Genomic DNA, 94,827 nt, shown 5'->3' with positions numbered 1-94,827 from the left:
ATGCCGCCCCGCACAGGGGTAACGCCTGCGCCGCGAGGCGCTATCGCGGAGGCCAGCGCAAAGGGCAAACACACACCGGCAACACCTGCGCCGCGAAGGCGCTATCGCGGAGGCCAGCGCAAAGGGCAAACACACACCGGCAACGCCTGCGCCGCGAGGCGCTATCGCGGATGCCAGCGCAGAGGGCAAGCACACACCGTCACCGGCTGCGCCGCGAAGGCGTTATCGCGAAGGCGCCATCACGGATGCCAGCGCAAAGGGCAAAAACACACCGGCAACGCCCGCGCGGCGAAAGCGCCATCACGCGGCATGCGACTGTAACCGCGCAGTGCGCGCAACGGGAAATCTCACGGTAAAAGCACTCCCGCGCCCTTCTTCGCTCTTCACATCGAGCTGCGCATCGTGCCGCTGCAGCACATGCTTGACGATGGCAAGGCCGAGCCCCGTGCCGCCCGTGTCACGCGAACGGCTGCGATCGACGCGATAAAACCGCTCGGTCAAACGCGGAATGTCGGCAGCAGGAATGCCGAGGCCGCTATCGACGACGGCGAACGTCGCCTGCCCGTTCTGCGCACTCCAGCTCACGTTGATCGTGCCGCCATCCGGCGTGTAACGAATCGCGTTCGTGACGAGGTTGCCGAACGCGCTCAGAATCTCCGCTTCCACGCCCGTCACGGTGAGTTCCTCGTCGGCATCGAACGAAACGCGATGGCGACCGCCCGACAGGCTCTGCGCGTCGTCCTGCACATGCCGCAGCACCGCGCGCATGTCGACCATCTGGTTGCTGGGCGGCTTGTTGTCGCCTTCGAGCGTGGCGAGCACCAGCAGGTCGCTGACGATATGCTGCATCCGCTGCGCCTGCTGCATCATCAGATCGAGATAACGCACGCGCTCGCTTTCGTCGAGCGGCAACTCGCGCATCGTCTCGAGAAAGCCCGACAGCACGGTGAGCGGCGTCTTCAGCTCATGCGACACATTGGCGACGAAGTCACGCCGCATCGCGTCCGTGCGCTCGAGCTCGGTGATGTCCTGCGACAGCACCAGCTTGCGGTTCTCGCCGTACGGAAACACCTGCACGGACAGCACGTTTTGCCGCTTGTCGCCCATCCCCCGCATAATCAGCATCTCTTCGTAATGATGCGAGTTCAGGTAGCGGACGAAATCGGGATGACGCACGAGATGCGTGATGTGCTGGCGCAGATCGCGTTTTGCGTCGAGGCCGAAATGCTCTTCGGAAATCGCGTTGCACCATTCGATCTGATCGTGGTCGTCGAGCATCGCGACGCCGTTCGGCGATGCCTGGATCGCCTGAATGAAGCGCGAGTGCTGCTGCTCGACCTGACGTACCTGAGCATGCCAACGCTTCGCGAGCTTGTGCAGCCGATAGTAGATCTCGCCCCAGATGCCCGGCGCGCTCGGCACTTCGCCGTACACGGGCGCGTCGAGCAAACGCCACAACTGCTGCTTGTGGAACGTGCTGAAAATGCCTTGCGCGAGCAGCGCGAGCACAGCGAGCGTCAACGCAGCCTTCGTGCTGACGAAGACGCCGACCGCCACGCAGAGAACAGCGAGGAGCACGAGCGATACCAGGGAGCGCGCCCAGATGATGTTCATGTGTTCCTGCGACGTTAGAACAAACGTAAAGACTTCAGAGACAACAAAGCGCGCTGCGTTGAGGTGCCGCAGCGCGCTTCGTGCTTTCGATCAGTGTACCTTATGCGCTTTTGGCCAGACGATATCCGCTGCCACGCACCGTTTCGATCATGGCATCGCAGCCCGCCGGCTTCAGAGCCGCGCGCAGACGCTTGATGTGCACATCGACCGTGCGCTCTTCGACGAACACGTGATCGCCCCACACCTGATCGAGCAATTGCGTGCGGCTGTGCACGCGTTCCGGGTGCGTCATGAAGAAGTGCAGCAAACGGAACTCCGTCGGACCGAGATCGAGCTTGATCTCGCTGCCTTCCGTATGCGCGGCGACACGGTGCGTCGCCGGATCGAGCTTCAGTCCGTTGATCGCGACCACGTCTTCCGTCAGCTGCGGCGCGCGGCGGCGCAGCACCGCCTTGATGCGCGCCATCAGTTCCTTCGGCGAAAACGGTTTGGTCACGTAGTCATCGGCGCCGATCTCGAGGCCGAGCACCTTGTCCTGCTCGTCGCCGCGTGCGGTCAGCATGATGATGGGAATGTGCTTCGTGCGCTCGTTGTTGCGCAGATCGCGCGCGAACGCGATGCCCGATTTGCCCGGCAGCATCCAGTCGAGCAGCACGAGATCGGGAAGCACATCGCTGATCAGGTTCTGCGCCTGTTCGGCGTTGTACGCACGAATCGGACAATGGCCCGCGTGTTGCAGATTGACCGAGATCAGCTCGGCAATCGCGGGTTCATCTTCGATAACGAGAATACTGCTGGGCATCTGCGCCTCTTGATAAACGGAATGCAGTGGAGAAGTTTGGCGTGAGCGTCGGACGGAATCAGCTGAGTGCTTCGCGTTCGAGCGCGTCGCGGCCCATGTGGCGCACGTCCGTACCCTTCACCACATAGATGATGAACTCGGCGATGTTCTTCGCGTGATCGCCGATCCGCTCGATCGCCTTCGCGATGAACAGGAAGTCCAGTCCGACGGAAATCAGACGCGGATCTTCCGTCATGTACGAGATCAGCTTGCGCACGAACGCGCGGAATTCTTCGTCGATCGCCTTGTCGTCGCGGACGATCTGCGCGGCGGCCACGGTGTCGAGTCGCGCGAACGCATCGAGCGCGCGGCGCAGAATACTCACGGCCATATCGCCCGACAGCTTGATTTCCGCGATGTTGATCGTGCGCGACGCGCTATCTTCCGACAGACGCTTGGTGCGCTTCGCGATCTTCTCGGCTTCGTCGCCGGCGCGTTCGAGGTTCGTGATGGTCTTCGAGATCGCCATCACGAGACGCAGGTCGCGCGCCGTCGGCTGACGCCGCGCGATGATGTTGCTGCACTCTTCGTCGATCTCGACTTCCATCTGGTTCAGACGGTCTTCAGCGGCGATCACCTGATCGGCGATGCCGATATCGAATTCGTTCAGCGCGTTCATTGCGGCGACGATCTGCGCCTCGACGAGGCCGCCCATTTCGAGCACCTTCGAGGACACCAGATTGAGGTCGGCATCGAACTGGCTGGACAGATGTTTATCAGACATGTCGTACTCCGTAAGGTCGTGCGTTCGCTCAGCGCTTAGCCGAAGCGGCCCGTGATGTAGTCTTCCGTTTCCTTGCGGACCGGCTTGATAAAGATCTTTTCGGTATCGCCGAATTCGATCAGCTCGCCCAGATACATATATGCAGTGTAGTCCGAACAACGCGCCGCCTGCTGCATGTTGTGCGTGACGATCACCACCGTATAGTCGCTCTTCAGCTCGGCGATCAGCTCTTCGATACGGCCCGTCGAAATCGGGTCCAGCGCCGAGCACGGCTCATCGAGCAGCAGCACTTCAGGACGGATCGCGATGCCGCGCGCAATGCACAGACGCTGCTGCTGGCCGCCCGACAGGCCGTAGCCGCTCTGGCCGAGCTTGTCCTTCACTTCGTTCCACAGCGCCGCTTTCGTGAGCGCCCACTCGACGCGATCGTCCATCTCCGAGCGCGACAGCGTTTCGAACATCTTCACGCCGAATGCGATGTTGTCGTAGATCGACATCGGGAACGGCGTCGGCTTCTGGAACACCATGCCGATCCGCGCGCGCAGCAGCGAAATATCGCGCTTGGTGGTCAGCAGGTTCTCGCCGTCCATCAGGATTTCGCCCTCGGCGCGCTGCTCCGGATAGAGCGCGTACATCTTGTTGAACGTGCGCAGCAGCGTGGACTTTCCGCAGCCCGACGGGCCGATGAACGCCGTCACCTTGCCTTCGGGAATCTGCAGGTTGATGTTCTTCAGCGCGTGATACTTGTTGTAGAAGAAGTTCAGGTTCTTGACTTCGATCTTCGGCTGCGACGCCGCAGCCGGGCGACCGTTCTGGGCCGGATCGAAACCGGCGGGAGCCGCCGGGCGTTCGACGGGATTCAGGTGAGTTTCTGCCATGTTCATCGGATCGCTCCGCCCTTACTTTTTCGAAAAGATCGTACGCGCAAGGATATTGAGTCCCAGCACTCCGAGCGTGATCAGGAATACGCCAGCCCACGCGAGCGACTGCCACTGCGCGAACGGACTCATCGCGAACTTGAAGATCGTGACCGGCAGGTTCGCAACCGGCTGATTCATGTCCAGCGTGAAGAATTGATTCGACAGCGCCGTGAACAGCAGCGGCGCCGTTTCGCCGGCGATACGCGCGATAGCGAGCAGCACGCCCGTCACGATGCCCGCGACCGACGCCTTCAGCGTGATCGACAGCACCATCTTCCACTTCGGCGTACCGAGCGCGAACGCCGCTTCGCGCAGCGCGTTCGGCACGAGCTTCAGCATGTTCTCCGTCGTGCGGATCACGATGGGGATTTGCAGCAGCGCGAGCGAGATCACGCCCGCCCAGCCGCTGAAGTGACCCATCTTCGCGACGACGAGGGCATACACGAACAGACCGACGACGATCGAAGGCGCCGACAGCAGAATGTCGTTGATGAAGCGCGTGACGCTCGCGAGCCACCCCTTTTGGCCGTACTCGGCGAGATACACGCCCGCCATGATGCCGATCGGCGTGCCGACGAACGTGGCCAGCACGACCAGCATCAGGCTGCCGACGATCGCGTTCGCCAGACCGCCGCCATCCGTGTTCGGCGGCGGCGTCGACTGCGTGAAGAGCTCCACCGAAAGCCCGCCGATACCGAGGCGCAGCGTCGTGTACAGAATCCATACCAGCCAGAGGATGCCGAACGCCATCGCGGCGAGCGACAGCGTCAGCGCGATCGCGTTGGTGACCTTGCGGCGCCTTTGCAGCTTGTTGCGCATCACTTCGAGGGCGGCGCCGTCCCGGCTGCCCGGCATGTTCAACGAAGGCTGGCTCATTTGGCGCCCTCCCCTTTCTCAAGGCGAAGCAGCATGATTTTCGAAATCGCCAGCACGATGAAGGTAATCACAAACAGGATCAGGCCGAGTTCCATCAGTGCGGCCGTATGCAGGCCGGGCGCGGCTTCCGCGAATTCGTTCGCGAGCGCCGACGTAATGCTGTTGCCCGGCGAGAACAGCGACACGTTGTCCAGCAAATTCGTATTGCCGATCACGAACGTGACGGCCATCGTTTCGCCGAGCGCGCGGCCGAGGCCGAGCATCACGCCGCCGATCACACCCGTCTTCGTGAACGGAAGCACGATCTTCCACATCACTTCCCACGTCGTGCAGCCGATGCCATACGCCGATTCTTTCAGCAGCACGGGCGTGACTTCGAACACGTCGCGCATCACCGAGGCGATGTACGGAATGATCATGATCGCGAGAATGACGCCCGCGCACAGAATACCGATACCGATGGGCGGGCCCTTGAACAGCGCGCCGATGATGGGCATGCCCGACAGCAGCACGCCGAGCGGCTTTTCGAAGTACTGCGCGAAGATCGGCGCGAACACGAGCAGGCCCCACATGCCGTACACGATCGACGGGATCGCGGCGAGCAGCTCGATTGCGATGCCGAGAGGCCGGCGCAGCCAGGCCGGCGAGAGTTCAGTCAGGAACAGCGCGATGCCGAAGCTCACGGGCACCGCGATGATAAGCGCAATGATCGACGTCGCAATCGTGCCGTAGATGGGCACCAGCGCGCCGAACTGCTCGGACGGCGGGTCCCAGTCGGCCGTCCAGAGGAAAGCGAGACCGAATTTCTGGATCGTCGGCATCGACGCGACGATCAGCGACACGATAATGCCGCCGAGCAGCAGTAACGTGACGATCGCGGAAATCCGGGCGATACCGCCAAACATGATGTCGCCCGCGCGGCTGGGCGCTTTCTGCGTCGTGCTACCGGGCGGAGTCGACCGGGCCGCGCCAGAAGTGAGAGGTAGGTCGGACATGGGAGCTGATAAACCTGTTTCCGGTTGCCGCATGGCGTATGCCAGACGGCCAGTACTACGGCCGCCGGGCCTCATCGAAGCCGGGCGGCCGGCCGCGCGCATGAACCACCTCTCATGCGCGCGGTAGGTGCTGCAGTGGCTGCCAGTCGAAGATTACTCCGCGAGCGGCTTGCCCGATGCGTCCTTGACCTTAGCCTTCCATTGCGTCTTGATTTGCGACACGACCGATTCCGGCAGCGTGATGTAGTCGAGATCGTTCGCAGCCTGGCCGCCGTTCTTGAATGCCCAGTCGAAGAACTTCAGCGTTTCAGCGCCTTGCGGCCCCTTTTCCTGCGTCGTGTGCAGCAGCACGAACGTCGCGCCGACGATCGGCCATGCGTTCTTGCCCGGTTCGTTCGTCAGGATCTGGTAGAACGACTTCGACCAGTCAGCGCCTGCTGCCGCTGCCTTGAACGTTTCCGTCTTCGGCTCGACCACCGTGCCCGACGAGTTCTTCATGTCGACGAACGTCATGTGGTTTTGCTTCGCATACGCCCATTCGACGTAGCCGATCGCGCCCGGCAGACGCTGCACGAATGCCGCGACGCCGTCGTTGCCCTTGCCGCCTGTGCCCGTCGGCCAGTTGACCGTCGAGCCTTCGCCGACCTTCGACTTCCACTCGGGGCTGACCTTCGACAGGTAGTTCGTCCAGATGAACGACGTGCCCGAGCCGTCCGCGCGGCGGACCACGGCGATGTCCGTATCCGGCAGCTTGACCTTCGGATTCAGCGCGGCGATTTCCGGATCATTCCACTTCTTGACCTTGCCGAGGTAGATGTCGCCGAGCACTTCGCCCGATAACGTGATTTCGCCAGCCTTCACGCCCGGCACGTTGATGACGGGCACCACGCCGCCAACCACCGTCGGGAACTGGAACAAGCCGTCCTTCGCCAGATCCTCGTCCTTCAGCGGAGCGTCCGAGCCCGCGAAGTCGACCGTCTTCGCGACGATCTGCTTGACGCCGCCCGACGAACCGATGCCCTGATAGTTAACCTTGCCGCCACCCGTCTTCTGGTACGCGTCCGCCCACTTCGTGTAGATCGGTGCTGCAAAGGTGCTGCCCGCGCCAGTGATATCGGCGGCTTGCGCTGCGATCGCGAAGAGAGCGCCAGCCATGCCAGCGAACGCGGTTTGCATCAGTTTCATGTTTTCTCCGTTGTTGAGCGTGTGAGACGACAACGCGAAGAATAGTGGCCCTCTGTGACAGTCATGTGACTGTCCATGACTTTCGCGTGACATTCGTATTACGCCGTGAAAGGCGCGATGTCAGGGTTTCTACTGCTGCAACGGATAAGCATGAAACCGGCGCCTGCGCCCCTTAATTGGACGCGTGCCAGTGTGGCGCGCCTCTCGCGACCTCCTTCGTGAAGCGTCCGGCCAACGGACGAAAAAAGGGCGGCATCATGCCGCCCTACGTGTCATGCAGTTACGGTGGGAAATCAGGCCGTAGCGCGCTTCACGACGTCGGCGATCGTTTCGGCGTGATGCACGGCGTCTTTTTCATGCGCCGCCTCGACCATCACCCGCAGCACTGGCTCCGTACCGGACGCGCGAATCAGCACGCGGCCGCTGCCGTCGAGCGCGCCTTCGGCGGTGCTGATAGCGCGACGGATGGCGTCGCTGCCCTTCCAGTCGGCGCCCGGCTGCATGCGCACGTTGATCAGTTTCTGCGGGAACAGCGTGACGCCCTCGAGAAGTTGCTCGAGCGACCGGCCGCTGCGCTGCATCGCTGCCAGCACGAGCAGTGCGGAGACAATGCCGTCGCCCGTCGAATGCCGGTCCAACGAGAGGATGTGGCCCGACCCTTCCGCGCCGAGTTCCCATCCGTGCTCGCGCAGCTGTTCGAGCACGTAGCGGTCGCCGACGGCCGCGCGCACGAACCGCACGCCCGCCTTCTTCAGCGCGACTTCGACGGCCATGTTGGTCATCAGCGTGCCGACTGCTCCTTCGACCTTGCCCTGCGTCGCGATACGGTCTTGCACCAGCACGTACAGCAGCTCGTCGCCGTTGTACAGCCGGCCGTTCGCGTCGACCACCTGCAGGCGATCCGCGTCGCCGTCGAGCGCAATGCCGAGGTCGGCCTTGTTGGCGCGCACGGCGCGCATCAGCGCGTCCGGCGCCGTCGCGCCGACGCCGTCGTTGATGTTGAAGCCGTTCGGCGCCACACCGATCGTAATGACGTCCGCGCCGAGCTCGTGAAAGACGTGCGGCGCGACGTCGTACGCGGCGCCGTGCGCGCAATCGACCACCAGCTTCATGCCGCGCAGATCGTACGCCTGCGGGAACGTGCTCTTGCAGAACTCGATGTAGCGGCCAGCCGCATCGTCCAGCCGCCGCGCCTTGCCGAGCCGCTCGGACGGCGCGCATTCGAGCGGCTTGTCCAGTTGATCCTCGATCTGCGACTCGACTTCGTCGGGCAGCTTGTTGCCGTCGGCGGAGAAGAACTTGATGCCGTTGTCGTAGTACGGGTTATGCGAAGCGCTGATCACGACGCCCGCCGCGAGACGCAACGCGCGCGTCAGGTACGCGACGCCGGGCGTCGGCATCGGTCCCGCCAGCATCACATCGACGCCCGCCGCCGAGAAACCCGACTCCAGCGCTGCTTCGAGCATGTAGCCCGACACGCGGGTGTCCTTGCCGATCAGCACCGTGGGCCGCGAGCCCGTCCTCGCCCACGTGTCCGCGCCGGCGAGCACCTTGCCGGCCGCGTAGCCAAGCCGCAAAACGAAGTCCGGCGTGATCGGCGCGTCACCGACCTTGCCGCGAATCCCATCCGTTCCAAAATATCGACGAGCCATTTTTATCTTCCTCCCAACTTGGAGATCAGGTGCGCCGCGCCGCATCGCGCGTCGCCGCCCAAACTTTCAGTGCATCCACCGTCTGCGCCACATCGTGCACGCGGATGATCGCCGCGCCGCGTTCGGCAGCGCATACCGCCGCCGCGACACTCGCCGCCACCCGTTCCGGCGCAGGCCGGTTCACGACGGCGCCCAGCATCGACTTGCGCGACATCCCGGCCAGAATAGGCAACGCCGCGCCAACAACGGGCGCAGTCTGAGGCAAGTGCGCAAGCAGCGCGTAATTATGCTCGACCGTCTTGCCAAATCCGAATCCCGGATCAACGCTGATGCGATTTTTTGCAACACCCGCATGCATCATCGCGTTGACACGTTGCTCCAGGAAGGCACGCACGTCGCTGACGACGTCTTGATACACAGGCTCGCCCACCTGCATCGTCTGCGGCTCCCCGAGCATATGCATGACGCATAGGCCGCATTGACTGTCTCGCACGGCGTCGATGGCGCCGGGCATCCGGAATCCCCAAATATCATTGACCAGATCGGCGCCCGCCGCCAGCGCGTTGCGCATAACGTCCGGTTTATAGGTATCGACGGAAAGCGGAATATTCGCCTTGCCGAGTTCCTCAATAAGCGGAATCACCCGGTCCAGTTCCTCGGCGAGCGGCACGGGCGGCGCGCCCGGACGAGTCGATTCACCGCCGATATCGATCATGTCGGCGCCCTCCTGCAGCATGCGCTCCGCCTGACGCAGCGCTTCGCCGCGCAGCACGTAGCTGCCGCCGTCGGAAAACGAATCGGGCGTGACGTTCAGGATGCCCATTACGAGCGGGCGTTCGAACGTCAGCGTGAAGCGGCCGCACTGCATCGGTTCGGGAATCGGATAAAGCGAGAAATCAGCGTTTGACACGAGAAAAGACGTACGACGAAGGCGAAGAGTTAGGAGATTCCGCGATCAAATCTGCATCGCGATGCAGCAAGCATTAGAAATGAAAACGGGCCGGTGTGCATCCACACCGGCCCGTAAAACACCTTTAACTGATTATCAGGTAGCGGGCGCCGTCGCGCTGCCCGGCTTGACTTCCGTGCCCGGACTGCTGCCACCCGACGCATCGCCAGGCGACGGCGTGCTCTTCGGCGAGCGCGGCGGACGGCCTGCCATGATGTCGTTGATCTGATCGGCGTCGATCGTTTCCCACTCCATCAGCGCAGCCGTCATGGCCTCGACCTTGTCGCGGTTTTCGTCCAGCAGACGCTTGGCGAGGCTGTACTGCTCGTCGAGCACGCGGCGGATTTCGGCGTCGACCTTCTGCTGCGTCGCTTCCGAAATCGTACGCGTGAAGCCGCGACCGAACGGCGACTGGTCGTTCTCGTCGTCCACGTACACCATCGGTCCAAGCGCGTCGGTCATGCCGAAGCGGGCGACCATAGCGCGGGCCGTCGACGTTGCCTTGTTGAAGTCGTCCGATGCACCCGTGCTGATCAGGTTCAGGAACAGTTCTTCGGCAACACGGCCACCGAACAGAATCGCGAGGCGATCGAGCAGGTAGTCTTTCGAGTACGTTTCGTTGTCGTGCTCCGGCAGCTGCCACGTCACGCCCAGCGCGCGGCCGCGCGGGATGATCGTGACCTTGTGCACCGGGTCGGCCTTCGGCAACAGCTTCGCGATGACCGCATGACCCGACTCGTGGTAAGCCGTTGCGCGCTTCGCGTCTTCGCGAATCACGGCCGACTTGCGCTCCGGACCCATGAAAATCTTGTCCTTCGCGTCCTCGAAATCCTGCATCTCGACGATGCGCTTGCCGCGACGGGCAGCGAACAGCGCTGCTTCGTTCACGAGGTTCGCGAGATCCGCGCCGGAGAAGCCCGGCGTGCCGCGTGCGATCACGGCTGCATCGACGTCGTTCGCGATCGGCACCTTGCGCAGGTGCACCTTCATGATGTGCTCACGGCCGCGGATATCCGGCAGACCGACGTACACCTGACGGTCGAAACGGCCCGGACGCAGCAGTGCCTTGTCCAGCACGTCCGAACGGTTGGTTGCGGCGATCACGATCACGCCCGAGTTCGCCTCGAAGCCGTCCATTTCGACGAGCATCTGGTTCAACGTCTGCTCGCGCTCGTCGTTACCGCCGCCCATGCCGGCGCCGCGATGACGACCGACCGCGTCGATTTCGTCGATGAACACGATGCAGGGCGCATGCTTCTTCGCCTGTTCGAACATGTCGCGCACGCGAGCCGCGCCCACGCCGACGAACATTTCGACGAAGTCCGAACCCGAGATGCTGAAGAACGGCACCTTCGCTTCGCCAGCGATGGCACGCGCGAGCAGCGTCTTACCAGTTCCCGGCGGCCCGACCAGCAGCACGCCGCGCGGAATCCGGCCGCCCAGCTTCTGGAACTTTTGCGGATCACGCAGGAAGTCGACCAATTCGGAGACTTCTTCCTTCGCCTCGTCGCAGCCAGCGACATCTGAGAAGTTGATCGCGTTGTTGTTCTCGTCGATCAGACGCGCACGGGACTTACCGAACGAAAAGGCGCCGCCCTTCCCGCCTCCCTGCATCTGTCTCATCATGTAGAACCAGAAACCGATGATGAGGATCGTTGGCCCAAGGTAGTACAACGCGGACACCAGCGCGTTCGGCTCGTCGTCGGCCTTCCCGCTGACCTGCACGCCGTATTTCATCAGGTCGCCGACCATCCAGATGTCGCCCGGCGACACGATCTGATATTTCTGACCGTCGGCCGGCGTCACCGTGAGGTTGCGCCCCTGAACGATCACGCTCTTGACCTTGCCGCTTTTCGCGTCGTCCATGAACTGCGAATAGGAAACGCCTTCCTGGACCCGGGGCTTGTCGAACTGCTTGAACACCGTAAACAGCACCAGTGCGATGACCAGCCACACTGCTGCTTTCGAAAACATGTTGTTGTTCAAAGCACCACTCCTTCACTCATAGACAAGCGCCTACATTTGCCTTGCGGCACCACTCAGGCATTCTAATCCAGTCCGCAGACCCCTGCCATAAGCATTCGCTACCGCATAAATAGCGTGCCGCGCAACCTCAGCGCTCTTATTTTCCAGCGTACCGGAAATGCGCGCATACATATCACTGCACCCTGTTCTAGCGGGGCCGCTTCAGATTTCTGCCCAAAATGAACGTCTCGGACGACTTGTCCCGGGACGCCTTCGGCTTGCGAGCGGCCACCGTCTTAAACTGGTGTTTGAACTTTTCGACAATCTGGCTGTATCCACTGCCGTGAAAACATTTGACTAAAAGGGCACCATCGGGTTTCAGGTGGTTCTGAGCAAATTCCAGCGCGAGATCGCACACATGCTCGATTCGCGCGGCGTCTGCCACGGCCACTCCCGACAGGTTGGGCGCCATATCGGAAATTACAAGATCGACGTCGCGTTCTCCGACCACTTCTTCCAGTTGCTCGAGCACGCTGTCCTCGCGGAAGTCGCCCTGGATGAAGTGAACGTCCGCGATCGGCTCCATCGGCAGCAGATCGAGCGCGATGATCGTGCCGTCGATGCCGCCCTCGCGCTGCGCGTCGCGGTGCTTGCCCTGCGCGAGCTTGTTGCGCACATACTGGCTCCAGCTACCGGGCGCCGCGCCCAGATCGACGATGATCTGACCGGGCCGTATCAGTTTGTCCTGCTCGTCGATTTCCTTCAGTTTGTAGGCCGCGCGGGCGCGATAACCCTCCCGCTGCGCCATTTTCACGTACGGATCGTTGATGTGGTCGTGCAGCCACGACGTATTGAACTTGTTTTTTGCCATTAAACGTTGAACTCTTGCTACGTAATGCCGCGCTTTTAGCGGATAATACGCGTTTAATTCGCGCGGCTGCAGCCATAGGCCGTGTTCCGCGCGCGTGGTACTGCTTGCAGTTCGCGCTGGCGCCGCGTGTAACGCGCCCGCGCCGTATTCTTCGCGGCTCTCTACGCAGCTTTCTAACTTCTCGCGCGCCGTCTGCTGATTGGCCGGATCGATCGATCCCGGCTGGTGGGCGCCGCCATTTTAGTCGAGTCTTCCACTTCTCATGCCAGCCCTCAAAGTTACCTCCGAACAACGCGCCGATTTGCGCTCCCAGGCTCACGCGCTCAAGCCGGTCGTGATCGTCGGCGCCGAAGGGCTGACCGACGCCGTGCTGGCCGAGATCAAGGTCCATCTGAAAGCACACCAGCTGATCAAGATCCGCGTGTTCGGCGACGAGCGCGAAGAGCGTATCGCCATTTACGACGAAATCTGCGACCGGCTGGGTGCCGCGCCGATCCAGCACATCGGCAAGCTGCTCGTCATCTGGAAGCCGGAAAAGGCTGCCGCCGAACGCGCGCCCGCCGCGAAGACGAAGCGCGGCGCACTGCCGAGCGCCCGCGAAGTGGCCGGGGAAGAAACGTCGAGCAAAGGCCGCGCGCCCCGCGTCGTCAAGGTCGTCAAGGCAACCGACAACCCGATGCGCCGCCCGAAGCCGCAAAAGGTGCTGGTGCGCGGCAACGAGCGCGTCACGGCGGGCGGCAACATCAAGAGAGCGAAAAAACGCCAGACCAGCGCAAAGCGCATGCATCAGACGAAGTAACCCGTCAGCGTGAGCGCTGCGCGTAAAACCGCGCGGCAGTCCGATGCAACAATTGGATCGCGCGGGTCAGACTGCCGTCTGCGATCAGGATGCAGCAAGTAGCCGCGAGCTTCCTGAAACTGGGCTGTCGGCGGCGATGTCCGCATGCGGCGACCGGCCGCGGCAGCGCCCGCACGGCGCGCAAGTTAGCCCGCCGTCCGGCCCGCCACATTGCGCGCGCCCTGCTCCGTGCCGGCATTCGTTCCCGCCGGCAGCTTCCACGCAAGCACGATCCCGAGCAGGCTTTCGATCAGATAAAACACGCTCGATACGCCGTGCAACATGCCGAACCGGCTTGCATAAGCTGAATGGCCGACATCCGTACCGGCCTCTTGCGCGGCAATGCGCATTGCATTCATGAAAGGCTGCAGCGCGAAATAGCCGACCAGCACGCACACCAGCATGCCGGCGACCAGCCAGCGCAGCCGCCGATAGGCGTCGCCGCCGCGCCTGACCAGCACGTTACACAGCGCGAGCAGCAATACGCCGCACACCGCGCCGATCACCCCTTCGATGCGAAACAACTGCGCCGCGACGGTGCCCGCCGTCATCCGGTCAAGCGACGTGAACAGCACGGGCGCGACGGCGTAGCCGATGGTCAGCAGACTGCCGACCCACACGACCGTCAGCAGGCGGAACAGACGATGCGGCATCGAAGACACGGCAGCCGTCTCAGATGTAACGGACGCCGATGATTTCGTACTCGCGCACGCCGCCGGGCGCCTGCACCGATGCGACATCGCCCTCGGACTTGCCAATCAACGCGCGCGCGATCGGCGAGCTGACGGAGATGAGGCCGTGCTCGAGGTCGGCTTCGTCGTCGCCGACGATTTGATAGGTAACCGAATCACCCGAATCGAGGTCTTCGAGGTCGACCGTCGCTGCGAACACCACGCGGCCGTCCGCGTCGAGCGCGGAGGGATCGATGACCTGCGCGGCCGCCAGCTTCGACTCGATTTCGGCGATCCGGCCTTCGATAAACCCTTGCTTTTCTTTTGCCGCGTCGTACTCGGCGTTTTCCGACAGATCGCCCTGGGCACGCGCTTCCGCGATCGAATTGATGACGGCCGGACGTTCAACCGATTTCAGGCGCTGCAATTCGTCGCGCAACTGATCTGCGCCCCGCTTCGTCAATGGAATAGTGCTCATAAACAACTCTTTGGCAAATAACAGCCACAAAAAAAAATCACCGCGGTTAAGTGCATCCCTTACCGGCGCCTGAGCGTGGCGTAACGCCCGATCCGACACCTTAGGGACGCCGCTTAACCGCGGCACTTACGTCTTGGACAGAAATCTGAAGCCTTAGTTTAGGCGAGCATGGAGTCCTTGTAAATCATAGACTTCCAGATCCTTCAGATAACGCAGCCCCTCGACGGCGGCACGCGCGCCCGACATCGTCGTGTAGTACGTGACCTTTTGCGCCTGCGCGCTCATGCGAATCGACCGCGAATCGGCGATCGCGCCCGCGTTTCGTCGACCGTCGTGAAGACGAGCGCGATTTCGCCGTTCTTGATCATGTCGACGATGTGCGGACGGCCGTCCTTCACCTTGTTGACGACGCGCACGGGCACGCCCGCCGCCTCGATCGCCGCCGCCGTGCCCTTCGTCGCGACGAGCGGATAGCCCAACTCATGCAGCATACGCGCGACTTCGACGGCCTTCGGCTTGTCGGCGTCCATCACGGTCAGCAGCACCGTGCCCGATTCCGGCAGACGCGAACCCGCCGCGAGCTGCGACTTGAAGAGCGCTTCGCCGAATGTGCGGCCGACGCCCATCACTTCGCCCGTCGAACGCATTTCCGGTCCGAGCACCGGGTCGACGGTCGGGAACTTGACGAACGGGAATACGGCTTCCTTCACGCTGAAGTACGGCGGGATCACTTCCTTCGTCACGCCTTGCTGCGCGAGCTTCTGGCCGACCATCGCGCGCGCCGCGATCTTCGCGAGCGGCAGGCTGGTCGCCTTCGACACGTACGGCACCGTGCGCGATGCCCGCGGATTCACTTCGAGCACGTAGATGATGTCCTGCTTCGAGCCGTCGTTCTGCGGCACCTGCTGGATCGCGAACTGCACGTTCATCAGGCCGACCACGTTCAACGCCTTCGCCATCGCGCCAGTCTGGCGCTTCAGTTCGGCGACGGTTTCCGCCGACAGCGAGTACGGCGGCAGCGAGCACGCCGAATCGCCCGAGTGCACGCCCGCCTGTTCGATGTGCTCCATCACGCCGCCGATGAACACCGTGTCGCCGTCCGAGATGCAGTCCACGTCACATTCGATCGCGTCGTTCAGGAAGCGGTCGAGCAGCACGGGCGAATCGTTCGACACCTTCACGGCCTCGCGCATATAGCGTTCCAGGTCGCGCGGCTCGTGGACGATTTCCATCGCGCGGCCGCCCAGCACGTACGACGGACGCACGACGAGCGGATAGCCGATTTCGTCGGCGAGCTTGAGCGCTTCGTCTTCCGCGCGCGCGGTGCGATTGGGCGGCTGGCGCAGGTTCAGGTCCTGCAGCAGCTTCTGGAAACGCTCGCGGTCTTCCGCGGCGTCGATCATGTCCGGCGACGTGCCGACGATGGGCACGCCGTTCGCCTCGAGGTCGAGCGCGAGCTTCAGCGGCGTCTGACCGCCGTACTGCACGATCACGCCGAGCGGCTTTTCCTTGTCGACGATTTCGAGCACGTCTTCGAGCGTCAGCGGTTCGAAGTACAGACGGTCGGACGTGTCGTAGTCGGTCGAAACGGTCTCAGGGTTGCAGTTGACCATGATCGTTTCGTAGCCGTCTTCGCGCATCGCGAGCGCGGCGTGCACGCAGCAGTAGTCGAACTCGATGCCCTGGCCGATCCGGTTCGGACCGCCGCCCAGCACCATGATCTTCTTGTTGTCGGTCGGATTCGCTTCGCACTCTTCTTCGTACGTCGAGTACATGTAGGCCGTCTTCGTCGCGAATTCGGCCGCGCACGTGTCGACGCGCTTGTACACCGGGCGCACGTTCAATTCGATACGGCGCTTGCGCACGTGCGGACCCGTCACGCCGAGCAGCTTGCCCAGACGCCGGTCCGAGAAGCCGCTCTGCTTCAGATACTTCAGTTCTTCCTTTGTCAGGCTCGCGAGCGTGCGGCCTTCGAGCGCCTTTTCCTTGCGCACGATCTCTTCGATCTGCGCGAGGAACCACGGGTCGATGGCCGTTTCTTCAAAGATTTCCTGCTGCGTGAGACCCAGACGGAACGCGTCGCCGACGTACCAGATACGGTCCGGACCGGCTTCGCCGATTTCGCGGATCACTTCGTCGCGGCTCGTGGTCTTTTCATCCAGACCGTCTACGCCGACTTCCAGACCGCGAAGCGCCTTCTGGAACGATTCCTGGAACGTGCGGCCGATCGCCATCACCTCGCCGACCGACTTCATCTGCGTCGTCAGGCGCGGATCGGCTTCGCGGAATTTTTCGAACGCGAAACGGGGAATCTTCGTGACGACGTAATCGATGGTCGGTTCGAACGAGGCCGGCGTCTGGCCGCCCGTGATTTCGTTCTTCAGTTCGTCGAGCGTGTAGCCGACGGCGAGCTTGGCCGCGACCTTCGCGATCGGGAAACCCGTCGCCTTCGACGCCAGTGCCGACGAGCGCGACACGCGCGGGTTCATTTCGATCACGATCATCCGGCCGTCCTTCGGATTGATCGAGAACTGCACGTTCGAGCCGCCCGTATCGACGCCGATCTCACGCAGCACCGCGAGCGAAGCGTTACGCAGAATTTGATATTCCTTGTCGGTGAGCGTCTGCGCGGGCGCGACGGTGATCGAATCGCCCGTGTGGATGCCCATCGGGTCGAGGTTTTCGATCGAGCAGACGATGATGCAGTTGTCCTTTTTATCGCGGACCACTTCCATCTCGTACTCTTTCCAGCCGAGCAGCGATTCTTCGATCAGCAGTTCGCGCGTCGGCGACAGGTCGAGGCCGCGCTTGCAGATCTCTTCGAACTCTTCGCGGTTGTACGCGATGCCGCCGCCCGAGCCGCCGAGCGTGAACGACGGACGGATCACGATCGGGTAGCCGCTGCCGCCCGTGAACGCGGCGATTTCGGCGTGCACCGCCATCGCCTCTTCCATCGAATGCGCGATGCCCGACTTCGCCGAGCCGAGGCCGATCTTCGTCATCGCGTCCTTGAACTTCTGACGGTCTTCGGCCTTGTCGATGGCTTCCGGCGATGCGCCGATCAGCTCGACGTTGTACTTCTCCAGCACGCCGTGGTGATGCAGGTCGAGCGCGCAGTTCAGCGCCGTCTGGCCGCCCATCGTCGGCAGGATCGCGTCCGGGCGCTCCTTCGCGATGATGCGCTCGACCACTTCCCACGTGATCGGCTCGATGTAGGTGACGTCGGCCGTGTTCGGGTCGGTCATGATCGTCGCCGGATTGCTGTTGACGAGAATGACCTTGTAGCCTTCCTCACGCAGCGCCTTGCAGGCCTGCGCGCCCGAATAATCGAACTCGCACGCCTGGCCGATGATGATCGGACCCGCGCCGATGATGAGGATGCTTTTGATGTCTGTCCGCTTGGGCATAACGCTCTCGCTAATATATTCCTGAGTTCTTACCGTTGGCGCGCTGGCGGTGTGCCGTTCGGTTTGGCCCGGTGGACCTTGGCGAACGGCGTCGCGAGGCGCGCCTTTTTCCGTCGCTGCTGTTACGAGCGCCTGCTTATGCCGCTGCCGACTTCTTGCCTTTGGCTTCGTCCATCAACGCCGTGAAGCGATCGAACAGATAGGCGATGTCGTGCGGGCCGGGCGATGCTTCCGGGTGGCCCTGGAAGCAGAACGCCGGCTTGTCGGTCAGCGCGAAGCCTTGCAGCGTGCCGTCGAACAGCGACACGTGCGTCACCTTCGCGTTGGCGGGCAGCGTTTCGGCGTCGACTGCGAAGCCGTGGTTCTGCGACGTGATCACGACGCGGCCGTCGTCGAGATCCTTGACGGGGTGATTCGCGCCGTGGTGGCCCGTCTTCATCTTCATCGTCTTCGCGCCGACAGCCAGGCCCATGATCTGATGACCCAGGCAGATGCCGAACGTCGGAATGCCGCGCTCGATGAATTCACGCGTGGCCGCGATTGCGTAATCGCACGGCTCCGGGTCGCCGGGGCCGTTCGACAGGAAGATGCCGTCCGGATTGAGCGCGAGGGCATCGCCGGCCGTCGCCTGCGCGGGCAGCACCGTGACCTGGCAGCCGCGTTCGGCCAGCATGCGCAGGATGTTGTACTTCACGCCGAAATCGAACGCGACGACGCGATAGCGCGGCGCATTCTGCATGCCGTAGCCGGTGCCCAGACGCCATTCCGTCTGCTTCCATTCGTACGGCTTTTGCGTCGACACGACCTTCGCGAGGTCCATTCCGGCGAGACCCGGGAATGAGCGCGCAAGCTCGATGGCCTTCGCCTCGTCATCCGAACCCGCGAGAATCGCACCGTTCTGCGCACCCTTGTCGCGCAGAACGCGCGTGAGCTTGCGCGTGTCGATGCCCGCAATCGCGACGACGCCTTCCGCCTTCAGGTAATCGGGAAGCGTGCGCTCCATGCGGAAGTTCGACGCGAGAACGGGCAGATCACGGATGATCAGACCGGCGGCATGGACTTTCGTGGCTTCGACGTCTTCGGCATTCACACCGACATTGCCGATGTGCGGATACGTCAGCGTGACGATCTGGCGCGCGTAGCTGGGGTCGGTCAGGATTTCCTGATAGCCGGTGATGGCCGTATTGAAGACGACTTCACCGATCGTATGACCGGGCGCACCGATCGAGTAACCACGAAAGACCGTGCCGTCGGCGAGCGCGAGCAGAGCGGGAGAAAATGACGGCAACACGGGAGACTCCTTGGGGGAGCACCCTGTTGCCGACCTGTCTATCCGACCGTGCGGGCCGCGGCGAGGCGCATCGGACGATGCGCGCGCAGGCTCGCTCGTGTCGCTGTTCGCTCGGAGTCGCATCGGGCGCCGCAGAGCTGGCAGTCAGCCCATCGTGCAGGCGGACTGGCGGGTTGCGGGCCGCTGGCGACGGTAGCCGGCGCATTCACTCACGGAAAACGACGGAAACTACAACGAAACGCGGCGGATGAACGGTGTGGGAGAGGTAGGCGCTAGGGTGCGGGTTGATAAGCTCAAACCTTGAAATTATAGCCTGAAATGGCCCTTCTCTCCAAATCCGAGATGGTCAGGACACGGACGAACGCGGCCGGATCGGCCGCGCGAGCGCGCCGGACGTACGCGACACGCCGGCTTCGCGGCTTCTTCGCCGATTATCAGGATAGGTCCGCCGCGTTACGGCTGATGCTCGGCATGAACGCGTGGCGCGTTTTTCGTCAGCACGCGGCTCGGCAGCACGTACCAGACGCCGCTCGCCAGCTGCAGCGCGACGAGAATGCCCCACGTGGTCAAATGTGCCGCCCGCGGATAGTGGCCGTCGACGGGCGTCCAGCGCGAAAGCACCGCGCCCACGCCGATCTGGAACCCGAAGATCAGCAGAAAAATGATCAGCGTCAGCGTCGTGTTGGCGCGACCGATCAGATGCGGCGGAAAGTGCCGCGCAAGCACGGCGTAGCTCAGAATGCCGACGCCGCCGAAAACTCCATACGCCGCCCACAGCAGTCCGGCGGGCAACGGCGCGCGCAGCATGATCAGCAGTTGCGTCACGACGAACAGCGCCATTCCGACGCCGCAAAACGCATACAGCGACAACCCGCGCCGCTCCATGCTGCGCGCCGCCGCGCCGAAGCCGACGCAGCCGACCATCATCGCAAAGCCGAGCACCGAGACGAACGCGGCCGCCTGCTGCGGCTGGAAGCCCGACACGTCGCGCAGCCACGCGCCGACCCACAGCGACTGCATCGCGTAGAAGACGCCCTGCGTGACGACCGAGAAGGAGGCAATCTTCCAGAACGCGGCGCTGCGCAGGATATGCCACGTGCCCTTGAACTGGCTGACGAGGCTCGCCTGGCGATGCACTTCTTTCTTTTCGGGCGCGAACAGCCACAGCAGTGCCGCGACGATGATCGTCAGGACGACCAGCGCAAAACAGACGGCGCGCCAGCTCGCGAACGTCAGCACCCAGGTTAGCGGCGAACCGACCACGACGCCGCCCAAGCCGCCGACGGCCATCACGAATCCGTTGACGAGCGGCAGGCGGGCCGGCGGATAATGCTGCGCGAGCGCCTTGAACGCGCCGCCGAGACACACGGAGACGCCCACGCCGATCAGCAGCCGCCCCGCCATCATCATGCCGATACCGTGCGCCGCGCCGAACGCGCCGATGCCAGCCGCCGCGAACAGCAGCATGCCCGCCGTGACGCGGCGCGCGCCGAAGTGGTCGAGCAGCACGCCGGCAGGCAACTGGGCGCCCGCGAAGCCCAGAAAATACAGACTCGTCAGCAGACCGAGATCGGCGGCCGACAGGCCGAGTTCACGCGTGATCAGCGGCGCAAAGCCCAGATTCACCCCGCGAAACACGTACGAGACGAAGTAACCGGCAGAGAAAAGCAGAAAGACACGGAGCGGCGTCGAGAACATGAGGCGTCGGCATGATGACCCGGCGGGCCTGAGGCTGAACGATAACGGAATGACGTCCATCCTGGTGCAAGACCGCGCGCCGGGTGCGGGAAACGTCGGTGAAAACAAAAACGCCGTCACCTCGGGTGACGGCGTTCAGGGAAACGAGGAAAGATCGGAGCGCACTTCATGCGCCGCCCCCCCCCCCCGCAACGCATGTTCGGTCATCCTCGACACGGCCGCTGTTGTCTACTTGCCCTTCTTCGCGTTGGCCGAGACTTTTTGGTGACTGCCAGACTCAGCCTTCGACGCCTTGCCGGCCGGTTCCGTCGAAACCTTCGTCATCTTGCCTTTGGCGGGGGACGGCTTGGCGGCCTTGCCAACCGGTTCCGACACCTTGACCACGCCAGTGTGGCCGCGGCCTCGTTTCTTATCATAGTGCGATTCGGGGCGTGTATCGGCGACCTGGGCGCTCGCCTTTTCGACACCACCGCCGACGGGCACCGTCGCCAGCTTCTGCGGGCCCGGCTCGCTCGGCATCGCCTTGCCGACAGGCACGTGCAGCACGACGACCTGGCCCGGCATCACGAGATCGCGCTTCGTGCGGTTCCATGCTTTCAACTGACCGATCGACACATCGTAGCGGTCCGCGATCATTGCCATCGACTGCTTGCGGCGTACGCGGATCAGCATCTTGCGCGTGTCGGGCACGTCCGGCTCCATTGCGAGCACGGCGCTTTCGGCGACGTCGGCGCTGATGTCTTCGTCGTCATCGTCGGCGCGCGGCACGACGATCGTCGAGCCCGGTTTGAGCCGCATGCCCGCCGGAATCTTGTTGACGGCCATCAGCGTGTCGGGATCGACGCCGATCTTCTCGGCAATCGCCGCCGGGCGCGAACGCTCCGTCACCGTATAGGTCGTCCACGACGACAGCGAGCCCGTGTACGACTTCAGGTTGCGCTCGAACGCGCTGGCGTTGTCGAACGGCAAGAGAATTTGCGGCTGCGTCGCGCCGAGAATGACCGGCTTCTTGAACGAAGGATTGAGCGAGCGGAACTCGTCAGGCGTCATGTTCGCGAGCTTGGCCGCTGTGTCGACGTCGATATCGTGCGACGTCGTCACCGTCACGAAGTACGGGTGGTTCGGAATGGACGGCAGCGTGAGCCCGAACACCTGCGGGTTCATCACGATGTTCTTGACGGCCTGCAGCTTGGGCACGTAATTGCGCGTTTCCATCGGCATGCGCAGGCTTTGGTAGTCGGTCGGAAGACCCGCCGCCTCGTTGCGCGCGATCGCGCGCTGCACATTGCCCTCGCCCCAGTTGTATGCGGCGAGCGCCAGATACCAGTCGCCGAACATATCGTGCAGACGCGACAGGTAGTCGAGCGCGGCGCTGGTGGACGCAAGCACGTCGCGGCGCTCGTCCTGCCACATGTTCTGCTTGAGGTTGTACGTGCGGCCCGTGCCCGGCACGAACTGCCACATGCCCGCCGCTTTCGCAACGGACAACGCCTGCGGGTTGTACGCGGACTCGATGAACGGCAGCAGCGCCAGTTCGGTCGGCATGTGACGCGCTTCGAGTTCTTCGACGATGTGATACAGGTACTTCTGCGACCGCTCGGTCATGCGCTGAACGTAATCCGGACGCTGCGCATACCAGTTCGCCTGCATGTCGACGAGGTCGCTCTGCAGGTCGGGCATCTGGAAACCCCGGCGAATACGGCCCCATAGATCACTGTCCGCGGTCGTCAACTGGTCCACGGAACCCTGGTCTACGTTGATCGTTTCTTTGGCGGTGGCTGTCTTGCGGAGGGCGTCGGCTACGGCTTGCTGGCTAGCAGGATTGGAAGCGTTGGAAAGGCTGTTCGTTGTTGGCCCTTGGCTCGCGCAAGCGGCGAGCGTCAGGACCAGCAACGCGCTAAAGATGAATCTCATGAACGTCTCGGCTTCCAAAGGGGCTGGAATTTGCAGCCGATAGTACGAAAGTGTGCCCTTTCCGTCAATCAGAATAATGTGAAAAACGTAGCCAAATCTTGGGCTTGGCGTTTTTTCCTATGAATCGGATGAGCATGCCCCCATGCGCTGCCCGGTTAGCGGAACCTGTTCTTCCACTCACGCATCAATGTGAACGCGGCCAGGCGGTCGGGCACCGATTCATGCAGATGCTCAGCGAGCGTCGCCTGAACGGCGGGCTCGCCGGCCCGCAGGAAGGGGTTGACGGCGCGCTCGTGTGCAATCGTTGTCGGCAGTGTGGGGGCGTGGCGTGCGCGCAAATCCGCCGCCTGATCGCGCCATGCCTGCAGCTTTGCGTTGTCCGGCTCGCAGGCGAGCGCGAAACGGATGTTCGACAGCGTGTATTCGTGCGCGCAGTGCACTTCCGTCTCGCCGGGCAACGCGGCGAGCGCGTCGAGCGACTTCAGCATCTGCGCGGGCGTCCCTTCGAAGAGCCGGCCGCAGCCGCAGGCGAACAGCGTGTCGCCGCAAAAGACGTGCGGGGTACCGCGCAGATCGGCGGCCTGGAAATAGGCAATGTGGCCGCTGGTATGGCCAGGCACGTCGAGAATCGTGAAGTCGAGCGCGGGCGCCGCAAGGTGCACTTCGTCGCCCTGTTTCAGGCGGTTCGTGACCCAGGGAATTGCTTCGCCGGCGGGCCCGTACACGGGCACAACCTGGCCAGCCAGCAGATCGGCCACTCCGCCGACATGGTCGGCGTGATGGTGGGTGAGTAAAATAGCGCTCAGCCGCCATCCCCGTTTTGCCAGATAGGCCTTCACCGGGGCGGCGTCGCCGGGATCGACGACGACGGCATGATGGCCGTCCGACACGACCCAGATGTAATTGTCATCAAACGCCGGAACGGGAACGTACTCGAGCGAATTCATAGGCGACGCATTCTCAACATGTCTGACCGATCGATTATAGACTGGCCTGCCTGGACCACCTCCCCGCCCGGACGTTACGTGCTGGCGTGGGAGCAGGCGCAGCTCGACCGCGTCGTGTCCGACGTCTTCGGCTATCACGCGCTGCAGCTCGGACTGCCGCAACTCGACGCGCTGCGCGAGAACCGCATGCCGTGCCGCGGCCTCGTGCTCGACGCGGAAAGCGGGGCAAGCGCACCGTACACGTTCCCGCGCGGCGTCGCGGGCGGTTTGCCCGAACTGCACACGCCGCACGGCCGTAGCGCCGTCTGGTGCGACCTGCTCGACCTGCCGTTCGAGGCACAAAGCGTCGATCTGATCGTGATGCCGCACACGCTGGAGTTCACGCGTGATCCGCATCGGCTGCTGCGCGAAGCGGAGCGCGTGCTGATGCCGGAGGGCCAGCTGATCATCCTCGGTTTCAATTCGCTGTCGCTGTGGGGTGCGCGCCAGTCGGTCGGCAAGGTGACGGGGCGTCCGTTCGTGCCCGCCGCGCACGACCTGATCGCGTTCACCCGGTTAAAGGATTGGATCAAGCTGCTCGGCTTCGACCTTGATCGCGGGCGCTTCGGCTGCTATCGTCCGCCCCTCGTCGGCGAAAAATGGCTGTCGCGCTATCAGTTCATGGAAGCCGCCGGCGACCGCTGGTGGCCCATTTTCGGCGCCGTCTACATGGTCACGGCGATCAAGCGCGTGCGCGGCATGCGCCTTGTCGGTCCGCTGAAAGTCAAGAAGCCCGTGCTGGCCGCCGGCCTCGCGCCCGCCGCCACGCCCAACACCCGCAACAAGACAAAATGAGTTCAGATCAGGTCGAAATCTTCACCGACGGCGCCTGCAAGGGCAATCCCGGTCCCGGCGGCTGGGGCGCGCTGCTGCGCTTCGGCGCGCAGGAAAAAGAACTGTTCGGCGGCGAAGCGAACACGACGAACAACCGAATGGAGCTGATGGCCGTGATCGCCGCGCTCGAGGCGTTGAAGCGCCCCGTCAAGGCGATCGTGCACACGGATTCGCAATACGTGCAAAAAGGCATCAGCGAATGGATTCACGGCTGGAAGAAAAAAGGCTGGGTGACGGCGGCAAAGGCGCCCGTGAAAAACGCGGACCTGTGGAAGCGGCTCGATGCCCTCACGCAGCAGCATGAGCTCGAGTGGCGCTGGGTCAAGGGCCACGCGGGCCACCCGGAGAACGAACGCGCCGACGCGCTCGCCAATCGCGGCGTCGCATCGCTCGCCGAACTCTGACGGCACGGCCAACTTTTTTTTCCCGCATCAATCTCCACGCATCAACACAGGCAGGCAACATCGACATGCGTCAAATCATCCTCGATACGGAAACGACGGGACTGAATGCGAAAAGCGGCGACCGCATTATCGAAATTGGCTGCGTCGAGCTGGTGAACCGCCGGCTGACGGGCAACAACCTGCACTTCTACGTGAACCCGGAGCGCGATAGCGACCCCGGCGCGCTGGCCGTCCACGGCCTGACGACGGAATTCCTCAGCGACAAACCGAAATTCGCGGAGATCGCGGACGCGCTGCGTGATTTCGTCAAGGGCGCGGAAATCATCATTCACAACGCGCCGTTCGACATCGGCTTTCTCGACGCCGAGTTCGCGCTGCTGGGCTTGCCGCCGTTCAGCGACCATTGCGGCGAAGTGATCGATACGCTGGTGCGCGCCAAGACGATGTTCCCCGGCAAGCGCAATTCGCTCGACGCGCTGTGCGACCGCTTCGGCATCAGCAACGCGCACCGCACACTGCACGGCGCGCTGCTCGACTCGGAGTTGCTTGCCGAGGTGTACCTCGCCATGACACGCGGCCAGGAAAGCCTCGTGATCGATATGATCGGCGAAACAGCGGCAGGCGAAGCGGGCGGTGCGAAGCGCGTGAAGCTCGACACGCTCGAGCTCGTCGTACTCGCGGCGAGCGTCGACGAACTCGCGGAACACGAAGCGCTGCTCGACGGCATCGACAAATCGCTGAAGGCAACCAGCGTGTGGCGCACGCAACCGGCAGGGGAAGATGCGTCGGCAACCGTCGATGCGCAAATTGCTTAAAAAGTGCTTGTCGAAGTCTGAGAGACCTGACATAATTCGAATCTCTTCGGGTGGTTAGCTCAGCGGTAGAGCACTGCCTTCACACGGCAGGGGTCACTGGTTCGATCCCAGTACTACCCACCAGTTACGAAGACAAGAAGGCTCGAACGGCAACGTTCGGGCCTTCTTCTTTTCTGCTCCGCATCTCCACTTTTCCCGTTTCTTATTCCGCTTCTTATTCGTTCTCTCCGACCTTTGCGCTTGCGTCCATAGCCAGCGCACAACCCGGCGTACTAACAGGCGTGCGCTAAAATAGCGGCGCTTCTCAACCGGCCAAACGCGTTCGGCACCATCCAGCCGGACGTCCGGCCCTCGCGTGCGAAGCCTCTGACCGTCATCACCCTTCACGCTGCCGATGCCCCTATACGACTCGCTTCGTCTTGCCGTCCTGATTCCCTGCTACAACGAGGCCGCGACGGTCCGCTCCGTCGTGCGCGATTTTCGCGCCGCGCTGCCGGGCGCCGACATCTACGTGTTCGACAACAACTCGACGGACAACACCAGTGACATCGCCCGCGCGGCAGGCGCCGCCGTGCGCCAGGTCGCGTATCAGGGCAAGGGCAACGTGATCCGCCGCATGTTCGCGGATATCGATGCGGACGTGTACGTGCTCGTCGACGGCGACGACACCTACGACGCCTCGACCGCGCCGCAGATGATCGAGCGGCTCGTGGCTGAGGCACTCGACATGATCGTCGCCACCCGTCATACGGACGAGCAGGAGGCCTATCGTCTCGGGCATCGCTTCGGCAACGTGATGCTCACGCGCTTCGTCGCGTCGATCTTCGGCCGCACGTTCACCGACATGCTCTCGGGCTATCGCGTGTTTTCGCGGCGCTACGTGAAGTCGTTTCCCGCGCATTCGAAGGGCTTCGAGACCGAGACGGAGCTGACCGTCCATGCACTCGAACTGCGCATGCCCGTCGCCGAGATCGCCACCCGCTATAAATCGCGGCCCGAAGGCTCCGTCAGCAAACTCAACACCTATCGCGACGGGTTTCGCATTCTCGGCATGATCGTGAAGCTGTTCCGCGCCGAGCGTCCCCTCGCCTTCTTCTCGATCGGCACGGCGATCTGCGCGCTCGCGTCGATCGCGCTCGCCGTGCCGCTGTTCGAAACCTACGTCGAAACGGGCCTCGTGCCGCGCTTTCCCACGGCCGTGCTATGCGCCGCGCTGATGATCTTCGCGGCGCTGTTCCTTGTCTGCGGCGTGATCCTCGATACCGTCACGCATGGCCGCGCAGAGGTGAAGCGCCTCGCCTATCTCGCGATCCCCGCGCCGGGCCTCAGACACCAGTCCGCGAGCGCTGCGGCGAAGGCCGTCGAATGAAGCGCGAATTGCTGCGCTTCGCGATTGCCGGCGTGGTCGGCCTCATCGTCGATGCAGGCGTGCTGTACGGGATGCTCGCGCTCGGCGCCGGTTATTTCGCGGGCCGCGCCGTGTCGTTCGTGGCCGCCGTCTGGTCGACGTGGCAGATCAATCGCCGCTTCACGTTCGTTCAACGCAGCGACAAATCGGCATGGGTCGAATGGTGGCATTACCTGTTCGCGATGCTCGGCGGCGGCGCCGTCAATTACGCCGCCTATAGCGCCGCCGTCCTGCTGCTGCCGAAAAGCGCGCTGCTGCCGCTCATTGCCGTCGCGATCGGCTCGCTCGCGGGCATGACGGTCAACTTCGTCAGCGCGAAGCTCTGGGTCTTCAAGGCCCGCTCATAACCGCCCGCCCATGAAAACGAATCTTCCGGCGAACGCCGCATCGAGCGCGGGACGCGGACGTTTTGCCCAGCTGTGCTCGCGTCGCGCGCTGACGGCCGCATGCGTGATCGTGCCGCTGCTGTTCGGTCTGTACTCGCTGCTGCTGGGCGCGGACGCGAACTGGGATCTCTACAACTATCACCTGTACAACCCGTTCGCGTGGCTGCATGGCAAGCTCGCGACAGATCTCGCGCCGGCGGGCATGCAGTCGTATTTCAATCCGCTGCTCGACACCGCGCTGTATCTGTTGAATACGCATCTGCCGTCGCGCGTGGTCGGCTTTCTGCTGGGCGTGCTGCACGGCGCGACGTTCGTGCTGATCGTGCAATCGCGCGCCAGGTATGGCCTTCCAGCTCCGCCGACGAGCGCTACCGCCTGCCCATCCTGATCGCCGCGGCCGGCTGCCTGACGGCCAACTTCCTGTCGGGGCTCGGCAACTCGATGGGCGACGACACGACGACGCTCTCGTGCTTGGCGGTCTGCTCGTCGCGCTGTCGAACTGGCGCCGCCTCGGCACAGGCGCAGCGGGGGCATTCGGCGCGGTGGCGAGCGGCCTGCTCGTCGGTTGCGCCGCGGGTCTCAAGCTGACCAATGCCGTGTATGCCGTGGCGCTGTGTTTGAGCCTGCTGAGCTATCCGGGCTCGCTGGCGGCGCGCGTGCGCATCGCGTTCGTGTTCGGCATCGGCGTGCTGCTCGGGATGGCGGCAACGACGGGTTACTGGATGCTGCATCTGTGGCAGTTGTACGGCAATCCGCTGTATCCGCAGTTCGGCAAGTTCTTCCCGAATCCGCTGACGGCGGCGGCCGCGCAAGGCGACGCGCGCTGGCTGCCGCGCAACCTCGCCGAGACGCTCTTGTGGCCCTTCATCATTGCGGCGGACTCGAAGCGCGTGGGCGAAACGCCGATCCGTCAGGTGATCTGGCCGATTCTCTATCTCGTGTTCGTGTGGTGGGCGTTTGCTCGCGCGATGCAACGGTTCACGGGACGGCCGCGCGCCGCGCTGGAGTCGAAGCAGCGGCTCGTCGTGCTGTTCGTGGCGCTCGGTTTCGTCGTGTGGATGAAGCTCTTCAGCATCTACCGCTACATCGTGCCGATCGAGGTGCTCGCGCCGATGGTGCTCGTGCTGCTGCTGGACCGTCTGCTGCCTGGACATCTCGCGCGGCGCGCGGCGGCATGGCTGCTGATCGCGGCGACGGCTGTCGTCGTCGCGGGCGGCGCGCGCACCTGGGGTCACGAAGGCTGGGCCGATCCCCTCTATCACACGCAGCTTCCGCCGCTGCCGCAGCCCGAGCGTACGACGGTCGTGATCAGAAGCACGACGACAGGCTGGGCCTGGCTCGCAACCCGATTCCCCGACACGGTCGCGTTCGCGCAGATCGACAGCAGCTTCCCCGCGACGGACGCGTTCCGCGCGCGCATCGTCGCGCTCGCCCGCGAACGCGGCGGGCCGACTTTTGCGTTGATCGACGGCGCGCACAACTGGCGCGAGGACAACGTCAACAGCGTCAACGACGCCGTCGCTGCGCTCGGTCTCACGCATTCGGCTCGCGGCTGCGCAACGCTGCGCCGCGCAGTGTCGGCGCTGCATCTGCATGCGGCCGTCGAGGCGCCGCGCGACGCGTCGGAGCAGTGCCGCCTGGGCCTGCGCGCCGACGACCGCTTCGACATCGCCGCGCGCAACCGGCAACTTTCAGCCGACGCGGCAGCCGCCTTCGAGCGCGCCGGCTTCAGTTTCGACGCGGCTTCCTGCGCACCTTACGAAGCCGGGATCGGCAAGGGCGTGCTCGCGTGGCAGTGGTGCCGCATCAGTCCGCGCTGACCGGATGCATCGGCTGTCGCGGTGCCGGCATTTCCTGCCGCAGCCCGCCAACGCGCGACGATCAACTCACGACGAACCTGCGCCGATTCCCCGCGCCATCCCCGAAGCGGCGAACACCATCAGGATGAGCAGAATGGATTGCCAGTGACCCGTGCGCGCGAACCTGCCCGCGCGGGAGACATCGGGCGTCTCGCCTTTCCTGACAGCGACGCGCCAGCGGATCAGCGTCATCATCGGCGCGGCTTCGAGTAGGAGGATCAGCACGAGCGCCGCCATCTTCAGATGGAAAAGCGGTTCGTGCAAATAGTAGTCGGCGCCCTTCTCGAAGCCGCCGAACACGCGCATCATACCCGTAACGATCAGGATAACGGCCGTGATGCCCCACGCATTGTCCGCGACGAAGACGCGCGGCAGATCGGCCGCATTCGTCAGGCGCCGCAGCGCCCGCGTGCGTCCGATGATCGCGGCGAGTGCGAAGCCATATCCCAGCAGATGAACGGCGGCAAGCAACCAGCGGATCAGCATGGAACCTCCATGAACGATGCAAAGCGGTTGATGCAGCCGACAGACACGTGCGGGCACCACGCGCCCGCGGGCGGTCAGGTCTGACGCAGGTTGGCGTCGAGCGCCCGGGCTGCGACGCGATCGCCTTCCGTCGAAAGCGGCGCACGAAACACGGTCTGCCGGTTGTGACCGGCGGCAGCGGGCGAATCCCATGTCAGCTCGATGACAGGCCTGCGCAGCAAGCCGCCGACGCCCGCGCGCTCGAGCGTCGCGTGTCCGTTCGCCCCATGCGGGATTTGTGGCACGGTCGCGGGCTGCGCACCCGACAGATCGATTGCGTCGGCGGCGCGGGCCATCCGCGCAGCGCCCCGCGCGCCATCGGGCCAACGCAACGACAGTTCGCGCGCGTCGTACTGGCCAAGCTTGCGGCTCTCGGCCCACACGATGGCCGTGCGCGTGACGGCATCGATCGAGATCGCGTACCGCCCGATCGCGAAGCGCCGCGCCGCGATATTGGTACGCCACAGCGCGCGCGGACGGCAGATCCACACGACGGCGGCATAGAGCGTCGGCGCGGCGATCAGCCAGCCGTTGGTGGCGGCGACGGTGTTGAACGCGCGCCGCCAGCCGGCTGCCAGAACGAATGCACCCACCGACCAGACCGCGAACAGCAAGCCAAGAAAAGCAAACAGCCGCAACGCCTGGCGCAGCCATTGGGGCAGTGGATGAAACGGCCGCTCGGCACGCGCCTTCGCGCCCGGCAGAAAGATCAGCAGAAACAGGAACACGAGATTGATACAGGCCCAAGGCGATGACGCCATCGCCTGCAACGCCGTCAGCGGCTCCATGTCGCCTATCGAGAACAGCCAGCGCGCCAGGATCACGAGACCGATGGCGCGCAACGCGAACATCGTGCCGGCGCCGGGCGCCGCGCTCGCACGCGTCTGTTTCGTTCTCGCCAAAGCACTCTCCTCATGTCCACGGGCCGCGCCGGATTTGCGGCACGGCCATTATAGGGATATTACGGATTCGTCTCACGGTTGCCGGTGCCGCATCGCGCACTTTGATGCCCATTCGCTGCCTCGCGCGCATTCGCGTGCGGCGCAAATGCAACAACGCCCCGCATGTGCGACACATGCGGGGCGTTGCTGGAGGACTGCGAAGACTGGAAACAGACAGTACTGAACCCCGTCCGCCCCGACCTCCCGGCGACGTCGATCAGCTGGCGTTGACTTCGCGCAGGACCGTGCGGCGCTTCGTGCGCAGCAGTTCTTCGTACGTGCTCAGGTAGTTCTGCGCCATTACCTTCGACGTGAAGCGGTCTTCGAATGCCTTGCGCACGCGGGCGCGCGGCAGCTGGTCGAGGCGCTTCAAGGCTGCGACAGCGCTGATTTCATCTTCGACGACGAAGCCTGACACGCCGTTCTCGATCACTTCCGGCACCGAGCCGCGCTTGAACGCGATCACGGGCGTGCCGCACGCCATCGCTTCGATCATCACCAGACCGAAGGGCTCCGGCCAGTCGATCGGGAACACTAGTGCATGGGCGTTGCCAAGGAACTCGCGCTTTTCGGCTTCGCCGATTTCGCCGATGTACTCGACGTGCGGGAGCGCCATCAGCGGCTTGATCACTTCTTCGTAGTAAGCGCGGTCGGCCTTGTCGATCTTGGCGGCGACCTTCAGCTTCATGCCTGCCTGGCCGGCGATGCGGATTGCGCGGTCGAGGCCCTTCTCCGGCGACACGCGGCCGAGGAATGCGAGGTAGCCCGGCTCGACGTTCGGGATCGGCGTAAGCACGTTTTCGGGCAGACCGTGATAGACGGTCGACAGCCAGTTGGCCTGTTGCAGCGGCTGGCGCTGGTTGTCCGAGATCGAGACGACGGGCACGTCGTTGAACGTGTTGAAGATCGGCTGCAGTTCAGGCAGGTCGAGACGGCCGTGCATCGTCGTCAGGAACGGCACCGGCTGGCGCGCGAACAGCGAGAACGGGTAGTAGTCGATGTGAAAGTGCAGCACGTCGAATTCGTCGGCGCGGCGGCGCACTTCTTCGAGCAGCAGCATATGCGGCGCCATCACGTCGCGGATCGTCGGGTCCAGACGAAGCGCCTGCGGCCAGAACGCTTCGAGCTTGGCCGAGGTTTGCGAATCGCCACTCGCAAAGAGCGTCACGTCGTGTCCCAACTCGACGAGCGCTTCCGTCAGGTTCGACACCACGCGTTCAGTGCCGCCGTAGAGCTTGGGAGGAACCGCCTCGTGCAACGGAGCGATTTGAGCGATTCGCATAATGGAGAACTCCTCGTAAAAGATCAGGCAAAAAGACTGCAGTTTGGAAAAAAAGCGACTTCGCTTGCTCGCCAGGGTGCTCGATTCGACATGCAGCCTGAAGCTGCATCGGGCACGAGCCTGATTCTTTCGAGAAATTCTGCGATGGATCGCTTGGTAAGACGCCAGCTTGGTCGTTATCAACGTCTGCGCTCTAGCCGTAAACGCGGCATCTGAACGAACGTTGACAAACTGTCAGAGTTTTCCCGACGAGACCGAGCATGCATTATCGATGCCTAAGTAATGACCGCGCCCCAACATTTCAAAGTCTTTACGTTGTTACAAACACGAAACACTCTGCAAACCCTTGTTTTATCAAGACGTTTTACATTGGGAACCCTGCATCGGCACTGGCGCCGCAAGCCGTACGACGGCCGCATTGGACGGCGCGTGCGCGACGGTCGGCAAGACCGTCCGCCGGCTTCGTATGCAATCTGTAATTCTATCCCAGAAATAGGCGCCGATGGCATGAACCACTTGACGCCTGGCAGGTCAAGCGTGGGAAACCTTACCGGTACGTTGTCGCGAAAATAATCGCGCCCTCTTAGTCCGTACCGCCATGCGAAATGGCTTTTGCATGTTTACAATGCGAGTCCTACGCTGGTGTTACGAGCCGCGCCGGGCACAACCGTTGCACGCCCGGAACCCGACTCAAACCGTTTCATACCGACCAAACGAACAATTGGAACATCTGACCATCGCCCAGCGAAACGCCCATAACGCAAAGCTTTCGAGCTATGCGAGCCGGCCGCTTTCGTTTCTCTTCCGCTATATCCGCCGCCATCCGGTCGCCCATCTGGTCGTCCTCGGCAGCGTGTTGGCGGCCGTGGGCTGTGCGCTCGCCTCGCAGTACGCGATCAAGCATCTGATCGATGTGCTCGGCGAAGGGCGCCACCACCCGGGCCCGCTGTGGGGCGCGTTTGCGATCCTCGTCGGCCTGATCGCCGCCGACAACCTGCTGTGGCGGGTAGGCGGATGGGTCGCAGCGCATACGTTCGTCGTCGTCACGGGCGACCTGCGCAAGGACCTGTTCGCGTACCTGAGCGGCCATTCGCCGACCTACTACGCCGAGAAACAGCCCGGCATGCTGGCAAGCCGGATCACGGCGACATCGAACGCCGTTTATACGGCCGAGAACACCACCGCCTGGAACGTGCTGCCGCCGTGCATCGCCGTGATGGGCGCCATTGTGATGATCGTCACCGTCAACCCGCTGATGGCGCTCGGCCTGCTGACCTGTTCGGCGATCCTCTCGGTCGTGCTGTTCAAGCTGGCGGGACGCGGCTCGGCGCGCCACCACACGTTCGCGGCCAGGGCGGCCGCCGTTGACGGCGAACTCGTCGACGTGATCGGCAACATGGGCCTCGTGCGCGCGTTCGGCATGACGTTTCGCGAGCAGAAGCGTTTTGGCGCGACGGTGAAGTCCGAAATGGATGCGCGCCAGCAAAGCCTGCTGTACCTCGAAAAGCTGCGACTGCTGCATGCCGTGATCACGGCGCTGCTGTCGGCGGGGCTGCTCGGCTGGGCGCTGTGGCTGTGGGACCAGGGCAAGGCGACCTCCGGCGATATCGTGCTGTCAGCTCGCTCGGCTTCGCGATCCTGCACGGCACGCGCGATCTGGCCGTCGCGCTGGTCGACGTCACGCAGCACGTCGCGCGTCTCGCCGAAGCCGTGAAGACGCTGCTCGAGCCGCACGGCATGCCCGACCGCAACGACGCCACCGAGCTCGTCCCGCAAGGCGGCCGCGTGACCTTCGACAAGGTCACGTTCGCCTATCCGAAGCGCCGCCCCATCCTCGATCACTTCGATCTCGAGATCCAGCCCGGCCAGCGCGTCGGCCTGATCGGCAAGTCGGGCGCGGGCAAGTCGACCGTGCTCGCCCTGCTGCAGCGTTTCTACGAAACGCAGGGCGGCCGGATCATGATCGACGGCCAGGATATCTCCACCATCTCGCAGGACAGCCTGCGTCACGCGATCGCGCTGGTGCCGCAAGACATCTCGCTGTTCCATCGCACGGTCTACGAAAACATCGCGTATGGCCGCCCCGAAGCGTCGCGCGAAGAGGTGCTCGCCGCCGCGCGCGAAGCCCGCTGCACGGACTTTATCGAGGCGATGCCGGAAGGGTTCGACACGATCGTCGGCGACCGCGGCGTGAAGCTGTCGGGGGGCCAGCGGCAACGTATCGCGATCGCGCGCGCCATCCTGAAGAACGCGCCCATCCTGCTGCTCGACGAAGCGACCTCCGCGCTCGACAGTGCTTCGGAAGAAGCGATCCAGAAGGCGCTCGACCGGCTGATGGTCGGCCGCACGGTGATCGCGATCGCGCACCGGCTGTCGACGCTGCATAACTTCGACCGCATCATCGTGATGAGCGCGGGCAAGGTCATCGACGACGGCAGTCCCGAAGAGTTGCGCAATCGTCCGGGTCTGTATCGCGACCTGCTGTCCAAGCAGTTCGGCAAGCATTCGACGCTGCATGTCGGCGGCAAGAAGCTCGACGAACAGCATGTGGCGTAACGCGCTGGCCTGAATCCGACAGCCGCGCGCACAAAAAAGCCGCTTCGATTCGAAGCGGCTTTTTTGCGACTAGCGTACGGGCGACGCGCAGCGGGACGGCTCAACTACCGGCGACTTCCCTTGCCAACCGCGCCGCCTCGGCAGCCGGGCTTTGCTGCAGGTCGCGCATGAAGTTGTCGCGCCACACCGACACATTGTTCTCGCGCAACTGCGCCATCATGTCCGCGTAGCGCGACTTGCGCTCGGCGAGCGGCATCGACAGCGCCGCGCCGAGCGCATCGGCCATACCGTCGATGTCGACGGGATTGACGATCAGCGCGCCCGTCAGCTCCTGTGCGGCGCCCGCGAAGCGCGACAGCACCAGCACGCCGGGGTCTTCGGGATCCTGCGCCGACACATATTCTTTCGCGACCAGATTCATTCCGTCGCGCAACGGCGTCACATAGCCGACGTGCGCCGTACGGAACAGCGCCGCGAGCACGGGCCGCTCGTACTGCCGGTGGATATAGCGGATGGGCGTCCAGTCCAGCTCGGCGAAGCGTCCGTTGATGCGCCCCGACTCGCCTTCGAGCTGCAGGCGAATTTCCTGATACGCGTGCAGATCGGAGCGCGTGGGCGGCGCGATCTGCAGGAACGACACCTTGTCGCGATACGACGGCGTGTGTTCGAGCAGCCGCTCGAACGCGCGAAAACGCTCGACGAGCCCTTTCGAATAGTCGAGCCGGTCGACGCTCATGATCAGCTTGCGCGCGTGCAGCGTCGCTTCGATCGTGCGTACCGGCTTGTCGCTCTCGCCCGCCTTCGCCAGTTCGGCGATCTCGTCGGGATACACGCCGATGGGATACGCGGCCGCGCGCAACGTGCGGCCAAAAGCATGGATGAGGCTCGGCCCGTGCGCGGACTGATCGACGGTGCCGTCCGCCTCGTTGACGATGTAGTCGCAGAACGCGCGCAGATCGGGTTTCGTCTGGAAGCCCAGCAGATCGAACGAACACAGCGCCTCGACGAGCGCGCGATGCGGCGGCACCGCGAGCAGCACCTGCGCGGCGGGAAACGGAATGTGCAAGAAAAAGCCGATGCGATTCCTCACGCCCGCCGCGCGCAGCGCCTGCGCGAAGGGAATCAGGTGATAGTCGTGAACCCAGATCACGTCGTCGTCGCGCAGCAGCGGCACCAGCTGTTGCGCGAGCCACGTGTTCACGCGGCCATAGCCTTCGAAGTCGTGCCGGTCGAACTGCAGCAGATCCGGCCGATAGTGAAACGCCGGCCACAGCGTCGCATTCGAAAAGCCGCGGTAGTACTGGTCGTAGTCGCGGCGCACGAGGCCAATGGTCGCGAATGTCACCGGGCCGTGTTCTTCGAGCTTGATCTGCGGCTGCCCGGCGCCGAGCACTTCGCCGCTCCAGCCGAACCACATGCCGCCCGTTTCCTTCAATGCGTCGTACACGCCGACGGCCAGGCCGCCCGCCGCGGGACCGCCTTCCGAGATCGGCGCGACGCGGTTCGATACGATGATCAGTCGGCTCATGTCGGCGAGCGTCCGTGCAGGCGTGAACAGGAAGCGCTCATCGTGTTCATCATGCGCATCATACTTGACGCGCCGCCGCGACGACTTCGGACAGCCACGCAAGCAGTGCGCTCACCGAGCCGATGCGGGCGTGCGCGATCGTGTCGCCTGCGCCGACCTTGATCGACAGGCCGCCGTGCTCGTTGACGACGGCAAAGCCCTTTTCGTCGGTGAGATCGTCGCCGGCGAACACGGGTGTGCGCCCGGCAAACGGCGGTTCGTCGAGAAAGGCGCGCAGCGCGCGGCCTTTGTCGACGTCCTTCGGCTTGATTTCATAGACCATCTTGCCGGGCTGCAGCACGTAGGCGTCCGGATAGTCCGCGACGAGCCGCGTTGTCGCCTCGCGTGCGACGGGTTCGCGGTCGGGGGCGTTCCGATAGTGCAGCGCGAGCGCCGCGCCCTTGATTTCGAGCAGCATGCCGGGATTCGCGTTGACGACTTCGGCGAGTATCTGCTCCATCCGCAGCAGCCGGTCGTCGTTGAAGCCGATGCGTTGCGTGTCGCCGTTCGCGTCGCGTCGCTCGGCGCCGTGCAGGCCCGCAATCGGCAGATCAGGCATGCCGAGAAACTGGTCGATGCTGTCGATGCCCCGCCCCGACACGACCGCCACCGCGCCGTTTGTCAGGCGCCGCAGTTCCGCGACCAAGGCGATGGCCTCGGGTTGAACGAGGACACCGTCGGGCGTCGGTGCCAGATCGACGAGCGTGCCGTCGAAATCGAAGAAAAATGCTGTCTCCGTCGGAGACAGAAATGCGGGAAGTGCTTGCATCGGTATACGTTGCCTCTCAGCCGCCTGCAGCCGGAAAAGTGTGCGCATCTTACCGCGCATCGGTCGTTTTTTCGAGAAAGTAAGCTTTCGTGACGCGCAGCGCGCGATCGCCGTCCGTCACCCAACCTGCCGGATGCAAAAACCGTACGATCCGGCTTCGGCCGCCTTTCAACGCGCTGCGGCATATTGACTCGCTTCCAGCGCCTGAGGCCCACGGTACAACGACCCGTCGCAAATTGCGATAGAGTCGCAACGGCGCTGGCCGTGAAATAACGCTACGCGTCGACCAGGTGCTGCTGCAGCACGCACGCCTCGCCGCGGCGCGCGCTTTGCGTCTCTCTTTAGATCGAGTCGTCGAAACTGACTTTGTTCCCGAAAGCTCCCGTGTCCCTCGTGTCCCAATCTCGTGCTGCCGCTTCCCGCCGGCCCGTCGGACGGCGCCTCGCGGCGTGGGGCGGCATCGCGCTGTGCGCGGCGCTGGGTCTTGCCGGGTGCTCGCATCGGAGCGAGCCCTGGCAACTGACGGACGTGAGCGGTCATCTGCCTGATCTCGATTTCACGCTGACGGGCGACGATGGCCGGCCAGTCACGGCGCAATCGCTGAAGGGACGCGCGTCGCTCGTCTACTTCGGCTACACGCATTGTCCCGATGTCTGCCCGGAAACGATGGGACGTCTGATGCAAGTCATCGGCAAGCTTGGGCCGGATGCGCAGAATGTGCGCATTCTGTTCATCAGCGTCGATCCCGCGCGCGACACGCCGAAGGCGCTGCATGACTATGTCGGCGCCTTCGATGCGCAGCACGCACGCGGCCTCACGGGCACAGACAAACAGATCGAGCAGATGGCGCGGCACTATCGCGTCGCCTACCAGATGGAAAAGCGCGACGCGAACGGCAACTACGAGGTGACGCACAGTTCGGCCGTCTACATCTTCGATGCGCGCAACCGCGCGCGCCTGCTCGCCACGGATCACGATACGCCCGAGGCCATCGCGGCCGACGTGCGCCGTATCCTCGAAGACCACTCCTGAAATCTCACAGGTTAGCCATGACACAACCAGTCAAAGTCCTTTCGAAACTTCACGCTCTCGCCTGCGCGGCCGCGTTCGCCCTGGTCGCAACGGGCGGCGTCGCCGCATACGCCGCCGACGCCGCGAACGCCAAGCAGGCGATCGCCGTGCAGAACGCATGGGTTCGCTGGCTGCCGAACAATTTGCCCTCGGCCGCGTACGTCACCCTCGTCAACTCGAGCGACAAGCCGATCGATCTCGTCGATATTTCGAGCGCCGATTACGGCATGGCGATGCTGCATCAAACGGTATCGAACGGCTCGACGCAAAAAATGGTGATGGTCGACAAGCTGACCGTGCCCGCGCACGGTCAGGCGGCCATCTCGCCCGGCGGCTATCACGTCATGCTCGAAGACGCGAAGCGCAAGATCGCGCCCGGCGACACGGTGCATCTGAAGCTGCAGTTCTCGGACGGCGAAACGCTCGATGCGCCGTTCGCCGTCAAGTCGCCGGCGCAGACCAAGTAGCGACGCGCGATGAACCTGCACTTCTGACCGCGATGAACCTGCACATCTGACCGCGATGAACCTGCTCTACTGGCTCGAACCTTGGGAACCGTCGCCGACCGTCGTGGTCGCGATGCTCGTTGCCGCGTTGCTTTTCGCGCGCGGCGTGCGCAAGGCGAAGGTGTCGGTGGCGCGGCAGTTGTCGTTCTGGTTCGGGCTCGGGGCGCTGTACGTCGCGCTGCACACGCGGCTCGACTACTTTTTCGAGCATGAATTCTTCATGCATCGGGCGCAGCATCTGGTGCTGCATCATCTCGGGCCGTTTTTCATCGCGCTGTCGTATCCGGGCGCGGCGATGCGCGCCGGCATGCCGTTCATCTGGCGACAGCGCTTCGTGCGGCCCGCGCTGCGCACCCGCTGGGTCCGCGCGACGCTCGACGTGCTGTTCCACCCCGTCGTCGCCGTCGTATTGTTCGTTGGACTGATCTATTTCTGGCTGCTCTCGCCCGTCCACTTTGTGGCGATGCTCGACTGGCGGCTGTATCGCGTGATGAACTGGAGCATGGTGATCGACGGATTGCTGTTCTGGTGGCTCGTGCTCGATTCGCGGCCGGCACCGCCCGCGCGCCTGTCGCCGGGCAAGCGCATTCTGCTCGTGGTTGCGGCGATTCCGCCGCAGATCGTGCTCGGCGCGTTTATCTTCTTTTCGCCGCGCGAGCTGTATCCCGTCTATTCGATTTGCGGACGCGCATTTACCTGGCTCAGTCCGATGCGCGATCAGCAGATCGGCGGACTCTTGCTATGGATTCCTGGCTCGATGATGAGCGTGATAGGCGCAGTCATCGCGCTGCGTCACTGGATGCGACTGTCCGCGCGGGCGCGATTGCGTGACGAGAAAATGGCTGACGCGACGGCGTCGGCTCGTACGCAAACCTCGTCGGGCGCGCAGCCCGCCAATCAGCATTGAGAACGGTAAGACTCAGGCGGCGCGCATCCAGATATGCGGGATGCCGTCCTCTTCGTGCACGTCCGAGATCGGCTTGAAGCCGAACGCACCGTAGAACGCCTGCAGATGCGCTTGCGCGTGCAGACGCACAGGCGTGCCCGGCCATTGCGCGCGGATGTGCCCGAGCGTTTGCTCCAGCATCGCATTGCCCAGACCTTGTCCGCGAGACTCAGCCGTCGTCAGCACGCGGCCGATGCGAATATCGTTCTCCTCGCCATCAGGCAGCAGCACACGCAGATAACCGGCCAGTTTCGCGCGCGTGCTGCCTGCTTGCGTGCCATAGGCGAGCAGATGCCAAGCATCCGTGTCGAGACTATCGATGTCGCCATACAGACAATTCTGTTCGATCACGAAGACAGCCGCGCGAGCGGCAAGCATGTCGTAGACCTCGACGTTCGTCAGGTCGTCGAAGGCCTTCCATCGCCAGTCGATATGAGACGTTTCTGTGTTTCCCGCAGGTCGCTGCTCGCTCATGACATTGCTTTGCGTAGAAGAGAGATCGTCGATTATGCCGCGCCGTTCGGACCATAGCGAGACATCGCCATGCTCTCTGCGATGCTCGCATGCACGAAGCGCGCGTAAAAAAGAAAAGCCCCGAGATTTCGGGGCTTTTCTTTGCTTCTGGAGGCGCGAACCGGAGTCGAACCGGTCTAAACGGCTTTGCAGGCCGCTGCATAACCGCTTTGCTATCGCGCCGAAAGCGGACTGTCGAACCGTTTCTGGTTGCTGACGCAACGGTCCGCAGATTTCTGCGTTTGACGCTTCTTGCGGAGCATCAAACAAAAAGGGAAGCTTGGCTTCCCCCTGTGTTTGGAGCGGGAGACGAGTCTCGAACTCGCGACCTCAACCTTGGCAAGGTTGCGCTCTACCAACTGAGCTACTCCCGCATGAATCTGCACTGCTATTTGCTGCTATCGCAACGTACTGCTTACTGCAACACGTTGCTTGAAAATCTGGAGCGGGAGACGAGTCTCGAACTCGCGACCTCAACCTTGGCAAGGTTGCGCTCTACCAACTGAGCTACTCCCGCGTTTTTGCTTCTTTTCCCTAGCGTTTCGCGCTGTTTGTTAGCGCGTGCACCGGAGAAACGAGATTATGTAGAAGGCACCGAATCGTGTCAACTCTTTTTGTACGAGAGAACGAAAATTTCCGATCGCGCGCCGTTTCCATCACGCCATGCCGCCGCGCTCGCGAATCTGCGGCCACGCAAGCTTCATGTAGTACAGCATCGACCAGATCGTCAGGAATGCGGCGAGATAGATGAGCCACAACCCCCACACGCGCGTATCGATCACAAACGCGCCGAACGATAGCGGACCGTAGAACAGCAGCATCGGAATCGCGACCATCTGGCAGGCCGTCTTGAATTTGCCGAGCGAATTCACCGCCACGCTCTTCGATGCGCCGATCTGCGCCATCCACTCGCGCAACGCCGAAATTGCGATCTCGCGCCCGACGATCACGAGGGCGATCGCCGAATCGAGACGCGTGAGTTGCACGAGCACGAGCAGCGCGGCCGTCACCATCAGCTTGTCGGCGACGGGATCGAGAAACGCGCCGAATGCCGACGTCTGATTCCACTTGCGCGCGAGAAAGCCGTCGAACCAGTCGGTCAGCGCGGCGAGGATGAAGATCGTCGCGGCGGCGAGATTGCGATGCGCCGGGCTCAGCATCATGTCCGGCAGATAGAACACGCCCACGACGAGCGGGATCAGCACGATCCGCAGCCACGTCAGGAAAATCGGGAAATTAAACGGCATGGGGCAGGCGTTACGTTCTGAGATAAGAGATGCAATTGTGCCGGTTCACCGGACGAGCCACAAGCAACGCCCCGGCACCCGGCACAAGCGCGCCGCGGGCTCGCTCGTGGTCGCTGCCGGGCGCGATGCGCGCCGGCTCAATGCAATTGCCGGTAAATCTGCTCGGCGAGCGCGCGCGAAATGCCTTCGACGCTCGCCAGATCGTCGATGCTCGCCGCCACCACGCCGCGCAGGCCGCCAAAGCGCGCCAGCAGCCGCTGACGCCGCTTCGCGCCGACGCCTTCCAGTTCCTCCAGACGCGACGTCTGCCGCGTCTTGGCGCGCTTCGCGCGCATGCCCGTGATCGCGAAGCGATGCGCCTCATCGCGAATCTGAGCGACCAGCATCAGCGCCGCGCTCTCCTTGCCGAGTTCGAGCGACGGCCGGCCATCCGCGAACACGAGGGTTTCCAGCCCGACCTTGCGCCCCTCGCCTTTCGCGACGCCAACCAGCATGCCGAGATCCAGCCCGAGTTCGTTGAAGACCTGGCGCGCAATCTCAACCTGCCCCTTGCCGCCGTCGATCAGCACGATGTTCGGCAGCAGGCCGCCCGCAGCGACGGGTTCCGCGCCTTCGGACGTGACGGCGGGATCGGCGGCGGCTTCCGGTTGCAGCTCAGCCGCTTCGTCGTTCGCGTTCGCGGCGGCCTGCGCGACCATCTTCTCGTAGCGGCGCGTGAGCACCTGGCGCATCGCCGCGTAGTCGTCGCCGGGCGTGATGCCCGTGATGTTGTAGCGCCGGTATTCCGACGACTGCATCTTGTGATGGTGATAGACGACGCATGACGCCTGCGTCGCCTCGCCCATCGTGTGACTGATGTCGAAGCACTCGATGCGCAAATGCGCGAGATCTTCGCATTCGAGCGACAGCGTGTCGGCGAGCGAGCGCGTGCGCGATTGCTGCGAGCCCTGCTCCGACAGCAGGCGCGCGAGCGCGATCCTGGCATTCTGCTCGGCCATCGCGAGCCAGGCGCGCTTCTGGCCTTGCGGCTGACGCAGCAGCGTGACCTTGTGCCCCGCCTGCTCGACCAGCAGGTCGACGAGTTCGCGGCTCGCCGGCGCATGGCTGACGACGAGAACGGGCGGCACGCGGTTGCCAAGGTAATGCTGCGCGATAAACGCCTCGAGCACTTCGCTTTCGATGCCGTGGACGCGGCGCGGCTTCGCGCGGCCCGGACTGCCGGACGGCTCGTCGGACCCGGTCGAGTCGTCGGCTTCGTCGGTCGCTTGCGCGGTTTCATCGGCTTCTTCGCCGAGCTCCGCCTCGATATCGACCAATGCTGGCGGCAAAGTGTCGGCCGTCTCGCCGCCGTCTTCGAGCCCGCCTTCGTCCGCCGTCAGGGCGCTTTCGACATGCGCCGGGAAGTACGCCTTGTCGCCCAGATGCCGCCCGCCGCGCACCATCGCAAGGTTCACGCACACGCGCCCGCCAAGCGCGACGACGGCGAGAATATCGACGTCGCTGTCGCCGCCCACTTCGATGGCCTGCTGATGCAGCACCGTCGACAGCGAACTCATCTGATTTCGCACGGCAGCCGCCTGCTCGAACTTCAGCTTGCTTGCGAACGCGTGCATCTTCTGCTCGAGCTCCTTCATCACTTCCGATTGTCGTCCGAGCAGGAAACGCGATGCATTGGAAACGTCGCGTGCGTAGTCCTCTTCGCTGATCGCCGCAACGCAAGGCGCCGTGCATCGTCCGATCTGATGCAACAGACACGGCCGCGTGCGATTGTTGAACACGGAATCTTCGCAGGTGCGCAGTTGGAACACGCGCTGCAAGATCTGAATGCTCTCGCGCACGGCCCACGCGCTTGGGAACGGTCCGAAATATTGATTCTTCTTGTCGACCGAACCCCGGTAGTACGCCATCCGGGGAAACTGATGTCCAGTCAGCTTCAGATAGGGATACGACTTGTCGTCGCGAAACAGAATGTTGTAGCGCGGTGCCAATGCCTTGATGAGATTGTTCTCAAGCAACAGCGCTTCCGCTTCCGAGCGCGTGACCGTCGTTTCGATCTTCGCGATCCGCGACACCATCATCGCGATGCGCGGCGACAGCAGTGTCTTGGTGAAATAGCTCGACACGCGCTTTTTCAGGTCGCGCGCCTTGCCCACGTACAGCACCGCGCCGTGCGCATCGTAGTAGCGATAGACACCCGGCATGTGCGGCAGCTGGCGCAGCACCTTTTTCGGATCGAAGTCTTCGACGGCGGCGCCGGCTGCGTCGGACTTCGCGTCGGACTTTGCTTCAGACGCGGCCTCAGATGCGGCGGCAGATCCGGCAGCGGATTCGGGGACGTGTGAGGGATCGGGTCGGGTCATGCAGGATCGGGGCGCGCGTCGTGCGCTAACGGCGCGTCATGTGGGTGATGTGCTTGTCGGGTAGCCCGACTTTCTTGCGAAAGCCGGGCCCCCCGAGAACCGTACGTGCGAGTTTCCCCGCATACGGCTCAAATCTACAAACAAAGTTCTGTCTACGACAGAACCGGCTTAGTTACAACCAGCTTACCAGCGTGCACTTGCTGGTGACAGTGCGGGTGGAGCAGCACCCGATTCGACAGAGCGTCGGTACCACCATGCGTCCGATATTCCAGATGATGGTCGTGCCAGCCCGTCTCGTCCGTCAGCGCACAGCCACAATGCGCGCATAACCCGCCTTGTGACATATACAGCGTCGCCCACTGCTTTCGGTAGCGCATTTGTTCCCACATACGCCCCTGCCGCAAGGTTTCGCCATATTGCTCCCATTTCGGATCAAAAGGGTTGAACTCGCCCTTGATCCGCGTGTGCCGTTTGATAGCCATACCACTAAGCTGGTACAGCTCATTCAGCCCCCAACTGCCGTCTTCGCGTTCCGTACGAACCGCAAACACCCAGTGCCGTGCACCGATAGAGTGAAAGTACTTCTGTTTCACCCACACGGCGCTCTTTTGCGGGTGCCTCCGCTTCGACCACCGCCAGAGCTTCCGAAAAATCAGATGCTCCATGCGGCTGTACGTCTGCTTGGCTGAGACCGGACGGTGATACTGCGCCCATCCGCGCAACATCGGGTTAAGCAGTTGGATTAGATCCCCCTGCTTTGCCGTTTTGTTGCCGCTGATCGTTTCCGCCACCTTGCGATAGAACGCTTGCGCGTTCTTCTTGCTCGGCTTGATGAGCAGTTTTCCCGAGTACTTCCGGAAATTCCACCCAAGGAAATCGAAGCCGTCATCAATGTGAGTGACGCGCGTTTTTGCCTCAGACAGTTGCAAGCCCCGAACAGCGAGGAACGCTTCCACCCAAGGCCTGACCACGCTTTCCAGTATCTCTCGCGAGTCGCCGGTAATCACGAAGTCATCCGCGTATCGCACCACATTGACCTTCAACTTCTTGGCCTTGACGATCCCGAATTTCGCACCGAGGTGCGCAACCAGTTCACGTTCCAGCCCGTTCAGCGTCACATTCGCCAGCGTCGGGGAGATGATCCCTCCCTGCGGCGTACCGGCCTCAGTCGCCTGTAGCTGACCCTTGTAAATCAGGCCAGCCTTCAACCACTTCCGGAGAATTTCCCTGTCCATGGGGACATGGTTTTCCAGCCAGTCGTGGTTGATGTGGTCAAAGCAGCCTTTGATATCCGCTTCCAGTACCCATCGGGACGAATCCTTCCGGGACGTGCAAGCACGTACCTGACCCATAGCATCAGCCGTCGAACGGTTTATCCTGAACCCATAAGAGTTCGGGTCGCTCGTCGATTCCGACACTGGCTCCAGAGCCAGCAGATACAGGGCGTGCATCGCCCTGTCCCGCATGGTCGGGATGCCCAGCGGGCGCTCCTTTCCATTGGCCTTGGGGATAAAGACTCTCCGTAATGGCAGAGGCTTGTACCCGCGCCGCTTCAACCCACCGATGGCCTCCCACCGGCTTTCAGGCGAGTCCCACAGCTCGCGATCGACTCCCGCCGTTCGCGCACCTTGGTTCTGCGTAACACGTCGTACCGCATACAGCTTCGCGGACAACGTGCGAGTCAGCATCCGTTGCAGAGCTTTCACCCTGCGCCAGTCACTTTCCCGCGTCGCCTTCGCAATTCGAATCTGCATCCCTCTCACGTTCCGTTCAACCCGACGCCAATCGACAGCGTTCCAGTTGTCCGGCGCATGGGAAAGCGCAGACCCGGTCTTTCGACCAGATACTTTCATGCTGCTCTCCTACTTGGAAGAAGTCCCCAAGCAGAAGGCGCATCTCCCCCAGAGGGGCAGATACACCCCGCTGGGGAACAACAGACACCTAAACAGGAGCGCATGCGCCCCTATCTCGGACAAACACCTCAGTACGAACGAATGCGCTCGCACCTGACCAAGTTACTGAGGGTAGTCAGCCGCCTTGCGACGGTAGACCAGACGGAAGTCTGCCCGCTTTCGCGTGAGGTAATGTCGCAACCCCTATCCGGGCCATTACAGCCCGACATTCGCTTTTTCCGTCCTCCCATACCTGCACAATCATCAGCGTCCCTTGCGGTTCGCCTGCCAGCCAAACAACGGCTGGCAACCATACAGGCTTACCACGTTCCCGGCATGTCACACGACCGACGTAGGTTCTGCCTATCCCCCGGTGGCTTAACAACGACGTAGCCCAAATTCTAAGTGGACTAACCAGCCACGTACCTTTTGGTTAGAGCCCGGTGTTCAAGCAGCTTTGGCTCCTCACTGGTAACGAGGTTTATCAGCAGTTCACATACGTTAACCCTATCGGCCAGCCTAGCTCCTCGACCCCTTTGCTGCTAGGAGTGTCCAGACCAATCCCTCGCGGGAATGACCTGCCCGAAAAATCCGGAGGCTACATTGTCAGAAGAGCTTCACACCCCACCGTTGCCAGTGACGCATGTCTTCCTAGGCTACTGCTGGTCGTACAGCAGGTTCACTATCCCCGCCCTACAGCTGACGAGGCCAAACAATGACACACCGAGCTTCCGCTCGTATCGGTTCGCGAATCCATTGCCAGTGACGGCGCAGGAATTGCATACACCACCCCGCCCAGTCGGCGAAGATGAAGCCGCTGACGGGGCGGAACCTGATGGTAATCAGGTCAATGCAATGCGAGCCCTCGGAGAATGTGCTTCACCGAGACTCGTATGGACGAGACCCGGCAAACCTCTACCGGCTCTCGCTTCGCTACAAGAGATACCCCACTTCTGAGCAGTTGCGTCGAGGGACTCGCGCCCCTTCCCGATGCTCCGCGTGATATCTTCGCGACTGGTTAGGCTCATGTAGACGCCTCCTTTGCCGCTAGTCGATGCCCCTTACGTTGGGGCTACCCGGACACGAGCGTGCGTGTCGCACTAGAATCGCCAGTTTAGAACATTCCGTCCGCGCCCGAACCCAGGCGCCGCCATCATGTCCTCCGCTCCCACCCAGGCGCCCCAGCACACGACTATCGCGTGCGACATTTTCTGCGCGGTGATCGACAACTTCGGCGACATCGGCGTGTGCTGGCGACTCGCGCGGCAGCTCGCGGCGGAACATGGCTGGCAGGTCCGGTTGTTCGTCGACGATCTGCATGCGTTTCGCAAGCTCAATCCGGCCGTCGATGCGGGCCGCGCGCGGCAGGCGGTCGACGGTATCGTCATCGAGCACTGGCACGAGCCGGCGCATGCGGGCGACACTTTGCAGGTCGCCGACGTCGTGATCGAGGCCTTCGCGTGCGAGTTGCCGCACGCGTACATCGCGGCGATGGCGCGGCGCGAGCGCGCGCCCGTCTGGCTCAACCTCGAATATCTGAGCGGCGAAGACTGGGTCGCGGACTTTCATCTGCGGCCGTCGCCGCATCCGCGTTACGCGCTGATGAAGACGTTTTTCTTTCCGGGGCTCGGCAAGGGCACGGGCGGCGTGCTGAAAGAGCGTGATCTGGACGCGCGCCGCGCCGCGTTCGAAGCATCGGCGGATGCGCGCGCCGCATGGTGGCAGACTGCCACAGGCAGCGCACCGCCCGCGCCGGACGCCACCGTGATCTCGCTCTTCGCGTACGAAAACCCCGCCGTCGACAGCCTGCTCGAACAATGGCGCGACAGCGAGCGCGAAATCGTGCTGCTGGTGCCCGAGGGCCGCATTTCGGGCGCGGTCGCGCGCTTTTTCGGGCTGCCGTCATTCGCGGCGGGCGCGCAGGCGACGCGCGGCAGCCTGCGCGCGCATGCGCTCGCCTTCACCCATCAGGCGCGCTACGACGAACTGCTGTGGGCCAGCGACATCAACTTCGTGCGCGGCGAGGACTCGTTCGTGCGCGCGCAGTGGGCCGCGCGGCCGTTCGTCTGGCACATCTACCCGCAGGCGGACGACGCCCACTTGCCTAAGCTCGACGCGGCGCTCGCGCATTACGCGCAAGCCCTGCCCGCCGACGCGCGCGCCGCCCTTGCACGCTTCTGGCACGCCTGGAACGGCAACGGCAAGCCCGATTGGGCCGACTTCCAGCGCCATCGGCCGCAGCTCGATGCGCGCGCCGCGCAGTGGGCGCGCGAACTGGCGTCGATCGGCGATCTCGCGGGAAATCTGGCGGAATTCGCAAAAAGTCAGTTAAAATAAGCGGTTATCCAACGGCCGACGACGCAAGCGCGGCACGATGACACCGGTGCGGCACCCTCGCGGCACCGGCGGCGGATCGACCCTCCGCCGTCGCAACGGTGTCAGCCCGTGTCACACGCGTACGCGCCCGCTTCGGGTAAAAGAAGCAGACGGACAAAGCACGGGACGGAGCATTTCAACGCCGCTCCCGCACACACCGGCCCCGCTCACCGCGCAAACCAGTTTGGTCCACCGTTTTCGGTGTCGAACGCGCGCCGGGCGCCGAACGCGCTTACGCCGTATGCCGTTGAGCAAAAGTTGAAGCACCTATTCTCGTACAGGACAGTTTTATGAAGATCGCTCAAGAACTCCGCACCGGCAACGTGGTGATGATCGGCAACGACGCAATGGTCGTGCAGAAGGCCGAGTACAACAAGTCGGGCCGCAACGCCGCCGTCGTCAAGATGAAGTTCAAGAACCTGCTGACGGGCGCGGGCATGGAAACCGTGTACAAGGCAGACGACAAGTTCGACGTGGTCGTGCTCGATCGTAAGGAAGTGACGTACTCGTACTTCGCCGACCCGATGTACGTGTTCATGGACGCCGACTACAACCAGTACGAAGTCGAAGCCGAAATGATGGGCGACGCGCTCAACTACCTCGAAGACGGCATGGGCTGCGAAGTCGTGTTCTACAACGAGAAGGCCATCTCGGTCGAACTGCCCACCACGCTCGTGCGCGAGATCGTCTACACGGAACCGGCTGTCAAGGGCGACACGTCGTCGGGCAAGGTTCTGAAGACGGCCAAGCTGAACACCGGTTTCGAACTGCAAGTGCCCCTCTTCTGCAACATCGGCGACAAGATCGAAATCGACACTCGCACGAACGAATACCGCAGCCGCGCGTAAGTTTGAATCGCGCCGCGCGGCAATCATCTTAAGCCCTGACTCACACAGGGCTTCGAATAAAAAAGCGCCCGCATGGGCGCTTTTTCTTTTTTTTCGCGACCGTGTATGGTTGTGGAAATCTTTACCGGCCAAGCATGCAATTTTGCCAAGCCGGCGCGCGCGTCCGTACCCGTCTGTGTCCTTTTGGCCCTGCGTTTACACGGGTTTTTCGATTTTTCGAGTGTTGGCACGTCTTCTGCTTGACGAATATTTCAGGCCTTCGTGGCTTGCGTTCATCAGGAAACAAGGGAGGTGTGCCATGAACAACGATATCGCTGAGGGCAAGTGGAAACAGCTGATCGGCAAGGCGAAAACCGCGTGGGGCGAACTTACGGACGACGAGCTGACCAAGGCAGAAGGCCGTGCCGACAAGCTGGCGGGCCTGATCCAGGAGCGCTACGGCAAAACGCGCGACGAAGCGGAACTCGAAGTGCGCCGTTTCTTCGACAGCAATCGCGACGTGTGATCGGACCGCGATCGGTCGGACCGCGATCGGTCGGGCCGCGATCGGTCGGGCCGCGAGTGGCCGGCTCGCAAGCGACCCGCCGCGTTCAGACCGCTGCATGCTAACTGGAGCATTGGCTGCTCAAGCCCACTTACCCAGCGCCCGCGCATTCGGCATCGCCCACGGCGAGCCGAGCGTCGGGCACCCGTCCATCTGAACAGTTGCGCTCGTTATGCCACATGCCCTGATTGTCGAAGACGATCCCAATAGCCTGTCAGGCCTGTCCGCGATTCTCGCCGCCGACGGTTTCTCCGTCGACACGGCGATCACGCTCTCCGAAGCGCGCGCAGCCCTGACACGCTTTATTCCCGACGTCGTGCTGGTCGACCTGAATCTGCCCGACGGCAGCGGGCTCGACCTGCTTCAGCATTTGCCTGCACAACCGCCCGGCGGCGCCTTGCCCGTGATCGTGATGACGGGCAACGCCACCGTCGAGAGCGCGATCGAAGGCCTGCGTCATGGGATCTGGGACTATCTGCTGAAGCCCGTGAACATTCCGCGGCTGCGCAGCCTGCTCGCGCGCATTCCGCGTCCTTACGAACTGACCGAGGAAGTGCAGACGCTGCGCACGAAGCTGCGGCGCATGGGCCGCTTCGGCCCAATGATCGGCCGCAGCGGCGCGATCCAGCATATCTACGATTCGATCGAGCACATCGCGCCGACGGAAGCCGCCGTGCTGATTTCGGGCGAAACGGGCACTGGCAAGGAAATCGCCGCGCGCACGCTGCACGAGATGAGCCGCCGCCGTAAAGGGCCGTTCGTCGTGCTCGACTGCCGCTCGGCGCAGGCCGCGAGCGGCGGCCGGCCGCTGGAGAGCCTGCTGCTCGGCCACGAACGCGGCGCGTTCGGCGGCGCGGAACAGCGCGAACCCGGCCTGTTCGAGCAGGCGAGCGGCGGCACGCTCTTCATCGACGAAATCACGCTGTTGCCGCGCGCGCAGCAGGAAGCGCTGCTGAACGCGCTCGATTCGCAGACGTTCATGCGCGTCGGCGGCACGAATCAGGTGGCGACCGACTTCCGGCTGATCGCGTCGACGCGCAAGTTGCCGCGCTCGGCCGTCGCCGATGGCAGCCTGCATCAGGATCTCGGCTTGCGGCTCGAAGCCGCTGCGCTGTCGCTGCCGCCGCTGCGCGAACGCGGCGATGATCCTGCCCTTTTCGCGCAGGCGCTCGTCGACGAACTGAACGACGAAGCGAACGCGCGCGGCGTCGCCGACGCAACCAAGCTGATCGCGCCGAGTTTCATCCGCGAATGTCTTGCGTACGAGTGGCCGGGTAACGTGCGCGAGTTGCAGGACCGCGTGCGGCGCGCCTATCACGCTTCCGGCGACATGCTGGAGACGCTGCGCGCCGCCGAGGGCAACGGCGCCGGCGGCCGCGATCTGAACGGCGGTCGCGTGCAGGTGACGGTGGGCACGCCGCTCGCCGACGTCGAAGAGATGCTGATTCGCGCGACGCTCGACGCTGTCGGGGGCACGCGACATCGCGCCGCTTCGCTGCTCGGCATCAGCCCGAAGACGCTCTACAACAAGCTGCAGCGGATGCGGTTGAACTGAGCGCTGCGCGCGCTGCGAACACTGGCCGTAGCGTTCATCGTCTGCAAAAGAAAAGGACGGGGGCAGTTCACGACCCCGTCCTTTTTGCCTGCGATGGCGTCGCCACGATCAACCCGCCGCGAACACCGCGCGCAACAGCGCCTGCGCCTGCTGATACTGGGGCTCGGCGGCAAGCTTCGACCACGACAGCGCCTTGCCGCGCGGACGCATCCGCTTCAGGCGCCGCTTCGATTCCTTCGACGGCGCGAAACGCAGCGCATCCAGAACCTTCTCCGCTTCTTCGGGCTGATTGCAGATTAGCACCATATCGACGCCCGCTTCGAGCGCGGCCGTTGCTGCTTGGGTCAGCGTGCCGCCCTGGCGCGCCGCCTCCATCGACAGATCGTCGCTGAATATCGCGCCCTCGAAACGCAGCCTCTTGCGCAGGACGTCCTGAATCCAGACGCGCGAAAATCCCGCCGGCTTGCTGTCGATTTTCGGATAGATCACATGCCCCGGCAGCACCGACGCCAGCGAAAGCCCCAGCCAGTCGTACGGCGCGACGTCTTGCTTGAGGATTTCATCGAGCGTGCGTTCGTCGACGGGCACCGCGACGTGCGAGTCCGCCGTCGCGAAACCGTGCCCCGGAAAATGCTTGCCGCAGTTCGCCATGCCCGCGAGCGCGAGACCGTGGTTGAGGCTCTTCGCGAGCATCGTCACGACGCGCGGATCACGATGGAACGCGCGGTCGCCGATCACCTGCGAGTGGCCGTAGTTCAGATCGAGCACGGGCGTGAAGCTCATGTCGATGCCGCAAGCGCGCAATTCCGACGCGAGAATGTAGCCGACAGCCGTCGTCACCTTGGTCGCGTGCAGCACGTCGTCGTCCCACAGCGCGCCGAGCTTGCCCATCGCGGGCAGCACGGTGAAGCCATCGGTGCGAAAGCGTTGCACGCGCCCGCCTTCATGATCGACGGCAATCAGCAGATCGTCGCGGACATCGCGGATCGCGTCCGTCAGCGCGACCAGTTGCGCGCGGCTTTCGAAGTGGCGCGCGAACAGGATCACGCCGCCCGTCATCGGATGCGCGAGGCGGCGCTCGTCGTCGGCGTTCAGTGTCTTGCCCACGACATCGAGCATTACCGGGCCGGGAGTCAGGTTCATCAGGTCCATGACAGAGAAGAAAAAAGCGTGCGCTTGCAGGCGCACGGCGTTGAACGGCGTTACGCCGACGGATGGGGCAAATCGGGCGCCTCGGGTGCTTCGGATGTTTCGGCGATCACAAACGACACCGCGTAGTCGCGCTCGTCGGACAACGTCACACGCGACGTAATGCCACGCTCGGCCAGCCAGGCGGCCAGTTCGCCCGACGCCACGCAGGTCGGGCGGCCGCTCGGCTCGTTGAGCGTCTGCAGCGCGCGCCATGTCATCGGCCAGTGCATGCCCAGTCCGATCGCCTTCGAGAACGCTTCCTTGACGGAGAACCGCGTGGCCAGAAACGCGAGGCCGCGCGCCCGCGAGCGCGCATTGCGCGCGTGATAGATGCGCAGTTCGTCGGGACCGAGCACTTTCTCCGCGAAGCGCCCGTGGGTGCGCTCCATCACCGCCGCGACGCGGCTCACCTGAACAATGTCGGTGCCGATGCCGTAGATCGCCATAAGCGTGCCGCTACGCGCGTGCCGCGAGACGCGCGGCGACCATGATTGCCTTCATCTCGCGCACGGCATTGTCCCAGCCCGCGAAAATCGCGTGTGCAACGATCGCGTGACCGATATTCAGTTCGACGATGCCTTCGATGGCCGCGATTGGCTGGACATTCGTGTAATGCAAGCCGTGGCCCGCGTTCACTTTCAGGCCCAGCGACGCGCCAAACTCCACGCCGCGCGCGACGCGCTCGAACTCGCGCTGCTGCTCGCTTGCGTCGTGCGCTTCCGCGTAGGCGCCCGTGTGCAGCTCGATCACGAGCGCGCCCGCTTCGTGCGCGGCGCGAATCTGCGCTTCGTCGGCGTCGATGAAAAGCGAGACCCGCGAGCCCGCGTCGGCCAGTTGCTTGCACGCGGCGCGTACCGCCTCGAAATGCCCGACGACATCGAGCCCGCCTTCCGTCGTCAGCTCCTGACGCTTTTCCGGCACGAGACAGACATCGTGCGGCCGCACCTCGCAGGCGATGTCGAGCATTTCCTGCGTCACGGCGCATTCGAGATTCATGCGCGTCTTCAGCTGCGGGCGCAACGCGCGCACGTCAGCGTCGACGATATGCCGGCGGTCTTCGCGCAGATGCAGCGTGATCGCGTCGGCGCCCGCTTCTTCCGCCTGCAGCGCGGCGCGGATCGGATCGGGATACGACGTGCCGCGCACATTGCGCAGCGTAGCGACGTGATCGATATTCACGCCGAGGTCAATCACATTAGGAGACGTCAGGAAGAAGCTCATAAGTTCTGCAAGTCGATCAGGATCTGGCGCGTCGCGAGCGGCGTGCCGCCCAGATAGGTGTTGAGCAAAAAGCGCATCAGCGTCTTGCTTTGCGCGACGGTCTGCGTGCGATGGTAATCGTCCTGTTCCATGTCGAGCAAGGTTTGACCGCTGACCACGGGCCAGTTCGACGGATAGTCGTCGGACGCCTCGCGCACGCCGCGTTCGGGATCGAACACGTAGCGCCCTTCGGGCATCACGGCCTTGCGCGCCACCGTGCGATTGAGCGACATCGCGTAGCCGGTTTCGCGCAGCAGCACGCGCTCGAACGAGCGCAGCACCTGTACGGGCGGCTCGTCGTGCGCAAGACGCGTCAGCGTGACGACGTAGTGATGAAACAGTTGCGGATGCGGATCTTCACGGGCGAGGAACTTCACGAGCAGCTCGTTCACGTAGAAGCCGCACAGCAGCGCGTCGCCCGCCAGCGGCAACATCCCGCCGACCCATTCGGCGCCCGTCAGCGTACGCATTTCCGATTTGCCCGACCAGGCAAGCGACAGCGGCTGGAACGTCTGCAGCACGCCCCGCAAAGCGGAGTGCGGACGCTTGGCGCCCTTCGCGATGAGCGCGATCCGGCCGTGATCGCGCGACAGTACGTCGATGATCAGACTGGTTTCGCGGTACGGATAACTGTGCAGCACGAACGACGGCTGCTCGGTGATGCGAAATTCGGACGCAGGTGCGCGCGGTACGCGCGAAACCGGGCGGCGCGACGCGGTCTTGCGCGGCGGCGCATCGGCTTGTCCGGCGGCTTCGCCGCTGCCGGCCTCATCGGATTCGTCGCGCCCGGCGCGCGGCACGCTGCGCCTGGACGAGCGCGCCGTCCGCACGGGCGTGGCACGTGGCGGCGGCGCGAAATCGTCAGGGTCGCCGTCGGCGATGGCTTCGTCTGCCGGTGTCATCCACGCGTCAGGCTGGCTGTCCGTTGCGCCGTCACTCGTAACCATAGGCACGGAGTCCGGCTTCGTTGTCGGCCCAGCCACTCTTCACCTTGATGAACGTTTCGAGATACACGGGGCCGTCGAACAGCTTCTCCATGTCGAGGCGCGCTTCCGTGCTGATCTGCTTCAGCTTCGAGCCTTTCTGGCCGATGATCATCGCCTTGTGCGTATCGCGCTCGACCAGAATCGTCGCGAAGATGCGCCGCAGCCGGCCTTCCGTTTCAAACTTGTCGATCAGCACCGTGCTCGTGTACGGCAGTTCGTCGCCCGTCCAGCGGAAAACCTTTTCACGCAGGATTTCAGCGGCGAGAAAACGCTCGCTGCGATCGGTCAGGTCGTCTTCGCCGTAAATCGGCTGGCCTTCCGGCAGATACGGCTTGACGGTCGCGAGCAGCCGCTTGATGTCATCGGGATTCTTCGCCGACAGCGGCACGATTTCCTTGAACTCGCGCAACGCGCTCATCTGCTGCATGAACGGGAACAGCGAGTCCTTGTCGCCGACACGATCCAGCTTGTTCGCGATCAGCAGCGTCGGCGCGGAGGCCGGAATCAGGTCGAGCACCTTCTGGTCGTCGGGTCCGAAGCGGCCGGCCTCGATCACGAACAGGACGGCATCGACGGATGTCAGCGTCGACGTGACGGCGCGATTGAGCGAGCGATTCAGCGCGCCGCTGTGGCGTGTCTGAAAACCGGGGGTATCGACGAAAATGTACTGCGCGTCGTCGATCGTGTTGATGCCAGTGATGCGATGGCGCGTAGTCTGCGCCTTGCGCGACGTGATACTGACCTTCTGGCCGACGAGGGCGTTCATCAGCGTCGACTTGCCGACGTTCGGGCGGCCGACGATCGCGACCATGCCGCAGCGAAAACCAGTGGGAGTGGGAGCGTTCATATTCGTACTACGGCAGGTTCGTGTGGACGCGCGTCGGTGACGCCGCGTTCACGTCGGATTGCGTTCAATGACCAGCATCGGCGACGCGCGTGTGCACCGCGCCGCTCACGCCGGATTCGAGATCGCCCGCGTTCGCGCCGGGCGCGATGTCGCGAGCGCGGGGCGCGGGTTTGTCCGCGCCGCGGATGTTGGTGTTGTCGGCGGGCTTGTCTGCGAGCTTGTCGGCCGGCTTTTCGTGGCCGGGCTTGTCCGCCGCGCGCACCGGGCGTTCGGCCCTGTCGGCGCGCTCGGCCTTGTCGGCGGCCGCAAGTTCCTGGCTGTACTCCACGTGCGCCGCGCGTATCACGGCGAGCGGCGCGGCCGTCGCCGCAGCGGCCTGCGCAGCCGACGGCACATCGGGCATGGCCTGCCTGGCCTCGGCGCGCGCTGCACGCTCAACCTTTCGATGATCCGGCGTGCGCAGATCGAGCGCGCCCTGCACGCCCGTCACACCCGGCACGATTTCGGCCTCGGCGTGCTTGGCGGCCCGCGCGCCCTTCGAGCGCTTCGGCTTGGCGACCACGGCGGGCGCTGCCGCCATCACTTCGTCGAGCGCCTTCTTCGCTGCCGCCTGTTCCGCCGCGCGGCGGCTCGCGCCCGAACCGGAAACCTTGACGTCCAGCTTGGGCACCGTGCATTCGACTTCGAACTGCTGATTGTGCGCCGCACCATGCGTTGCGACGACGGTGTAAGTCGGCAGCGGAATCTTGTGACCCTGCAGATATTCCTGCAAAAGCGTCTTGGCATCCTTGCCGAGCGTGCGCGGATCGATGTGATCGAGGATCGGCACGTACAGTCGCTTGATGACCGTCTGCGCGGCATCGAAGCCGCCGTCGAGGAAAATCGCACCGAGAATCGCTTCCAGCGTATCGGCGAGGATCGACGGGCGGCGGAAGCCGCCGCTGCGCAATTCGCCTTCGCCGAGCCGTAAGCCTTCGGAGATATTCAGGGCCTGAGCAATTTCGTACAGAGACTGCTGCTTCACGAGATTGGCGCGAACGCGGGACAGATCGCCTTCGTCGAGCTTGCCAAATCGTTGGAACAAAAGCGCAGCCACCGCGCAGTTCAGAACGGAATCGCCGAGAAATTCCAGCCGCTCGTTATGCGTGGCACTGTGACTGCGATGAGTTAAAGCTTGGCGCAGCAATTCCGCATTGCGAAATTCGTAGCGCAACCGGCTTTCCAACGGAGATAGGGGCATGTGCAGAGTATAACGCGGGCGCATGGAGGGGCGGAGAGAGTGACTCTCGCGGCCCTGGCGCCGAAAAAGCGTGTTGTAGCGACGTTACCGCGCGTTCTTAAAGTAGCGTGATAACACGCCTCGCCAATTGCGTGACGTGTTGCGCGGCTTCAGCGCGCGCCGTCATGCCGACGCGCGCAGTGCGATCAGTGAAAACCACCGATGCGTTTCAGGTTGCTGAAGTTCATCCAGATGAAGAACGCGCGACCGACGACGTTGTTGTCCGGCACAAAGCCCCAATAGCGGCTGTCGGCACTGTTGTCGCGGTTGTCGCCCATCATGAAGTAGTTGCCAGGGGGCACCTTGCACGTGACGCCGCGCGCATCGTACTGACAGTTATCGCGATAAGGAAAATCTTCTGCACCGACGATGAACGGCGGCACGGCCGGGTTATTGAGAATCCGGTTCTTGCGGCCGTCGAGATCCTCGTCGAACTGCTTCGCGTAGCCGATGCGCTCGTCGTCGAAGTAATCGGGCAGCGGCGTTTCCGGCACGGGCTTGCCGTTGATCGTGAGCTTCTTGTCCTGATACGAGACGACGTCGCCGGGCAGGCCGATCACGCGCTTGATGTAGTCGACCGACTCGTCCTTCGGATAGCGGAACACGACGATGTCGCCGCGCTGCAGCGGGTGGCCATCCGTCACCTTCGTATTCGTGATGGGCAGACGGATGCCGTAGTCGTACTTGTTCACGAGGATGAAGTCGCCGACCAGCAGCGTCGGCACCATCGAGCCCGACGGAATCTTGAACGGTTCGACCACGAACGAGCGCACCACGAATACGACGAGAATCACCGGAAAAAAGCTCGCCGTGTATTCGAGCCACCACGGCTGACGCAGCTTTTCCTCACGCAGACGCGCGCGCGTGGCGGGTGCGTTCTCGTCGGCAAAGCGCTCGCCGATGCGCGCCTGCTGATTGTCGAACTCGGCGACGGCCGCGTCCGCCGCACGGCGCCGTTTCGGCAGGAAAACCAGTTTGTCCGCGACCCATGCCACGCCCGTGATAACCACGAGCACAAAAAGAATCAGCGCAAAATTCATAACGTTCCAGTTGTTAGTCTTATTTGTCTTCGACGCGCAGAATCGCGAGGAAAGCCTCTTGCGGAATCTCGACGGACCCGACCTGCTTCATTCGCTTCTTACCTTCTTTCTGCTTTTCCAACAGCTTCTTCTTACGCGTAATGTCGCCGCCGTAGCACTTGGCCAGAACGTTCTTACGCAGCGCCTTGATGTTCTCGCGCGCGATGATGTGCGCGCCGATCGCCGCCTGAATCGCCACGTCATACATCTGGCGTGGAATGATTTCGCGCATCTTCGCCGCCACTTCGCGGCCGCGATATTGGCTCTGCGAACGGTGCACGATCACCGACAACGCGTCGACCTTGTCGCCGTTGATCAACATGTCGACCTTGACCACGTCCGACGCGCGATATTCCTTGAACTCGTAGTCCATCGACGCGTAGCCGCGCGACACCGACTTCAGGCGGTCGAAGAAATCGAGCACGATTTCGCCCATCGGGATTTCGTACGTCAGCTGAACCTGGCGGCCGTGGTACTGCATGTTGATCTGCACGCCGCGCTTTTGCGTACACAGCGTGATCACCGTGCCGACATAGTCTTGCGGCATGTACAGGTTTACGGTGACGATCGGCTCACGCACTTCTTCGATCTTCGACGGGTCCGGCATCTTGGCCGGATTCTCGACCATCACGGTCGTGCCGTCGCGCTGCACGACCTCATAGACGACGGTCGGCGCCGTCGTGATCAGGTCCATGTCGAACTCGCGCTCCAAACGTTCCTGGACGATCTCCATATGAAGCAGACCGAGGAAGCCGCAACGGAAGCCGAACCCGAGCGCTTGAGACACTTCCGGCTCGTACATCAGCGAGGCGTCATTGAGCTTGAGTTTTTCCAGCGATTCGCGCAGCGCGTCGTACTGGTTGGCCTCGACCGGATAGAGACCGGCGAACACCTGCGGCTTCACTTCCTTGAAGCCCGGCAGCGGCTCAGGCGCGGCGTTCTTGACGGTGGTGACCGTGTCGCCGACCTTTGCTGCCGTCAGCTCCTTGATGCCCGCGATGATGAAGCCCACCTGCCCGGCCGACAGCGACTCGAGGTTTTTCGACTTCGGCGTGAACACGCCCAGGTGTTCGACGGGATATTCCGCGCCCGTGGCCATCAGACGGATGCGATCCTTCGGACGCAGCGTGCCATTGACGATGCGCACCAGCATCACGACGCCGACATAGTTGTCGAACCACGAGTCGATGATCAGCGCCTGCAGCGGGTCGTCCGCGTTGCCCTTGGGGGGCGGCACTTTCGCGATCAGCGCTTCGAGCACGTCTTCGACGCCCATGCCCGTTTTCGCGCTGCACGGCGTGGCGTCCGTTGCGTCGATGCCGATCACGTCTTCGATTTCAGCGATCGCGTTTTCCGGGTTCGCGGCCGGCAAGTCGATTTTGTTCAGCACGGGCACGACTTCGACGCCCAGTTCGATAGCCGTGTAGCAGTTGGCGACCGTCTGCGCCTCGACGCCCTGACTCGCGTCGACGACCAGCAGCGCGCCTTCGCACGCGGACAGCGAACGGCTGACTTCGTACGAGAAGTCGACGTGCCCCGGCGTGTCGATCATGTTCAGGTTGTAGAGCTTGCCGTCGCGCGCGCGGTACGACAGTGCGGCCGTTTGTGCCTTGATGGTGATGCCGCGCTCGCGTTCGAGATCCATCGAGTCGAGCACTTGTGCTTCCATCTCGCGGTCCGACAGACCGCCGCAAATCTGGATGATGCGATCGGCGAGCGTCGACTTGCCATGGTCGATGTGCGCAATGATCGAAAAGTTACGAATATGATCCATTCAGTGCCGATCAAGCGAAAAAGGCGCGCTCTGACGATAGCGGAGCACGCCTTGTAAGTAAGTGAAAAACCTGTCTATTTTAGCCGAAAAGGGGGTCGCCGGGCGCGTCTTGCGGGCGGCGGGAGTTATTCGCGCTATCGGCGGTGCTAATGGGCTTGCTAGCGGGCGGCCGAGTGGGCGTGGGATTGCGCGACACGCCCGCGCGTTGACGATTCGACGCTGCATCCTGCCGTGGCGTCAGCGTCCTGCCGGATGAGCGGCCAGCGCGGAACGCACGCGCGCCTCGTCCAGATGGTAGTGACACAGCTCGACGCCCTCGAAAACCAATACGGGCACCCACTCGTTGTAGCGCGCTTCCAGCGAAGCGTCGGCGTCGATGTCGATCACTTCGAGCTGCACACCGAATTCGACCAGCAAAGGCTCGAGCGCGGCGCGCATGTCGTCGCAGAGGTGGCACCACGTACGTCCATAAAGCGTCAGCGATGCCATCCCGCTCACTTCGTGCTTACTTCGCCGCGCGCGGGCGCACGGGTACGAACTGCGTGTTCTCGCCGCGACGAACGAGCAGCGCGACCATCTTCGACGGATCGAGATGCGCGGTAACGTCGTCGAACTGCTTCGCGCTCGTGATGTCCGTATCGCCGACGCGCAGGATGATGTCGCCGCGCTGCAGCCCGACGCGCACAGCCGGACCGTCGACGGCATCGACCTGCACGCCGTTGCGCAGCTTGAGCGACTTCATCTGCTCAGCGGGAATGTCGCTGACGGCAATACCCAGTGAATTCGACGCGCGCGGCTTCGGCGTAGGCGCCTTCTTCTGGTCCACCTTTGCGGTCTTGTCCGGCTGCATTTCGGCCACCGTCACCGGCACGTCGCGCGTCTGCCCCTTGCGCCACAATGTGATCGTCGCCTTCGTGCCCGGCTTCGTGTCGCCCACCATGCGCGGTAAATCCGTCGCCGTGTCGACGTTGTGCCCGTTGAATTTCAGGATGATATCGCCCGGCTGCACGCCTGCCTTGTCGGCCGGTCCGCCCGGCTCGACGCTGCTGACCAGCGCGCCCTGCGCCTTCGGCAGACCGAGCGAATCGGCGACGTCCTTCGTCACTTCGCCGATTGCGACGGCAATCCGGCCGCGTGTGACCTTGCCTGAGGTCTTCAGCTGATCGGCCACGCGCATCGCCTCGTCGATGGGAATCGCGAACGAAATGCCCATGAAGCCGCCCGTTCGGCTGTAGATCTGCGAGTTGATGCCGATGACTTCGCCCTGCATGTTGATCAACGGGCCGCCGGAGTTGCCGGGATTCACGGCCACATCGGTCTGGATAAACGGCAGATAGTCACCCGTGTCGCGCCCCTTCGCGCTGACGATGCCCGCCGTCACCGTGTTCTCGAGGCCGAACGGCGAGCCGATTGCGACGACCCATTCGCCGACGCGTACCTTGTTCGAGTCGCCGATCTGCACCGTCGGCAGGTTCGACGCGTTGATCTTCACGACGGCCACGTCTGTGCGATCATCGACGCCGATCAGCTTGGCCTTGAACTCGCGCTTGTCGGTGAGCGTGACGTAAATGGTGTCGGCGTCGTCGATCACGTGCGCGTTCGTCATCACGTAGCCATCTTGCGACAGGATGAAGCCCGATCCGACGCCGCTGTTCTGCTCAGTGTCGCTGCCGCTATCGGGCGACTGGTCCTGGTCGCTGCCGCCGCCGCGCGGCGAGTTGGGCGCGCCCGGCGATTGCGGCGACTGCGGCGAATTGGGCATCGGAATGCCGAAGAACCGCCGGAAGAACTCCGACATGTCGCCGTCGTCCATGCCGGGCGGCAGGCCGCGCGTGGAATTCGAGACCTTCGCCGTCGTGCGGATGTTGACGACGGCCGGTCCGACCTTGTCGACAAGATCGGTGAAATCCGGCAGGTTGGCGGCGGACGCCGCCGACGCCGAATGCGGCGCAAGCGGCAGACAAGCCACCAGCAGAGCGGCCGCGAAGAATTTACGCACCGAAAAAGTCGTCATGTCGTAGCGAACCGAAGGATTACCGGGAAGGCTTGTATTCTATGGCAGCCGCAAATTGCTGCAACGTGGTCTGAGGCACTTCCCCGAGCAACGTGATCCAGAAATCGCCGCGCCGCTTGACGAGTACATGCGTGGCGCCGTTGCTCCCCGCTCCTTCCTTACGCGTGCTTTTCTCGACGGGCTCGACGAAGATCGACAGCGCGGCGAGACCGTCGGAGAACACCATCTGGTCGACGGGAATAGGCGGATTGGACGGATCGGCTGCTGCCATTGGCCGGCGCAGCTCGCGAATCTTGTGGAACCCTGCGACGGGCGACGTGATCTGCCAGCCCTGCGCTTCCATATCGACGGGTTCGACGGGCGGATGCACGACCGTCCAGCCCGCGGTGTTCTTGATGCCTGTGGCAATCGGCGCCTTGTCGGCGGGCACGCCGATGCGGATCTGCGAAAACGACATCTGTTCGAGCACCTGGCCGCTCGGATCGAGCGTCTGCGCGCGCAGCAGCAGACCCGTTTTGGTGTCGGCCCACAGCTTGTACGCGAAGCGGTTCGCGTCCTTCGGATCGAGCTCGATCACCTGACTGTCAAGCCCGGCCACGCGGTCCGTGGCGAGCATTTTCGGCTCGTAGACGGCGAGCACCTGCTCGCCGCTCGCCGACAGCAGCGCCGGGAACGAGTCCTTGTTCTGGCGTTTCTCGACGACACACAGATGCCGCTCCGGCACGAACGTGTACAGCTCGTCGTTATGGCGAAGCATCTTGCGCGGCTTGCCGTCGAGGCTTTCGAGCGACTCGAATTCGCCGTCGTTGCGTGTCGCGTAGTGGGAGATGCGAGAAGACTGAACGAAGTTGCCCCGCTGGTAGACGAACGCGCCCTCGTAATTTTGCTGCTGGGCGGCCTGATGAATCCGGTTTAGCAGTTCCGCCGCGCTGTGCCGGGCGGCAGGGTCGTCGGTTTGCGCGAAGCCATGCGACGTGATGGACAACATCACGGCTGCGCAGAGCAGAAATGCCGGTAGCCGCCCCCAATTAGTCGTTTTTTTCAACCGCAGACTCTGCATCAGACTATTGGCCCTGAGTGGTCAGGGAGGCCGCGCGAATCAGCGACGCCGAGCCCGACACGACGGGCTGCAGGCCGAACTGCTGATGCGCTTCCAGATATTGGTCGAGGTTCGCGTCGCGGATAATGTTGCCCTCCGGCACGTTGGCCTGCGCGGTGGTCGCGACGGGCATGGACGCCATTGCGACACGCTGCATCGAGTCCGAACGCGACGCGACCTGCGTGACGCCTGCGCCCGTGTTCACGCCTTGCAACTGCGGCATCACGATCCAGGTGAGCGTTGCCGCGGCGGCCGCCACGGCAAACGCCGGAACGACGCGACGGCGCAGCGCCAGCAGACGGCGTGCAGCGGGCACGGCGGCTGGCGCGAGCACATGTGCCTCGCTCTCGAAGCGCGCCGAGAATCCGCTCAAAAACGCGCTGCTTGTAGCCGGGCTAACGGCCAGATCGTCGGAACGCAGCGCATCGCCGATCAGGTGATAGCACGACCAGGCCGCGCGATCGTGATGATCCAGCTCGGCCAGAATTGTGTTCGGATGCTCGCTGTCGAACAGTTCACCGTCGACGAAAGCCGACAGACGCTCGCCACGCGAGCTTGCTTGCGCATTTGTTTGCATTGGCATCGAAACCGACCCCATGATGCTCCCCATCTTTACAGACACCCCGTAGTGACACCACCTAACCCAGATACTGCGCCGCCGTCCGCGAGGATGACTGGTTGCCGTGATCAAACAGCCTTCACCAGCGCTTACCCTCGGGTGTGTCAAGCAGCGGACGCAATTTTGCCGCAATGGCTTCGCGAGCGCGGAAAATTCTTGATCTGACGGTGCCGATCGGGCAGCCCATCATCTCAGCGATTTCCTCGTAGCTCAGACCTTCAATTTCACGAAGAGTTATGGCGGTGCGCAGCTCTTCCGGTAAAACCGCCATCGCAGCATTGACCGTCTCAGCGATCTGTTTGCTCATCAACATCGACTCGGGCGTGTTGATATCCCTTAGTTGGTCGGCATCCGAGAAAGTTTCAGCTTCTTCAGCATCTGCTTCGGTCGACGTCGGCGCGCGCCGGCCCTGGGTAGCAAGGTAATTTTTTGCCGTATTGACGGCAATCCGGTACAACCACGTATAAAACGCGGACTCGCCGCGGAATTGCGGCAGCGCCCGATATGCCTTGATGAAGGCATCCTGGGCCACGTCCTCGACCTCGGCGGGGTCCCGCACGAGGCGCGAGATCAGCCGGATGATCTTGCGGTGGTATTTCGAGACCAGAAGCTCGAACGCAGCCTTATCGCCATTCTGGACGCGTTCTACCAGCACCTGATCAATTTCTTTTTCGCTCACCTGATAAATCCGTTAACTTTTGCGCGTGTAGCGGGGCACCATTGTAGCGTCCCCTTCAACGCGCCACGTTACGTGCGTAACACGGTTACAGTCTTTACAGTGACGGCGCGGGGCCGCGCGACAGACCGCTCAGCCACGTCAGAACACGTGCGCGCTGCGCCTTGCGAGCACCGCCAGTTGCCGGAAGGCGTCGCGCCCGAGCATGTCCGCGACGATCAGGAGCCGATGGACTCGACCGCCGTCTTCCTCGATGTACAGCATCAGAAGGCTGTCGCTCCACTGGCTGCATCCTGCGATACGGCCTTGTACGCGCAATATTCCCGCCCGGCACCAGACCGTCAGCCCTTCCGACCCGATTTTAAGCGCGCCGGGCGCGGCGCGCGCCCAACGGACAGTAGCCATTCCCAGGATCGTGCAGACGGCCAGTCCGGCAGCAATGGCCGCACGGGCGCCGAGGTGCGACGCGACCGTCACGCAAGCGGCCGTCGCGGCAACCATGATGAACAGTAACGTCGCCAGATGCAAAACGGCGGACCGCCGCAACGCGGTGCGCTGCGAGGGTCCGCCGTTCGATGCGGTATCGGAAGCGTTTGCCGGCCGGGCCGGTAGCAGCGATACCGCCGTCAAGCGAGCCTCAGCCTTCAGGCGCGCTTGAAAACCAGCGTGCCGTTCGTGCCGCCGAACCCGAACGAGTTCTTCAGCGCGACGTCGATCTTCATCTCCCGCGCGGTATTTGCGCAGTAGTCGAGATCGCATTCCGGGTCCTGGTTGAAGATGTTGATGGTCGGGGGCGAGACCTGATGATGCACGGCCAGCACCGTGAACACCGATTCCAGCCCGCCCGCGCCACCCAGCAGATGGCCCGTCATCGACTTCGTCGAGTTCACGACGATCTTCTTCGAGTGATCGCCGAACGCGCGCTTGATGCCCGTGGTTTCAGCAAGGTCGCCGAGCGGCGTCGACGTGCCGTGCGCGTTCAGATAGTTCACCTGGTCGGGGTTGACACCGGCGTTTTTCATTGCCGCGATCATGCAGCGGCGCGCGCCGTCGCCGTCTTCGAGCGGCGCCGTCATGTGATACGCGTCACCGCTCATGCCGTAGCCGCTGACTTCCGCGTAAATCTTCGCGCCGCGCGCCTTCGCGTGCTCATACTCTTCGAGCACCATCACGCCCGCACCTTCGCCGAGTACGAAACCATCGCGGTCCTTGTCCCACGGACGGCTCGCCGTCGCCGGATCATCGTTGCGCTGCGACAGCGCGCGCGCCGCAGCGAAGCCGCCGATGCCGAGCGGCGAAACGGTTGATTCCGCGCCGCCCGCGATCATCACGTCGGCGTCGCCGTACTCGATCAGGCGCGATGCCTCGCCAATGCAGTGCAGACCCGTCGTGCAAGCCGTCACCATCGACAGGTTCGGGCCCTTCAGGCCGAACTTGATCGACAGATGGCCGGAAATCATGTTGATGATCGATGCCGGCACGAAGAACGGCGAGATGCGACGCGGGCCGCGGTTCAGCAGCTCCGTTTGCGTCACTTCGATCATCGGCAGACCGCCGATGCCCGAACCGACCACCACGCCGACGCGCTCCGAGTTTGCTTCGGTGATGTCGAGGCCGCTGTCCTGCATCGCCTGGATGCCGGCCGCCACGCCGTAATGGATGAATGTATCCATGTGGCGGGCTTCCTTGCCGGGAATGTAGTCCTCGATGGCGAAGCCCTTCACTTCACCGGCAAATCGCGTGGAGAAGTTCGACGCGTCGAACTTCGTGATGTTGACGATGCCGGATTTGCCGGCGACCAGATTGGCCCAGCCGTCGGCAACATTATTGCCAACAGGCGAAATCAGCCCCAAGCCTGTAACAACAACACGACGACGGCTCACGGTAACCCCTTTTCCATAGATGACAAAACAAAAGCCACAGTAGCGCACAGGAAAGCCCTGTGAGCCCTGTGGCTGTTTAACCTGACGAACGCGCTGAACTTAACGCTGACGAATGCGCTGACCAGTGCACGGGCAAAGTTGCCAGAGAATGCATCAGTAAGCGCAATGACGAAAGAGCCGATTTTTTGCTGCATCGACCAGTGCGCCATAATTGACGCCGTCAGACTCGCGCGCATGCGCATCGGCATTGACGCCTGCCCTGATTGTGCAGACCGGCTGCGCAACGGGGCGTCCCGTACGTCGGACGCCGCTGAATTCACAGCAGCCGAAGCAACCAGGCGGGCGCGAATGACCTTAGGCCTTGACGTTAGCGCGAGCGTAGTCGATCGCTTGCTGAACAGTCGTGATCTTCTCGGCTTCTTCATCCGGAATTTCCATGCCGAATTCGTCTTCAAGAGCCATCACAAGTTCAACCGTGTCGAGCGAGTCAGCGCCGAGGTCGTTCACGAACGATGCTTCGTTCTTGATTTCCGCTTCGGCAACACCGAGTTGCTCTGCAACGATCTTCTTGACGCGCTGTTCGATATTGTCCATTACCCCTCCAAGGGAAAAAAGTTCATAAATACAGGTGCGCGCATTTTATCAGGTTTGCATCTGTAAAAAAGCGACGCCCAAACTTGCTGTCAAGCCGCTCTATCCGCGCTTCGAACTGCATCAAGGCGCGGATAGTAACCGAATTTGATTACGACATATACATGCCGCCGTTCACGTGCAGCGTCGTGCCGGTGATATAACCGGCCTGCGGCGATGCAAGAAACGCGACGGCGTGCGCGATGTCTTCGGGACTGCCGAGACGGCCGAGCGGAATTTGCGCCTTCAATGCCGTCTGCTGCTCTTCGGGAAGCGTCTTCGTCATGTCGGTATCGATGAAACCCGGCGCGACACAATTCACCGTGATGCCGCGACTGCCGATTTCCCGTGCGAGCGCACGCGTCATGCCCGCCACACCGGCCTTCGCAGCCGCGTAGTTCGCCTGCCCCGGATTGCCCGCCGAGCCGACCACCGACGTGATGTTGATGATGCGGCCGCCGCGCGCCTTCATCATCGGCCGCAGCACGGCGCGCGAGAGGCGAAATACGGACTTGAGATTCGTGTCGATCACGGCATCCCAGTCGTCGTCCTTCATGCGCATCGCCAGTTGGTCTTGCGTGATGCCCGCGTTATTGACCAGCACATTGAGCGCGCCGAATTCCTTCACCGTGCCGTCGATCAGCGCATCCGCCGCGGCGGCATCGTTGACGTTCAGCACAGCACCACGGCCGTTCAGGCCTTCCGCCTTGAACGCTTCCGTGACCGCGCTCGCGCCGCTTTCGCTCGTTGCCGTGCCGATCACGGTTGCGCCTTGACGCGCGAGTTCGATCGCGATTGCCCGACCGATGCCCCGCGAGGCACCCGTCACGATCGCGATCTGTTTATCGAGAGTCTTTTCCATCGTTGATTTCCGCAGTGCCCTGCACATGCGTGCAGGACTGTTCGATACGTTGCTGCTTTAAATAGACGTTCAGGCCGTAACGAGCTTCAATACTTCGTCGAGCGAGGCGGGATCGACGATCGACGCGCCAATCAGATTGCCGTCGATTCGTTTGGTCAAGCCCGCCAACACCTTGCCCGGACCGCATTCGATCACGTGCGTCGCGCCATGCTTCGCGATCGACTGTACGCATTCGACCCAGCGCACGGCGCCTGCCGCCTGACGCACCAGCGCGTCCTTGATGCCAGCCGGCTCGTTGACGATCGCCACGTCGACGTTGTTCACGACGGGGATGGAAGGCACTTGCACTTCGATACCCGCCAGATACTCGCGCAGCTGGTCGGACGCCGGCTTGAGCAGCGACGAATGAAACGGCGCCGACACGGGCAGCGGCAGCGCTCGTTTCGCGCCCTTTGCCTTTGCGACTTCGCACGCCTTTTCGACGGCCGCCTTGTTGCCGGCGATCACGACCTGCGCCGGCGCATTGAAGTTGACGGCTTCGACCACGCCCGCCGCCGACGCTTCCTTGCACACTTCGCGCACGGTGTCGTCGTCGAGGCCGAGGATCGCAGCCATGCCGCCCTGGCCGACGGGCACGGCACTCTGCATTGCCTGCGCGCGAAAGCGCACGAGCGGCACGGCGTCGCGAAACTTCAGCACGCCCGCGGCGACGAGCGCCGTGTATTCGCCGAGGCTGTGACCCGCGACGATCGCAGGCGCGGGACCGCCTGCTGCCTGCCACGCGCGAAACGTCGCATAAGCAGCCGTCAGCATCACGGGCTGGGTGTTGGTGGTGAGATTCAGGTCTTCGGCCGGGCCTTCGGCGATCAGCTTGCCGAGGTCCTGATTGAGCGCATCGGACGCTTCCTGGACGGTTTCGCGCACGATCGCGTTGTCGGCGAATGCGTTGAGCATGCCGACCGACTGCGAACCCTGCCCCGGAAAAACGAACGCAAATTTCATATCGTCCCCAATTCGATGAATCAAATGTGGCCGACGCGCACGCACGGCGTGCGCCGCCACTTGAAGCGGCGCTCAGGCACCGCCGCGCGCCGCCGTCAGAAGCGGATAACCGACGCGCCCCATGTAAAGCCGCCGCCGACGCCTTCGATCAGCACGTTATGACCGCGCTGGATGCGTCCGTCGCGAACGGCGACGTCGAGCGCGAGCGGAATCGACGCCGCCGACGTGTTGCCGTGTTCGTGCACGGTGACGACCATCCGCTCCTGCGGCAGGCCGAGCTTGCGGCACGTGCTCTGCATGATGCGGATGTTGGCCTGGTGCGGAATCAGCCAGTCGACCTGCTCGGGCCGGAGTTCAGCCTTTTCCAGCGCCTCGACCGCGACCTTTTCCAGCACGTTGACGGCGAGCTTGAACACGGCCTGACCGTCCATGTGCAGGAATGCGCTGCCCTGGACGATGCCGCCGTTCACATTGCCCGGCGTGCAGAGAATGTTCGAGTGGCTGCCGTCCGCGTGCAATGCGCTTGACAGGACGCCCGGCTCCTCCGATGCCTGCAGCACCACAGCGCCCGCGCCGTCGCCGAACAGTACGCAGGTGGTGCGGTCGTTGAAATCGAGAATGCGCGAGAACGTTTCGGCCCCGACGACCAGCGCAGTACGATGTTGCCCGCTTCGGATGAAGCTGTCAGCCGTCGCAACGGCATAGGCAAAACCTGAGCACACGGCCTGAACGTCGAACGCGGCGCCGTTGTTCCTGATGCCCAGCTTGTTCTGCAGCAAGCAGGCCGTGCTCGGAAAAACGAAGTCCGGCGTCGACGTGGCGACGATGATGAGATCGATGGATTGCGGATCGACGTCGGCCGCTTCGATCGCGCGTTGCGACGCGAACAGCGCGAGGTCGCTGGTGGTGACGTCAGGTTCGGCGAAATGACGGGCATGGATGCCCGTGCGGGCCACGATCCATTCGTCGCTCGTCTCGACGCCCTGCTTCGCGAGACGTTCAGCCAGTTCCTGATTGGAAACGCGGTTGGGCGGCAGATAGCTGCCCGTGCCCAGCACGCGAGAATAGGTAGTGGATTGAGCCATTATGCCTTCGGGGATTGTGCGCCATACGGCTCGGCCGGCTGGCCGGAGATCGGACCAGCAAGCGGGCTCGTCGCCCGGCTCGCGGAACCCGCGCCGCCCGCCTCGCGCGTCGCCTGTTCGAGTGAACCCGCGTTCTCCTCCATCGCGCGGGCAAGGCGTTCGAGAACACCATTTTTGACGGCATCATACCCGCGTTTGATTGCCCACTCAAACGCGTAGGCGTCCGCCGAGCCGTGGCTCTTGATCACCAGCCCGCGCAGGCCCAGCAGCGCCGCGCCGTTGTATTGCCGGTGATCGACGCGCTTCTTGAAGCGCAGCAGCACGGGCAGCGCGAGCACGGCCATCACCTTGGTCAGCCACGAGCGGCCGAATTCTTCCTTGATGATGTCCGAGAGCATCTGCGCGAGACCTTCAGACGTTTTCAGCGCAACGTTACCGACAAAGCCATCGCAGACGATCACGTCGACGGTGCCTTTGTAGATATCGTTGCCTTCCACGTTGCCGCGGAAATTGAGTGTGCTGGAACGCAGCAACTCGCCCGCGCGCTTGATCGTATCGTTGCCCTTGATCACCTCTTCGCCAATATTCAGGAGCCCGATGCTCGGGCGCTCCTTGCCTTCGACGGCCGCCACCAGCGCATGCCCCATCTCCGCGAACTGCAGCAGATGCTGCGGCTCGCAGTCGACGTTCGCGCCAAGGTCGAGCATCGTGGTGTAGCCAGTGGGATTGGGCAGGGCAAACGCGATCGCCGGACGTTCGATGCCCGGGAGCGTTTTAAGGACATAGCGGGAAACGGCCATCAGCGCGCCGGTGTTGCCGGCGGAGATGCAGGCCTGCGCCTCGTCGTCTTTGACGCGGTTGAGCGCCACGCGCATGGACGAGTCTTTCTTCTTGCGAAGCGCGACTTCGACGGGATCGTCCATGGCGACGATTTCCGACGCGGGCACGACCGTGAGCGCCGGATTGTCAGCCGCCTTCAGCTTTTTTAGCTGCGCACGAATCGCGCTTTCGATGCCGACGAGCATCAGGTGCGCATCGGGGTGCGAGCGAACGAAGTTGACGGCAGCGGGAACGGTCACGGACGGGCCATGGTCGCCTCCCATGCAATCTATCGTGAGCTTTACAGTCATGGAATGCGACGAATTTCAGGCACAAAAAAGCGGCAGTTGAATGCCGCCTTTTTGGTGAACCGGGAAAATGCCAAGCGAGCCGATCGCCACGCAAAACGCCAATGGGTCAAACCCAGATGAGCGCAATGCAGGACGATTAGTCGTTCTTCGTCTTGACGACTTTCTTGCCGCGATAGTAGCCGTTCGGGCTGATGTGGTGACGCAGATGCACTTCACCCGTGCTCGGCTCAACAGCCAGCGGCGCTGCGTTGAGGAAATCGTGCGAGCGGTGCATGCCGCGCTTCGACGGCGACTTCTTGTTTTGTTGAACTGCCATGATAACTCCTGAAAATTTTCCGAATTCTAACACAGCCCGACGCGGCAACCGCCATAGGGCGCGTGGGTGAAACCATCGCGTCCGGCGCGCCCTGTCGCGCTCCCATGCAACTGTTAGTGCTTCTTGCCGCCCTGTCCGCCCGACTTCAGGCCTTCTAGCGCCGCAAACGGGTTCGGCCGGCCGGGCTCTTCGCCCTCTTCGGCAGCACCCTCTGCGTCTTCGCCTTCCGAGCCGTCAGCGCCCGACGTGAGACTCTCGTGCACTTCAGGACAGACGTCGTGCTTGGGCACGAGCGGCAACGAAAGCAGCAATTCCTCTTCGATCAAGTCGACAAGATCGAACTGGCGTGACCCAACGATCACATCGACTTCATCCTCGTCGAGAGGAAACTCTTCAGCTTCCTCTTCCGTATTGACGATCCGGTAAGTCGCATCGACGTTGAACGCCTGCTCATACGGAGACAGGCAACGCTGACATTCGAGCCATGCGGCGCCATGAATCGCGAGCCTCAGATAAGGCTGCGGACCCTCGGTGCCGTCGTCCTGCAATTCCGGCTGCGTCGTCCCTTCGGCTTGCCAGGTGAACGCCGTGTCGCGGTCTGGCGCTTCCTCGGGGACTTCGTTTAACATGCGCGGCAGTTGCGAGACGCGCACGCTACCCGCGGCTTGACGTCCACTGCGGGCAAATTCGAACAGGTCGAGTGCGCGCGGGTCGACGAGACCAGCAGGTTTGCCAGGATGTTGAGTCATGTGCGCTCCTGCGTCGGCAAGGGTTTCAGCCGCAAGGTTTCAGCCGGTTTATCGCCATGCTTTGTGTGAATTGGGGCTGAAATGACGTCTTTACGCGTCCATCCAGCGCGCCATTTGGCAAAGCATGCCGATGAAAAGCCCAAAATCATATCCGTTTTGTCTTTTCGAGTCAAACACTTAAGGCCGGGTACGCGAACGCGTTCGTGCCGCGCCTTTCTGCCGCCATTTTCAGCTTCCGATCAAGGTTATTTTTCAGCATGCCGGATTCCTCCCAACGCCCGCCCCGCCTGATTCTGGCGTCGAGTTCGCCGTATCGGCGCGAACTGCTCGAACGTCTGCGCGCGCCATTCGATGTCGCCGTGCCCGCCGTCGACGAAACACCGCTGACAGGCGAATCACCCGAAGCCACCGCGCTGCGCCTCGCACAGGCGAAAGCGCGCGCCGTGGCCGCCGGCCTCTCGGGCGGCGAGCGAGCGCTCGTCATCGGCTCGGATCAGGTCGCGACGTACGACGGGCAGCAGATCGGCAAGCCCGGCACGCACGAAAAAGCGCTCGCTCAGTTGCAGGACATGCGCGGCCGCGAAGTGCTGTTTCACAGCGGGCTTTGTCTGCTCGACAGTCATTCGGGTGATGCGCAGTGCGTCGATGTCGTCACACGCGTGCGTTTTCGCAATCTGCCCGATGCTGCGCTTGACGCATATCTGCGCACCGAAACGCCTTACGACTGCGCCGGCAGTGCGAAAGCCGAAGGGCTCGGCATCGCCCTGCTCGACGCGATCGAATCCGACGATCCGACCGCGCTGATTGGCTTGCCGTTGATCGCGCTCACGCGCATGCTGCTCGCCGCGGGTTATCCGCTGCTGGAGGCACGATGAGCGGCGCTCTTTATCTGATTCCGAACACGCTGGGCGACGGCGACGCCGCCGCGCTCGACGCCGTTCTGCCCGCTCCCGTTCGCGCCCGCGCGGCCTCCCTGCACTATTACATTGGCGAAAACGCGAAAACGACGCGTGCGTTTCTGAAGAAAGTGGGCACCGAACGGCCGATTCAGGAAATCGAGATCCGCGAGTTGAACGTCAATACGCCCGCCGGGGAAATCGACAAACTGCTGGCACCCGTGCTAGCCGGGACGGATGCCGGACTCGTGTCGGAAGCGGGATGCCCGGCCGTCGCCGACCCGGGCGCGCTGCTCGTGCGCCGCGCCCATGAGCGCGGCGTGAAGGTGGTGCCCTTCGTCGGACCCAGCTCGATCCTGCTCGCGCTGATGGCGTCCGGGTTGAACGGCCAGAGCTTCGCGTTTCACGGCTATCTTCCCGTTGACGCCAATGAGCGCGCAAAACGGCTGCGCGAACTCGAGCAGCAATCGCGCAAAAACCGCCAGACGCAGATTTTCATCGAGACGCCGTACCGCAACCGCGCGCTGCTCGACACGCTGATCGCGACCTGCGCCCCGTCAACGCTGGTTTGTGTCGCCGTCGATCTGACACTGGAAAGCGAGACCATCGTGAGCCGGGCGGTTTCCGACTGGAAAAAGAAGCCCGCGCCGGATCTGCATAAACGACCCGCGATTTTTCTGATCCTGGCAACCTGAAGCCCCGACAAGCGACGAGCCGAACCCGGCCGTCGCACCACAGTCACGGACGCTTATCGCAAGTTCAGTTTACCGATCGTCGCCATGGCGCGCACCGCGCCGCTGCCGACCGCCGCACCGAATTTCCGCGCGACGCGGTCGGTGATGCTTTCCTTGACTGTGTAGTCGACCACGTCGGGAGCCTTGATGATTTCTCGCGCGACGTAGTCGGTGTCGCCGAAGCCGTCCGCGAGACCCAACTGGACGCTTTTCTCTCCCGTCCAGAAAAGGCCCGAGAAGATTTCGGGAGATTCCTGCAACCGCTTCCCGCGGCCCTGCTTTACGGCATCGATGAATTGCGCGTGGATCTCGTCGAGCATGGATTGGGCATGCGCGTCCATCTTCGGCGTATCGGGCGAGAATGGATCGTAAAAACCCTTGTTCTCGCCGGAAGTCCGCATCCGCCGCTGGATGCCGAGCTTATCCATGAGACCCGTGAACCCGAAACCATCCATCAGCACGCCGATAGAGCCGACGATGCTCGCCTTATCGACGTAAATTTTATCGGCTGCCGCCGCCGCGTAATAGCCACCTGACGCGCACATGTCGCCGACTACGACGTAAAGCGGAATTGCCGGGTATTTGGCGCGCAATCGACGGATTTCGCGGTAGATAATGCCGGCCTGAACGGGGCTTCCGCCCGGACTGTTGCACCGCAGGACAACGCCCGCGGTGCCCGCGTCGTCAAACGCGCTTGCAAGCGCTGCGTCGATATCCTCGGCGTTCGCGTTGGTTTCGGCGGCGATCTCGCCGTCAAGTGTCACAAGCGCCGTATGCCGGCCACCCGTCGCGACCTTCTCGCCGCTGAAATCGAGGGCGGCCCATGCGATTCCAATCAGCACGACGAGAAATACAAACCGGAAGAAAATCCGCCACCGCCGCGCAGCCCGCTGCTCGTTGATCGCGGCCAACGCTATCCGCTCGAGCGCGGCCCGCTCCCAGTTTGGCTCGGTGGACGATGCGCGGCTCGTGGCGGCCGGTTCCTGCGGATCGGGAGTCAATTTATCGGACATGCGGTGCCGCCAGGCTGAACGAGGTTTGTCGAAGTAATGCTGGGATATCAGGCAGATGCTGGACGGAGATCGCCGTCTGGAAGCCAGAACACAGCGCGGCCGTCAGGCGTGTCGCGCTCGTCGACGTGAACGGGCCGGAGCCGGCCGCCGCGACACGGACCGCCGACGCATTTGCCCGTATCCGGCGAGTAAATCGCGCCATGTGTAGCGCACATCAAGTATAAACCGGACGATTCGAAGAACTGTCCTTCGTTCCAGTCCAGTTCCATCGGAACATGCGCGCAACGGTTCAGATAACCGTACGCGACGCCGTCATATCGCACGAAAAACACGACCGCGTCGCCGCCGGCATAGGTGGCATTGCGCCGAACGCCCATGCCGCCGTCGACGAGTTCTTCTGATGCGCAGATGCGCACGGCCTCCAGCGCGGCGTCCGTCATGCGTGCTCCCGCAGCCAGCCCGATAACGTCGAGATGCTGTCCGCGACGTACTTCGGCTCGAGCGCCACGAGCGAATTGGCGGGATGCGCGCCATACGTGACGCCGATGCCCGACACGCCCGCGTTGATCGCCATCTGCAGATCATGCGTGGTGTCGCCGATCATCACCGTGCGCGCCGGATCTTGCCCCAGTTCGCGTGTCAGTTCGTGCAGCATGGCGGGATGAGGTTTCGAGAACGTTTCATCAGCGCAGCGCGTACCGTCGAAAAGGCTCGTGAGCCGCACCTGGTCTAGCGCGCGATTCAGGCCGACGCGGCTCTTGCCCGTCGCGATCGCGAGCAGGTAGCCCTGGTCGCGCAGATCGGCGAGCATTTCGCGCACGCCCGAAAACAGCTCGGTCGTCTGATCCTTCACCAGATAGTGAAAGCGATAGCGCTCGGCGAGACGCGGATAGTCGGCGGGATCGAGTGTCGGGGCGGCGATCTGCAGCGCGTCGCGCAAGCCGAGGCCGATGACGAAACTGGCGGCCTCGTCGGCGGGTACGGGCAGGCCCAGGTCGCGGCAGGCCGCCTGGATGCTGCGCGTGATATGGACCGTCGAGTCCATCAACGTACCGTCCCAATCGAAGACGATCAGATCAAATTGCTGTCGAGCCATGCGTTCCCGTCTCGGTTTGTGGTTGTGCGTCCTGCTGCGTGCCTTGCTGCGTAACCTGAGCGCCGCCTTGCGACTCCCGCGAATGGCGGGCCATATCGGCCAGTTGCACGACGAAGCGCCGGCAATCCGCCGGCAACGGCGCCTCGACCTGCAGCGTCTCGCCCGTGGACGGATGCGTGAGTTTCAGCCGGTGGGCGTGCAGAAACATGCGCTTGAGCCCCGGCTGCGCGTTCGCGCGCGCCAAGGCCTTGTTTAGCGCGAAGTCGCCGTATTTCGCATCGCCGACGATGGGAAGCCCCAGATGCGCCAGATGAACACGGATCTGATGGGTCCGGCCCGTTTTCAGTTCCGCTTCGAGCAGCGCGTACTCGGGCCAGCGGTCGACGAGGTTGAAAACGGTGTGCGATGGCAAGCCGTCCGGCTGCACGCGCACGCGCCGCTCGCCGTCGGGCAGCAGGTACTTGTGAAGCGGCTCCTTCACTGCGCGCCGACGGCCCCAATCGCTCGCCCATTGCCCATGTACGCAGGCGAAATAGCGCTTGTCCATGCGATTCTCGCGAATCTGCTCATGCAGGTTGACGAGGGCCGAGCGCTTTTTAGCCAGCATCAGCACGCCCGACGTCTCCCGGTCCAGCCGATGCACGAGTTCCAGGAACTTCGCCTGCGGACGCGCCGCCCGCAGTTGTTCGATCACGCCGAATGCGACGCCGCTGCCGCCGTGCACGGCGACGCCCGCCGGCTTGTCGATGATGAGCAGGTGCTCGTCCTCATACAAAATGTCGAAGTGCGCAGACGGCACATTCGCGGCGGCCGGTTCATCCGACTGCGCCACGCGGATGGGCGGCACGCGCACGAGATCGCCGAGGGCGAGCCGGTACTGGGCATCGACCCGCCCTTTGTTCACGCGGACTTCGCCGCTACGCAGAATCCTGTAAATGTGACTTTTCGGCACGCCCTTACAGACGCGCAACAGAAAGTTGTCGATGCGCTGGCCGGCCGCGCTATCGTCGATTTCGATCATCGACACTTGGGCGCCACCGATCGAATTCTGGGATGTTTTGCCTAACTCTTTCATTCTGAATATAATTTGCCCAGCAGTCTGCGGCAGCCGACCATATAGGATTGGCGCATTAAACCGAATCGCGGGCGGATTGCGCAGGCGCAAGCGATAAAACGCTATTTTACTTGCGCCGGGGGCTGGTTGCTCGCCCTGAAAATGAGATGCAACAAGTTGCACGCACAGTGCGCGACACGGCAGGGACGGCGCCCACAGGCACGTTCGGTCAGAGTCGGCACCGTCGGTAACGGAATGTTGGTTAAAAAGAATTTGACTGGCGAGCTTCGGCAAGGACAGTTTTCATGTCCTTTTGGCGCGAAGCGGCCGGTGGCGAAAATACGGCGTGCGCCCGAGGCGTCCCGCGGAAAGTGCGGGACATGGCGACGTCAAAATGATGCGAGACACCCCCGAGCGGGACAGGCGCGCGTTGTGAGCGAGCTTTCCCGCTGCGGCAAGACCGCGGCTTTCGAACCCGTCCGGACGCGCGCCCAGCTGGCGCGGCAGCGCACGTGGACGAAGGCCTATGCAAGTCGGCTGCCAGGACCCGCGGCGTGTCGGGCCATTATTTGAAGCCGTGTTCGCATGTGCCCTGCGGCAGCGCGTCCATTTTCTTTCGGACGGCGCCCATTCAAGGCAATTCTCCCGCCATCTTTCCTGCTCCAGCGTGCCCGTGAAAACACAATAAGGCGCGGCATGCCGCTGCCCTTTCCGCCGGCCGGGTTTGTTCCCGTGCGCTGTCGGCGGGGACAGACCAAAGCCGCTCTGGAGCCGTTCAATGAAACGCATGTTGTTCAATGCGACGCAGCAGGAAGAACTGCGCGTCGCCATCGTCGATGGGCAGAAGCTCATCGACATCGACATCGAAACCGCCGGGCGCGAACAGCGCAAAGGCAATATCTACAAGGGGATCGTGACGCGCATCGAGCCGTCGCTCGAAGCCTGCTTCGTCAACTACGGTGAGGACCGCCACGGTTTTCTCCCGTTCAAGGAAGTCGCCCGCCAGTACTTCCGCGAAGGCGTCGACATGCGCTCGGCGCGCATCCAGGACGCCCTCAAGGAAGGCCAGGAACTGATCGTTCAGGTCGAGAAGGAAGAACGCGGCAACAAGGGCGCGGCCCTCACCACGTTCATCTCGCTCGCCGGCCGCTACCTCGTGCTGATGCCGAATAATCCGCGCGGCGGCGGCGTGTCGCGCCGGATTGAGGGCGACGACCGCCAGGAACTGCGCGAAACCATGTCGCAGCTGCAATTGCCGGAAGGCATGAGCATCATCGCGCGCACGGCGGGCATCGGCCGCAGCGCCGAAGAGCTGCAGTGGGACCTGAACTACCTGATGCAGCTGTGGCGCGCGATCGAAGCCGCGTCGCAAAGCGGCTCGCAAGGTCAGCCGATGCTGATCTATCTCGAATCGAGCCTCGTGATCCGCGCGATTCGCGACTATTTCCAGCCGGACATCGGCGAAATCCTGATCGACACCACGGAAATCCATGACCAGGCGCGCGCCTTCATGGACATCGTGATGCCGGACAATGTCAACAAGGTGAAGCGGTATCACGACGACGTGCCGCTGTTCTCGCGTTTTCAGATCGAGCACCAGATCGAGACGGCGTACTCGCGCACGGTGCCGCTGCCGTCGGGCGGCGCGATCGTGATCGACCATACGGAAGCATTGGTCGCCATCGACGTGAACTCGGCGCGCGCCACCAAGGGCGCCGACATCGAGGAAACGGCCACGCGCACGAACCTCGAAGCCGCCGACGAAGTCGCGCGCCAGCTGCGTCTGCGCGACCTGGGCGGCCTGATCGTGATCGACTTCATCGACATGGAGTCGGCCAAGAGCCAGCGCGAAGTCGAGCAGCGCCTGAAAGACGCGCTCAAGCACGATCGCGCGCGCGTCCAGATGGGCAAGATTTCGCGCTTCGGCCTGATGGAACTGTCGCGCCAGCGTCTACGCCCGGCGCTGTCGGAAGGCAGCCATGTAACCTGCCCGCGCTGTAACGGCACGGGTCATATTCGCGATACCGAATCGTCCGCGCTGCAAGTGCTGCGGATCATTCAGGAAGAAGCGATGAAGGAAAACACGGCAGCCATCCACTGCCAGGTGCCCGTCGAGGTCACCGCTTTCCTGCTGAACGAAAAGCGCTCGGAAATCAACAAGATCGAGTCGCGCTTCAAGGTCAACGTCGTGCTGGTGCCGAACAAGCACCTCGACACGCCGCATTACAAGCTCGAGCGTCTGCGCCACGACGACGCGCGCCTGGACGATCCGCGCGCCTCGTGGAAGATGGCCGAAGAAGCGGCCCGCGAACTGGAATCGGAAACGGGCTACAGCAAGCGCACTGAAGACGTGAAGCCGAAGCAGGAAGCGGCTGTGAAGGGCATCACGCCCGAGAAGCCGGCGCCGAGCGCGCCTGTGCGCACGCCGGCACCCGCTGCTGCTCCCGTCGAAGTCAAACCCGCGACGGGCGGTTTCATCGGCTGGCTGAAGGGTCTGTTCGGCATGCAGCCGGCCGCTCCCGTTCCCGCACCGGCGCCCGTCGAAAAACCGGCGAAGCCCGCCGCACGCGGTGAGCGTGCCGAGCGCGGCGAACGTCCGGGCGAGCGCGGCGGCGATCGCAACCGCAACCGTCGCAACGGCGCAGGTGGCCGCGATGCGGCGGCACGCGGCGAAGGCGCGGCAACGCAAGGCCGTCAGGACAAGCCGGCGCAACGCGGCGAGCGTCAGGAACGCGAACCGCGCGAAGCACGTGAACCGCGCGGTGGCCGCGAGCAGCGCGAACCGCGCGAGGCACGCGAGACGCGACCGGAACGCGTCGAGCGCGGTCAGGGACAGGAGCGTGCAGACCGCGCCGAAACCGCCGAAGCGACACGCGGCGAGCGTCAGGATCGTCCGGAACGCGGCGAACGCCGTGAGCGTGGTGAGCGCGGCGAGCGTCGCAAGCAACAGCCGGAGGCGGCCGAAGCACTGAACCAGAACGACGCGACGGCGGATGTCGCTGCGCAGGCGCAAGCCAGTCTGGTCGGTGGCGCGGCGCCCGAGGAAGCGCGTGACGGCGAAGAGCGTCGCCGTCGCCGTCGTGGCCGCCGCGGTGGCCGTCGCGAGCGCGAAGAGGAAGGCGTGAACGTCAACACGGCCGCGGATGTCGCGGAAGCGGAAGGCGAAACGGCTGCTGCCGCATCGGCGGAAGCACCCGTGCGCGCGCCGGAACACACCGGGCGTCACGAAGCGCAGCCGCAGGCCGCTCAGCCCGTCCCGGCAGAAAGCGCGCCGGAGCACGCACAAGCCGTGAAGCCGGTCGAAGTCGTCGTGGCAGCCGTCGCGACGGGTGAAGCCGTGATCGGCGAGTTGCACGCATCGGCCGAAACACCGGCGCTGGCCGTGGAAAAGGCCGCGAAGGCTGAGGCCATCGTGCCGGTGGAAGAAGCGCCCGCCGCGCCGCAAGCGCCGCAGTCGCCGACACGACGCCGGTCGAGCCGGCAGCTTTCGAGCCGGCACCCGCCGCGCCGCAAGCCGCTGCGCCCGTAGCTGCCGACGAGCCCGCGTTCGAAGCGCCCGCCCAGGTTCAAACGGCGGCGGCAGCGCCTGCTGCCGAATTGCCCGCCGACGTCGCAGTCGAAGCGGCGGAACAGCCGGTCGCACGGGCACCCGAGGCGCAAGCGCAGGCGGCAGCGGAAGCGGCCCCTGTCGCGGCCCAATCGGCCGACGTCGAGCCGGCTCCGGCGGAACCCGTCGTCGCCCAGCCCGCCGTGGAAGCCGTGTACACACAGCCCGCGCCCGAACCGGCAGCACCAGACGCGCCCGCAGTCGAGCCGAAGCCCGTCTACACGAACGGCGCGGCACCGGCTCGCCAATCGGCGGAATCGCTGAAGTCGATGCTCGAAACGGCCGGTCTCGTCTGGGTCAACACCGATGCCGACAAGCTGCGCGCCGCGCAGGAAGCCGCTTCGCAAGCCGTGCGGCCCGCCCGCGTGCCGCGCGAGCGCAAGGCCCTGCCGCCCGCCGATACGACCCCGATGCAGCAGGTCGAAACCGTCAAGCATCCGCAGTAAGCGGTTGCTAACATGACCTGAGCGGTAACGTCCGGCATCCCGAAAAGCCCGCCCTCCAAGGCGGGCTTTTTGTTATCGGAGGCCGCGCGTTCGCCCCTACTGTGATGGCGAAGGCCTTCCGCTAGAATGAAGTCTGATATCCCAAATATGTGACCATGTCCCGACGCATCATTCCTGTCGCCGATCTCAGCGCCGTACCGAGCATCGCCGGTCCGGTGCGCACGCCGCGCGGTGAACTGACCGATACGCTGTCGCGTCCGCTGCGCGATTTGCGCATTTCGGTCACGGACCGCTGCAACTTCCGCTGCGTCTACTGCATGCCGCGCTCCGTGTTCGACAAGGACTACTCGTTCCTGCCGCACAGCGCGTTGCTGACGTTCGAGGAAATCGAGCGCATCGCGGGCATTTTCATCGCGCATGGCGTCGAGAAAATCCGTCTGACGGGCGGCGAGCCGCTCTTGCGCAAGAACCTCGAGTTCCTGATCGAACGGCTCGCGCGGATGACGACGGCCTCGGGCAAGCCGCTCGATCTGACGCTCACCACCAACGGCTCGATTCTCGCCCGCAAGGCGCAGAGCCTGAAAAACGCCGGGCTGAACCGCGTCACCGTGAGCCTGGACGCGCTCGACGATGCGCTATTTCGCCGCATGAACGACGCCGATTTCGCGGTTCGCGACGTGCTGGAAGGCATCGAGGTCGCGCAGGCGGTGGGACTCGCGCCGCTGAAGGTCAACATGGTCGTCAAGCGCGGCACGAACGACAGCGAAATCGTGCCGATGGCGCGCCATTTCAGGAACTCCGGCGTGGTGCTGCGGTTCATCGAATATATGGATGTCGGTACGTCGAACGGCTGGAACATGACGGAAGTGCTGCCGTCGGCGGAAGTCGTCGCGCGCATCGGCGAGCACTTCCCGCTGCTGCCGCTGGAGGCGCACAGTGCCGCCGAAACGGCGCAGCGCTGGGGCTACGCGGACGGCGGCGGCGAGGTCGGCGTGATTTCGAGCGTGACGCGGGCGTTCTGCGGCGACTGCACGCGCGCGCGTCTGTCGACGGAAGGCAAGCTGTACCTGTGCCTGTTCGCGTCATCGGGCCACGATCTGCGCGCGCTCGTGCGCGACGGCACAAGCGACGCCGGCATCGCCACCGCCATCGCCAACATCTGGCACGCGCGCGGCGACCGCTATTCTCAATTGCGCGGCAGCGGTCGCACGGCATCCACGGCGACCTCGGAAGAGCGGCGCGTCGAGATGTCGTACATCGGCGGCTGAGGCCGTCCATTCATGGCGATCGCGCGCGACAGCATCACGGGCCTGCTACTCGCGGGCGGGCGCGGCATGCGCATGGGCGGCGCCGACAAAGGCCTGCAGACACTGCGCGGCGAGCCGCTCGCGCTGCACGCGCTCAGGCGCCTCGCGCCGCAAGCCGGGCCGCTGTTGATCAGCGCAAACCGCCATGCCAACATTTACACGGCACTCGGCGCGCCGTTTCATGCGAGCGTCATCGGCGATACGCTGCCCGATTTTCCCGGTCCGCTTGCGGGGCTGCTGGCGGGATTACGCGCCGCGCGCACGCCGTTCGTCCTGTCCGCGCCGTGCGATACGCCGGGCTTCCCCGCCGATCTCGCCGAACGTCTCGCCGCCGCGCTCGATGGGCAGCCGTCCGGCATCGCCACTGTCACGACCAGGGACGCCCAAGGGGACATCTCGGTCCATCCCGTGTTCGCGCTCGTGCGCACGTCGCTGGCCGACGATCTCGAAGGCTTTCTGCAGGCGGGCGAGCGCAAGGTTCGCACGTGGTACGCGCGCCACAGGGCGGTCGAAGTCGGCTTTCCGGACGAGCGCACGTTTTACAATATCAATTCACTGCAGGAACTTGCCGATCTCGAACGACGCTAATCAACGTTGCGCGAGTTTGACATTCGCAGCGGCCCATGTGCCGCGATCGCCCGGCCGCCGCCGCACCGCATCCCGTCGCGACGCTCCCCTTTCATGACCACGCTGAACGAAACTTCGAGTTGCGTCGCACAGTACGACGCCCAGGCCATGCCGGTGTTCGCCGCACAGGCAATCGTGCGCGAATGGTCGGCGCCCGTCACGACCGTCGAGCACGTGCATCTGCGTGACGCGCTGAACCGCGTGCTCGCGCAGGACGTCGTGTCGCCCATCGACGTGCCCGCGCACGATAACTCGGCAATGGACGGCTACGCGTTTTCCGGCGCGGCGCTCGCGGGCCAGTCGGGCGACATCGCTCTGCATGTCGCGGGCCGCGCGCTCGCCGGGCATCCGTTTTCGGGCAGCATCGAGCGCACGCAGTGCGTACGCGTGATGACGGGCGCGACCATGCCATCAGGCTGCGACACCGTCGTGCCGCAGGAAGCCGTCACGCCCGAAGGCGAGACGATCCGCTTTTCCGCGCAAGGATTGAAGGTGGGCGCGAACCGCCGCCTCGCGGGCGAAGACCTGGCCCGCGGCGCAGTCGCGCTGAAGGCGGGCCGCGTCGTGCGCGCGTCGGATCTCGGTTTGCTGGCGTCGCTGGGCATCGGCGAAGTGGCCGTGCGGCGGCGTCTGCGCGTCGCGTTCTTTTCGACGGGCGACGAATTGCGCTCAATCGGCCAGCCGCTGGAAGCAGGCTGCGTCTACGACAGCAACCGCTATACGCTGTACGGCATGCTAAGGCGCCTCGACGTCGAGCCGATCGATCTCGGCGTCGTCCGTGACGAACCTGCCGCGCTCGAACATGCGTTGCGAACGGCTGCATCGAGCGCAGATGTCGTGTTAACCTCCGGCGGCGTGTCGGTGGGCGAAGCCGATCTGACCAAGCAGATGCTGCGCGTGCTTGGCGACGTCGCATTCTGGAGTCTCGCGATGCGCCCCGGCCGGCCGCTGGCGTTCGGGCGCATCTGGTCGGGCGGCAAGCCCGGCGCGGGCAAGCCGGCTATCTTCTTCGGCCTGCCCGGCAATCCTGTTGCCGTGATGGCGGCGTTCTATCAGATCGTGCGAGAGGTGCTGCTGCGCATGTCCGGGGCGACCACGGACGCCGTGCCGCTGATTCGCGCCGCCTGCGTCGACGCGATCCGCAAACGGCCCGGCCGCACCGAGTTCCAACGCGGCGTCGCGCGCCGCGATGCGCATGGTACGTGGTACGTTGCGCCGACAGGCTCGCAGGGCTCCGGCGTGCTCAGCTCGATGAGCGAAGCGAACTGCTTCATCGTGCTAGCCCATGAACAGGCCGATCTCGATCCGGGCGACGCCGTCGATATCATGCTGTTCGACGGTCTAATCTGAGCGCGCTGCCAGCAGTTTTCACGCAATCCACTACAACATACGGGTTTCACTTACATGAAAAAACAGATCTCGTTCATTGCACCGGGACAAACGGCAAAGGCACTCATCCTCGTGTATTTGACGTTCAGCGTGCCGATCGTTCTGCTCGGCGTGCTGGTCGCTTTCATCCGTTATGGGTCGGTGGAACTGAGCACCGTATTCAGCGCGCTGCTGCTCAACGCGATTCTGGGCTTCATCCTGCTGTGGATCGCCTGCCACGCCTACAACTGGGTAGCGTCGCGCTTCGGCGGCATCGAAATTCAGCTGAGCGACGTCCCGGAGGAAGCGTAATGTCCGCGACGATTCGCGCGGCCACGCCCGGCGACGTCGGCAGGATGCTTGCGCTGATGTATGAACTCGCCGAATTCGAAAAGCTCACGCATCTGTTCATCGCGACGGAAGACGATCTGCGCGATGCGCTGTTCGGCGCGCGACCGTCGGCGGAAGCCATCGTCGCGGAGCGCGACGGCGCGATGATCGGCTACGCGCTGTTCTTCCACAACTATTCGACGTTTCTTGGCCGGCGCGGCCTCTATCTCGAAGATTTGTACGTGCGTCCGACCGAGCGCGGCACTGGGCTCGGTTCGCAGATGCTGCGCTATCTGGCGGCGCTCGCCGTCGAGCGCCAGTGCGGCCGCTTCGAATGGTCCGTGCTGGACTGGAACCAGCGCGCGATCGATTTCTACGAAAAGATGGGCGCGACCGTGCTGCCGGACTGGCGCATCGTGCGCATCACGGGCGACGCGCTCGATCAGCTCGCGGCCAGCGCGAACTGACCCGCCGCGTTTCATCTTCAACGATAACGAGGCGCACCGCCACAGCGGACGCGCCTCGTTCGTTTTGTGCCTGTCTCGCTTTGCGAGAGGCCCCGCTGCGTCAGGACTCCTCGGCCTCGACGCCCGAGAGCGAGTCACCGAGCAATCCCGCCGCCCGCTCTTCTGGCAACGCCTCGACATCGCGCAGCTTGCGGTTCATCTGACGCGTGCGCACTTCCGCCGCTTCGATCGACCGCGTGACCGTTTCGAGCTGCGACTTGGTCTTCGCGAGCACGTCGCCGAATTTGCCGAACTCGGTCTTGACGGCACCCAGCACTTGCCACACTTCGCTCGAACGCTTCTCGATAGCAAGCGTGCGGAAGCCCATCTGCAGACTGTTGAGCAATGCCGTCAACGTGGTCGGGCCCGCAATCGTCACGCGATAGTCGCGCTGCAGGAGATCGGTCAGTCCCGGACGACGCAGAATCTCGGCATAGAGCCCTTCCGTCGGCAGGAATAGCAGAGCGAAGTCTGTCGTGTGCGGAGGAGCCACGTACTTTTCCGCAATCGTCTTGGCCTCTGCACGAATTCGCCCTTCCAGCGCACGAGATGCCTCTTCGACTGCGACGGGATCGGCACGGTCTTGCGCCTCGATCAAACGCTCGTAGTCTTCACGCGGAAACTTCGCATCGATGGGTAGCCACACCGGTGTCGCCGCTGCATCCGGCGACGGCTGGCGGCCGGGCAGCTTGATTGCGAATTCGACGCGATCATTGCTCCTCGGAATTGTCGCGACGTTCTTGGCGTACTGGTCCGAAGTCAGGACCTGCTCAAGCAACGCTTCCAGTTGCACTTCGCCCCATGTGCCACGCGTCTTGACGTTGGTCAGAACTTTCTTTAAGTCGCCTACGCCGGCCGCGAGTGTCTGCATTTCACCGAGACCACGATGCACCTGCTCAAGACGATCGGACACCAGCTTGAACGATTCGCCGAGCCGCTGTTCGAGTGTCGCGTGCAGCTTCTCGTCGACGGTGCGGCGCATCTCTTCGAGCTTCGTCGTGTTGTTGGCCTCGATGTCTTTCAGACGCTGCTCGATCGTCGCGCGTACTTCGGCGAAACGGCGATCATTGGCTTCTGTCACTTGCGCCATTTGCTGCTGCAACGTCTCGCCGAACCGCTTGAGCGTCATGCCTTGCTCGTCGCGCGCCTGGTGCGCCTGCTCCTGCAAACTCTGACGTACGGCGTCGAGCTGTTGTGCATTGGTCTCGGTGAGCCTGACGAGCTGCTGCGCAAAACCGTCGATCTTGCCCGCCTGCACGGTCGTCATGCTCGTGAACTGCGACACCAGCGTTTGCTGGAACTGCGAGAAGCCGCTGTTCAGCTCGGTGCGCGACACGCGCGCGGTCTCGGAAATCTCGCCGCGCAGTTCGCGTTCAAGCCGTTCGTATTCGCGCGTCTGCGTCAGCGCGGCGCCTTCGAGACGCTCGCCCAATTCGTCGAATTGCGCCTGTTGCTGGGCGCCGTGTCCGCCGCGCAGCAGCATCGCGAGCGCGATCACCAGTGCAACGGCCAGCACGGCGACGGCCGCGATCAACATCATGGTCATGAACGCGCCTTCCCAATCACATCCGGATTGATCGGATTGGGCGGACGGCCCGCGCGCGGGCCCTCTCCCAACGCCGCGATCAGGTTGTCGGCGGCGAGGTTCGCCATTGCGCGGCGCGTGGCTTCCGTCGCGCTCGCAATGTGCGGCGTGAGCACGACGTTCGGCACGCTCAGCAGCGCAGGGTTGAGTTTCGGCTCGCCCTCGAACACGTCGAGCGCCGCTGCCGCGATACGGCCGTCGCGCAGCGCAGCGCGAGTGCCGCGTCGTCGACGATGCCGCCGCGCGCGATATTCGTGAGCGTTGCCGTGCGCTTCATCAGCGCGAGCTCCGCGGCGCCGATCGTGTGATGGCTTTCAGCCGTATAGGGCAGCACGAGCACGACGTGATCGGCGCGGCGCAACAGATCTTCTTTGGACGCGTACTGCGCGTTCAGCTCCGCTTCGATTTGCGGCGCGACCCGCGAACGGTTGTGGTAGATCACGTTCATGTTGAAGCCGCGCGCGCGCCGCGCGAGCGCCTGGCCGATGCGGCCCATGCCGATCACACCGAGCGTCGACCCGTACAGGTCGGAACCGAGAAAGCCGTCGTACGACCACTTTTCCCACTTGCCCGCGCGCAGCCAGTGCTCCGATTCCGCGATGCGCCGCGCGGCCGCCATCATCAGCGCCCAGCCAAAATCCGCTGTCGATTCATTGAGCACGTCGGGTGTGTTCGTGCCGAGCACGTTCGACGCGTTGAACGCGGTCATGTCGAAGTTGTTGTAGCCGACGGCCATGTTGGACACGACGCGCAAGCGCGGCGCCACGGCCAGCACGGACGAATCGACAAGCTCGCCCGCCGTCAGCGCGCCATCCTTGTCGGCGATCCGGCGCTTGAACTCGTCGGCGGGAAGCACGTCGCCGTCGTTCCAGTCGACCTCGAAATGCTGCTTGAGCCGCTCGATCACATCCGGAAAGATAGGACGCGCAACCAGTACCTTTTGCATTGCCATTCTCCGAGTATCAGGCCGCTGCGTATGCCTTTCGACGCACGCGCGGCATTAGAAGAAAATCCACGTCGTCGCGGCGAATAGCGGCATCAGCACGCTGCCCGACCACGCGAGATAGCCGAAAAAGCCCGGCATGCGCACGCCGCGCGATTCGGCGATCGCCTTGACCATGAAGTTGGGCGCGTTGCCGATGTAGCTGTTCGCGCCCATGAACACCGCGCCCGCCGAAATGGCTGCGAGGGTGGACGCGCCCGTGGTCATCAGCGTCTGCGCGTCGCCGCCCGCCAGGTTGAAGAACACGAGATACGTGGGCGCGTTGTCGAGAAACGACGATAGCAGGCCCGTCGCCCAGAAATACATGTCGTCGCGCGGCTGGCCGGCCGTGTCGTTGACGAGGTGCACGATACCGCCGAACGCGCCCGCCTCGCCCGCGCGCAACATCATGATGACGGGCGCAATGGTCACGAAGATGCCGGCGAAGAGTTTCGCGACCTCTTCGATGGGCGCCCAGTTGAATGCGTTGCCCTCGCGCGCGGCACGCGGCGTCATGGCGAGCGACAGCAGCGTCACCGCGATCAGCGCCGCGTCGCGCACGGCATTCTGCAACGCGACCTGCGTGCCCGCCACATCGAAGACGATACCGGGCTTCCAGATGCCGCTCATCAGCACCAGCGCAATGACGGCGGCGAGCAGCACGAAATTGATCTTGCCCGTCACGCCGACGCCGTGTGTGTCCGGCGATGGGTCAACAGCAAGAAGATCGCCATGCAGCCGGAAATAGTATGAGTCGAGCGCGTAGAACACGGCGAGCAGCACGGCGCAAACGAACAGCATCGGCAGCGCGAGGTGTGCCGTGGTCCAGAAGAAACCGACGCCATTCAGAAAGCCGAGAAACAGCGGCGGATCGCCGAGCGGCGTGAGCGACCCGCCCGCGTTCGCGACCAGAAAAATGAAGAACACGACGACATGCACCACGTGCTTGCGATTGTCGTTTGCGCGCAGGAGCGGCCGGATCAACAGCATCGCCGCGCCCGTCGTGCCCATGACACTCGCGAGCGCTGTGCCGAGCGCAAGCAGCGCCGTATTCAAACGCGCAGAGCCGTGCAGATTGCCCGTCACGCAGATGCCGCCCGCCACGACATACAGCGCCGCGAGCAACACGATAAAGGGCACGTACTCGTCGAGCAGTGCATGAATCAACGTGCCGGACGCTGCCGATACGCCGAAAGCGAACGCGAACGGCAGGAGAAACGCGACTGACCAGCCTGCCGAAATCTTGCCGAAATGGTGATGCCAGAACTTTGGCGCAACGAGGGGAAACACGGCGATTGACAGAAGGATGCCCGCGAACGGCATGCCCCACCATGCCGAAAGCGACGCGCCGTCAAGGCTCGCCGCCGATGCGGCAAGCGGCCAGCACGACAGCGCCGATCCGAGAGCAAGCACGCCGGAACGCGACCACGTTCGCTGCCTCGTAACCGTGCCGCGCGGTTGCGCTACGCGTTCCTGCAACGCCACGTCCTTACGCGCCACGCACGACGATCGCATGCACGCGATAAGGACCGTGCGCGCCGAGCACGATGGTTTGCTCGATGTCGCCCGTGCGCGAAGGCCCGGACACGAAATTGACGGCGCGTGGCAGCTCGCCGCGTTCGCTGCGGATCAGGTTGAACGCATCTTCGTGACCGGCAACGATCCGCGACGCGGGCACGACCGCGATGTGCGTCTCCGGCAGCAGCCCCGCCGACGCGTAGGTCTGCGGGCCGGACAACAGCACCAGCGACCCTGTTTCGGCCGTCGCGCAGAATACGCCCGTGATGCCGACGCGGTCTTCGTCGCCTGGCCTGCGAAACTCGACTTCGATGCCGCTTGCGGCCCATGGCAAGCCTACGAGTGTCTGCCATGCGATCGCCTGCGTCGGCAGATTCAGTTCGGCGAGATAGCGTGAAGTGGCAGCGGGCGCATCGGCGAGCGATTCGACGATATCGACCGTGGTCGCCATCTTCTTCGCCTGCTCGATGAAATGCGTGACGAGATCGGCCGGCGTGGGCGGACGCGGACCTTGAGGGTGGCTGGCGAGATACGCTTGCGCCGCCTCCCGCTCGGATGCGGCCGGCTCGGGCTCGCGCCCCTGCGCTGCGCGAATGCGCGCCAGGATGTTGCGGCGGGCGGTCGATGTATCCATGTGCAATGTCCTCGTGCCGGTGATCGTCTTGATCCTGCTGAATGCGTGCTGAAAGCGCTGCTGGATGGGCGTGCTGAATGCGCACATCGACCCGCAAATTATAACGGCCGCCCTCTTTGCGAACACCCTGGCCGAACGGCATATGGCGGCGCCCAGGCAAGGCGCCGACAATGCCCCTCAAAAACTCGCCCGAACGATGCGCGAGCAACGAACAGGGAATGCGCGTTACTTGGCGGCTTCTTCTTCGACGGGCTGCTCGATGCCGAAAACCTGGCGCAGATACGCGAGATACGCCTTGTCCTCGCACATGTTTTTGCCCGGCGAGTCGGACAGTTTCGCGACGGGCTGGCCGTTGCACTTGACCATCTTGATCACGATCTGCAGCGGGTTGTAGCCGAGGTCGTTGGTGAGATTCGTGCCGACGCCGAATGCGAGCTTGCAGCGGCCACGGAACCGCTCGTAAAGCTGCAGCACTTTCGGAATGTCGAGCGCGTCTGAAAACACCAGCACTTTCGTGCGCGGGTCGCAGCGGTTGGCCTCGTAGTGTGCAAGCAGGCGTTCGCCCCAGTCGAACGGGTCGCCGGAATCGTGGCGCGCGCCGTCGAAGAGCTTGCAGAAGTACATGTCGAAATCACGGAGGAACGCCTTCATGCCATACACGTCGGACAACGCAATACCAAGGTCACCGCGATATTCCTTGGCCCACATCTCGAAGCCGTATATCTGCGAGTCGCGCAGGCGCGGACCGAGCGCCTGGCACGCCTGCAGATATTCGTGCGCCATCGTGCCGAGCGGCGTAAGGCCATGCTTCATCGCATAGAACACGTTGCTCGTGCCGGTGAACTGCTCGCGCAAGCCGTCCTTGAGCGTGAGAATCACCTCTTCGTGCCAGCGCCCGGAGAAGCGGCGGCGCGTGCCGTAATCGGCGATCTTGCAGTCGGCGAACTCGGGTCGCGCGCCGAGCAGCTGGATCTTGTCGCGCAGGCGCTCGCGTCCTTCGCTGTAGTCGGGCTGCTGCTGCGTATTGCGGAAATACACCTCGTTGACGATCGCGAGCACGGGAATTTCGAAGAGGATCGTATGCAGCCACGGCCCCTTGATGTCGATTTCGATTTCACCATTGCCCTTCGGGGAAGGCGTGATCGCGATGTACTTCTCGCTCAGATGAAAGAGCGCGAGAAAGTCGATGAAATCGTTCTTGATGAAGCGCATCCGGCGCAGATAGTCGAGTTCGCCCTCGCTGAAGCGCAGGTCGCAGAGTTTGCGCACTTCGCTGCGAATCTCGTCGATGTACGGCACGAGGTTGACCTTCGGCGTGCGGCAACGGAACTTGTATTCGACGTTGGCCGCGGGGAAATGATGCAGCACGACCTGCATCATCGTGAACTTGTACAGGTCGGTATCGAGCAGCGAAGTAATGATCATGATCTTGCAAACCGGAACTGCATAAAAACGGAAGACGTCAGGTTTCGTGCGCCCTCGCCCTTCACCCTCGCCCTTTTGTGTGCGCTGCAACCTGCGCCGGACCCTTGGAGGGGATCTTGTGCGGCCCGTGCATCGACGCTGTCGCATGTTACCCGAATGCGCGCCCGCCGATGTTCCAGTGCTCCAGGCCCGGCAAGCCGCGGCGCACAGCGAATCCATCCCGCGCGAAAGCCGCCATAAACTAATCACCAAACGATATAAAACCGTCCCGGACGATGGCGTATGCACTACTTGACGTTACGTTACAATACCGCTTTTGGCGTTTCGCCATCTCCCCACTACCCAAAAGATATCGTTTGCAGGAGTTGCCTGAATGACTCACGTTGTGACCGAAAGCTGCATCAAGTGCCGCTATACCGACTGCGTCGATGTGTGCCCGGTGGACTGCTTTCGCGAAGGTCCCAACTTCCTCGCGATTGACCCGGACGAATGCATCGACTGCGCCGTGTGCGTTGCAGAATGCCCCGTGAACGCCATTTACGCCGAAGAAGACGTACCTGGCGACCAGCAGCACTTCACCGAGCTGAACGCCGAGCTCGCCAAGACATGGCCGAGCATCACGAAGACCAAGTCGCCGCTGCCCGAGGCGGAAGAGTTCAAGGACGTCAAGGAAAAACTCGCGCTGCTCGAGCGCTGATCGGCCTGGACGCTGCAGACCTGCCACCCCGTCTCGAATCGTTCGAATTAAATTGAGATGAACCGGGGGTATTGACAGGTTCTGCATCACCTTCTACAATTTCGCTTCTCTGCTGTTGTTGTTCCCCGATAGCTCAGTCGGTAGAGCGCCGGACTGTTAATCCGTAGGTCCCTGGTTCGAGCCCAGGTCGGGGAGCCAAGAATTGCAAAGGCCCGTTAACCACAACGGGCTTTTTTATGTAGCAACACGTTGTACTGCTGTTCCCCGATAGCTCAGTCGGTAGAGCGCCGGACTGTTAATCCGTAGGTCCCTGGTTCGAGCCCAGGTCGGGGAGCCAAAATTTCGAAGGCCCGCATTCGTGCGGGCCTTTTCTTTTTCTGTGCTGCGTGTTCGCTGCGCTTTGCTTAAGCGCCACGCTTTCGTGCGCACGCCTGCTGCGAAAGCCGGCATCCGCGACCAGGTTACGATGATGTCCTCACTCGCGGCCGGTCTTGCAGCCGGCCTGCTGCCCGCTCAATCGCTCAACCTTCCCGTCACGTGATGAAAACCGACATGCCCCGCGCGCGCATCGAGCGCGCCGCCGCCCTTCTCGCCGCCTGCGCTGCATTCCTCTGCGCGCCGATGGCCCACGCCGAGGAAGTCGCGAGCGTCAACACGAACTTTCATCTCGCCGGCTCGGACCGCGTGGTCGTCGAGGCGTACGATGATCCCGCTGTGCAGGGCGTCACCTGCTATGTGTCGCGGGCGCGCACGGGCGGCATCAAGGGCACGCTCGGCATCGCCGAAGACCCGACGGAAGCGTCGATCGCATGCCGTCAGGTCGGGCCCGTGAAGATTCCGGACCCGCTGCGCCAGCAGGCCGACGTCTTCACCGAACGCATGTCGCTGATCTTCAAGACGCTGCACGTGGTGCGCGTCGTCGACACCAAACGCAACACGCTCGTCTATCTGACGTACAGCGACCGCGTCGCCACGGGCAGCGCGAAAAACAGCGTCACGGCCGTGCCGATGCCCGCCGGCACGACGATTCCCGTGCGCTAAAACGAAGGCGCAGCGCGCGAGGCGCGGTAAACTGACAGGTCCACCGGACACCGACCATGACCTCGACGCGCTTTCGCGACAACGCCCGCTACTGGCGCACGCCCCTTCTGCCCGGCGCGGACCTGCTCACGGCCGAATATCACGATCACGAGTTCACGCCGCACTGGCACGACGCGTACACGATCCCCGTCATCGAGGCGGGCGCGGAAGCGTATCGCTATCAGGGCGCGCGTCACGTCGCCGAAGCGGGCAGCGTGCCCATCATCAATCCTGGCGAACTGCACACGGGCTCGCGGGCGATGGACGAAGGCTGGCGTTATCGCGTGCTGTACGCGCCTGTCGCGTACATCCACGCGCTCGCCGAAGAGATTGCCGGCCGCGCGCAGCCGCTGCCGTGGTTCGATGCCGACGTGATCCGCGATGCCGATCTCGCCGTGCGGCTTGCTCGCGCGCATCGGTTGCTGGAGGCGAACGTCGATCCCCTTGACGCCGAAACGGCGATGCTCGACGCGCTGTCGACTCTGCTCGTGCGCTACGGCCGCACTCGCGCTCACCACGCGCCGCTTGCCACCGGCGACCAGCGCGTCGTCACGATGAAGGAGCAGCTGACGGACGATCTCGCCGCGCCGCTGAAGCTCGCGGATCTCGCCGACGCCGTCGGCCTGTCGCCGTTTCACGCCGCGCGGCTCTTCAACCGTGCGACGGGACTGCCGCCGCATGCCTGGCGCAACCAGGTTCGCCTGCAGCGCTCGCTTGCGCCGTTGCGGGCGGGCGCGTCGGTGGCGGATGTCGCGGCAGCCAGCGGCTTCACCGACCAAAGCCATTTCACGCGGCATTTCCGGCGCATGTTCGGCGTGCCGCCCGGGCGCTGGCAGTCGTCCTGAGCAGGCAATCTGCTGCGCGGCGGCTTGCGCGGCATTGAACGCCGCGCGAAGCATCGGCGTGCCTGCCAGGCCCGCCACTAACGCCTTCCAGCACAGCAGCACATCAGCACGTTCCAGCACCTTCCGGCGCTTTCCGACCACCTTCCACCACATCGATCCGCGCTTCGACACCCGTCATGCGCAAGAACGTACAAGCCGACGCGCCGCTCGCCCGACTATCCTCGGCCGTATCGAGGAGGAAAGATTGAATCACGCTGCACAACCCGTTCACCGCCTGAAGGAATTCATGGCCGGCGCGCGCGACACGATCCCGATGATCATCGGCGCGTCGCCGTTTGGCATCATTTACGGCACGCTCGTCGCATCCGGTCCGTTGCATCTGTGGCACGGCCAGTTCATGTCGCTGGTCGTGTTCGCCGGCTCGGCGCAGTTCATCGCGCTCGGCCTGATCGCGGGCCACGCGAGCTACGCGGTCGTGTGGGCGACGACGCTCGTCGTCAACGCCCGTCACGTGCTCTACAGCGCGACGCTCGCGCCATACGTGTCGCACCTGCCGTCGCGCTGGCGCTGGGCGCTCGGCGGCCTGCTCACCGACGAAGTCTTCGCCGTCGCGTGGGCGCATTACCGGCTGCATCCGCCCGGCTCGGTCGGACCGTACTACTTCCTCGGCTCGGGCCTCGCGATGTACGCCAACTGGCAGATCTGGACGCTCATCGGCCTGCTGTTCGGCGCGGCGTTTCCCGGCCTGCAGTCGCTCGGGCTCGATTTCGCGATGGTCGCGACGTTCATCGCGATCGTCGTGCCGCAGCTCGTCGCCGTGCGCTACCTGGCGGCGGCCACCACGGCGGGCGCGCTCGCGTTCTTCTGGCAAGACTGGCCGTACAAGCTCGGGCTGCTGGGCGCCGTGTTCGCGGGCGTGAGCGTCGGCGTGCTGCTGTCGCTGCCCGCGTTCCAGCGCACCCGCACGGCGGAGGCTTCGCAATGAACTACGTACTGCTGATCCTCGGGATGGCCGTCATCACCTGGCTGATCCGCACCGCCGTGTTCGTGCTCGGCGATCACATCGTATTTCCACCGCTCGTGCGCACCGCACTGGGCTTCGTGCCCGTCACGGTACTGACGGCGATCATCGTGCCGATGGCCGTGTCGCCGCACGGCACGCAGGCCGAACTCACCTGGCGCAATCCGCAGCTCGTCGGCGCGCTCGCGGCTATCGCCGTCAGTGCGCTGACTCGGCGGCCTCTCCTGACCATCGCGCTCGGGCTGACGGTCTTCTTCGTCTGGCAAGGCGTCGTTCTCAAGTAGTCGGTCGGGGCGTCACGCCGACGTCCGAAGTCGCCCCCGCGCGCCCGAAAGCGGCGCACGGCGGCCGGCCCGCGCGCTCTCCGCGTTCTCCGCGTTCTCCGCACTCTCCACGTCCTCCGTCTTCCCGCTCCCCGCTTCCTGCCTTCCCGCTTCCCGCTTCCCGCTTCCCGCTTCCCGCCTCCCGCCTCCCGCTTCCCGCTTCCCGCTTCCCG

General features: G+C 63.5%; 85 protein-coding genes, 6 tRNA genes and 4 pseudogenes. 33 read left to right on the top strand and 62 right to left on the bottom strand.

What is annotated here, in order from left to right:
- Positions 1-300: 300 nt before the first annotated feature.
- The 11 genes from phoR to H3V53_RS17630 form a co-directional block, all read right to left on the bottom strand.
- Positions 301-1,614 (bottom strand): phosphate regulon sensor histidine kinase PhoR, encoded by a 1,314-nt coding sequence (phoR, locus tag H3V53_RS17680; RefSeq protein WP_336599051.1) that lies wholly within the window; start codon positions 1,612-1,614, stop codon positions 301-303.
- Between the two features lie 100 nt (positions 1,615-1,714).
- Complete coding sequence (phoB, locus tag H3V53_RS17675) at positions 1,715-2,416, bottom strand: phosphate regulon transcriptional regulator PhoB (RefSeq protein ID WP_336599050.1); 702 nt, start codon at positions 2,414-2,416, stop codon at positions 1,715-1,717.
- A 58-nt stretch (positions 2,417-2,474) separates the two neighbouring features.
- Positions 2,475-3,179, bottom strand: a complete 705-nt coding sequence (gene phoU / locus H3V53_RS17670; protein ID WP_054924956.1) for a phosphate signaling complex protein PhoU — start codon at positions 3,177-3,179, stop codon at positions 2,475-2,477.
- Positions 3,180-3,214: 35 nt separating this feature from the next.
- A complete protein-coding gene (gene pstB / locus H3V53_RS17665; protein ID WP_336599049.1) occupies positions 3,215-4,063 on the bottom strand; it encodes a phosphate ABC transporter ATP-binding protein PstB in 849 nt (282 codons plus the stop codon).
- A 15-nt stretch (positions 4,064-4,078) separates the two neighbouring features.
- Positions 4,079-4,975, bottom strand: a complete 897-nt coding sequence (gene pstA, locus H3V53_RS17660) for a phosphate ABC transporter permease PstA (protein WP_336599048.1) — start codon at positions 4,973-4,975, stop codon at positions 4,079-4,081.
- Positions 4,972-5,970 carry a phosphate ABC transporter permease PstC gene (gene pstC, locus H3V53_RS17655; protein WP_336599047.1) on the bottom strand — a complete coding sequence of 333 codons (999 nt, stop codon included), beginning with the start codon at positions 5,968-5,970 and terminating at the stop codon, positions 4,972-4,974. The genes pstA and pstC overlap by 4 nt, the downstream gene beginning before the upstream one ends.
- Before the next feature lie 153 nt (positions 5,971-6,123).
- Positions 6,124-7,155, bottom strand: coding sequence for a phosphate ABC transporter substrate-binding protein PstS (pstS, locus tag H3V53_RS17650; protein ID WP_336599046.1), 1,032 nt, complete (start codon positions 7,153-7,155; stop codon positions 6,124-6,126).
- A gap of 293 nt (positions 7,156-7,448) precedes the next feature.
- Positions 7,449-8,807, bottom strand: coding sequence for a phosphoglucosamine mutase (gene glmM / locus H3V53_RS17645; protein WP_336599045.1), 1,359 nt, complete (start codon positions 8,805-8,807; stop codon positions 7,449-7,451).
- 25 nt (positions 8,808-8,832) lie between these two features.
- Complete coding sequence (gene folP, locus H3V53_RS17640) at positions 8,833-9,675, bottom strand: dihydropteroate synthase (RefSeq protein WP_419539515.1); 843 nt, start codon at positions 9,673-9,675, stop codon at positions 8,833-8,835.
- Positions 9,676-9,852: 177 nt separating this feature from the next.
- Positions 9,853-11,742 (bottom strand): ATP-dependent zinc metalloprotease FtsH, encoded by a 1,890-nt coding sequence (gene ftsH / locus H3V53_RS17635; protein ID WP_012400287.1) that lies wholly within the window; start codon positions 11,740-11,742, stop codon positions 9,853-9,855.
- A gap of 187 nt (positions 11,743-11,929) precedes the next feature.
- Positions 11,930-12,592: an RlmE family RNA methyltransferase gene (locus H3V53_RS17630; RefSeq protein ID WP_336599043.1), complete on the bottom strand. Its 663-nt coding sequence runs from the start codon at positions 12,590-12,592 to the stop codon at positions 11,930-11,932.
- Positions 12,593-12,854: 262 nt separating this feature from the next.
- On the opposite strand from H3V53_RS17630, the gene H3V53_RS17625 reads away from it, so the two are divergent.
- Positions 12,855-13,391 carry a YhbY family RNA-binding protein gene (locus tag H3V53_RS17625; protein ID WP_054924963.1) on the top strand — a complete coding sequence of 179 codons (537 nt, stop codon included), beginning with the start codon at positions 12,855-12,857 and terminating at the stop codon, positions 13,389-13,391.
- A 185-nt stretch (positions 13,392-13,576) separates the two neighbouring features.
- Here the strand turns inward: H3V53_RS17625 and H3V53_RS17620 are convergent, their stop codons facing one another.
- The 7 genes and pseudogenes from H3V53_RS17620 to gloB form a co-directional block, all read right to left on the bottom strand.
- The gene (locus H3V53_RS17620; RefSeq protein ID WP_336599042.1) at positions 13,577-14,083 is read right to left on the bottom strand and encodes a DUF4149 domain-containing protein; all 507 of its coding nucleotides are present in this window, start codon (positions 14,081-14,083) and stop codon (positions 13,577-13,579) included.
- A 19-nt stretch (positions 14,084-14,102) separates the two neighbouring features.
- Positions 14,103-14,579, bottom strand: a complete 477-nt coding sequence (gene greA, locus H3V53_RS17615; RefSeq protein ID WP_054924965.1) for a transcription elongation factor GreA — start codon at positions 14,577-14,579, stop codon at positions 14,103-14,105.
- A gap of 153 nt (positions 14,580-14,732) precedes the next feature.
- Positions 14,733-17,986, bottom strand: a pseudogene (carB, locus tag H3V53_RS17610) (carbamoyl-phosphate synthase large subunit).
- A gap of 136 nt (positions 17,987-18,122) precedes the next feature.
- Positions 18,123-19,277 (bottom strand): glutamine-hydrolyzing carbamoyl-phosphate synthase small subunit, encoded by a 1,155-nt coding sequence (gene carA, locus H3V53_RS17605; RefSeq protein WP_336599041.1) that lies wholly within the window; start codon positions 19,275-19,277, stop codon positions 18,123-18,125.
- Between the two features lie 453 nt (positions 19,278-19,730).
- Entirely contained in the window at positions 19,731-20,975 is a 1,245-nt protein-coding gene (locus tag H3V53_RS17600) for an MFS transporter (protein WP_336599040.1), read from the bottom strand.
- Positions 20,976-21,203: 228 nt separating this feature from the next.
- Positions 21,204-22,889 (bottom strand): transglycosylase SLT domain-containing protein, encoded by a 1,686-nt coding sequence (locus H3V53_RS17595; protein ID WP_336599039.1) that lies wholly within the window; start codon positions 22,887-22,889, stop codon positions 21,204-21,206.
- 155 nt (positions 22,890-23,044) lie between these two features.
- Positions 23,045-23,836: a hydroxyacylglutathione hydrolase gene (gene gloB, locus H3V53_RS17590; RefSeq protein ID WP_336599038.1), complete on the bottom strand. Its 792-nt coding sequence runs from the start codon at positions 23,834-23,836 to the stop codon at positions 23,045-23,047.
- An 18-nt stretch (positions 23,837-23,854) separates the two neighbouring features.
- On the opposite strand from gloB, the gene H3V53_RS17585 reads away from it, so the two are divergent.
- The 8 genes from H3V53_RS17585 to H3V53_RS17550 all read left to right on the top strand — a co-directional run bounded on the left by H3V53_RS17585 (position 23,855) and on the right by H3V53_RS17550 (position 29,542).
- The gene (locus tag H3V53_RS17585) at positions 23,855-24,670 is read left to right on the top strand and encodes a class I SAM-dependent methyltransferase (protein WP_336599037.1); all 816 of its coding nucleotides are present in this window, start codon (positions 23,855-23,857) and stop codon (positions 24,668-24,670) included.
- The gene (gene rnhA / locus H3V53_RS17580; protein ID WP_054924971.1) at positions 24,667-25,113 is read left to right on the top strand and encodes a ribonuclease HI; all 447 of its coding nucleotides are present in this window, start codon (positions 24,667-24,669) and stop codon (positions 25,111-25,113) included. The genes H3V53_RS17585 and rnhA overlap by 4 nt, the downstream gene beginning before the upstream one ends.
- Positions 25,114-25,178: 65 nt before the next feature.
- Positions 25,179-25,928, top strand: a complete 750-nt coding sequence (gene dnaQ, locus H3V53_RS17575) for a DNA polymerase III subunit epsilon (RefSeq protein WP_336599036.1) — start codon at positions 25,179-25,181, stop codon at positions 25,926-25,928.
- Between the two features lie 48 nt (positions 25,929-25,976).
- A tRNA-Val gene (locus H3V53_RS17570) sits at positions 25,977-26,051 on the top strand.
- Between the two features lie 271 nt (positions 26,052-26,322).
- The gene (locus tag H3V53_RS17565) at positions 26,323-27,297 is read left to right on the top strand and encodes a glycosyltransferase family 2 protein (RefSeq protein ID WP_336599035.1); all 975 of its coding nucleotides are present in this window, start codon (positions 26,323-26,325) and stop codon (positions 27,295-27,297) included.
- On the top strand, positions 27,294-27,683 hold the full coding sequence (locus tag H3V53_RS17560; RefSeq protein WP_054924974.1) for a GtrA family protein: 390 nt from the start codon (positions 27,294-27,296) through the stop codon (positions 27,681-27,683). Before H3V53_RS17565 ends, H3V53_RS17560 begins: the two co-directional genes overlap by 4 nt.
- Before the next feature lie 10 nt (positions 27,684-27,693).
- Positions 27,694-28,110 carry a hypothetical protein gene (locus H3V53_RS17555; RefSeq protein WP_336599034.1) on the top strand — a complete coding sequence of 139 codons (417 nt, stop codon included), beginning with the start codon at positions 27,694-27,696 and terminating at the stop codon, positions 28,108-28,110.
- Positions 28,111-28,189: 79 nt separating this feature from the next.
- Positions 28,190-29,542, top strand: a complete 1,353-nt coding sequence (locus H3V53_RS17550) for a hypothetical protein (RefSeq protein WP_336599033.1) — start codon at positions 28,190-28,192, stop codon at positions 29,540-29,542.
- Between the two features lie 66 nt (positions 29,543-29,608).
- Here H3V53_RS17550 and H3V53_RS17545 read toward each other — a convergent pair whose 3' ends face one another.
- From H3V53_RS17545 to H3V53_RS17535, 3 genes are all read right to left on the bottom strand, one after another.
- Complete coding sequence (locus H3V53_RS17545; RefSeq protein WP_336599032.1) at positions 29,609-30,067, bottom strand: DUF2214 family protein; 459 nt, start codon at positions 30,065-30,067, stop codon at positions 29,609-29,611.
- 74 nt (positions 30,068-30,141) lie between these two features.
- Complete coding sequence (locus tag H3V53_RS17540) at positions 30,142-31,008, bottom strand: hypothetical protein (RefSeq protein WP_336599031.1); 867 nt, start codon at positions 31,006-31,008, stop codon at positions 30,142-30,144.
- Positions 31,009-31,264: 256 nt separating this feature from the next.
- Positions 31,265-32,329 (bottom strand): glycosyltransferase family 4 protein, encoded by a 1,065-nt coding sequence (locus H3V53_RS17535; RefSeq protein WP_336599030.1) that lies wholly within the window; start codon positions 32,327-32,329, stop codon positions 31,265-31,267.
- On the opposite strand from H3V53_RS17535, the gene H3V53_RS17530 reads away from it, so the two are divergent.
- Together H3V53_RS17530 and H3V53_RS17525 are read left to right on the top strand one after the other, a co-directional pair.
- Positions 32,315-32,545, top strand: coding sequence for a hypothetical protein (locus H3V53_RS17530; RefSeq protein WP_336599029.1), 231 nt, complete (start codon positions 32,315-32,317; stop codon positions 32,543-32,545). The genes H3V53_RS17535 and H3V53_RS17530 overlap by 15 nt on opposite strands.
- A 505-nt stretch (positions 32,546-33,050) precedes the next feature.
- Positions 33,051-34,885, top strand: a pseudogene (locus H3V53_RS17525) (ABC transporter ATP-binding protein).
- A 100-nt stretch (positions 34,886-34,985) separates the two neighbouring features.
- Here H3V53_RS17525 and otsA read toward each other — a convergent pair.
- Both otsA and otsB read right to left on the bottom strand, forming a co-directional pair.
- Positions 34,986-36,413 (bottom strand): alpha,alpha-trehalose-phosphate synthase (UDP-forming), encoded by a 1,428-nt coding sequence (otsA, locus tag H3V53_RS17520; RefSeq protein ID WP_336599028.1) that lies wholly within the window; start codon positions 36,411-36,413, stop codon positions 34,986-34,988.
- Positions 36,414-36,471: 58 nt separating this feature from the next.
- The gene (otsB, locus tag H3V53_RS17515; protein ID WP_336599027.1) at positions 36,472-37,221 is read right to left on the bottom strand and encodes a trehalose-phosphatase; all 750 of its coding nucleotides are present in this window, start codon (positions 37,219-37,221) and stop codon (positions 36,472-36,474) included.
- 459 nt (positions 37,222-37,680) lie between these two features.
- Here otsB and H3V53_RS17510 point away from each other — a divergent pair, with 459 nt between their 5' ends.
- Genes H3V53_RS17510 through H3V53_RS17500 form a run of 3 tightly spaced genes read left to right on the top strand, consistent with a single transcriptional unit; the run spans position 37,681 to position 39,705 of the window.
- A complete protein-coding gene (locus H3V53_RS17510; RefSeq protein WP_336599054.1) occupies positions 37,681-38,253 on the top strand; it encodes an SCO family protein in 573 nt (190 codons plus the stop codon).
- A 17-nt stretch (positions 38,254-38,270) separates the two neighbouring features.
- A complete protein-coding gene (locus H3V53_RS17505) occupies positions 38,271-38,759 on the top strand; it encodes a copper chaperone PCu(A)C (RefSeq protein ID WP_336599026.1) in 489 nt (162 codons plus the stop codon).
- 55 nt (positions 38,760-38,814) lie between these two features.
- A complete protein-coding gene (locus tag H3V53_RS17500; RefSeq protein WP_336599025.1) occupies positions 38,815-39,705 on the top strand; it encodes a cytochrome c oxidase assembly protein in 891 nt (296 codons plus the stop codon).
- Positions 39,706-39,717: 12 nt separating this feature from the next.
- On the opposite strand, the gene H3V53_RS17495 is transcribed toward H3V53_RS17500, so the two are convergent.
- The 7 genes from H3V53_RS17495 to ltrA all read right to left on the bottom strand — a co-directional run bounded on the left by H3V53_RS17495 (position 39,718) and on the right by ltrA (position 45,717).
- Positions 39,718-40,218, bottom strand: a complete 501-nt coding sequence (locus H3V53_RS17495; protein WP_336599024.1) for a GNAT family N-acetyltransferase — start codon at positions 40,216-40,218, stop codon at positions 39,718-39,720.
- A gap of 148 nt (positions 40,219-40,366) precedes the next feature.
- Positions 40,367-40,440, bottom strand: a tRNA-Cys gene (locus H3V53_RS17490).
- 115 nt (positions 40,441-40,555) lie between these two features.
- Positions 40,556-40,631: transfer RNA gene (locus H3V53_RS17485), tRNA-Gly, on the bottom strand.
- A 67-nt stretch (positions 40,632-40,698) separates the two neighbouring features.
- Positions 40,699-40,774: transfer RNA gene (locus tag H3V53_RS17480), tRNA-Gly, on the bottom strand.
- 139 nt (positions 40,775-40,913) lie between these two features.
- On the bottom strand, positions 40,914-41,504 hold the full coding sequence (gene pgsA / locus H3V53_RS17475; protein ID WP_054924986.1) for a CDP-diacylglycerol--glycerol-3-phosphate 3-phosphatidyltransferase: 591 nt from the start codon (positions 41,502-41,504) through the stop codon (positions 40,914-40,916).
- A 137-nt stretch (positions 41,505-41,641) separates the two neighbouring features.
- Positions 41,642-43,864, bottom strand: a complete 2,223-nt coding sequence (gene uvrC, locus H3V53_RS17470; protein ID WP_336599023.1) for an excinuclease ABC subunit UvrC — start codon at positions 43,862-43,864, stop codon at positions 41,642-41,644.
- Between the two features lie 152 nt (positions 43,865-44,016).
- Entirely contained in the window at positions 44,017-45,717 is a 1,701-nt protein-coding gene (ltrA, locus tag H3V53_RS17465) for a group II intron reverse transcriptase/maturase (RefSeq protein ID WP_336599022.1), read from the bottom strand.
- Between the two features lie 1,194 nt (positions 45,718-46,911).
- Between ltrA and earP the strand changes: the two genes are divergently transcribed.
- From earP to H3V53_RS17445, 4 genes are all read left to right on the top strand, one after another.
- Positions 46,912-48,093: an elongation factor P maturation arginine rhamnosyltransferase EarP gene (gene earP / locus H3V53_RS17460; protein ID WP_336599021.1), complete on the top strand. Its 1,182-nt coding sequence runs from the start codon at positions 46,912-46,914 to the stop codon at positions 48,091-48,093.
- 329 nt (positions 48,094-48,422) lie between these two features.
- A complete protein-coding gene (gene efp, locus H3V53_RS17455) occupies positions 48,423-48,980 on the top strand; it encodes an elongation factor P (RefSeq protein ID WP_054924989.1) in 558 nt (185 codons plus the stop codon).
- Between the two features lie 298 nt (positions 48,981-49,278).
- Positions 49,279-49,485, top strand: coding sequence for a CsbD family protein (locus tag H3V53_RS17450; RefSeq protein ID WP_054924990.1), 207 nt, complete (start codon positions 49,279-49,281; stop codon positions 49,483-49,485).
- Between the two features lie 211 nt (positions 49,486-49,696).
- Positions 49,697-51,079 carry a sigma-54-dependent transcriptional regulator gene (locus H3V53_RS17445; RefSeq protein WP_336599020.1) on the top strand — a complete coding sequence of 461 codons (1,383 nt, stop codon included), beginning with the start codon at positions 49,697-49,699 and terminating at the stop codon, positions 51,077-51,079.
- 108 nt (positions 51,080-51,187) lie between these two features.
- Here H3V53_RS17445 and nagZ read toward each other — a convergent pair whose 3' ends face one another.
- The 23 genes from nagZ to H3V53_RS17330 form a co-directional block, all read right to left on the bottom strand.
- Entirely contained in the window at positions 51,188-52,222 is a 1,035-nt protein-coding gene (nagZ, locus tag H3V53_RS17440) for a beta-N-acetylhexosaminidase (protein WP_336599019.1), read from the bottom strand.
- Positions 52,223-52,281: 59 nt separating this feature from the next.
- Positions 52,282-52,716, bottom strand: a complete 435-nt coding sequence (gene acpS, locus H3V53_RS17435) for a holo-ACP synthase (protein ID WP_336599018.1) — start codon at positions 52,714-52,716, stop codon at positions 52,282-52,284.
- 10 nt (positions 52,717-52,726) lie between these two features.
- Positions 52,727-53,491, bottom strand: a complete 765-nt coding sequence (pdxJ, locus tag H3V53_RS17430; RefSeq protein ID WP_336599017.1) for a pyridoxine 5'-phosphate synthase — start codon at positions 53,489-53,491, stop codon at positions 52,727-52,729.
- On the bottom strand, positions 53,488-54,477 hold the full coding sequence (recO, locus tag H3V53_RS17425; protein ID WP_336599016.1) for a DNA repair protein RecO: 990 nt from the start codon (positions 54,475-54,477) through the stop codon (positions 53,488-53,490). The genes pdxJ and recO overlap by 4 nt, the downstream gene beginning before the upstream one ends.
- Positions 54,464-55,363: a GTPase Era gene (era, locus tag H3V53_RS17420; protein ID WP_336599015.1), complete on the bottom strand. Its 900-nt coding sequence runs from the start codon at positions 55,361-55,363 to the stop codon at positions 54,464-54,466. The genes recO and era overlap by 14 nt, the downstream gene beginning before the upstream one ends.
- A 64-nt stretch (positions 55,364-55,427) precedes the next feature.
- Positions 55,428-56,603: a ribonuclease III gene (gene rnc, locus H3V53_RS17415; protein ID WP_336599014.1), complete on the bottom strand. Its 1,176-nt coding sequence runs from the start codon at positions 56,601-56,603 to the stop codon at positions 55,428-55,430.
- Positions 56,604-56,788: 185 nt separating this feature from the next.
- On the bottom strand, positions 56,789-57,682 hold the full coding sequence (lepB, locus tag H3V53_RS17410) for a signal peptidase I (RefSeq protein ID WP_054924996.1): 894 nt from the start codon (positions 57,680-57,682) through the stop codon (positions 56,789-56,791).
- Positions 57,683-57,701: 19 nt separating this feature from the next.
- On the bottom strand, positions 57,702-59,495 hold the full coding sequence (gene lepA, locus H3V53_RS17405; RefSeq protein WP_336599013.1) for a translation elongation factor 4: 1,794 nt from the start codon (positions 59,493-59,495) through the stop codon (positions 57,702-57,704).
- A 237-nt stretch (positions 59,496-59,732) separates the two neighbouring features.
- On the bottom strand, positions 59,733-59,984 hold the full coding sequence (locus H3V53_RS17400) for a glutaredoxin family protein (RefSeq protein ID WP_419539514.1): 252 nt from the start codon (positions 59,982-59,984) through the stop codon (positions 59,733-59,735).
- Positions 59,985-60,000: 16 nt separating this feature from the next.
- Complete coding sequence (locus H3V53_RS17395; protein WP_054925001.1) at positions 60,001-61,509, bottom strand: Do family serine endopeptidase; 1,509 nt, start codon at positions 61,507-61,509, stop codon at positions 60,001-60,003.
- Positions 61,510-61,528: 19 nt separating this feature from the next.
- Positions 61,529-62,569, bottom strand: coding sequence for a MucB/RseB C-terminal domain-containing protein (locus H3V53_RS17390; protein ID WP_336599011.1), 1,041 nt, complete (start codon positions 62,567-62,569; stop codon positions 61,529-61,531).
- A gap of 4 nt (positions 62,570-62,573) precedes the next feature.
- Complete coding sequence (locus tag H3V53_RS17385; protein ID WP_336599010.1) at positions 62,574-63,206, bottom strand: sigma-E factor negative regulatory protein; 633 nt, start codon at positions 63,204-63,206, stop codon at positions 62,574-62,576.
- A 100-nt stretch (positions 63,207-63,306) separates the two neighbouring features.
- On the bottom strand, positions 63,307-63,906 hold the full coding sequence (gene rpoE, locus H3V53_RS17380) for an RNA polymerase sigma factor RpoE (RefSeq protein WP_012400242.1): 600 nt from the start codon (positions 63,904-63,906) through the stop codon (positions 63,307-63,309).
- 138 nt (positions 63,907-64,044) lie between these two features.
- Entirely contained in the window at positions 64,045-64,533 is a 489-nt protein-coding gene (locus H3V53_RS17375) for a protein YgfX (protein ID WP_336599009.1), read from the bottom strand.
- A 14-nt stretch (positions 64,534-64,547) separates the two neighbouring features.
- Positions 64,548-65,786, bottom strand: coding sequence for a beta-ketoacyl-ACP synthase II (fabF, locus tag H3V53_RS17370; protein WP_336599008.1), 1,239 nt, complete (start codon positions 65,784-65,786; stop codon positions 64,548-64,550).
- Positions 65,783-66,034 carry a hypothetical protein gene (locus H3V53_RS17365; protein WP_336599007.1) on the bottom strand — a complete coding sequence of 84 codons (252 nt, stop codon included), beginning with the start codon at positions 66,032-66,034 and terminating at the stop codon, positions 65,783-65,785. The genes fabF and H3V53_RS17365 overlap by 4 nt, the downstream gene beginning before the upstream one ends.
- Before the next feature lie 106 nt (positions 66,035-66,140).
- The gene (gene acpP, locus H3V53_RS17360; RefSeq protein ID WP_004197638.1) at positions 66,141-66,380 is read right to left on the bottom strand and encodes an acyl carrier protein; all 240 of its coding nucleotides are present in this window, start codon (positions 66,378-66,380) and stop codon (positions 66,141-66,143) included.
- A gap of 148 nt (positions 66,381-66,528) precedes the next feature.
- Complete coding sequence (fabG, locus tag H3V53_RS17355) at positions 66,529-67,278, bottom strand: 3-oxoacyl-ACP reductase FabG (protein ID WP_336598992.1); 750 nt, start codon at positions 67,276-67,278, stop codon at positions 66,529-66,531.
- A 69-nt stretch (positions 67,279-67,347) separates the two neighbouring features.
- Complete coding sequence (gene fabD, locus H3V53_RS17350) at positions 67,348-68,280, bottom strand: ACP S-malonyltransferase (RefSeq protein WP_336598991.1); 933 nt, start codon at positions 68,278-68,280, stop codon at positions 67,348-67,350.
- 95 nt (positions 68,281-68,375) lie between these two features.
- On the bottom strand, positions 68,376-69,365 hold the full coding sequence (locus H3V53_RS17345) for a beta-ketoacyl-ACP synthase III (protein WP_336598990.1): 990 nt from the start codon (positions 69,363-69,365) through the stop codon (positions 68,376-68,378).
- Positions 69,365-70,495, bottom strand: a complete 1,131-nt coding sequence (gene plsX, locus H3V53_RS17340) for a phosphate acyltransferase PlsX (RefSeq protein WP_054925009.1) — start codon at positions 70,493-70,495, stop codon at positions 69,365-69,367. The genes H3V53_RS17345 and plsX overlap by 1 nt, the downstream gene beginning before the upstream one ends.
- 136 nt (positions 70,496-70,631) lie before the next feature.
- Entirely contained in the window at positions 70,632-70,811 is a 180-nt protein-coding gene (rpmF, locus tag H3V53_RS17335; RefSeq protein WP_012400235.1) for a 50S ribosomal protein L32, read from the bottom strand.
- 113 nt (positions 70,812-70,924) lie between these two features.
- The gene (locus H3V53_RS17330) at positions 70,925-71,560 is read right to left on the bottom strand and encodes a DUF177 domain-containing protein (protein ID WP_336598989.1); all 636 of its coding nucleotides are present in this window, start codon (positions 71,558-71,560) and stop codon (positions 70,925-70,927) included.
- 257 nt (positions 71,561-71,817) lie between these two features.
- On the opposite strand from H3V53_RS17330, the gene H3V53_RS17325 reads away from it, so the two are divergent.
- Together H3V53_RS17325 and H3V53_RS17320 are read left to right on the top strand one after the other, a co-directional pair.
- Positions 71,818-72,435 (top strand): Maf-like protein, encoded by a 618-nt coding sequence (locus H3V53_RS17325; protein ID WP_336598988.1) that lies wholly within the window; start codon positions 71,818-71,820, stop codon positions 72,433-72,435.
- Positions 72,432-73,151, top strand: a complete 720-nt coding sequence (locus H3V53_RS17320; RefSeq protein WP_336598987.1) for an SAM-dependent methyltransferase — start codon at positions 72,432-72,434, stop codon at positions 73,149-73,151. Before H3V53_RS17325 ends, H3V53_RS17320 begins: the two co-directional genes overlap by 4 nt.
- A 53-nt stretch (positions 73,152-73,204) precedes the next feature.
- Here the strand turns inward: H3V53_RS17320 and H3V53_RS17315 are convergent, their stop codons facing one another.
- From H3V53_RS17315 to rluC, 4 genes are read right to left on the bottom strand one after another with little or no spacing between them, the layout of a single operon-like run.
- Positions 73,205-74,203 carry a S49 family peptidase gene (locus H3V53_RS17315; RefSeq protein WP_336598986.1) on the bottom strand — a complete coding sequence of 333 codons (999 nt, stop codon included), beginning with the start codon at positions 74,201-74,203 and terminating at the stop codon, positions 73,205-73,207.
- Between the two features lie 47 nt (positions 74,204-74,250).
- On the bottom strand, positions 74,251-74,643 hold the full coding sequence (locus H3V53_RS17310) for a Rieske (2Fe-2S) protein (protein ID WP_336598985.1): 393 nt from the start codon (positions 74,641-74,643) through the stop codon (positions 74,251-74,253).
- Positions 74,640-75,299: an HAD-IA family hydrolase gene (locus H3V53_RS17305; RefSeq protein WP_336598984.1), complete on the bottom strand. Its 660-nt coding sequence runs from the start codon at positions 75,297-75,299 to the stop codon at positions 74,640-74,642. Before H3V53_RS17305 ends, H3V53_RS17310 begins: the two co-directional genes overlap by 4 nt.
- Positions 75,280-76,374 (bottom strand): 23S rRNA pseudouridine(955/2504/2580) synthase RluC, encoded by a 1,095-nt coding sequence (gene rluC / locus H3V53_RS17300; RefSeq protein ID WP_336599053.1) that lies wholly within the window; start codon positions 76,372-76,374, stop codon positions 75,280-75,282. Before rluC ends, H3V53_RS17305 begins: the two co-directional genes overlap by 20 nt.
- Before the next feature lie 757 nt (positions 76,375-77,131).
- On the opposite strand from rluC, the pseudogene H3V53_RS17295 reads away from it, so the two are divergent.
- The 6 genes and pseudogenes from H3V53_RS17295 to H3V53_RS17270 all read left to right on the top strand — a co-directional run bounded on the left by H3V53_RS17295 (position 77,132) and on the right by H3V53_RS17270 (position 84,505).
- Positions 77,132-80,406: pseudogene (locus tag H3V53_RS17295) on the top strand (Rne/Rng family ribonuclease).
- A gap of 155 nt (positions 80,407-80,561) precedes the next feature.
- Positions 80,562-81,674, top strand: a complete 1,113-nt coding sequence (gene moaA / locus H3V53_RS17290) for a GTP 3',8-cyclase MoaA (protein WP_336598983.1) — start codon at positions 80,562-80,564, stop codon at positions 81,672-81,674.
- Between the two features lie 12 nt (positions 81,675-81,686).
- A complete protein-coding gene (gene mobA, locus H3V53_RS17285) occupies positions 81,687-82,301 on the top strand; it encodes a molybdenum cofactor guanylyltransferase MobA (protein ID WP_336598982.1) in 615 nt (204 codons plus the stop codon).
- Positions 82,302-82,394: 93 nt separating this feature from the next.
- Entirely contained in the window at positions 82,395-83,690 is a 1,296-nt protein-coding gene (moeA, locus tag H3V53_RS17280; RefSeq protein ID WP_336598981.1) for a molybdopterin molybdotransferase MoeA, read from the top strand.
- Between the two features lie 54 nt (positions 83,691-83,744).
- The gene (locus H3V53_RS17275; RefSeq protein WP_007741774.1) at positions 83,745-84,020 is read left to right on the top strand and encodes a hypothetical protein; all 276 of its coding nucleotides are present in this window, start codon (positions 83,745-83,747) and stop codon (positions 84,018-84,020) included.
- Positions 84,020-84,505, top strand: coding sequence for a GNAT family N-acetyltransferase (locus H3V53_RS17270; protein ID WP_054925021.1), 486 nt, complete (start codon positions 84,020-84,022; stop codon positions 84,503-84,505). The genes H3V53_RS17275 and H3V53_RS17270 overlap by 1 nt, the downstream gene beginning before the upstream one ends.
- 100 nt (positions 84,506-84,605) lie before the next feature.
- Here the strand turns inward: H3V53_RS17270 and H3V53_RS17265 are convergent, their stop codons facing one another.
- From H3V53_RS17265 to pncB, 5 genes and pseudogenes are all read right to left on the bottom strand, one after another.
- Positions 84,606-86,090, bottom strand: coding sequence for a DNA recombination protein RmuC (locus tag H3V53_RS17265; RefSeq protein WP_336598980.1), 1,485 nt, complete (start codon positions 86,088-86,090; stop codon positions 84,606-84,608).
- A pseudogene (locus tag H3V53_RS17260) lies at positions 86,087-87,075 on the bottom strand (2-hydroxyacid dehydrogenase). The gene H3V53_RS17265 and the pseudogene H3V53_RS17260 overlap by 4 nt, the downstream one beginning before the upstream one ends.
- A 54-nt stretch (positions 87,076-87,129) precedes the next feature.
- Complete coding sequence (locus H3V53_RS17255) at positions 87,130-88,524, bottom strand: sodium:proton antiporter (protein ID WP_336598979.1); 1,395 nt, start codon at positions 88,522-88,524, stop codon at positions 87,130-87,132.
- Positions 88,525-88,600: 76 nt separating this feature from the next.
- Complete coding sequence (locus tag H3V53_RS17250; protein ID WP_336598978.1) at positions 88,601-89,263, bottom strand: LutC/YkgG family protein; 663 nt, start codon at positions 89,261-89,263, stop codon at positions 88,601-88,603.
- A 225-nt stretch (positions 89,264-89,488) separates the two neighbouring features.
- The gene (gene pncB / locus H3V53_RS17245) at positions 89,489-90,688 is read right to left on the bottom strand and encodes a nicotinate phosphoribosyltransferase (RefSeq protein WP_336598977.1); all 1,200 of its coding nucleotides are present in this window, start codon (positions 90,686-90,688) and stop codon (positions 89,489-89,491) included.
- Positions 90,689-91,061: 373 nt separating this feature from the next.
- Between pncB and fdxA the strand changes: the two genes are divergently transcribed.
- From fdxA to H3V53_RS17210, 7 genes are all read left to right on the top strand, one after another.
- The gene (gene fdxA / locus H3V53_RS17240) at positions 91,062-91,385 is read left to right on the top strand and encodes a ferredoxin FdxA (RefSeq protein WP_336598976.1); all 324 of its coding nucleotides are present in this window, start codon (positions 91,062-91,064) and stop codon (positions 91,383-91,385) included.
- Between the two features lie 122 nt (positions 91,386-91,507).
- A tRNA-Asn gene (locus tag H3V53_RS17235) sits at positions 91,508-91,583 on the top strand.
- A gap of 63 nt (positions 91,584-91,646) precedes the next feature.
- Positions 91,647-91,722: transfer RNA gene (locus H3V53_RS17230), tRNA-Asn, on the top strand.
- A gap of 215 nt (positions 91,723-91,937) precedes the next feature.
- Entirely contained in the window at positions 91,938-92,426 is a 489-nt protein-coding gene (locus H3V53_RS17225) for a CreA family protein (protein WP_336598975.1), read from the top strand.
- Positions 92,427-92,482: 56 nt separating this feature from the next.
- A complete protein-coding gene (locus H3V53_RS17220) occupies positions 92,483-93,310 on the top strand; it encodes an AraC family transcriptional regulator (protein WP_336598974.1) in 828 nt (275 codons plus the stop codon).
- A 286-nt stretch (positions 93,311-93,596) separates the two neighbouring features.
- Positions 93,597-94,295 carry an AzlC family ABC transporter permease gene (locus H3V53_RS17215; RefSeq protein WP_336599052.1) on the top strand — a complete coding sequence of 233 codons (699 nt, stop codon included), beginning with the start codon at positions 93,597-93,599 and terminating at the stop codon, positions 94,293-94,295.
- Positions 94,292-94,615, top strand: a complete 324-nt coding sequence (locus tag H3V53_RS17210; protein WP_336598973.1) for an AzlD domain-containing protein — start codon at positions 94,292-94,294, stop codon at positions 94,613-94,615. Before H3V53_RS17215 ends, H3V53_RS17210 begins: the two co-directional genes overlap by 4 nt.
- Positions 94,616-94,827: the final 212 nt, after the last annotated feature.

It is taken from the genome of Paraburkholderia bengalensis (assembly GCF_037126505.1).
GTDB classification, from domain to species: Bacteria; Pseudomonadota; Gammaproteobacteria; order Burkholderiales; family Burkholderiaceae; genus Paraburkholderia; species Paraburkholderia bengalensis.
The sequence above is the reverse complement of the archived record's forward strand: the minus strand, read 5'-3'. Positions and strand labels throughout refer to the sequence as shown.

Excerpts from the sequence above, each read along its gene's own strand:
- phoR (WP_336599051.1), bottom strand. The coding sequence starts at position 1,614 with ATGAACATCATCTGGGCGCGCTCCCTGGTATCGCTCGTGCTCCTCGCT.
- phoB (WP_336599050.1), bottom strand. The coding sequence starts at position 2,416 with ATGCCCAGCAGTATTCTCGTTATCGAAGATGAACCCGCGATTGCCGAG.
- phoU (WP_054924956.1), bottom strand. The coding sequence starts at position 3,179 with ATGTCTGATAAACATCTGTCCAGCCAGTTCGATGCCGACCTCAATCTG.
- pstB (WP_336599049.1), bottom strand. The coding sequence starts at position 4,063 with ATGAACATGGCAGAAACTCACCTGAATCCCGTCGAACGCCCGGCGGCT.
- pstA (WP_336599048.1), bottom strand. The coding sequence starts at position 4,975 with ATGAGCCAGCCTTCGTTGAACATGCCGGGCAGCCGGGACGGCGCCGCC.
- pstC (WP_336599047.1), bottom strand. The coding sequence starts at position 5,970 with ATGTCCGACCTACCTCTCACTTCTGGCGCGGCCCGGTCGACTCCGCCC.
- pstS (WP_336599046.1), bottom strand. The coding sequence starts at position 7,155 with ATGAAACTGATGCAAACCGCGTTCGCTGGCATGGCTGGCGCTCTCTTC.
- glmM (WP_336599045.1), bottom strand. The coding sequence starts at position 8,807 with ATGGCTCGTCGATATTTTGGAACGGATGGGATTCGCGGCAAGGTCGGT.
- folP (WP_419539515.1), bottom strand. The coding sequence starts at position 9,675 with ATGCAGTGCGGCCGCTTCACGCTGACGTTCGAACGCCCGCTCGTAATG.
- H3V53_RS17630 (WP_336599043.1), bottom strand. The coding sequence starts at position 12,592 with ATGGCAAAAAACAAGTTCAATACGTCGTGGCTGCACGACCACATCAAC.
- H3V53_RS17625 (WP_054924963.1), top strand. The coding sequence starts at position 12,855 with ATGCCAGCCCTCAAAGTTACCTCCGAACAACGCGCCGATTTGCGCTCC.
- H3V53_RS17620 (WP_336599042.1), bottom strand. The coding sequence starts at position 14,083 with ATGCCGCATCGTCTGTTCCGCCTGCTGACGGTCGTGTGGGTCGGCAGT.
- greA (WP_054924965.1), bottom strand. The coding sequence starts at position 14,579 with ATGAGCACTATTCCATTGACGAAGCGGGGCGCAGATCAGTTGCGCGAC.
- H3V53_RS17600 (WP_336599040.1), bottom strand. The coding sequence starts at position 20,975 with ATGTTCTCGACGCCGCTCCGTGTCTTTCTGCTTTTCTCTGCCGGTTAC.
- H3V53_RS17595 (WP_336599039.1), bottom strand. The coding sequence starts at position 22,889 with ATGAGATTCATCTTTAGCGCGTTGCTGGTCCTGACGCTCGCCGCTTGC.
- gloB (WP_336599038.1), bottom strand. The coding sequence starts at position 23,836 with ATGAATTCGCTCGAGTACGTTCCCGTTCCGGCGTTTGATGACAATTAC.
- H3V53_RS17585 (WP_336599037.1), top strand. The coding sequence starts at position 23,855 with ATGTCTGACCGATCGATTATAGACTGGCCTGCCTGGACCACCTCCCCG.
- rnhA (WP_054924971.1), top strand. The coding sequence starts at position 24,667 with ATGAGTTCAGATCAGGTCGAAATCTTCACCGACGGCGCCTGCAAGGGC.
- dnaQ (WP_336599036.1), top strand. The coding sequence starts at position 25,179 with ATGCGTCAAATCATCCTCGATACGGAAACGACGGGACTGAATGCGAAA.
- H3V53_RS17565 (WP_336599035.1), top strand. The coding sequence starts at position 26,323 with ATGCCCCTATACGACTCGCTTCGTCTTGCCGTCCTGATTCCCTGCTAC.
- H3V53_RS17560 (WP_054924974.1), top strand. The coding sequence starts at position 27,294 with ATGAAGCGCGAATTGCTGCGCTTCGCGATTGCCGGCGTGGTCGGCCTC.
- H3V53_RS17555 (WP_336599034.1), top strand. The coding sequence starts at position 27,694 with ATGAAAACGAATCTTCCGGCGAACGCCGCATCGAGCGCGGGACGCGGA.
- H3V53_RS17545 (WP_336599032.1), bottom strand. The coding sequence starts at position 30,067 with ATGCTGATCCGCTGGTTGCTTGCCGCCGTTCATCTGCTGGGATATGGC.
- H3V53_RS17535 (WP_336599030.1), bottom strand. The coding sequence starts at position 32,329 with ATGCGAATCGCTCAAATCGCTCCGTTGCACGAGGCGGTTCCTCCCAAG.
- otsA (WP_336599028.1), bottom strand. The coding sequence starts at position 36,413 with ATGAGCCGACTGATCATCGTATCGAACCGCGTCGCGCCGATCTCGGAA.
- otsB (WP_336599027.1), bottom strand. The coding sequence starts at position 37,221 with ATGCAAGCACTTCCCGCATTTCTGTCTCCGACGGAGACAGCATTTTTC.
- H3V53_RS17505 (WP_336599026.1), top strand. The coding sequence starts at position 38,271 with ATGACACAACCAGTCAAAGTCCTTTCGAAACTTCACGCTCTCGCCTGC.
- H3V53_RS17500 (WP_336599025.1), top strand. The coding sequence starts at position 38,815 with ATGAACCTGCTCTACTGGCTCGAACCTTGGGAACCGTCGCCGACCGTC.
- H3V53_RS17495 (WP_336599024.1), bottom strand. The coding sequence starts at position 40,218 with ATGAGCGAGCAGCGACCTGCGGGAAACACAGAAACGTCTCATATCGAC.
- pgsA (WP_054924986.1), bottom strand. The coding sequence starts at position 41,504 with ATGCCGTTTAATTTCCCGATTTTCCTGACGTGGCTGCGGATCGTGCTG.
- uvrC (WP_336599023.1), bottom strand. The coding sequence starts at position 43,864 with ATGACCCGACCCGATCCCTCACACGTCCCCGAATCCGCTGCCGGATCT.
- ltrA (WP_336599022.1), bottom strand. The coding sequence starts at position 45,717 with ATGAAAGTATCTGGTCGAAAGACCGGGTCTGCGCTTTCCCATGCGCCG.
- earP (WP_336599021.1), top strand. The coding sequence starts at position 46,912 with ATGTCCTCCGCTCCCACCCAGGCGCCCCAGCACACGACTATCGCGTGC.
- efp (WP_054924989.1), top strand. The coding sequence starts at position 48,423 with ATGAAGATCGCTCAAGAACTCCGCACCGGCAACGTGGTGATGATCGGC.
- H3V53_RS17450 (WP_054924990.1), top strand. The coding sequence starts at position 49,279 with ATGAACAACGATATCGCTGAGGGCAAGTGGAAACAGCTGATCGGCAAG.
- H3V53_RS17445 (WP_336599020.1), top strand. The coding sequence starts at position 49,697 with ATGCCACATGCCCTGATTGTCGAAGACGATCCCAATAGCCTGTCAGGC.
- nagZ (WP_336599019.1), bottom strand. The coding sequence starts at position 52,222 with ATGAACCTGACTCCCGGCCCGGTAATGCTCGATGTCGTGGGCAAGACA.
- acpS (WP_336599018.1), bottom strand. The coding sequence starts at position 52,716 with ATGGCGATCTACGGCATCGGCACCGACATTGTTCAGGTGAGCCGCGTC.
- pdxJ (WP_336599017.1), bottom strand. The coding sequence starts at position 53,491 with ATGAGCTTCTTCCTGACGTCTCCTAATGTGATTGACCTCGGCGTGAAT.
- recO (WP_336599016.1), bottom strand. The coding sequence starts at position 54,477 with ATGGTTACGAGTGACGGCGCAACGGACAGCCAGCCTGACGCGTGGATG.
- era (WP_336599015.1), bottom strand. The coding sequence starts at position 55,363 with ATGAACGCTCCCACTCCCACTGGTTTTCGCTGCGGCATGGTCGCGATC.
- rnc (WP_336599014.1), bottom strand. The coding sequence starts at position 56,603 with ATGCCCCTATCTCCGTTGGAAAGCCGGTTGCGCTACGAATTTCGCAAT.
- lepB (WP_054924996.1), bottom strand. The coding sequence starts at position 57,682 with ATGAATTTTGCGCTGATTCTTTTTGTGCTCGTGGTTATCACGGGCGTG.
- lepA (WP_336599013.1), bottom strand. The coding sequence starts at position 59,495 with ATGGATCATATTCGTAACTTTTCGATCATTGCGCACATCGACCATGGC.
- H3V53_RS17400 (WP_419539514.1), bottom strand. The coding sequence starts at position 59,984 with ATGGCATCGCTGACGCTTTATGGACGTACGTGGTGCCACCTCTGCGAC.
- H3V53_RS17395 (WP_054925001.1), bottom strand. The coding sequence starts at position 61,509 with ATGACGACTTTTTCGGTGCGTAAATTCTTCGCGGCCGCTCTGCTGGTG.
- H3V53_RS17390 (WP_336599011.1), bottom strand. The coding sequence starts at position 62,569 with ATGCAGAGTCTGCGGTTGAAAAAAACGACTAATTGGGGGCGGCTACCG.
- H3V53_RS17385 (WP_336599010.1), bottom strand. The coding sequence starts at position 63,206 with ATGGGGTCGGTTTCGATGCCAATGCAAACAAATGCGCAAGCAAGCTCG.
- H3V53_RS17365 (WP_336599007.1), bottom strand. The coding sequence starts at position 66,034 with ATGCCGATGCGCATGCGCGCGAGTCTGACGGCGTCAATTATGGCGCAC.
- acpP (WP_004197638.1), bottom strand. The coding sequence starts at position 66,380 with ATGGACAATATCGAACAGCGCGTCAAGAAGATCGTTGCAGAGCAACTC.
- fabG (WP_336598992.1), bottom strand. The coding sequence starts at position 67,278 with ATGGAAAAGACTCTCGATAAACAGATCGCGATCGTGACGGGTGCCTCG.
- fabD (WP_336598991.1), bottom strand. The coding sequence starts at position 68,280 with ATGAAATTTGCGTTCGTTTTTCCGGGGCAGGGTTCGCAGTCGGTCGGC.
- H3V53_RS17345 (WP_336598990.1), bottom strand. The coding sequence starts at position 69,365 with ATGGCTCAATCCACTACCTATTCTCGCGTGCTGGGCACGGGCAGCTAT.
- plsX (WP_054925009.1), bottom strand. The coding sequence starts at position 70,495 with ATGACTGTAAAGCTCACGATAGATTGCATGGGAGGCGACCATGGCCCG.
- rpmF (WP_012400235.1), bottom strand. The coding sequence starts at position 70,811 with ATGGCAGTTCAACAAAACAAGAAGTCGCCGTCGAAGCGCGGCATGCAC.
- H3V53_RS17330 (WP_336598989.1), bottom strand. The coding sequence starts at position 71,560 with ATGACTCAACATCCTGGCAAACCTGCTGGTCTCGTCGACCCGCGCGCA.
- H3V53_RS17325 (WP_336598988.1), top strand. The coding sequence starts at position 71,818 with ATGCCGGATTCCTCCCAACGCCCGCCCCGCCTGATTCTGGCGTCGAGT.
- H3V53_RS17320 (WP_336598987.1), top strand. The coding sequence starts at position 72,432 with ATGAGCGGCGCTCTTTATCTGATTCCGAACACGCTGGGCGACGGCGAC.
- H3V53_RS17315 (WP_336598986.1), bottom strand. The coding sequence starts at position 74,203 with ATGTCCGATAAATTGACTCCCGATCCGCAGGAACCGGCCGCCACGAGC.
- H3V53_RS17310 (WP_336598985.1), bottom strand. The coding sequence starts at position 74,643 with ATGACGGACGCCGCGCTGGAGGCCGTGCGCATCTGCGCATCAGAAGAA.
- H3V53_RS17305 (WP_336598984.1), bottom strand. The coding sequence starts at position 75,299 with ATGGCTCGACAGCAATTTGATCTGATCGTCTTCGATTGGGACGGTACG.
- rluC (WP_336599053.1), bottom strand. The coding sequence starts at position 76,374 with ATGAAAGAGTTAGGCAAAACATCCCAGAATTCGATCGGTGGCGCCCAA.
- moaA (WP_336598983.1), top strand. The coding sequence starts at position 80,562 with ATGTCCCGACGCATCATTCCTGTCGCCGATCTCAGCGCCGTACCGAGC.
- mobA (WP_336598982.1), top strand. The coding sequence starts at position 81,687 with ATGGCGATCGCGCGCGACAGCATCACGGGCCTGCTACTCGCGGGCGGG.
- moeA (WP_336598981.1), top strand. The coding sequence starts at position 82,395 with ATGACCACGCTGAACGAAACTTCGAGTTGCGTCGCACAGTACGACGCC.
- H3V53_RS17275 (WP_007741774.1), top strand. The coding sequence starts at position 83,745 with ATGAAAAAACAGATCTCGTTCATTGCACCGGGACAAACGGCAAAGGCA.
- H3V53_RS17270 (WP_054925021.1), top strand. The coding sequence starts at position 84,020 with ATGTCCGCGACGATTCGCGCGGCCACGCCCGGCGACGTCGGCAGGATG.
- H3V53_RS17265 (WP_336598980.1), bottom strand. The coding sequence starts at position 86,090 with ATGACCATGATGTTGATCGCGGCCGTCGCCGTGCTGGCCGTTGCACTG.
- H3V53_RS17250 (WP_336598978.1), bottom strand. The coding sequence starts at position 89,263 with ATGGATACATCGACCGCCCGCCGCAACATCCTGGCGCGCATTCGCGCA.
- pncB (WP_336598977.1), bottom strand. The coding sequence starts at position 90,688 with ATGATCATTACTTCGCTGCTCGATACCGACCTGTACAAGTTCACGATG.
- fdxA (WP_336598976.1), top strand. The coding sequence starts at position 91,062 with ATGACTCACGTTGTGACCGAAAGCTGCATCAAGTGCCGCTATACCGAC.
- H3V53_RS17225 (WP_336598975.1), top strand. The coding sequence starts at position 91,938 with ATGCCCCGCGCGCGCATCGAGCGCGCCGCCGCCCTTCTCGCCGCCTGC.
- H3V53_RS17220 (WP_336598974.1), top strand. The coding sequence starts at position 92,483 with ATGACCTCGACGCGCTTTCGCGACAACGCCCGCTACTGGCGCACGCCC.
- H3V53_RS17215 (WP_336599052.1), top strand. The coding sequence starts at position 93,597 with ATGGCCGGCGCGCGCGACACGATCCCGATGATCATCGGCGCGTCGCCG.
- H3V53_RS17210 (WP_336598973.1), top strand. The coding sequence starts at position 94,292 with ATGAACTACGTACTGCTGATCCTCGGGATGGCCGTCATCACCTGGCTG.